The following is a 115343-nucleotide window of genomic DNA, read 5'->3' as shown; positions in this document are numbered from 1 at the left end:
CCGGGGCCGTCCCAACGCGCGGCATGATGCAGTTCATGAGCAAACATGCGGCTAAGGCTCTCTTGCGTAAGATCCTGACTTTGCGGATCCACAGTGAGATAGACCAGGCCTGGCTCCGGGGTGTACCCCAGACATCCCTTACCCTCCAGCACAAACTGTCCCGCTTTAACCACGACATCTAACGCATTAAAGTCGAGATGCGTATTGGCCAACTGCCACGTATGTTGCAACGCCGTGCTTATCTCATGCTGTTTTGCGGAAAGTGACTGACGGGCGTTGATAAAATGAAGTTCGAGGGAATGCATTTGGCCTCCTGCCAGAACAATAAAACGGGGCCATATAGTGCGCAGAAAACAGAACACATTTCAAATGCGGTGGTTTAAGCCAAGCATAATCTTCCCCTGCTATGCTTGGCAGCGAACGTTAATCAGTATTCACAGGCGGGACTATGAAAGTGGTGTTATATGCGTATCACGAAATGGGGTGCGCAGCGCTGGAGAGTTTGCAGGAAGTGGGATGCGAAGTGGCTTGCGTCTTCACCCATGCGGGGGCCAGTCAGGAGAATAGCTTCTTTGACTCGGTCGAAACGCTGGCGCAGCAGCAACAGATCCCGGTGTTTTATGCGGATGATATCAATACCCCAGAATGGGTTGCTAAGGTCGCTGCCCTGCAACCGGATGCGATTTTCACCTTGTCATATCGGCAAGCACTCTGCCCCGCGTTGATCGCCACGGCGAAAAAGGGGGCGTTCAATGTCCACGCTTCACTGCTGCCTGCCTATCGCGGTCGTGCCCATCTTAATTGGGTCATTATTCGCAATGAACGCGAAACCGGCGTGACGCTGCATCGTATTAACCCCACCCCTGATGGTGGTCCGATTCTGGCACAACACCGTGTCGCCATTACTGATGAAGATGACGCGCTGTCACTGCACCGCAAACTGGTGCGCACTACACGCGAACATATGCCGCAGTGGTTACGTGGCTTGCAGGCAGGAAGTTTGATCGAGCGCGCCCAAGATGAGCGTCTGGCGAGCGAACCTGGACAGCGTAAACCTGAGGATGGGCAGATTCACTGGCAGCAGTCTGCGGATGAGATTCATTGTTTGATTCGCGGTGTAGCCTATCCATGGCCTGGTGCTTACAGTCTCATTGGCGAGCAGCGCTTTATCGTGTGGAAAAGTCGCGTGGTTGCCCAGCCGCATCAATATGCACCGGGCAAGATCATTTCTACCGATCCGCTTTACGTCGCCTGCGGTCAGAATGTACTGGAAATTGTCGCCGCGGGTTTGTCTCACCATGACAATCTCAACGCGGCGCAACTGGTGCAGCACTTTTCCCTCAGTTCAAAAACGCAGCTTGATTAAGTTTTAATCTGGCGATTTCAGCCTGAAATCGCCAAGATTTTTACCAGCGGGTAGCCGCCATATCAATGACGAAGCGATACTTCACATCGCCCTTCAGCATACGCGCAAAGGCATTTTCCACCGTCTCTCCAGCAATTAATTCAATGTCCGCTGTGATGTTGTGTTCGCCACAGAAATCCAACATCTCCTGCGTCTCTTGAATACTGCCAATCGATGAACCGCTGATGCTTAAACGACGGAACACCATCGGCGTCACGTCGGGAGACTGATGAGGCTGCTCAGGAATCCCCACCAGCACCAGGCGGCCATTGGTTTTTAAGGTCGCGAGGTACGGATCGAGGTCGTGTGGCGCGGAAACGCAGTCGATAATGAAATCGAGAGAGGTTTGCGCCGCTGCCATCTGCGCATCATCACGCGACACGACAACACGGCTTGCGCCGAGACGGCGTGCATCAACGCCCTTCTCCGGAGAGGTGGTGAACAACGTGACTTCCGCACCCATCGCGCTCGCCAGTTTGACCGCCATATGACCCAAGCCGCCTAAGCCGACCACGCCGACTTTATCGCCCGCTTGTACTTTAAAATGACGTAACGGCGACCATACGGTGACACCTGCGCAGAGCAAAGGTGCAACACCTGCCAGTGGCAAGTTTTGCGGTACTGACACCACAAAATGCTGATCGACCACCACATTCTGCGCGTAGCCGCCCCACGTGCTGTCGCCAGTGTGCTTATCGATACCGTTGTAAGTCGGCGTAAAACCGGCTTCGCAATACTGTTCTTCTTGCTGTTGGCAGAAGTGACATTCGCGACAGGAGTCGACCATTACGCCAACACCCACAACATCACCGACCTTGAAGTTTGTGACCGCTGTGCCGGTTTCTACCACGCGTCCCACGATTTCATGGCCTGGCACCAGTGGATAGCGGCTTACCGCCCACTCGTTCCGCGCCATATGAAGATCGGAGTGGCATACACCGCAGTAGAGGATATCGATTTTAACGTCCTGCGGTTGCAGTGAACGTAGCGCGATCTGGCTGGATACCAGTGGTTTTTCCGCATCCTGTGCGACTAATGCATTGATTTTCATAGTGCCTCCGCAATGAGCTGGCGTTTAAGTATTGAAGGCGGCAGACTATAGTCAACGTGGTGCAGAAATGATAGTAGTCACCTTTTGGTGACCATAGAGGAGTGAAACTGATGCCAGCCTGGGTTGATGGTAAGCTGTTTTTTTACGCGGATTCCCCTCCGCGGCGCTTGATGGATCTGTTCTCGCTGAAGTGGAGCAGCATGGTGCTGCACGCGCTTTATCACTGGCCGGAAAAACGTGCGCGCACCGGTGAGTTGCAGCGCAGCTTGCAGGGGATTTCAAAAAAGATGTTGTTTCAGACACTGAAAGAGCTGGAGCAACGTGGTCTGATCGCCCGTCATGTGTACGATGTGGTTCCACCGAAAGTGGATTATCGCTTAACGCCGCTGGGATTGACCTTCGCAGCGCCGATTGAACAGATGTATCAGTGGGGGCTGGAAAACCAGGCGGCGCTGGATGCGATGGAAGGCAACTTGCGTCAGGCTACGGACGTGCCATCAGACGGGCCACCGTCTCTCGATCCCTCGGTAAGCGCGGATTGAATACCACCAGACTTAACCCCGGTTTTCCCTCTACCGCGAAGGTGCTGTATTCCAGCTCCAACACACCTTCATCCGGTAGCCACAGCTGTTTGATGCCTTCACCGTGCTGGCTTACCTCTTGCGATTGCCACAGCTGGCGGAAGGTTTCACTCATCTCGCTGAGTTCTTCTACCAGCGCGCGTACATGTTCACTGGCACCGGTGCGCGCCACGTCGGCGCGAAAATTCGCCACCAGGCCGCGCGTGACTTGATGCCAATCTGGCAGGCGTTTTTTTCATCTCTTCATTGCTGAACATCATCAGCAGGATGTTGCGTTGCTCCGGTGGCAGTTGTGCATAATCGACAAACACTTTAGTCGCCGCATGATTCCAGGCAACGACCTGCCATTCAGCAGTTTTCACCAGCGCCGGGGTTTGCGACATGCTGTCGAGTACGCGTTGCAGCGAGGGTGAAACATCCACACCCGACTGCCAGGTGACGCCCGGCAAACGATTCTGCGCCAGCAAAAACAGATGGTCGCGCTCGGCGGCACTCAATTCTAACGCTTTGGATAATCGCTCCAACACCTCTTCAGAAGGCGCACCGCCTCTTCCCTGCTCCAGCCAGGTGTACCACGTCGTGCTGACACAGGCGCGCACCGCCACCTCTTCACGGCGCAAACCGGGTGTACGACGGCGCAGCAACGGATAGCCGAGCTTACCCGCATCCAGCCGTTGGCGGCGTTCTCGCAGGTAGTTCCCGAGCAGATTGTCGTCTTGTAGGGTCATGGCGTTATCCTGTTAGTGCATATACCTGTATAAGCTCACGACTTTTCGCCGCGCCGCAGAGTTTTATCATAGTGCTTCAACAGCCTGAGAAGGAGTACGAATATGCGACTTTTTTGTGACCGGAGCAAGCGGGTTTATCGGTTCCGCCATTGTGAAAAAACTGCAGGCACGCGGTGTGGATGTTCTTGGACTGGCGCGCAGTGACGCGTCGGCAGAGAAACTGCAACAGCAAGGTGTTCAGGTGATGCGCGGAGATTTAGAGGACATCGCCAGCCTGCGCAGCGCCGTTGAGCAGAGTGATGGCGTTATCCACGCCGGCTACATCCACGATTTCAGCCGGATGGATCATGCGGCAGCTATCGATCAGCAGGCGATTCTGGCGATGGGCGAAGTTCTTGCCGGATCAAACCGCCCGTTGGTGGTCACCTCCGGCACGGCACTGGTGTCACCTGGACGTCTTGCCGTTGAGCAGACTCAACCGGTTTCTGGCGGCCACCCGCGTTCCGACTCTAATATCGCCGCACTCGCTCTGGCTGACAAAGGCCTACGCGTGTCGCTGGTGCGCTTACCACCGACCGTTCACGGCGCGGGCGATCATGGTTTTGTGCCGATGATCATTAATATGGCGAAAGAGAAAGGCGCAGCAGTGTATATCGGTGACGGCAGCAACCGCTGGCCAGCAGTGCATCGTGATGATGCCGCCGAGTTGTTCTGCCTCGCCGCTGAGCACGCCGAAGCCGGCACGATTCTGCATGCGATTCAGGAGGAAGGCATTGCGTTTCGTCAGATCGCCGAAACCATCGGCACCGGTTTATCCCTGCCGGTGAAAAGCCTGACGCTGGAAGAAGCCAAAGAGTGGCTTGGCTGGATGGCGTTTTTTGCCTCCATGGATAGCCCTGCTTCCAGTGAATGGACGCGCCAGACATTTAACTGGCAGCCCACCGGGCCGGGATTACTGCAGGATATGCGCGAGGCGGGTTACTTTTCCCGTTGATTTCGCACTGCCTCTTGCAGGAAATCAATAAACGCGCGGCTTCGCGCGGGAAGAAAACTCCTCTCCTGATAGAGTAGCGCGATCTCAAGGGGGGCAGGAGTCAGCTCAAGTTCAATCACTTCCAGCCGCCCGTCACGAATATAAGGTTCACAAGCCTGCGCTGAAAGGATGGCAAATCCTACACCTTTCAGTGCCGCTTGCAGTGCCATCTCACCGCTGTCGACACGGAACGGGCTGGTCACATTGATATGTCGAAACCCTTTTCCTGCTGTGAGAAATTGCCATGCCTGTCCCTGAAGAGCGCTAACGGTAGTGATACAGGGCAGAGCCAGCAATTGCTCTGTGTGCGTAGGTCTTGGGAACCTTTGGAGCAGAGTGGGCGCCGCAACAATCTGGCAGGGCAATAAGACCAGCTGTTGAGCAATCACATCACTGCTGGCACGAGCGCCGCGACTAATATCAATCACAACATCGCAGTCTTCCCACAGGGCATCAGCCCCCTGAAGGTTGGTCATACAGTGGAGTTCTATCTTGGGATACCGCAGTGCAAAGTCAGCCAGAAGATTGCCAAACACCACCGGGCCTACGCCACTCGGTAAACACACGCGTAGCAATCCTTCCGGTTCAGTTTTCTCGTGGCTTAACCTGGCTTCCGTCTCATTCACCGAGTCCAACAAGGGGCGCATGCTGTCAAAAAACATCTGCCCTGCGTCGGTAAGCTTCATGTGACGCGTACTTCGCTGTAATAGTCGCATCCCCAACCGTTCTTCCAGTTGGGAAATTTGTCGACTCACATTCGATGCCGGCATATTAAGTGCCCGCGCCCCACCGATAAAACTGCCTTTCTCTGCCACGGTGACGAATACACGTAAGACATTTAAATCGATTTTACTGCGCATCCATTATCCCATTTATGATAATTAATCATCTCACTTTATCTCTCTAATCATAATGATGCACGGGCAATAGACTAAGCCTCCTGTAACGTAATGGAGCAAACTATGCCTGTCCTTAACCCTCAAGCGGGTTCATTCTCTGTGATCCGCATCGCTGTGATCATCGCCTTTGTTCAATTCACGAATGCCCTCGAATACATGATGTTTAATCCGCTGTTTGTCTACATGGCGTCTCAATTTTCAGTGCCTGTCACTTATGCAGGTTATGTCACGGGGACTTACACCCTGGGTTCAGTGCTATCAGGGTTATGTATTTGGAAATGGATTGACCGCGTTAACGCCAAACGATTTTTGCTGTGGAATATGGCGCTTTTAGGCGTTCTGACGGTGCTAATCACCTTCACGAGCGATTATACCCTGCTGCTGGTTCTACGATTTATGGCGGGTTTAGTGGGGGGAACAACCATGGGCGTAGGCATGAGTTTATTAATCAGCCTCGCGCCAGCGGCCTTACGAGCACGGATGATTGCCACCGTAATTGCCGCTTTCTCTGTGGTCAGCATTGCAGGGATGCCGACCATGCTGTTTTTGAGCACACATTTCGGCTGGTATAGCGCACCGAGACTCATTGGCTTGCTGTGTCTGATAGGTTTGCTTCTTATTGCCGGGTTTATTCCTGATGTTCCGCGTAAAATCTCCCCTAAATCATCGATAGCGCTGACGCCAGAATGGATGTTTTTCGCCAGCGGGAACGCCATCGCGCAATTCCCCCCTATGCTCATCATTCCTGCTTTGGTGCCTTTATTGACCCAACACATGCACGCTGTGAGCGCCTCTCTGCCAGTGCTGTTCTTCATCGGTGGCATCGCAGGGTTAATGGCGACAAAACTCACCGGAAAACTATTGGCTCACTGGTCCAGCTACACCTTAGCCATTGTCTCAACGCTGATATTATTGGTCAGCATGCTGTTTCCCGTGACAGGTTTGCATGCCAGCGCACTTTTCATGGGGCTGTTTCTGGGCGGGGCTTACGGACGATTGGTGGTGGTATCTTGTGTGACCGCGAGATTTCCAAATGAGGCCAGTCGGGCTGGTTTCCTGTCCCTACAAACGGCGCTGATGTCATTGAGTACCACCCTTGCCTTTTTTGTTTCGGCCATGACTTTTGAGATAGCAGCGCCACTACCGATCATATTCTGGGGACTGGTGGTTAGCAGCGCATTACTCTTGCCAGCGCAGATAAAGCGTATGGAAAAGAGATTAGCGAGGCGTGAAGCTTAATTGCACGTGGCTTGACAACCCGTTTGCATTTTACTTAACCACCGCCAACAAAAAATTGATGCCGATGTTGAGGGGGGATACATGGCATTGCGTGACCGTCTGCTGTGTGCCCAGGCTGTGTGAAAACTGTTTTGGTAGCTAAAACTGCCATAAACAGGAGTGAAAACTGCGCTCATACGTAAAATTTGGTTCAGCCACTCAGTCGAGCAAATCCAGATTTTGCGTAGATGCGTGCAATTCAGTTTTAGGTCAGGGTTTTCACACATTCTGTACCAGGAGCGGACATTTCCAACATCTGCAAGCACTAATCGATGGAAAACTGTCTTCACTGCATAACCATTCATACGCGCCGTACTCTTCAGGGTTGTTTTCAGGGATTAAGCCGGGTAAAGGTGCTGGAAACAACCCGATTGCGCCAGGATTGCAATGAGGGCGTATCAGGCGGGGCGCGAAAGAGATGTTATGTTTAAGGTGGCAAGAACTTCCCTGTCGCTATGATTTTGACGTCCGCTTCACGCCCTGAGACATTCGACAAGCTTTTATGGCTTCAGTAAGGGCGAATGTCGCGCAGCGGTGCTACAGCAGAATTTAATAGTTACAATATACTAATGTGATTTAATAATAGGCACAGGATTAGGCCGGTGAACCGGCCTGAGGTCTTATCAGATGGCGCAGTAAACGCGCGCTTCACGTGGCGTGTAGATACCAAACGTCACCACGCTCAGTAAGCCATTAACAAACGTCTGCTGCACTTCAACCCGATTAACTTTTTCCTGGCCGCCGCACACCTGCGCCGCATCAATGCTCTTGCGCTGACCGATACCTGATACAAAGAACGGCTGGCTGGTAGTTTTTGTCGCCGCGCCAACTTGATTCTGTTTCATAACGAAAGTCTGCTGCGCACAGCCGGTTAAACTCAGAGCCAATAACGCCGCAACACAAAACTTGTTCATAAATATCCTTATCGCCTTAATAAAAAAAGAAATGCTGAGTGAAATCATCACTCAGCCAGCAATCAGGTTATCGACAACGAAAGCGGAAACATGAGAAAGATTTTTGAATGCGGACTGTTCTTCTCGTCCGCCGAACCACCATAGCTCAATTCCAGCTCACTCAGCAGCGACTTATGTTTCTTGCTCATAGCAGACCCTGGCCTGCCGTCAGTACGCTTTGTGCCAGAAGCAGTATTTCAATCAGTAATCCCTTAGTTGCGTAATGAAATAGATGACTAACAGTGTTTTGTTTACGTAAGGTAAATGCTCATTCCTCCGCCAACAAAAGGACTAAGCATGGGCAGATTTCAGGGTAAACGTATACTGATCACGGGTGGTACAAGTGGCATGGGGCTGGCAGGCGCGCAGCGCATTATCACTGAAGGTGGTGATGTAGCTATTACAGGACTGAGTGAAGAAAGACTGGAACGCGCCCGTACTCTGCTGCCTAAAACATCACTTATTTTGAAAAGTGATTCTGCAAGCGAAGTTGACATCAATGCGCTTAAGGAAGCTATTGGCGATTGGGGTTCACTTGATGGATTATGGCTCAATGCTGGCTTCGCGGAGGTCAGCTCTCCGGAATCTGTAACGGCGGATTCTTTTAATCGCATGATGAACGCAAATGTGCGCGGCCCGATGTTACAGCTTGCCGCCCTATCAAAATCACTTAATTCAGGTGCATCCGTTCTAGTTACTTCGTCCTCTTCAACTTACGAAGGTGCGGCTATGACAAGCCTGTATGCAGCGACGAAAGGCGCCGTTATCGCTATGGTCAAAAGCTGGGCATCTGCTCTGGCCGAACGTGGCATCCGCGCCAACACTTTGGTGCCGGGCCCAATTGAAACTAATTTCAGGCACTTTATGCCAGAGGAGTCGCGTCAGCAGTTTGAAGATTTCGTGGTAAGCCAGGTTCCTTTAGGTCGCGCGGGCACAGCAGAAGAAGCCGCTGCGGTTGCACTCTTCCTCCTGTCCGATGACGCATCCTATGTTACTGGCAGCCAGTATGCTGTAGACGGCGGCCTGGTACATTACTGATGTGTCTATAACGAGTTATGAAATATATCGAATAGATTCAATAAAGTCTGCTGTTCGCTCACAGCTGCCAGTCAACTTGGCCGCATTTTGTTGGCGATGGTCAAGTAAAATGCAAACGGGTAGTCAAATGAATGCAAATACCCAAATTGATAAACGTCGCGGCAGAATCGATCGCCCAGCTGAAAGTTTAGCCTTGGCTCGATAAACTCTGCCGCGAGAAATTAGCCAAACGGCTCTTCGCGGGCCAACAAGCGTGCAATCACGTTAAGCGCACCCTCGTCGTTATTGCTATCGGTTTTATAACGCGCAACGGCGGCCACAGGTGTGGATGCATTGGCCATCGAAAAGCTGTAGCACGCCTGACGCAGCATTTCGAGGTCGTTGGCGCTATCGCCAATCGCCAAGACTTCGCAATCGTCGATGCCCCATTTTTCCTGCAGTAGCGCAATGCCATGTGCCTTATGGCAACCGGGAATGATCAAATCGACGAAACCAAAGCCACTCGAGACGGGATGCATAATGTTTTCAATCGCGCCCAGTTCCGCATGCAGGCGCCCCATTAAAGCATCCACCCCTTCGTGTGCCAGATTGAGTGAAAATTTGAAGATGGTGTCATCGATATCATACAAATTGTCGCGCTTCTCAAGGCGATGGTAGTGATTGGCTAACATCGCAATCACCTCTTCCGGCATCGAGGTATGAACATAGGCACCGTTACGGCCACACACCACCGTGCTGATGTCCGGCTCTCTCGCCAGAATATCCAGAATTTGGTGCACACGTTCTGGCGCTAATTCGCCGCAGAAGATCTCTTCATTGCTGTCTGATACCCAAGCGCCATTCTCAGCAACAAACGCGATTTCATCTTTTATCTCAGGGAAATAGCGCTGCAATTGGTAATACTGATTACCGCTAGCGACCACAAAGCGAATGCCTTTCTCTTTCAGCAACGCGTACTGGCGCGCAAAGCGCTGCGCGTTGTATTGCTTGTTATCGTCGAGAAAAGTGCCATCCATATCCACCGCAATCATTTTCACTGCCATTTTGCTCTCCCGTATCTGCTCGCCGTGTTTCCATCCGGCTTGAAAAGGTTTTCATAAAGCTTACTCGCGGTGTGGATTAATGAGAATGCGAATAATGAGATTGTTTACTGCTTTCAGAGATTTCCAGGCCCATGTTTTACTGCAAATCCGCCCCTTTTTCCCTGATCCAGGCACAGAACATGTCAGCCATGTCACTTGCGTAGGCCTGAATTTCAGCGTCAGAGCGTGGTGATTCTGAAAAATGCTTACCGACATTCCCCAGCGTGCTGTTGATCAAATCTGCGGCGCGCAGACGCTCTTTTTCATCCCACTGCGGCAGTAATTCAAAAAAGAAATCACTCATCACATTTTCCCCCGCTGCACGCGCGGCCGCCACTTCTGGCGCATTGCGATACAGTGGCGCCGCGTCATTGAGCGCGGTGCGCATCGCCGCCTCTTCACATTCGGAGTGTAAAAAAGCCCGCGTGAGCTGGTGTAGACGCTGGCGAGCGGAGACGGTGCTATCACGCAGGATCGAACCCAAGAGATCGCCGGTTCGCTGCCATTCCTCGCTCTGCAAACGGAAAAGAATAGCCGCTTTATTGGGAAAGTATTGATACAGCGATCCAATACTGACGCCTGCGCGTTCCGCCACGCGTGCCGTGGTAAATCGCGTGGCGCCTTCCTGTTCCAAAACCTGAGTAGCGGCTTGCAATATCGCCGAAACCAGCTCACTGGATCGCGCTTGTTGCGGCCTTTTTCTCTCTGAAATCTTAGTGTTACGACGCTCAGCCACTGGCTACTCCTGAACACGAATAGTGAAATGCGAATGATTCATCGTATTCTGATCGCACAGATTAATCCACGGGGAAACATCATGAATACTTTAACGTCTGCGCCTTTAGCGCCACTGCTTAACTATCTCTTTGAACTGGCCGACAACATGGCTCATCCGACAAATGAGGCTTTTCATGCCATGTCTGATGAAGAACAAAATCGCCTGATGCAGAGTAAAACCGATTACCTGGAACTCTATGGCCACTTGAAAAATGTGCCGCTGGCGGTATCACGTGAGACCGGCAAGCTGCTGTATATGCTGGCGCGCAGCAGCAGAGCACAATCTATCGTTGAGTTCGGCACATCATTCGGCATTTCGACGCTACATCTGGCCGCGGCGGTGCGCGATAACGGCGGCGGTCAAATCATTACCAGTGAATTCGAACCGGGCAAGGTTGCCCTAGCACGTAATCATTTTGCTGATGCGGGCGTGAGTGATTTGATTGAAGTCCGCGTTGGCGATGCACTGCATACCTTGAGCGAAGAGATGCCGACATCGATCGATATGTTGGTGCTGGATGGTGCGAAAGCGATTTACCCAGAGATTCTGGGGTTGGTTGAGCCTTATTTGCGTCCTGGTGCGCTGATCATCGCCGACGATGCAGACTTCAGCCCGGAATATCTGGCACGTGTGCACAGCGGAAACGGCTATTTGTCCTTGCCTTTTAATGATGGCGTGGAAATCTCCATGTGGTTGGGACGTTCACAGTAATCAGTACCCAGAGCCTGCGCTCTGGGTGATTTTTATTTCCGATACTGTGCTTCGACTCGTTCCTGCTTGATCTTGGCATCAATAGAGAGTTCAGCGGTGGGGCGGAGCAGCAGGCGAGCCAGGCCAATGGGATCACCCGTTTCACGACAGTAGCCGTATTCACCTTGATGGATGCGCTGCACTGCCGCATCAATTTTTGGTAACAAGCGGCTTTCGCGATCGATCTGACGAAACAAGAAACGCAGTTCTTCTTCACGTATCGCTTTGTCCGCTTCATCCCCCTGCTGTTCATTGCGCTGCAATTGGGTTTTCAGGTAGTCGATATGTTCGAGCAGTTCCTGACGTTCGTGTCGCAATAAGCGCAGAAAGAAATCACTTTGGTGAGCATTCATATACTCTTCTGGCGGCATACTGAGAAGGTTTTGCTGCTCTCCTGCTGTGGGTTTGGTCATGTTGAAATTCCTTAACTGCCCTGTAATATGTTATATCGTTACAATTCATAATCATTCATTGAGGTTGCTGCGATGAAGACCACTGTTCCTCTCCTGCTCATCGCCATTGCATCAGCGAAAGCGGGCGCTTTTCAGGCAAAGATTGATACGTTAAAACTGGCGCAGAAGCCGGACACCGCAGTGGCCAACGTCGACCTGACGCAGCCTATGGCGACAGCAGAGTTTCACTCTCAGCTGATAAAGTCGGTTTCTGGCTGTCAGTGTCCGTTCTGTACCCAACTGCGTGCGTTAGGCAGTTAATTCAGGCAGTTACTCGCGCCACGCGCTGCGGCCAGGGATCGGCAAATTCACCGCCGCTTTGCCACCATGCAATCTCGTCTTCATTGAGAAAGCAGCGATTCAGGGCGGCGGTGAACGCTTTCACCTCACTCGGCTCGCCAATGACCGTTAAACTGCAACGTCGATCGCCAAATCGTCCCGGCATTTTCGCTACTGCCTGCTGGACTGCAGCTCGCTCTTCTGCGGTGAGTGGACTGTCACGGTGCTCAAGAATCCCAGCTTTCCAGTAACTGATAAATTCCAGACTGATGCTGCCGGTGGCTTGATTCCATAACAGCGCCAGATCATCGCGCGTCGGCAACCAGAAAAACCCTTTGCTGCGATAGATGCCCGCACCCATAAAATGGTGGCAGGTATCCCACAGACGCTGTGGATGAAAGGGCCTATCGTCATGAATCACTTCTGAGACCATTTGCCACGCGGTGGGATTAATGGCATCCACCTCCTCTGCCAGTTCGTCAATCAGCCCCGCGACACGTTGGTAATCGTAAGCGGGCATCGCCAGTAATTCGCTCAGTGACAAATTTCCCCATGGCACCGCCATCACCGCCACATAAGGATTCAAAGGATGAATCGCCTGGGCAATACGGGAAATACTGGAAACAGGCAGCCGATCATTTTTGGTCAGCAGCAAATGGCTGCAAAACATCACTTGTTCTGCCAGTAGGTTCTCGATGCGCCGTTCGCCACGGCTGAGATTGCCCTGCAGGCGTGGGATCAGCGCCTCGCCCTGCTGGTAATCGTCATTCAACATCACGCTGTCGACCAGCGATAAGAACCCGTGAAGTTGTATCTCTGGATGATCACGAAAGTAACGCACCAGCGGTAAAGGATGACTACTGCCAGAGGTTTCCAGCAGGATTATGTCTGGTCGATGGGCGCCCAATAGGGGTGTCAGCGCAGCATGCAGCTTTTCGATACCGCTGCGACTACTGATACTGTCAGCAGAGAGCGTGATGAAATTATGTTTGCTGGCGTTAACGATCTCGGTGTTGGCGATGAGCACACCATCGACATCCAACTCGCTCATATCATTGACGATCACGCAGACCGCCAGTTGCTTTTTATGCGCCTGAATCAATAGGCTCTTGAGCAGTGTGGTTTTGCCTGCGCCGAGGAAACCATTGAGGATGGTGAGAGGAATTTTTTGCATTATTTTCTCTTAGCATCGTAGCCGTATGTTGGTTGCCATAAATGGCCCCCCTACGATTGTCCTGTGTAGATTTCGTAGGGGTGCCCCTTAAGGCGATCCGCTATACAGATACGATTTATAGCCTGTGATCAGTGGAACCAGGGTTCAAACGGATCCGGGTATTCGGCCCAGTTTTCTGGCCCCTGAGCCATCTCTTCATCGGTAAGCAGTGCGTTTTCCAGCTTGTTGCGCAGACCGGCCTCATCCATTTCAATGCCGATGAAGACGATCTCCTGACGCGCATCGCCCGTGCCCTCAACCCAGTTCTGCATGATGTATTCCAGCGTTTCGGGATCTTCCGGCCAGCGCTCTTTTGGCGCGCTTGCCCACCACATCCCCGCTAAGCCCTGACGTGTCACTCCGCCCGCTTGTGACCATGAACCGGCGTAATGCGGGCGACTGGCAAGCCAGAAGAACCCTTTCGATCTCACCACGCCTTGCAGATCGCCCTCGATAACGTCGGCAAAGCGCGTGGGATGAAACGGACGGCGTGCGCGGAACACAAAGTTGCGAATACCGTACTCTTCGGTTTCTGGTGTGTGCGAACCGCGCAGTTCTTGCAACCAGCCTGGTGCCTGCGATGCTGCGTCAAAATCAAACAAACCGGTATTCAGGACCTGATCGAGTGCGACTTTGCCAAATTCAGACGTCACGATACGCGCGCGCGGATTCAGTGAATGCAGGATCGCCATCAAGCGGGCTTTTTCCGCCTCATCAATCAGGTCGGTTTTGTTCAGAATCAACACGTCGCAAAATTCAATCTGATCCACCAGCAGGTCAACCACGGTGCGCTGATCTTCTTCACCCAGCGACTCACCGCGTGACTGAATGCTTTCATTGGATTCATAGTCGCGCAGGAAATTGAAGCCATCCACCACCGTAACCATGGTATCCAGCGCGGCAACTTCGGACAGGCTTTGCCCGTCTTCGTCAGCAAAGGTGAAGGTTTCGGCTACCGGCAAGGGTTCGGAAATTCCGGTGGATTCAATCACCAGATTGTCGAATCGACCGTCTTTGGCCAAGCGATCGACCTCCAGCAGTAAATCTTCACGCAGCGTGCAGCAGATGCAGCCGTTGCTCATTTCCACCAGCTTCTCATCAGTACGCGATAACTCCGCACCACCCTCTCGCACGAGCGCAGCGTCAATGTTCACTTCAGACATATCGTTGACGATCACCGCCACGCGACGACCTTCGCGGTTATTCAAAATATGGTTAAGCAGCGTGGTTTTTCCCGCACCGAGAAAGCCAGAAAGCACGGTGACCGGCAGTTTTTTGAAATTGGGGGATAAAGATGACATTGCGACTCCTGCAAAATGACGTAAGCGAGTGCGATAGCGTACTATCCTCACTCTTATTTTAGTTATGTTATAACATAACAATTGCAGTTGTCATGATGTCAGAGAAAAGTTTGTTGTGGCGGCAAAGAAGAAGCGGGCCAGAAAAGGCCCGCCTGAGGGAATTACTTATTGTCGGGATAGCTCAGATCGATCGCGTCATCTGGCAGTTTGGTGAAGGTCTTCACGATAGTGCGGAAGTCCGCAGTCGGCGTGAGATCGGCAAACTGCTGCGGATAGAGATCTTTTGCCAGAATCTCCATACCAACGATGTTGTATGGATGGTTATAGAAATGATGGTAGACGCCATACACCCGGCCGTTTTTCACGGGTTCAATCTGCGCCAGTCCGGTGCGCTTCAACAGCGTCTGGAAGGTTGCTTTGACCTCGGTTGGCTGCACGCCATAGCCAAATGGCAGCACATTGGTGTTCGGACGTTTAGAACCGGTCATGATGTAAACGTCAGGTTTCATCGCGATGATTTTTTCTAACGCAATGAATCCAACGTTGCCCGGTAACAATTCTGAACCGATATTTTTACCACCGACCGCTTCGACCAATCCGCCCCAACCGTTGTGGCTGTGAGTAAAGCAGCAATTATCGCTGTTACCGGCAATCGGCTCGATGAAGACGGTCGGTTTGTTCTTCACCTCAGCAACGCCTTTGGTAAGGCGATCGAACTTTTGCTGATAGAAATCGGTATAGGCCTTGGCCTGAGTTTCGCGGTTCAGCACTTTACCCAGCAAGGTAACGCTCGGCGCAGTGTTCTGCGCGGGATGCAGTTCGTAATCCACGAAGACCACGGGAATATGCAGATTGTTTAAGGTATTCAGCACGCCCGATTGTTCTAGCGCCGGTTTTGCACGCAGCTGAGCAATCATCAAATCTGGTTTCTGCGCCAATACGCTTTCCAGATTGACCTGTCCTTGATCGCTGAAGCCCATATCGACAATTTTTGTCGCTTCTGGCCATTTGCCCTTCAACATATCCCAGGTTTGCGTGTCCTGTTTTTTCGGCAAGTTATTCCACGCCACAACACGTTTGAAAGGGTCATCACGATCCAGCAGCGCCAGCGTCAAAATGTCGCGGCCATCCTGCAGGATAATGTGTTGGGGTTCTTTGTTGATGGTTTGCGTGTGACCATCCATATCGGTGACGGTCAGCGGATAGGTGGTAGCCGAAGCCGCCGTGGAAGCCAGTAACCCCATTGCCAAAAGCAGGCGCGTTTTCATCCTAAAACTCCGTGGTAAAAAGAATAGTTATTATTATCAATTACCTTAACACAACCTTAAGTGACAAAAATAAACATCAGGGCAATGGGTTGTAACGGATTGAGTCAAAGAGGATGGGGTTGGTTTTTCGTAGGGTGCGCATTTATGCGCACCTGGAAATGCATCAGGTAAAATCTGACAGCTTCTGCCCGGAGGTAATCAACTCCTGCAACAGCATCTGACGACGCTCCTGTGGCGTATCACGGCTGACCATAAAGCAGATCGCCGCCACCGCCTGACCGCTGCGAGATCGAATTGGCGCTGCCATGCAGCAGGTAAAGCTTTCAGACAGGCCTTCTGTCATGCAATAGCCCAGCTTGCCTGCATGATGGATCTCATCAAGAAACGCTCTTTTATCAAGAATCTGGCCGCTGGCGAGGCGATAATCTTCTTCCGGGATCAAATCGAGAATCGCACTGTCAGACCAGTTACTCAGCAGCAAACGCCCGGTGGCGGTCCAGGTGATAGGCACACGCACACCGATATCTGAGGTGATTTTGAAAGGGTGAGCATTACTGCTCTCGGACAGTACCACGGTGTATTTGTTGCCTTCCAGCATGCAAAGTTGCACGGTTTCGCCGTGGCGCGCCACAATCTCCACCATCAACTGATGGGCACGGCGGATAAGGTCATTGTGCGCCATGTAGTCTGCACCGTAATAGTGCATCTCACGCCCAAAGAACACCGCACCCTCGGCATCTAATTCCACCAGTCCCGCTTCACTTAATAGACTCACTAACTCATAGACACTGGAACGCGGTGCGCCTGTGGCATCGATCAGATCGCGCATCGCCATTGGCTGACGAGCAGCATGCAACTGTCGGAAAATATCAATAACCCGGTCAACACCGCGTGCCCGTGAAGGTTTCTCATCCGGCATTTGCTCACTCCCCTGTTGCATTGGTGCGATTGGAATATGCTAAAAAAGAAAAGCATCATACACCCCAACACAATAATTACCCATCCCTGTAAAAATAAAAAATAGTCACGCCCGTTATATTACAGCGTTCTATTTTGGGGCCTCATTTTGGCGCATACCTGTTTCACTCACACTTAATAAATCACGACAAAGGTCACATTATTTTTAAACAATGACACGCATTGAATTTTATTTTGCGATCCCGACGACATCACAAAAAATTAAATAGCGGGTGACATATTGCAAAAGCAAATCCACTGTGCAAATCTTGCCCTATCCGGTATTGCAGACTTGAGTCTGATATACCAGACAAACTGACAGACCCACAAATGAGGCAAAATTGCATGGCGATTAAGCGTTATGGCATTGAAGGCGGAACAGGTACCGGCGGGCAAAAATTGCCGTTCGCCCGTGCGGTAGAAGCTGATGGCTGGCTGTTTATCTCGGGCCAGACGCCGATGCGCGACGGTGAGGTAGTGGAAGGCGGCATCATTGAACAGACGCAGTTAGCGTTCGATAACTGTCTGACCATCATGCGCGAGGCCGGCTATCGCGTGGAGGATGTGGTGCACGTCACCGCAGTGTTAACCGACGCGCGTTATTTCAGTTCCTTTAATAAAGTTTTCAGTGAGATATTCAGCGGCAACCCACCGGCACGTATTTGTAGCGTGCAGGATTTAGTGGTCGACTGCAAAGTGGAAGTGGATTTCAAATGCTTCCGCGCCGATCGTAAATAATTATTACGGTTAAAACAGGCTGACGAATTCTATTTCTTCGCCAACACCAGGACAGCCTGTTATTAATTGATGCTTTTCATTTTGCTGTGAAATATCGGCATTACGCCGACTCATAACCATTTTATAGAGAGCATAAAATGAACACAACATCGCTTAAATTCGGCGCCGCTGCGCTGGCATTGCTGGTTTTAGCTGGCTGCACACCCACCGAAGAAAAAAAAGAAGCGGGTGCCGCACCGCAATCGGCTCTGCAAAACGTACTGCAACGCGGCACGCTGCGTGTCGGTGATTGCCTGAGCTTTGCCCCCTTTGGTTTTTATGACAAAGACGGCAACCCGGACGGATATGACGTCGATTTAGCGAAAGCACTCGCCAAAGAGATGGGCGTGAAACTGGAGATGGTCAACACCACCAGCGCCAACCGTATTCCAAACCTGCAAACCAATAAAGTCGATGTCGTGTTCTGTAACTTCACTCGCAATCTGGAACGTGCCAAAGAGATTGGCTTCACCAACCCGTACGTGGTGGCGAGTGAAGCGATGTTGGTGCGCAAAAACAGCGGCATTCAATCAGCCCATGATATGGCAGGCAAAACCATCGCCACGGTGAAGGGTTCCACCAACGGGGATGAAGTCCGCAACCTTGGCATTGACGTGAAAATCCAGGAATACGATTCATCGCAAGCCGCGATCCTCGCCGTGAAGCAGGGTCAGGCCGATGCGATGATCGAAGATAACAACTTCCTTGCTTACCAAGCCAAGCTGGACCCTACGCTGACCGTCACCAACGAGGCGCTGGTTCCGTTGGAATATAACGCCTTCGGTGTGAAACAAGGTGATCAGGTGTGGACCAACTATCTAAATGAATTCCTTTTTGAGATTAATGCATCGGGTGAAAACGCCCAGCTGTATCAGAAATGGTTTGGCAGCAAACCGCGTTACCCGCTGAACCCGCAATTTTGATTAAACGGCGGCGCGGCAGTGAATGCCGCGCCGTACGAAGGAGCCAAATTATGAATTATCAATGGCTAACCCTGTGGCGCTACGCCGATACCTTCCTGGAGGCCGCGTGGCTGACATTACAGGTGACACTGTTGGCATTCGTGCTGGCGGTGGCGTTGGGCTTGTTGTCGGCATTAGCGAAATCATCGCCCGTGGCTCCACTGCGTTGGATCAGTCACTGTTATGTTGAATTCATTCGCAACACGCCGGTTCTGCTGCAGATTTTTATCATCTTCTTTGGACTGCCCTCGTTGGGCATCACCATGAGCGCCTTTACCGCCGGTGTGTTGGCGCTGGGCGTTAACGTCGGCGCCTACCTGTCTGAAACCTTTCGCGCCGGGATTCAATCCGTGCCAAAAGGCCAGCTAGAGGCGGCATACATTCTCGGTATTCCGCGTCGGCAGATTTTTCTCAGTGTGGTGTTGCCACAGGCAGCGCACGCAGTATGGCCGGCGATCATCAACAACCTGATTCAGTTACTGCTTGGCACCTCGTTACTTTCCGCGATCGCCCTGCCGGAACTGACCGGGACCGCCACGGTCATCAACGCCCGAACCTTGCTTTATATCCAGACCTTTAGCGTGGTCGCACTCGTCTATCTGGTACTGAGCAATCTGTTCTCCTGGCTGGGCACGGTAGCTGGACGGCGCATGTTCCATCCGCCGCTGGTGACACCAGTAAAAAAGTCCGCTTGGTGGTGGGCAAAAAAATGGCTGACTAATCCAGTGAAACGGGAGAATGCGTTATGAGCGAGTTAATTATCAGCTCCTTCCCCATCCTGCTAAAAGGATTGGGTATCACGCTGTTGCTGTCCATCGCCGCCATCATCGGTAGTACCCTGCTGGGTTTACTGGCTGCCGTGCTGAGAACCAGCCGACTGCCGGTTGCTAAGCAAATCGCGGTGATCTATACCGAACTGTTTCGCGGCACACCAGTGCTGATCACGCTGATGTTTATCTACTTCGGCGTGGCCTATTTCGGTTATGAGATCAATCTGTTTGCCGCTGGGATCCTCGGCTTAAGCATCTATCAAGGTGCCTATATCGCCGAAGTGTTCCGCGCCGGGATTGAAGCCGTACCGAAAGGTCAGTGGGAAGTGTCGTGGATCCTTGGGCTTTCCAAACGTCAAACCTTCATGAGCGTAGTGCTGCCCCAAACCCGTGGCATCGTGTTGCCGCCGCTGGCGGGTCAGTATCTTTCGCTGATTAAAGACACCTCGATCGTCAGCATGATCGGCATGTCCGAACTGATGCATCAGGGCCAGGCGATTGTCGACCGCATTGGACAACCGGTGGTGATTTACGGCTTGGTTGCCCTGCTCTACTTCGCCATTTGCTTCCCGCTTTCTCGTTGGGTTCAACATCATCAAACCAGGAGCCAAATATCATGAGCCAATCCGCGATTACGCTGAGCCGCATTTCAAAATCGTTTGGCCCGACGCAGGTGCTGAAAGAGATCAGTCTGGAAGTTTCACCTGGCGAAGTGCTGGTGTTGATTGGTGCATCCGGTTCAGGAAAAAGCACCGTACTGCGCATTATGAGCGGTTTAGAAACCGCTGATGGCGGCGAAATCTGGGTCAATAAAGTGCCTCTGCACGACCGTAAACGCAGCAGTGAAATTTGCGGTCACGTCGGCATGGTGTTCCAGCAGTTCAACCTGTTCCCCCACAAAACCGCGTTAGGCAACGTCACTCTGGCGTTGATCAAAGCGCAAAAGCTCTCTGAAGCGGAGGCCAACAAACGTGGCATGGCGGCCCTAACGCGTGTAGGGCTGGCCGAGCGTGCACATTATTATCCGGCGCAACTTTCCGGTGGTCAGCAGCAGCGCGTCGCCATTGCACGTGCATTGGCGGTGGAACCGAAAATCATGTTCTTCGATGAAGCCACCTCCGCACTCGACCCTGAGCTGGTCGGCGAGGTAATGGAAGTGATGCGCAGTCTGGCGCGTGAAGGCATGACCATGGTGGTAGTGACGCATGAAATGGGCTTTGCGCGTAAAACCGCCGATCGCGTGGTGTTTATGGATCAGGGCGTCATTGCTGAACAAGGTTCACCTGAGCAACTCTTTGTGAACCCGCAGAATCCGCGCACGCAACAATTCTTATCGCGCGTGCTTGAGCACTAACAGGAGCCACTATGTCGATTCGCTTTCCGCTGCACGCGGATGGTTTACTGGATGCACAACAAGCCGCACCACGTTTTAAATCGGTTGCGGGTGCGGGGAATTCGCCGTTAGCACAGGGTACTGCGGTGTTTAACAGTGACGAGGTCTTCTCGCCGTTAATGATAATGAAGCAGTCAGCGCTGGAGAATAACCTGCGCCAGCTGGCTGCCTTCTGTCGGGAACAGGGCATCATGTTGGCGGCGCACGGTAAAACCTCAATGTCGCCCGCAGTGTTACGCCGTGCAATCACCGAGGGCGGCGCCTGGGGACTGGGTGCCGCTACGCCAGCGCAAGTGCGTGCGCTGCGCCAGTTGGTATTCGCAATGTGTTTCTCGCCAATGAACTGGTCGATCCGGCAGGCATTCGCTGGATTGCGCAGTGGCAGCAGCAGCATCCTGATCATGGCTTCCTGTGCTATGTCGATTCACTGCAGGGAGTAAAACTGCTGGAGCAGCATCTCGGTGATGTACAAATTTCGGTGCTGCTGGAAATGTCGGTCAGTGGCGGGCGAACCGGTTGCCGCTCACAGCAAGAAGCCCTGAAGATTGCCGAAGCGATCAAAGCCAGTTCTGCACTTCAGTTGGTGGGTGTGGCGGGTTATGAAGGCGCCTTAGGGGCCGGGCGCGATGCTGAGGGCGTACGGCGGGTAAAAGAGTATTGCCAGATGATGGTGAGCACCGCTGCGCTACTGGCTGAAAAACAGTTGTTCAGCAGTGAACATATCATCCTCAGTGCTGGCGGCGGCGCATGGTTTGACGTGGTCACCGAGTGCTTTACCGCTACTACCCTGCCACTGCCGATGACGCCGTTAATCCGTTCAGGTGCTTATATGGCACACGACAGCGGTTTGTATGCGCGTATTGCGCCGTTTGCTCAACCTGGCGCCAGCCATCATTTCGACGCGGCACTGGAGATTTGGGGTCGGGTGTTATCCCGTCCTGAACCGGGCTTAGCGTTTATCGACTTTGGTCGACGTGACGTGCCTTTCGATCAGGACCTGCCGAATCCGCTGTGGATCCGCAACGCAGACGGCAGTGAACCCCGTTCAGCCGCGCATTTGCGCATCAGCGACGTAAACGATCAGCACGCCTATCTCCTACTGCCTGATGATGAAGGGCTGCAGCCGGGTGACTGGGTAGGATGCGGTATTTCTCATCCTTGTACTGCATTTGATAAATGGCGCTATCTGCCGCTGGTGGATGATGATTATTGCGTCACAGATTCACTGGAAACAGCATTTTGACCACAAAAAAGCTGCCAATATTGGCAGCCCATTCTGGCACATCCTTGTACGACCATTCGGGGTCAGACGTTGTGCCTTCAATGAATAAATAATAACACATAAAATAATTAGCAGGCTAGTTATTTTACTGCCAATGCCAATTTCACCGCGTCTTCAGCGTGGATCAACGTGGTATCAAACAGCGGCACACTGGCATCTTCGGCCTGCACCAGCAAGGTGATTTCAGTGCAACCCAAAATGATCGCTTCTGCGCCTTGCTCCACCAGCTCAGCAATAATTTTACGGTACTGCGCGCGCGATTCCTCACGAATAATACCGAGGCATAACTCCTGATAAATGATGTCGTGCACCGTTTTACGGCCGGGTGCATCGGGCACCAACACTTCAATGTCAGACTGTGCCAAACGGCCTTTATAGAATTCCTGCTCCATAGTGAATGCCGTCGCCAGTAAGCCCACGCGCTTCACGCCAGCGGATTGAATACGCTGAGCAGTCGCATCGGCGATATGGAGCAGCGGGATATCCACAGCACCGGTAATCTGGTCAGCGACTTTGTGCATGGTGTTAGTGCAGAGCACAATGAAGTCCGCCCCGCCCTTTTCCAGACTGCGCGCTGCTTCTGCCAGAATCTCGCCGGCTCGCTGCCATTCTCCCGCCACTTGCAGCTTCTCAATTTCCTGAAAGTCGACGCTGTACATCAGGCTGCGCGCCGAGTGTAATCCGCCAAGTTGCTGCTTCACCTGTTCATTGATGATGCGATAGTAGAGCGCCGTCGATTCCCAACTCATCCCACCGATCAAACCGATCATTTTCATCTGCGATTATCCTTTATCAAGCCTGTTCAGCACTGTACGGGATTTGTCAGTCTGGTGCATGCCCCCAGCTCAAATACAGGGTTTGCGGCACACTTATGCGCGATCGACCTCAAGTGGCGCGTTTTCCGGCCAGCGCGCTGAGGGAAACAACGATAAGCGGATATTGAACAGATGGAACATCGGCGCAAACAACGCCTGTTCCTGTAATGTTCGCGCCTCTAAACCCAACAGCAGGCGATTAAGTTCATGCAACAACGCCGGATGGGGCTGTGTCTGCAGGGATTTCAGCCTGTGTTTGAGGAACACACTCAGCTCATGGAACATCGCCGCACTCTCAATGCCATTCTCTGTCAGCAGCGCCTTGTGCCGCGTGTAATAGTCGTAACAGTTGGCACCAAGCCAGGCTTCGGCAATCAGATTGCCGCCGGAAACCAGGTCGGGTGAGGGATCGACGCGCTTACGTGGCAGAATAATGTTGACCTTATCCAGCGTACGCGCCACAAATTGCTGGCGCGCCGTCATCGTTACCGTGTTGAGGCGCAGCGCAGCGATAAACTGCAGTAAATCGCGGATCCCTTTACGCAGCGTGCGTTTCGCCGTCCACGATGGACGCTTGTTGCGAATTAGCAACGTCAGTACCAGGGCGATGACAATGCCCACCAGCGTCGAAATCATTGCGTTCACTATAAGCAGAAGATCGGGTTTGAAATTATGACTCATGCCAATCAGCCCCGGAATCTGCGTGGCGACGATCAGGCCAATCAAATTGGTTGCCGGGTTGGCAATCACCAATCCCAGCGCAAATAACCCGGGCGCGAGGCAGATGATCATCGCTTCAAACGTTACCGCTTGTGGTATCAACACGGTAACGTAAAGCAGGCTTATTGCCATTGAGATCAAGACACCCTTCAGAAATAGCTTCATTGGCGCGATGGGGCTATCCAGCCCGGCAAAGAAGGAGCAGAGTACCGCCGCCATCATCGGCGCAGTCGAGCCATCTTTCCAGCCGCTGCCGATCCAGAACAAGCAGGTGCCGAAGGTGGCAAGAAACGCAGTAAAGCAGGAGAGCAGCAGCAAACCTTTATCGACATGCTTATGCGCACGCACGGTTTTTCCCGGCTTGACGGTCGGTGTCCACTCACTCACGCGCTCGCTGACGCTGTGATAGGCATTAGCGATACGCACGAAGTTAAGCAGGCGCTCCAGCAATCCAATCAACAAAATACTCTCTTCACTATTGAGTCGCCCTTCCTGCCAGGCCTGTTTCAACTGCGCCTGTGCAACGGTGAGGACATCGTGCACCTGGACCTGATCATTGCCATTTAGCCATAACAAAAACTGCTGGAACGCCTCAGCCACATAGTCCGGAAAGCGGATTTCCTGCTGTGCCAACAAATTGAGACGTGATTCAATTGCCGTTAGCGTCGGGATCAAATAGGAGAGGTGTTGATACTGCACGCTGACCAACCGCACCAGACGTCGCGCGGCATCGCCTTCATATACACAGTGTGTAATCAGGGTTTCGACGTTGAGAGGATAGTTCGCCATCTGAACCAGAATATCTTCTCGTTCTACCGATTTATCAGCTGGCATCACCGTAACCAGCTCGCTGCACAGCTTACGGGCATTTTGGTACCACAGGCTGACACTCTGCTCGAGTAGATTGCGCATCGTCACTGGCATGATCAGACGATGTACCAAGCTGCTACAGATGATCGCTACTGTGATCTCCTCAATACGCGAAATCACGGTGTAAGTGATTTCTGACGGTGAGGTGACATCGGGAAAGCCCATAATGGCGGCGCTGTATCCGGCAAGCATAAACACATAACTTTTCGGCGTGCGGTCATGCAATGACAGGTATAGGCATACCGCCACCCACAGTGAAATGCACAGGCTGAACATCATCGGAGACTGAACCGTGATGGGATAAATCAGTAATGTGAATAATCCACCGAGTACGGTGCCGAACAAACGGAACACCGACTTGGAGACCGTTGAACCCGAATAGAGCTGCGACGCAACGTACACTGTAGTCAGTGACCAGGCCGGTTTATCAAGATTCAGTTCCAGAGCGATATAAAAGGCCAGAAAGGCGGCAAGACAAGTTTTGGCAGAGAACAACACTGCACTTTGTGAAAACCACTTCATAGAGCGAAAGAAACCCTTAGCAGGCAACGTAAGTGCCTATCCTGACAGAAGCATATCGATATGACATTTTGATTTGTTATACAAATTATTACCGTGCTAATTATCCGGGCATCTATGCAAATTTTGGTGACATGCTGATTACAGTGAATGATCGCGATCACAAAAATTCAGTTATAAGCGATCGAAATTAGTTATTTATTGGTTATATAAGCGCTTTGTTATGGTGAGCAAAAACCTAGAGAGACTCATCATGAAAACAAAATTGCCTGTTCTAAGCGCGCTGGCGCTGAGCTTCAGCCTGCTCTCCTCACTGACTTGGGCTGCCAACCCAGAAACTGTCACCATCGGCTATCAAAAAGCCAATATCTTCGCGTTGCTGAAGTATCGTGGCACGCTGGATGAAACCTTGAAGAAAGAAGGTATCAATGTGCGTTGGGTGGAATTCCCGGCTGGACCGCAGATGCTCGAAGGGTTGAACGTGGGCAGCATCGACTTAGCCGCCACCGGAGATGCACCACCCGCTTTCGCGCAGGCTGCCAAAGCTGATTTGATCTACCTCGGCCACTCACCCGCTAACCCAAAAACCGAAGCGATTGTCGTGCCAAAAGATTCACCGATTAAAAGCGTGGCAGATTTGAAAGGGAAGCGCGTTGGGCTGAATAAAGGTTCTGACGTGAACTACCTACTGGTGAAAGCACTGGAAGATGCCGGATTAAATTATAAGGATGTGAAGCCTATCTATCTGCCCCCGGCCGACGCCCGTGCTGCTTTCCAGAAAGGTGCGATAGATGCATGGGTCATTTGGGATCCGTATCTCGCCGAGGTTGAAGCCAACGCCGATGCGCGCGAAATCCGTAATGCTGAAGGTTTAGTGCCGCATTACACCTTCTATCTTGCCAGCCGTCCATTCGCTGAAGGCCACCCTGACACGGCAAAACAGGTGGTCGATGAATTGAGTAAATTGAGTGACTGGGCAAATGCGCATCAGGATGAAGCGGCAGGTATCCTGGCTAAATCAACCGGATTGGATAAAACCATCTGGCAAACCACCTTAAAACGACTGCCTTACGGTGCCACGCGCATGACGCCGCAGGTGTTTGATGAGCAGCAAGCGTTAGCAGACACTTTCACCCGCGTAGGACTGTTGCCGGTGAAAGTGGATGTCCGTAGCGCGACTTGGTCACTGGATAAAAAGTAAACTCTGCCAGAATTGTAGCGGGCGGCCCAAGGGCCGCGCTCTACTCTACTGTAATGAATACTCTCCCTAATCGCCCACGCGTTTCGGCGCGCAGGTGGGCTTCAACCACCTGTTCCAGCGGGAAAGTACTATCGATAGGCACGATCAGTTCGCCTTTGGCCGCCATCACCATCAGTTCATTCACCAAATCGCGGGCAATCTGTTTTTCGCCCCATTCTGGACCCAGCAAGCATCCGATCAACGTAATACGATGCAGCAACAGATACTCCGCATCAATCATCTGATTACGCCCGGCGAGAATGCCGATCAGAATCGCCGTTCCTCCCTCTTTTAGCACTTCAATACCATCAGGCAGCGCATCACCGCCGATGGTATCTATCAGCAAATCGACTTTGTTTCCGCCCAGCAACTCACGCACTTGTTCACCGGCTTGATTCTCGCCCACCACAATCGCATCGCTAAGACCAAACTCACGCAGTTTCTCCAGAGACTCTGGCCGGGTTCCCGTGCCTATCACTCTTGCACCGAGGCGAGATGCCAGCTGCACCGCCGCCATCCCCACACCGCCGGCCGCTCCCAGAATCAGGACCGTTTGTCCTGGCTGCAATTTGCCCAAATGAAATGCCCAAGCAGCCGTACCCGGCCCGACTGGAATAGCGGCAGCAATGCGTGGGTCAAGCCCCTCTGGTATCGGGAAACTGTTATAAGCCGCAACAGCACGACGTTCTGCATAGGCGCCACGCCAGTTGAAGGTCGCGACTTTTTGCCCCACGACAAATTCGGTGACTTCTGCTCCCACTTCAAGAATGGTTCCGGCCGCGGCATAGCCCAGTGTTTCTCCCGCCTGCAAGCGCTGGCTGTTGCGCGAAATGATGTCGCCACCTTCAATACTGATGGCTTCTACCGCCACCAGCAGTTCATTCGACTTGATCTCAGGTTCCGCAATATCAACCAGTTGCAAGACTTCTGGGCCGCCCGGCTGCGGGTAACTGACTGCTTTCATTTTATCTCTCCATTTTCGTAGGATTAATCACACCCAATGGGTAAAAGCGTAACGAGGTTGATGATATGTTGGTAGGCTGCTTTCACATGTATCAGACATAATCCCACCATGATATCTGACAATTTTGAACCTGCCCTGCTACGCACCTTTGTCGCCGTCTGCCATCATCGTAGCCTGACGCGCGCGGCCGAACAGGCAGGACGTGCGCAATCAGCCCTCAGCGCCCAGATTCGCCGACTGGAGGAACACACGGGTCAGCGTTTGCTACGCCGCACCGGACGAGGCGTAGTGCCCACTAAAGAGGGCGAAGTGTTGCTCAGTTTTGCTGTGCGTATTCTGGCATTAGGTGAAATGGCACTGGCACAACTCAGTGAGAGCACGCCCGCCGGAACGCTTCGCATCGGTATGTCCGAAGATGTGGCTTCGAGCTTGCTCCCCTTTGCACTTGGCAGGCTGAGAAGATTGTGTCCGGGCCTGCACATCGAGCTATCCATTGAAAGCGATCACATCCTCGCCAGACGTTGGCAGGAGAGCGCGTTTGATATGGTATTGGGTTTGACCGCCGGTTTCAGCGAAGACCCGTTAACCAGTTGGGAGATCGAACTGCATTGGGTGTGCGGAATTGACTATCCCTGGGATAGCGCGCTGACGGTCGATGCTATTGTTTGCGGTGAACCTTGTTCATGGCGACGATTGATGTTTGATGCGCTAATTGAAGCAGGCAAGGAGTTTAGGATCGCGGTCACCAGCTCAAACCTGGGCGCAATTATCCCCGCTGTTGAAGGCGGATTGGGTGTCGCCATGCTGCCAGCGGAGCTCATTCGTCATGACACTATGCGTCTGGTGAATTTCGCGCAGGCTCCGGTAAAAGTGACATATGGATTGTTTGTCACACGGCGGCCGAATTCCAATGTCACAACGGCGCTGAATGTGATTCAGGACAGTTTAAAAACGTTGTATTAGAAGTGGGCGGCTCAAGCCGCCCCGTTTGAAATGTTTACCCTTCCCCGCGCCCAATTTGCCAAATCCCCGTCGGCGGCGTGCCGTTAACCTTCCAGCCGCCGATATCACGTGCTTTATAGATCACAGGATTGTGTGACGATACGGTACGCGCATTACGCCAGTGGCGGTCAAGCGCTTTGCTGATGCGCGTATCCGACGCGCCAAGCGCGTTAAACAGCTCGGTGGCGGCACGCGGAACCAGTTCACTGGCGATGACTTGTGCCTGCCCGGCTTCGGCTTCCGCTAGTGCGTTGACCTCAACCAGTCTTGCTTCATCACTATTCACATGAGCTTCATATGCTGATTGCAGTGAATGTGCGGCGCGGATCACTGTGGCTTCGACCGCAAACGCCAGGCTGGTGATCTCACCGATCACCTGGAGTACCTGCACATCCTCGCGTGAAGTCGAACCATTGCTGTGGCTGTAAATACGATTTCGTGCGGCCACCGCTTTCGCACCGTCACTTGCCACCGCCCGTCCAATGCCCGCCAATGTCGCCAACAGCACATGCTGATAGAACGCCGTTTGGTAACGGAAGCGGGTCGCGAAATCAAACACGTGCTCTTGCTCGACGTGCGCATTCTCAAAGCGCGTGGTACCGCTCCCCGTTAAACGCTGCCCAAAGCCGTCCCAGTCGTCTTCACGCGTCACACCCGGTTGGTGAGTATTCACCAGAGCGATGACATCGCCTTGGTTATCGTTGCGTCGTGCATACACATCAATCCAGTCCGCAAACAGCGTGCCAGTGCTGTAAAACTTCTCCCCGCTCAGCGTCCAGCCATTTGAGGTTGGCGTGACGCGAGTGATTACATCCCCGATTTTCACCGCACCGATTTCTGTCCAGCCACTGCCCACCAGTTCCCCATCGATGAAACGACGAAACCAGAGGTCGCGTTCGGCACTGTCCGGCTGGTTCAGACGGTCTTCAACAAACGCGAAATGGGCACGCAGCGCCTGTGGGAGGTTGGAGTCCGCTTCTGCCAGTTCTGTCAGCAGTTGGAACAGCTGCGGCAGCGATGCGCCCCAGCCCCCCTTCTCTTTTGGAATACGCACGGTGCCAAAACCGGCTTCTTTCAGCCATGTCAGCGCGTCATGCGGTAACGTGCGGTTGCGTTCTCGTTCCACTGCCCCCTCAGCGATACGCGCAAAGAGCGGTCGAAAATGCGCTGCCAGTGCAGAGTAGTCGGTTCCTGTCGAAAGTAAGCTCATGGTTGCTCCTGATGAGAAAGGTCGTCGATGTCGTGACGGGTGGGCTCGTAGCGCACCGCCAGCAGGAAGAAAATCGGGATGATGGCGGCAAGCGATACCACCCAAAACATGTTGGTGCCCAACGCGGCCTGCAGGATCGGCAGAATAAATAGCGCCAGAGCACTGCCAACGCCGGAAAGCGCACGACTAAAACCAACGCCCGTGGCGCGGATAGAAGTCGGATAAGAGAGCGCTGGATAGACCATCAGTTGCGCGCCCGGTCCAAAACCTTCAGCGAACAACCACAAGCCCAGCATCAGCACGGCAAACACAATGCCAGCGATGGCTTCAGGATGACCAATTAACGCCAGCGCAATCAGCGCGAAGAACTGCAAAGCAAATCCGGCAATCGCCACATGGCGCGACGGATATTTCCATGCCAGACGCATACCGAGCAGACCGCCGGTGAAGGCAAACAGCGCATTCAGGCCTAGCGATGCGGAGATAGTTTCAAATACCCCCGCGCCAAGGAACTGTGCGAGGATCGAAGGCAAGAAGAACGCGATCGCGGTGTATTCGAAAGAGATACAGATGTTCATCACGCCCGCCACGATGGTGCGTTCACGCCAGGGTTTTTGGAACAGCACGCGGAAACTCACTTTCGGTGCGGCTTCCACGGGTGTCGCTTCTGGCTCAGCCTCGTGTGCATGAATACCGTATGAGTCGCGCAGAATACGCACCGCCGCTTTCAGATCGCCCTGATTGGCGGCCCACAACGGCGATTCGTTCATAAACTTGCTGCGCACCGCGATGATCAGTAAGGCAGGTACGGCACCAAACAGCAGTGACGCGCGCCATAACCAGTCAAGATGCTCTTTCGGTAACAAGAAATAGAGAGCGAAGATCAGCAGGAAGCACACCGTTGATGCGGCGTACCACATTGGACACCAAGCGGCGAGACGCGCGGCTTTATTGCCTTTGCCAGCAAACTTGGAAAATTCTGCCAGATAGGACATCGCCACCGGCAAATCAATGCCTACGCCAATGCCCATCAAGAAGCGTGCGCCAATTAGAACCCACACGTTGGGTGCTAATCCGGCTGCGATGGCGGACACCACGAAGAACAGCATATCGGCCATAAACACCGAGTAACGGCCATACTTGTCCGTCAGCCAGCCGCCAATCAGATTGCCGACGATGGTGCCTACCATGATTGATGAGGTCACTAAACCTGTGATGAACGGGGATATCTGGAATTCACGCACCACATCATCGATACCATAAGACAGCGTGGTGAGATCGTAGGCATCAAGGAAGACGCCGCCGAGCGCGAGGAACACAATCATGCGCGCATAATTGTTTTTGTCACTGCGGGTGTTGATCAGCCTTGCCACATCACTGACCGAACGAACCGGCTCTGAAGCCGGCAAGGTGTTTTCTAAAGGAACGGAACTCATAACGCCTCACGTTGTTTTTTAGTTGTGCAGGTGAGGTTGTTATAAGCGCTAAAGCATCAGTGCCAAAGCAACAAATAGTGATATTTAATTGTTATAAATCAATAATATAATTAAAAACACAAACACAAAAACCCGGACGCGCAGCGCGTGTCCGGGTAAGCCTGTTTAACGTCAGGATTAATCAGCGGAGACCGGCACCAGCACCCCTTTCACCAGTGGGTCATCCGTGGTTTTCAGCCACTGCTGACGCGCGGATCGGAAAAACGCCTGCTTGAGTTTCACAATGTTTTCCTGCTCCAGGTACGGTGTACCAATCACCAGTTGCGAAGCAAAAGTACGCGGCGCAGGGGGGAATAGAATGCCTTTGTCACGCGGTACTTTTCCGGCATCAAACTGGGAAACATAACCAATGGCGGCATCGACCGAGTTCAGTGCGCGGGGCATCGTTAGCAAATCCAGCTCTTTAAACACAAAGCCGTGCGGATTGCCCACAATATTCTTTAGCTTAGCGGTACGGGGTTCCACGTTAGGATCGAGCGTGATCAAGCCCTGACGTGCCAGCAGCCAGAGCGCCTGGCCTTGGTTCGCCCCATCATCGGGGACCACGATAGTGGCTCCTTGCGGCAGATCGGCTACCGCTTTATAACGATCTGAATAGATGCCAAATGCCCACTGAAACAGCGGCAAAGCGGAGGTGAGCTTGAAACCATTGGCATCCACTACCTGCTTGAGCCACCACTGGTGTTGATAAACCGTCGCTGCATATTGTCCTTGTGCCACCGCGCGGTCAGCTTGCACCGGATCTTGTACTCCAACCGCTTCCAGCTTCAGGCCATAATCCGGCGCGATGTGCTCGCCAACATACTCAATCAACTTTTGTTCGCCTGCCATTGCCGGTTCAAAGTGAATCTGCAACGTGGTGCCAAACACCACGGCCTGCGGCTGCTGGCTGCGCCAGAACCAGGCGGCAGCCGCGACGACAATGACCACTATAATCAGTAAAAACCATGGCCAGCGGCGAGATTTACGTAGCTCAAATTCTTGTGTTGTCATATTGATGTCCCCTGAGGATGGCGCAAAGCGGCAACTAAGCGGTCGCCGAGAAATTGGATGGTTTGGATTAAAGCAATCAGCACCACAATGGTGGCGATCATGATGTGGTTATCGAAGCGCTGGTAGCCGTACACCACGGCTAAATAGCCGATGCCACCAGCACCAATGGTGCCGGCGATGGCCGAATACTCAATCATCGAAATCAGGTTGAGGGTGACCGCCGCGACAATCGCGGGCAGGGCCTCGCTGAGCTGTGCCGAACGAATAATCTGCCAACGCGATCCGCCACACACCAAGCCCACCGCGGTGACTTCACTCGGCAATTCGCGCAGCGCGTTATCCACCAATCGCCCAAAGAATGGAATGCCTGCGGCAATCATCGGAACGACCGCCGCAGGAATACCGATGGTGGTGCCGGTGAGCCAGAAGGTGAACGGGATAATCGCGGCCATTAATACGAGAAAAGGCAGCGAGCGTCCCATGTTAACGATCCAACTCAATACACGATGGATACCGCGATGGGGAAATAGCCCGCGTGCGGAGGTGTTAAACAGCACCACACCCACAACGCCACCGCATGCCACCACAAACAGCATCACTATCCCTACCATCAATGCCGTTTCGCCCAATGCAGGGAGCATCAAGGTGGGAATCTCTGCCCACGGCGTGTCTTGGCTCATGACTGAAACGCTCATACCGCCTCCCGCAAAGGAGACACGCTGCCTGAAACGCTGGCAACCAATCCGAACTGTTCGAGTTGCGCCAGCAAACGTGCCAGTGGAACACGTTCCTGCTGGAAGTGAATGCCCACCTGAAGGCGACCCGCTTGCAGGCCGTTAACTTGTTCAACGTGCGCGCCGAGCAGATCGATGCGCAAACCGAACTGCTGGCTGAGGCGCGATATCCAATCGCTGGCAACCGTGACATCGGTGCGGTAACTGAGTTGCAGCGTTAATTCTGCTGCGCCCGGCTGTGACACCAGCGGAAACAGACGCTGTCCCAGCACCGAATCCGGTTGCGCCAGCAGCGTCTTGACCACACCGTATTGCACAATTTGCCCATCGCGGATTTCTGCGACTGCATCTGCGGCCTGACGCACTGCATCCATCTCATGGGTGATCAGCACAATCGCCAGCTTATAGTCGTCACGTAGTTTCTTCAGCAGATCGAGCACCGTGATGGTGGCTTCAGGATCAAGTCCTGAGGTCGCCTCATCCGCTAACAGCACAGAGGGCCGTAGCGCCAAAGCTCGCGCGATGCCGATCCTTTGACGCTGCCCACCCGAGAGTTGCCCAGGAAATGCCTTAGCTTTGTGGCTCAGGCCGACGCTCTCCAGCAGTTCACCGACCCTTGCTGCAATATCCCGCTCCACTACACCGAGATAGCGCAGGGGTAAGGCAATATTTTCCCAAGCGCTTTTGCGTTGCAGCAGTGCAGATGACTGGAATACGGTGCCAATCGCGCGCCGGGCACGGCGCAGTGCTTCTCCGTTCAGGCTGGAGAGATCGCTACCATTGACGCGAATGCTCCCCGCACTCGGTTGCTCCAGCAGGCTGATGCACTTTGCCAGTGTCGATTTCCCTGCCCCACTCGGCCCCACCACAGCCGTGATATTGGCTTGCGGAACCTGCAGGTTGATCGCTTTCAACACCTCGGTCACGCGCCCGTCGCTGCTGCGATACTGTTTACTGAGCTGCTCAATCTCGATCATGAGACCTCCTGCTGCACCGCACTTCTCACCCGATAGCCCGCTCCCGGATGCGGAGCAACAAGCTGAGGCCCAGCATCAAACAACTTCTCGCGCAGCGTACCCTTGGCGTAGTCCTGCTTGTAAACACCACGCTTTTGCAGCTCTGGAATCAGCAGTTCAACCACATCTTCAAAGGTTTCATGCGTTAAGGCGTAGGCCAGGTTAAAACCATCCACATCAGTATCTTCAACCCAGCTTTGCAGTTCATCTGCCACGGTTTCCGCGCTGCCGACAATCAATGGACCAAAGCCGCCAATACCCACCCAATCTGCCAACGCTTTCACGGTCCATTGACGGTCGGGGTCGGCGGTGGAAAAGGTTTCTACAGCGGATTGAATGGCGTTGGTGTGCAGATACTTCAGCACCTGGTCAGGCTGATATTGGCCGAAGTCGATACCCGTCCAGCCAGAGACCAGTGCTAATGCGCCTTCGTAGCTGACCCAGTTTTGATACTCTTTCCACTTCGCCTGCGCGGCCGCATCGGTCTCACCGACGATGACGGTTTGCAGGTTGAAGATCAGAATGCTGCGCGGATCACGTCCCGCTTCTTCTGCACGACGTCGAATATCCGCAACGGTTTTTTTCAGCAACACTTTGGACGGTGCCGCCACGAACACGCACTCTGCGTGCTCCGCCGCAAATTGCTTACCTCGGCTTGATGCTCCCGCTTGATACAATACCGGCGTGCGCTGTGGAGAAGGCTCACACAGATGAATCCCCGGGACGTTGAAGAAGGTGCCTTGATGGTTAATCGGATGGATTTTTCGAGGATCGCTGAAGATACGACGTTCACGGTCGCGCAGCACCGCATCCTGCTCCCAACTGCCTTCCAGCAGTTTGTAAACCACTTGCAGATACTCATCGGCATAGTCATAACGGCTGTCGTGATCGGTTTGCGTCTGATGCCCGATGTTACGCGCGCCACTCTCCAGATATGAGGTGACAATATTCCAGCCAATGCGCCCCTTGGTGAGATGATCGAGCGTCGATAAGCGACGCGCAAAGGGATACGGGTGTTCATACGACAACGAAGCGGTCAGACCAAAGCCAAGGTGCTCGGTCACCAACGCCATCGGCGTAATCAGCGCCAAGGGATCGTTAACCGGCACCTGCGTCGCCTGACGAATTGCCGCATCACCGTTACCGTTCAGCACATCATAGATACCCAACACATCGGCAATAAACAGGCCGTCAAACTTGCCGCGCTCCAGCAACTTCGCCAGATCAACCCAATACTCCAGATCTTTGTACTGCCAGGAACGGTCACGTGGATGTGCCCACAGCCCCGGTGACTGGTGTCCGACACAGTTCATATCAAATGCATTCAAGCGAATTTCACGTTGCGATGACATAGCAATCTCCATAGCGAAGCCGTGATCGTGCTACGACCCAGCGTTCGTCAGTGTGTTTTTAGGATGTTGAGAGATTAAGAAATGGGAGGGGGACATCGCTCGGCAGGCGCGATATCCAGTTCATTCAAGATTTGTTGTGCTACGGCGGCGGCGTGATCCGCAACTTGGGGTAAGCCCATCAGCTCACCAAAACGCGCGCGTCCTGCCGGGCCAACTACTAGCAGTCTGCTATTGGACAGACCCTGCTGCGTGAGCGCGTGTGAGTGTACATCGACATCAAGACCAAAGCCGAGTTGATCGGCACGAATCAATCCTTGATTACTGAGCGATTGCAACAGCGGTTGGCTTTCAGTCAGCGCATCGTGCCCGGGTCCCGTGGTGACGATGAGATAATCTAAGCGCTGCGTATGTGTTTCGCCTTGCCGCGTATGCAGGGTGACTTCCAGTTGATCTCCGCGTGCCGTGATAGATTGCAGCCTCGCCGCCAACACATGCAAACTGCCCTGCTGTTGACGTTCACGGATGACAGTGGCGACTTGGGGCGCAATGCGGTAGCGATGCACATCCCACCACGATCGCAGATGGCGCACGAACTTCTGCTGTTCGCGCAGCGGCAATGATTGCCAGATAGCCTGCCCCTGCACGCGCACTTCATCCAATACGCGCTGCCACGGCAATTGTTGTTCCGCTGCGCGTGCGACTTCGGCGCGAATATGATGCAGCCATAAACGTGCCTCAGCGACGTTCTGCGGCGCTAATGTCCATTCAGGCCACTCACCTGTCAGATTGGCGCGAGAAAGCTGTCCACGGCGCGAGAAAGCCGTTAACGGGCCACGATGATGGCGCGTGGCTAAAGACGCAACCACGTCGGCCATACTCAGACCCGTTCCCATAATGGCAATCGAAGCGTCTGGGACGATGGCATCCAGCACGCCGCGCTGCCATGGATTGGCAATCAATGCCGGATGCTGGGCAAAAGGCTGCAATGCGCGTGGCAATGACGGGGGTGGGTGGCTGATGGCCAACGCCAGGATATCGCCCTGTAACGTTTCACCATTGCTGAGTAGTAGCAGCTGACCTTCCCAAGCCACGGCGCTGGCCTGAATATGGCGGAGTGTGACATGCGGGTAGCGTTTTGCCGCAAGCGCAAACTGTTCCGCCAAATAGCGACCAAACATCCCGCGCTGCGGATAGACTGAACCATCGACACAATGGGCTGCTGAATCCAGTGAACATTCCGGCTGCTGGCGATACCAGCGATCAAACGCACCCTGCTCCTCACCGCTCAATTGCATGCGGGATGCAGGTACGTTAATACGGTGAGCAGGTTCTTGCGTCGAATAAGCAACACCGCCGCCCAGCCGTTCACGCGGCTCGACCACTGTAATCAGTAAGGCAGCGGCTGAGGTCCGCGCAAGATGAATCGCCAGCGCTGTGCCACTGAAGCCGCCGCCTACAATAATCACCTGGCTTCGCCATTGCCCTCTCCTGCATTAGCTGGCGCTCGTTTGTTTTGATGGGCGCTTATCGCCACCAATGGTTTCGCCAAAAGGTCCGGTATTGATGGTGCGCGTACGCTGCTGTTGACCGTTTGCCAGAGGCAGCAGTGGTAACAGCAATTCTGCCACACGATGCGCTTCTTCCAGATGCGGATAGCCCGACAGAATGAAGTTGGTCACACCTAACGCCTGATATTCACGGATGCGTTCTGCCACTTGCTCAGGGCTGCCTACTAATGCTGTACCGGCACCACCGCGCACTAATCCGACGCCCGCCCATAAGTTTGGTGCAATGTAGAGATTATCGCGCGAGCCTTTGTGCAAGGCGCTCATGCGTGCCTGCCCTGCCGAATCCATACGAGCAAAAATTTTCTGCGCTTGAGCAATGGTGTCTTCATCTAAATGCCCAATCAACTTCTCTGCAGCGGCTTTGGCTTCCTCTTCTGTCTCGCGCACAATCACATGCAGTCGAATGCCGTACTCCAGTTTGCGTCCACGCGCAGCAGCGCGTTCGCGCACCACTGCCAGTTTCTCCGCCACCTGTGCAGGAGGTTCGCCCCACGTGAGATAGGTATCAATTTGCTCTGCTGCGACATCGATGGCGTCATCTGAGGAGCCGCCGAAGTACAGCGGAGGTCCATTCTCTTGCACCGGAGGGAACAACACCTCTGCGCCTTCAACGTGAATATGTTGCCCTTTATAGTCAACTTTCTCGCCGCGCATTAAGCGGCTGTAGACATCCAGAAACTCTTTGGTCACCTCATAACGTTCACTGTGGTTGAGGAAAATGCCGTCGCCTTTGTTTTCCACGGGGTCGCCGCCGGTGACCACGTTGATCAGCAGTCGCCCCTCGGACAAACGGTCCAGTGTGGTTGCCATGCGCGCAGCCAACGTCGGTGGCTGCAAACCGGGACGAACGGCAACCAGATAGCGAAGCCTCTTTGTGATGGGCGCGAGTGCCGACGCTACAAGCCATGAATCTTCACAGCTTTTACCGGTCGGGATGAGCACGCCGTAGAAACCGAGATTGTCAGCGGCTAAAGCAACCTGCTGTAAGTAGGCTAAATCAACTGGGCGTCCACCTTCAGTGGTACCAAGGTAGCGTCCATCGCCGTGCGTAGGGAGAAACCAGAAGACGTTAATCGGATTGTTTGCGGAATCGGCCATTATGCTTTTCCTATATAACTTTATTAGAATTTGGTCATTTAAGACGGTTCATTTGGTTATATGGCTGTAAGCGAAATACGTGCCAAGTTTGTTTTTATCAATATATCCTTGAATTCAGCCATTTAGCGTCTGCAACAACATCCCCGCTGTTGCATATCCAACTTTGCGCCGACAGCTATTGCTGCATATGCAACTGCTTATGCTTTTTTCCTGCTGTTCACAGTGAATGTGAGTCGTTAGCTTGAGAGGATGCTCCTGCTGGGAAAAAAACGATGTTTACTCCTTACACCAATCACACTGATTCACCACGTTTAGTCGATCCGGCCTCACTCGCCTTTCAATCACTACTCGATAAATTCGCGCCCACTGATGCGACAGTTCTGATCGTGGGGGAAACGGGTACGGGTAAAGAAGTGGTTGCCCGCTACCTGCATCATCACAGCCAGCGCCGTAACGGCCCGTTTTTGGCCGTAAACTGCGGCGCGTTGACAGAAAGTCTTGCTGAGGCAGAATTGTTTGGGCATGAAAAAGGGGCGTTTACCGGTGCCACTCAGGCCCACCCTGGCTGGTTTGAAGCTGCTCAGGGCGGCACACTGCTGCTTGATGAGATTGGTGAACTCAGTCTTTCATTGCAGGTGAAGTTATTGCGTGTATTGCAAGAGCGCGAGATCACTCGCGTTGGCTCGCGTAAAGCGATCAAAGTGGATGTGCGTGTCATTGCGGCGACTCACGTTGATTTAGCGCAGGCAATACGCGAACGCCGATTCAGAGAGGACCTCTTCTACCGACTCAACATTGCTGTTGTCCCATTACCCCCTTTGCGTCAACGACGCGATGATATTCCACTCTTGGCCAACCATTTCTTATCGTTGTATGCACGCCGTTTAGGTCGTCCGGCACGCCGTCTCTCATCGGATGCCCTGGAAGCGCTGCAAGAGTACAGCTGGCCCGGCAATATTCGCGAATTAGAAAATACGCTGCACAATGCTGTGTTATTGAGCCGTGATGAGACGCTTACGCCTGCGCAGTTGCGACTGACTGGTTACAGTGAACAAGGCTTTATCGCTGCCACCGACTCCACGTTGGATAGCTTTTTGCGCCAGCAGCTTTCTGATCAACCCCATCAGCTGTTTGACCGTGTGGTCGCCAGCTTAATCAATAATGCATTGGCGTTTACCGAACAGAATCAAACTCAGGCGGCTACGCTGCTGGGTATCAGTCGTCATACCTTGCGTACCCATATGGCCAACCAAGGCGTGATAAAAGGTCGTCGGAAAGCCATGGGCCAAGCGCCAGTGTGCTTGACACCTTTTGCAGAGCAAGAGCGCGAACTGCGTATTGGCTATCAAAAATTCGGCAATCTGGGTGTGTTAAAAGCGCGCCAGAGCCTCGAACAGCGTTTTTCTCAACAAGGTGTCAGCGTACTATGGAGTGAGTTTCCTGCTGGCCCCCAATTGCTGTACGCACTGCAAAATAACGAGATCGACTTTGGCACCACGGGAGAAGTCCCTCCGATATTCGCCCAAGCCAGCGGTAATGCAGTCACCTATATTGCCTGGGAGCCACCCGCACCAAGCAGTGTGGGCATCGTTGTGCCGCGGAATAGTGAAATTCACTCCCTCAATGACTTACGTGGCAAACGCATTTCAGTCAATAAAGGTTCAAACGTTCACTGGCTACTGCTGCAGTTGCTTGAAGAGGCCGGTATTGCTTTAGATGAGATTAAAGTTATTTACGCGCCACCCAAATATCCATTAACAGCCAGCGATTATCTGTCGGTTGATGCGTGGATGATGTGGGATCCGCTGCTCAGTGCGGCTGAAAGCCATCCTGACTTGAGGGTATTGGTCAATGGTGAAGGTCGTGTCCGCAATCATCAATTTTACCTCGCACGCCGTGATTTCGTCTCGCAGAACGATGACATCGCGCAGCAATTAATTGAAAGCTTGCAGCAAACAGGATTGTTTATGGATAGCCATCGTCATGAAGCGGCCAGCTTGTTGGCGCAAGAGTTGGGTTTGGAGGTGTCATCCGTTGAAAGGGCACTCGGACGTCGTAGCCATAAAACCCGCGCAATGGCTTTTGAGGTTATCAAAGAGCAGCAAATCATTGCTGATCGCTTTTATGCTCTTGGTTTGATGAGTAAGCCTGTACGCATTCGTGACGCGGTATGGCAATTGCCTTCTGCGGGCGCATTATCAGCCTAACCTACAATGAAAGTTATCCACCTTTTCTGTGGATAAATCGTTGAATATCATCTGGCTAAACCGAGTTAGCGAGGATTAGTCAGAGTTGAAATGCTTGCGAAACTTGGCGATTTCACCCTGAAATTTCTTTTAATATTTGTTTATTTTCAACACATTACGTATGAAATCACCTTGGCGAGCTGCTGAAATTGCAGTCGATTAAACGCATTGTTCAATCCGTATATTTCGCTTTGCCGATTTTGCATGCACTTGGTTACTTTCGCTCCAACCCCAAACTCACCAGGCACTATATGGCCTCGCTTACATCGTCAACATGGTGAAATCTTTGGCGATTTCAGCCTGAAATTTCATCACCTGTTTGTGATTTTTCATACAGTTAGCGGTGAAATCGCTATGGCGAAGAGCTGAAAAGGGCGAAAAAAAACCGCCCGAAGGCGGCATTTCGCTTATTGATTGAGATATTTATTGAGCGTCTCGTTTATCACTCTATCCAGCTCTTCCTGCAGTTCGCGGGACTGGCGATTAAACTCGTAGCTAAACATACGGCCACGCGTTTTCTTGCGAGCGTAACGGTCTTTATCTGCGAAACTCCATAAAGGTGTGGCAACGGCTTTATCTTTTTCAGGTGACTGAATCAGCGTCTGGCTGCCATTTCGTACCAAGCGCAGAATACCGTTCTTCACTTCATCTTCTGCTAAGCCATCGCGGGCACAAACGGTATCAACATCCATCCCGATGGTATCAATGAGGGCTTCAACCGTTTGACCGGTCTCCTGCAACTTCTCAAAAGCCTGCAACAGCGTTTTGTAATCTGGATAGGTCAATTCAGAGTGGTTTGGAAACAGCGTCACCAGCTCCAGCGGGACGCTAGCAGCTTGCAAGGCACGTGTCACCTTGGCCTGAGATAATCCTTCGCTTTGTGCAATCTCCTTCTGCGACAGACCGCTCTCCTTCAACGACATCAATCGCATGCCTACTTCACGCAGGTTGTGTTCACGCGCTGTCTGGATGTCTTGCGCCAAACGACGGGCTTCTTCAGCGGAGATAGCCACCTCAGTCACCAGCACATCCAGGCCAGTTTTACAGTGTAGAGCGGCCGCACGGCGACGAGAGCCGTCAAGAATCTCAATGCGGTCACCACGCAGTACACCAATAGCCGGGAAGAACTGCTGCAACTTGATGGTACGAATGATATCGCGAAGCGACTCTGGCGTCAGACCAGATTGATCTCGGCCATTGGTTTCCATGACCACATAGGTTCTTTCTTCAATTTCCTTCGCCGTGATGTGCTCTAAGGTGAACAGGGCACGTTTCCCGGTCGATAGGATAAATGTCTGAGAATGGCCTTCTGAAGCATCCTCAGTTTGCAAAGGTGTCTGGCTGAAGGTTCGGCCAATCGTGATTCTTTTTGCGCTCATAGTAACCTCAGTTCAGGCGAATAAATTCAATACGATCAAACACGGCTTTAGCGAAATCTTCCGCTGCTGAGCGCGCGTTTTTCAGGGCTTCGGTGCTACCTACATAAGTTGATGGATTAGCTGAAATCACGGTATCAAAGGATTCTCCGCAACGCTCAAAGCCATCAAGTCGTGGTAGCGCAGCATCCAACATATCCCCGCCAAAAATCTCTTTAGCCAAGCTATGACAGAGCTTATGGTCCGCTTTATTGGAGAGTTTGGACATAAAGCCGATATTGCCTTGTAAGCGGCAGGCGGCACCTGATTCCTCAATAATGCCAATCAGTTCCGGCAAACGCGTTAGATATTTGAGTGTGGAGTGGAAATCCACTTGCGCTGGGGGAACCGGCGTCATCAACAGATCGGAAGCCGCAATGGCATTTTTCAAGAAAGCATCCAAGTGTGGGCCACTGTCGATAAAGATGAAGTCATAATCTTTCTTCAGCTTAGCCACGACGTTTTCATACAACACTGCATGCACGTTTTGTGTCGACAGATGTTGAGCACACAATTCTTCCCAACGTGAAGCTATAAAGGCGTCATCGATAGAAGCAGGCAGCACATCCACACCCGGTATGATGGAGGGCACGATAAACTCGTTCAGCAACTCTTCACGACCGACATTTTGCAGCATCGCCTGCGCAGCCGTCGCTTCAACCAACCCAACCGAACGCTCATGATTAAGGAACATCGTCGCGGAGGATTGTGGGTCAAGGTCGATAACCAGAATACGCAGGTCTTCATAGAGCAAGTGCGGATGAGCGCGCAATGCGTGAGCAAGCGATACCGTTGAAACCGTTTTAGACACGCCACCCTTAAGGTTGCCGACAAACAGGGTAAAAGCTTCCGAATGGCGATCACGGTACTTAGGTACGCCACGATGATGGTAAATGTCGATAATGTTCTGAATCGACATGGCGTACTTCGTTGAGCTACCTGCAGCACGCTTATCAAACGGATAACCGTTTTCTTCCATCTCATTTACGGCGTAATCAACGCTCGCACGCGTCAATTTAGGCAGTTTGGCTAACGCAGCTTTGGCGTAAACCTGATAAAAAGTGTTTTCCTTCAACTCTTCTTTTTGCGCCTGAATTTGTTCTGTCAGGCTCATCAGCATTCTTTCTGAACGTTGTGCGACCTTCAAAACTTGCTTCTCATCGTTAGCCATACTTGCTCCACACATGTAGGATTTATGACTTTATACCGAAATCCTGCACATGAGGCAAATCTATCTCTTCTGATGAGGAACAATAGGTATTCAGAAAACACCTTGAGTAAGAGTAGGTTAATGGAAAGATTCACTGTAATCAGTGAACGCATTTTAATCGCCCAGAAAAAATTGCTCCAAATGTGATCAGTATCCACTGGTGACACAGGCCAAACATTCACTGTAATCAGCATTGCACCCGAAATGCCTCGCAATAAGCTTCGGTATTGAGTGCACACGCAGGAGATAGGCTTCGTTTTCTATGCTATTCACTGTAATCAGTAAAAGATTCACTATAAACAGCAAACATTCACTGCAATCAGTGAAAAATTCACTGTAATCAGCAATACATCGGCTAACGTTCACTGTAATCAGTAGATGCTGGAGTAGACATTGCTAAAGAGAAGAGGGAGGTGCTTATGCGGATGTGGAAACCGAATGTTCACTGTAATCAGTAAAACACCTTGTTGCTGAAGCTCGAATCATCAACATTCACTGTAATCAGCAATCGAACCTCCTTCTGATTTTTGCGGCGTTCACTGTAATCAGTAAAAGTGATGACGATGCCATCAAGCATTCACTGTAATCAGTAACCCAAATCAGACTACCTTCTTACGTTCACTATAGTCAGTAAATCTTGCAGAGCGAGTTGCTGATGACAGGACAAAGGATTATAGGTTCCTCCCGGAAACCATTCACTGTAATCAGTAAACGTCAGCGAACGGTAGTGGTAACGTTCACTGTAATCAGTAGACTCATGTTCAGCTTTGCCATGAGTAAGGGCAGGGGAGGTAAGATTCCCGTCAAAAGCACGGCTGACTTGCTTAGCTAAACATTCACTGTAATCAGCAATCAGTCACGAAAATGGCTGTGTATTTAAGACGCTCATGCGGCAAGAGGCATCCAGACTTCATCGCAGATCGTTCACTGTAATCAGCAATCAGTCACGAAAGTGGCTTTGGATTTAAGGCACCCATGCGGCAATAGGCATCCCGACTTCATCACAGATCGTTCACTGTAATCAGCAACGCTCCGCGTCGTTAACGCCTAGCGTAGTGCAAAACACCATTCGTACCGTTCACTGTAATCAGCAAGATTAACCCGCTCTGAACTCAAAATTAACGTTCACTGTAATCAGTAATTGGATCCAAGATAAGCGGATTGATCGTCAATAGCGCAACGATGGAAGAGGGCAGGGCGAAAGGAGATTCACTGTAATCAGTGACAGCGTGACGCTAGAAAGATGGGGGTGCATCCGGCCACAGCGGCTCCTGGTGGTACGTTCACTGTAATCGGTAAATGAGGCATAGATTCACTGTAATCAGCAAAGGTGACCAACCCTGTCACTTTTACTGTTTACCTTTACAGGTGTAATGCTGATTACAGTGAACAATTACCGAGAATAAGATAAAAATAGATTTAAATCATGATGTTGAATCATTGCGTTCACTGTAATCAGTACCTTTCAGTAAGACAGGATTCACTGTAATCAGCCGAAGTCATGAGAGTAAAACCATGTTCACTGTAATCAGTAAAAGAGCCTTCAAACACGGCTGATCATTTAAATAAAGCCACCTGGTAAGTACTCACTATCAATATTTGGTGCAAAACATCGTTGCTATAGAGCTTCGTCAATAAGGTTTTTGGCTATGCGAAACGCGAGTTACTGTTTACAGTGAACGACACTGATTACAGTGAATGGTGAGTGAACCGCTGATTACAGTGAACAGATGGAGAGGGGCAAATGTCACTTTTTACGCTTAAGTGACACTGCCACAGAGAGGATTGCTGATTACAGTGAACGTGAACTTCAGTCTTCGAACTCGATTTCATCCAGCGAGTCGATACTCTCCAGATTGCTGATGCCGTCGAGTTTTGGTGTCCTGCTATGGATGATGAAAAACACAGAGCGGCCACGCTTCACTTCTGAATAATCCAGGTAACCAATCTCTTTTAACTGCTCCATTGCGCGTCTGACCACATGGTTCTGGGTGGTCGTCTTTGACCCTAGGTTTAAACGCATACGCAAGCGAGCAAGCGAAATAGGTGCAGGATTGGTCGGTAAGCTTTCAAGGTAGGTATACAGCGCTTGCGCTGACTCCTTACGCTTGAGGCGCGAGATAGCGCGTAATTGTAAAAGCACCTTATGGTCGAAGTTATACAACTCAAATAACTTAGGATCGGCCTGTATACGCACCAGATCCTTTTCACGATCGTAATACGCCGACTGCACAAGGTGGGTATGATACGCTTTGCCATTACCTTCAAAGGACAACGTGTTGGTTGCAATGCGTCGTAATGAGGCATCTAAACGCTTACGTAAGGCCGCTGACGAGTTTGCCGATGGGATCCCGCACATCTTCACGAAATCGATGAACGGCAGCGTCACGGTGTCGCCCTTTGAGGGATAACGCGAAAAGGACTGGATAATGCCAGCCCAAGTTTTGAAATCATTATCCATATCCAGCCTCGCGCCGGTAATGGTAATTTTTTCATAGCCTTCAGCTTTCACCAGCGAGAGGTTCTTCAGCTCTTTTGTAGCGTCCGTTGAAGCCATCGCACCGGATTTCCCTCGCGCGGTAGACTTCAATGTAGGAACGAACAGACCCAGGCGCATTAAGGCGACCGGTTGTACGGTGTTATTTTTATTAGGGTGGAGTTGAATAACCTCACCGCTATTTTTTGTCACCGACAGAAAAGGTTCTAGTAACGCTTTGTTTTCACTCTCTTTATCTGCCATAGCCTGAGATCTTCATTCTGTGGATGAAAAGGATCGATTTCTGATTACAGTGAACATTAACACTGTTTATAGTGAACATTCTACAGTCTATAGTGAATATTATACTGTCTATAGTGAACGTTTTTCTGATTATAGTGAACACGATCACCTTCTCAGGCCTTGTGTGGTGCGGCTTGCGACGATCGGGGATCTCTTAGGATCTCTTTAAGATCTCTTTATGATCTTTAATAGAGATCTATTCACTGTATAACTGGATAACCCTATGAAGAATCAGTATCTGACACAGGAAACTGTCAGAATATGCTGCTCATGTAAGCTGGCATCATCAACGTCGCGAAAACATTAATTCTATGCGAAGAAGATCTTTCTTTTTCATCCGATGAGAACAACTTCCTCACTATTATTCATTTTTCATCAATCATTGTCGGGCGTAAGGTGAGACACATATTCACCCCATAACCTATGACGAAGGCATCTTATGACTGACAACGTTATCTCACGTAATCCAACTACTGGCGAAGTCATCGCAACCTATCCCTTACAGACTGCTGCGCAACTTGAAGCGGCACTGCAATCCAGCGCTGAAGCATTTTCAACCTGGAAAACCACCAGCATGGAACAGCGTGTTCAGGTGCTGCGCCAATTAGCAGAGCAAATTCGCCAACGTCAGGACCAACTCGCACAAATGGCAACACTGGAGATGGGTAAACCTATCGCTCAAGCACGCGCTGAAGTCTTGAAGTGTGCCAATCTCTGTGACTGGTATGCAGAACAGGGTCCAGGCATATTGGCAGACAAACCAACGCTGGTGGAAAATCAGCAAGCATGGCAGTCATTCCGTCCATTGGGTGCAATCCTTGCCGTTATGCCGTGGAATTTCCCCTATTGGCAAGTTCTGCGCGGTGCGGTCAGCATGCTCTTGGCAGGTAACACTTACGTACTAAAACATGCGCCAAGTGTTATGGGATCAGCAAACCTAATGTCAGAACTGTTTGATGCTACCGATTTGCCAAAAGGTGGCTTCACTGTGATCAACGTCGATAACGAAGGCGTTTCTACGGCAATCAAGGATCCGCGCATTGCAGCAGTCGCTGTCACCGGGAGTGTACGAGCGGGTGGTGCGATTGCAGCCCAAGCGGGTGCTGTTCTCAAGAAAACCGTGCTTGAACTCGGCGGAGCAGATCCGTTTATCGTGCTTGCAGATGCTGATCTGGACGCAGCAGTTGCCTCAGCGGTCACAGGACGCTACCAGAACACCGGACAGGTATGTATGGCAGCCAAACGGTTCATTATCGAAGAAAGTGTCGCAGAAGCGTTTGAGGCGCGTTTTAGCGCAGCTGTGCAAGCGCTGAAGATCGGCGATCCGCTGAACGAGGAAACCTATATTGGACCTATGGCACGTTACGATCTTCGTGATGAGCTAGACAACCAGGTTCAGCAGACCATCAAGCAAGGTGCGCGTTTGGTTATCGGTGGCCATAAGATCGAGGGTGTGGGTAACTACTACGCGCCGACGATCCTCGCTGACGTCACACCAGAAATGACCGCATTCCAGCAGGAGATCTTTGGACCGGTGGCAGCGATCACGGTGGCTCGTGATGCACAACATGCTTTAGAACTGGCTAATGACAGCGAGTTTGGGTTAAGTGCCACAGTGTGGAGCGGTAATGAAGCGGTTGCCAATGAATTGGCAGAAAAACTGGAAACGGGCGCTGTGTTCATCAACGGCAACGGAGCATCAGATCCTCGTGTGGCTATCGGTGGAGTGAAGAAAAGCGGTTATGGCCGCGAGCTTTCAAGCTTTGGTGTACATGAATTTTGTAATATCCAAACCGTTTGGAAAAATCGCCGCTAATACCCAGTGGGCGCGTGTTGCGCGCCCATAAACCTCACATCTTCTCCCTACCTGCTGTTAATTCTCCGTTAAAATTGTTGTGGAGCAGCTCAAATAATCCGCTAATGGTATTATAAAGGTATTGTTAGTGGTGTTAGATTGGCCTCACCTACACCGGGGAGTCCTCTTTCAATGAAAACAACAATCCCAAAATTATCCTTCATGATGTTTCTCGAGTGGTTTATCTGGGGAGCATGGTTTGTACCGCTCTGGGCTTTTCTCAGCAAAAACGGCTTCTCGCCGGTTGAGATTGCTTGGTGCTACGCCTGTACCTCGATTGCCGCCATCTTGTCTCCGATCCTCGTAGGATCGCTTGCAGACCGCTTCTTCCAGGCGCAGAAGGTTCTGTCGATTCTCATGATCGTCGGATCGGTTCTGATGTACTTCGCCGCGCAGCAAACACACTTTAGTGGCTTTTTCCCATTGCTGTTGCTGTATGCACTGACTTACATGCCAACCATCGCCCTGACTAACAGTATCGCCTTTTCACATGTTGGAGACGTCGAGCGCGACTATCCACGCGTGCGCGTGATGGGCACCTTAGGCTGGATTGCATCCGGTATTGCCTGCGGATTCTTGCCGCCGCTGATGGGGTTCGGTGATATTTCAGCAAGTAATATTCCGCTGTTGATTACCGCAGCCAGTTCACTGGTGCTCGGCATCTTTGCCTTGAAGTTGCCTGCAACTGAACCCAAAAGTACCGGTAAATTCAGCCTGCGAGTGGCTCTTGGGCTGGATGCATTGCACCTGCTCAAGGATCGCAGCTTCCTGGTATTCTTCGTCTGTTCATTCCTGTTCAGTATGCCGCTGGCGTTTTATTACATCTTCGCCGAAGGCTATTTGACAGAAGTGGGTCTGCCCCATGCCACCGGTTGGATGACGCTGGGCCAGGTTTCAGAAATCTTCTTCCTGTTAGCGTTGCCGTTCTTCATCAAACGCTTTGGTATCGGCAAAGTGCTGCTACTTGGCCTAACCACCGCGGCACTGCGTTACATCTTCTTCGTGTTCGGTGGTGATCAGAATATGTTGACCCTCGGCATGCTGTTTATGGGCATCCTGTTACATGGTGTTAGCTACGACTTCTACTTCATCACAGCCTACATTTACGTGGATAAGAAAGCGCCTGTGGCAATGCGCAATGCCGCGCAGGGTTTGATTACGCTGGCATGTCAGGGCATTGGTAGTCTGCTGGGTTACCGTTTAGGCGGTTATCTGATGCAGGAGATGTTCGCTTATGACCAACCGCGTAACGGGCAGACGTTTAACTGGGCGGGCATGTGGATGTTTGGCAGCGTGATGATCATCATTATCACCATCGCCTTCATTGTGCTGTTCCGCGACGGTAAAAAACGCAGTGATGAATTAACCGCCTTCGAGCAATCAGCAACCGCTGACAGCCATAAATAAGAGAAGTAATCATGACGATGACAAACCAGGAAAAACGGATTTTGGGCGCGTTTTACGGCCAGGCGCTGGGCGATGCGATGGGGATGCCATCGGAATTATGGCCGCGCAGCCGTGTGAAGCAACATTTTGGTTGGATTGACCGCTTTTTACCGGGGCCGGCAGAAAACAATGCCGCCTGCTATTTCGGGCAAGCAGCATTCACTGATGACACCTCCATGGCGCTGGCCTTGGCCGATGCCATTCTGACGCATGAGGGTGACATTAATGCGGAAACCATTGGTGCCAACATCCTGAGCTGGGCTGAAGACTTTGATGCCTTCAATAAAAACGTGCTCGGCCCAACCTCAAAAATCGCGCTGAATGCCCTTAAGAACGGCACGCCAGTGTCGCAGTTGGAAAATAATGGCATGACCAACGGCGCGGCGATGCGCGTCTCTCCGTTGGGCTGCTTGCTGCCGGCGCGGGACCTTAGCAGCTTTATTGATGCGGTGGCGTTGGCATCTAGCCCTACGCACAAGTCGGATGTTGCCATTGCTGGCGCAACAGTGATCGCTTGGGCGGTATCGCGTGCCATTGATGGCGCAAGTTGGGCTACCATCCGCGATGAATTACCCACTATTGCACGGGCAGCACAGGAGAAACGCGTCACCACTTTTAGCGCTTCTATGGCGGCTCGTCTTGAACTGGCAATCAGTGTCGTGGGGCAGGGCAGAGGGATGGAGTCCACTATGCAGCAAATTTATGACCTGGTGGGTACCGGCACTAGCACCATTGAATCTGTACCTGCCGCTATTGCCATGGTTGAGCTGGCTAATACCGATCCAAATCGCTGCGCGATCCTTTGCGCGAACTTGGGCGGTGACACCGATACCATCGGTGCAATGGCGGTGGCTATTTGCGGCGCGCTGCACGGCATCGACGGCATTGATACCCAGCTGAAAGCGGAGCTGGACGCCGCAAATGCGCTGGACTTCACGCGCTACAGCCGTGCTTTCACGCGTTTCCGCCAGCTGCGTGAGGCCGCTTATGCTGACGCCTGATGACCTGAACCGGTTGGAGGGACGTTTGCCGGTGTGTGTAATTGGCGCAGCAGTGGTGGACGTGATTGCCGACGCGTACTCACTGCCTCACCGTGGTAGTGACATTGAACTCCACCAGCAGGGCGTCAACGTTGGTGGCTGCGCGTTGAATGTGGCCATTGCGCTGCATCGGCTGGGCATTCCCTCCCATAACGCGTTGCCGCTTGGTAATGGCACCTGGGCCAGTATCGTACGTCAGAAGCTAACTGAATATGGCATTCATAGTGTGCTGGAAACCAGCAAAGGCGATAACGGCTGGTGTCTGGCGCTGGTGGAACCGGACGGCGAACGTACGTTTCTGTCTGTCAGTGGGGTAGAAAATCTGTGGGATGCTGAGCTGCTGCGCGCCATACCCCAACCCCCGCAGCGCTGGATCTACCTGTCTGGCTACCAGCTCACCAGTAAAAGCGGCGATGTTTTGATCGACTGGCTTGAACAGCAGACGCAAAGCTATCAGTTGCTGGTGGATTTCGGCCCGCGTTTGGCTGATATCGGTGATGCGCAGTTTGCTCGGATTATGGCGTTAAAACCACTGATTACAGTGAACAGACAGGAGGCAGAACTGCTGTGGCACGAGCGTCTTACCCAGCGCGAAACCTTTGATGCAAAGCGTCTTATGGTGCAATGGCATCAACGCTTTGATAGCGCAATGGTCGTGCGCTTGGACAGTGAAGGGGCGGGATTTGTTGATGCGCACTCTCAGGGCTGGGTCCCGGCATTGCCGACACAGGTAGTAGACACGATTGGCGCAGGAGACAGCCACGCGGGGGGACTGCTGGCTGGTTTGGCTTCGGGTTGGTCGCTGGCGGACTGCGTTGCTTTAGGAAACGCTGTAGCCTCATACGTTGTCTCGCAGCGCGGTGGAGACTGTGCACCAGACCGCGCCACGCTGCACCGCTATTGGCAGCAAAGGATCACTCAGCAATAAACACGTACATATCGCTGCGACAGTAGCTAATGCTGTATTCAAGCGGATTGCCTTGCGCGTCGAGTGCCAGCTGTTTAATCACCAGGACAGGCACGTTATCGGGGAGGGCAATCTGCTGCTGGAGGGCTTCATCAGGCATGCGAGCACTCACTCTGCTCTGAGATTTTACCGGCAGGATCTGCTGCTTTTGAAAGTAGTCATACAGCGAAATACCAATCTCATCGGCATCGGCAATAAAATACGCAGGCACCCAAGATTCTTCGACTGAAACGGCCTGCTGATCGACATAGCGAATGCGCTTCAGCAGGTAGACATCGCTACCTTTATCCAGCCCCAGTTTCTCGCCAATCTCAGCGCTGCACTGAATCTTGCTCTTATTTATCCATACGGTATCCGGCTTTTTACCACGCAATACCGCTTGCTGAGACAGGCCTTTGGGTTCTTTCAGCGAATATTCAAACTGGCTGCAAATCTGCGTGCCGTAGCCGCGTGAACGTACTACTACGCCATCCTTTTCCAACTCGTCCATGGCTTTTCGCACGGTGATGCGCGAAATGCTCAACGATTGGCTGAATTCGCGCTCTCCAGGCAGAATCTCTTCGTGCACTAGAATCCCGTCACGTACTGCCTCTTTAATCGCAGTAGCAAAACGCTTATACAGCGGCGTGCGGCTCTCATCAGCCAGTGTCGTGCTCAGCCGCAAAAACAGCGGATTATGTTCGGTCATAGCAGGCAGCGATGCTCAAAAAAGTCGGCGAAGGGGGAATGATAATACTGAATTTTGTCACTACCCAAGTAGTCTATTCTGCGGGTGGAGGCGACCTTTAGGCCGCCCTGAATTCACTTAACGCTCATCGAACGGCACGCCGCCTTTTGCTTTGTGGTGTTTAGGCGTTTCAATGATCGATACTGTCACTGAGTTTGCATCGATCTCAAAGGATTCCGCCACTGCGACGGTCACTGCTTTCAGCAACTTCTTCTTTTGCTCAACCGTGCGGCCTTCCGCAGCATAAACAATGATTTCTGGCATATCCATGTCTCCTTGGGGGTTAAGATTCGGGTCTCAGCATAACCCAGCAACGTCCACGCATGCAGTGCGAATTTGTCATAAGCCCAGCCGAGCAGACGATATCTCGCAGACCGCTTAACGTTCTGGTGGTTGGGTATTGCCAACACCCAGCGAACGCTGCATCACGACAGTGTCGAGCCAGCGACCATGTTTAAACCCCACTGACTTCATGACACCAGTGTGCTCAAAGCCTAGTGCCTGGTGTAATCCCAGCGAGCCTTGATTCGCGCTATCGCCCACAATGGCAATGATCTGACGAAATCCTGCCGCTTCGGCCAGTGCAATGGCTTTCTGCAACAGCGCCCGCCCAACGCCGCGTCCCGTTTGTGCGTGATCGAGATAGATGGAGTCTTCAAGCGTAAAACGATAGGCATAACGCGGACGATAGGGTGCCAGATAACAGTAACCCAGCACCTGCTCATTCTCTTGCGCCACCAGCCAGAAACCACCGCGTTGTTGTACATCCTTGATGCGGTTAAGCATTTCACTCTCGCTTGGCGGTTCGGTTTCGAAGGTCGCGGTGCCGTGAAGTACATGCCAGGCATAGATTTTCTGAATGGCAGCAGCGTGGAGGGGACGAGCGGGAATAATGTCCATATGTTCCTGAAAATCGGCTTACAAAAACACAGCATGCCACTGTGAAGTCCGCCGATCATCGGATTTTAATATAGGAAATTGTTATGTTTAATTCTGCTCTGAAAGTTGTACCGCCATGGTATCGGCTTCCAGCGCTTCAAAGATGTGGGGTTCATCGGCTGGATAGCAAATATAGTCGCCAGGATGCAGTTCCACCGGTGAATCGGTGGGGCCGACCAAGGCACGACCGCGCGCGATAATAATGTGTTCGACCGAACCCAGCGGGTGAGGATGCGAAGCACGCGGTGCGCCGGGCTGGCTCGTGATCAGATAAAGATCGCGGCGACCACCTGGAGGGCAGCTTGCCAGCAGCGCGGCTTGGTAATCCGCCAGTTCTGCCGACACCATCATGCCCTCACCACGGCGAATCACCTGCAGGCGCTTCACTTCCGGTTCCATCAGCCGGGCAAAAGGAATATTCAGCGCGACACACAGTGACCATAACGTCTCAATGCTGGGATTGCCGTTACCTGCTTCAAGCTGTGAAAGCGTAGATTTTGCGATGCCCGCACGGCGCGCGACTTCAGTTAATGAAAGTCCAGCACGCTGACGTTCGCGGACCAATCCGGCGGAGATGAGATCAATCGGTGGCGTCACAATTACTCCTGTTCTTTATATCGAACAATTTGTTCATCTTGTAAAACGATTAGGGTGCGTTCATTATAACGGCTTTCCTGTTCGATATGAGATCAAATTGTGATGCGTCTGGGTGCAGTACCGCTTGATCGCGGCGTGTTAAAAGCGATTTTCTTAGTTTGTCTGGCCGATGGAATTGTCGGACTCTCCTACGGTTCATTGGCCGCTGCGGATGGCTTCCCGTTGTGGGTGCCTATTGCGCTTTCCACTTTAGTGTTGGCAGGTGCATCGGAGTTTCTGTTTATTGGGATTGTCGCTGGTGGCGGTAGCCCCCTGACTGCCGCGGCGGCGGGCTTATTGGTCAATGCACGTCACTTGCCTTTTGGTATCGCGGTGAAAGATCTGGTCGGGCAGGGCGGTCGAAGTTTGATGGGCTGCCACATCATGAATGATGAAAGTGTGGTGTTTGGGATCTCCCAGAAGAAAATGGCGCAGCGTCGTGCCGCATACTGGATTTGCGGTTTGGGTATTTTTGCTATCTGGCCACTCAGTGTGGTGTGTGGTGCGGTGATCGGTCGTTTTATTCCGGATGTCTCGGCTATCGGTCTTGATGCCGTTTTCCCAGCAATTTTGATTGCGCTGATTTTTCCGGCGCTGCATCAGCGTCGTACCCGTATTCCTGCCACCTTGGGCACCGCGCTCTCGGTATTAGTCACGCCATTTGTCCCTGCGGGTATGCCGGTTCTTTTCTCCTTACTGGGTTTATTAAGCTGGAAGGAGCGTAAAAATGCACAGTAACCTGGTGATCGCCGGCATCGCGTTGTTGGCGATAGGGACTTATGCGATGCGTTTTGCCGGATTTCGTTTGGGCAGCCGTATGCAGATGTCGGATCGCGTGCGCAATATGCTTTCCGATGCCGCAACAGTGTTGCTGTTAGCGGTCGCCGTCACCACGGCACTGTTTGAAGGTAGCCACTTTGCTGGCGTGGCACGTGTGGCAGGTGTGCTGTTTGCCGTGTTTCTGGCATGGCGCAGAACACCGCTCATTCTGGTGATTATCGGTGCGGCCGTAATGACAGCCTTATTGCGCTATTTTGGTGTGCCCTGACCAAAATTCGCAAACGCGGCGAAGAGGTTTTGCTAAGGTGGGGTATCTTGGATCTCCCACTTGGATAATGACCTATGAAACCGCGCTTAGCCCGTCCGGATGAAGCCGCTGCCTTGTGGCGAATTCGCAATCTTGCGATTCGCGAAGGTTGCCAGTCCGTTTATCCCGCAGAGGTGATCACCGCCTGGACGCCCGACGCTTTACCGCCGGGATATTTTGAAGCGATCAGAGGCAACCCCTTCTTTGTGATTGATGACCCGGAGTACGGTGCTGCCGCCACCGGGTTTCTTGATCTGAAAACCGGCAGCGTCGAGGCGATTTTTACTCTACCTTCCTGCAACGGCAAAGGTTATGCCAGCGCTATTATGACGGCGATTATCGATGAAGCGCGCCAACGGGGTTACAGGCAAATTACGCTGGCCGCGACACCGAATGCCAGCGGCTTTTATTTGCGCCACGGTTTCAGCACTGTACGCGAAGCTTTATACCCTTCGGCTTTAGCTAAAGCCGATCTTCCCTGCATCGAAATGACACTGGCACTATGATTAAGTAGAGTGAAAACAACATGGACAGCGCCAAAATGGTGATTAACTGTGTGGCCTATCGCCACGGCAAACGTGAAGAGCATGTCGATGTCGCTGACATCAGCGAAGTGCTGAAAGAAGATAATTCATTTATTTGGCTTGGTTTAAATCAGCCCGAACCCGCCTTTATGCAGACCCTGCAGGAAGAGTTTGGCCTGCACGAACTGGCGATTGAGGATGCGCTGGTGGCCCACCAGCGTCCGAAGATTGAGCAATACGGTGAATCCGTATTTATCGTGGTGAAAACCGCGCACCTGGACGATAAGCAGCGTATCAGTTTTGGTGAAACCCACTTTTTCCTTGGCAAAAACTTCTTGATAACGGTTCGCCATGGTTCGTCAGAGGGCTATGCGGCAATCCGTGCCAAGGCGGAGAAAAATCACACAATGCTGTGCCAGGGACCGGGTTACGCGTTCTATTGCATCCTCGATTTTATCGTTGATAACTACAGTAAAATCACCGAGTCGCTCAGTTCTCGCATTGGTGATCTGGAAGACGGAATGTTCACCACCCGTTTTGACAGTCAAACTCTGGAAAATGTTTACCATCTGCGACGCGAGCTGCTGTCGTTGCGTAATGCGGCCATGCCGGTTACAGAAATCTGCGCTCAGTTAGCGCGCTTCCACGAGGATATTGTGCCTAAAAACCTACGAGCCTATTTGCGCGACGTGCAGGACCATGCGCATCACGTCATGATCGATGCCGAAGACATGCGCGAAATGCTGACCAGCGCGATGCAGGTTAATCTCGCGCTGGTGTCCGTTCAGCAGAGCGAGGTGAATAAAAAGCTCGCAGGTTGGGGCGCCGTGCTGATTGTGCCCACCATTGTATTCAGCATGTATGGCATGAACTTCTCGGATATGCCCGAGTTGAAAACCCACTTTGGCTACCCGGCTGTGTTGATTGTCACGATGACGATCTGTGGCCTAATGTGGTCACGGTTTAAAAAAGCGGGCTGGCTATAATTTTTTTATCAGACGACTTTATTATCACTGCGCTGGCTATAGCGGCGCAGTGAGCAGAGATCTCCCATTCTCACATTTCCTCGCGTTATTTTAAGGCAAGTAAGTCACCATGCGCCTTGGCGCGCAAAAGCTTCATCGAATTGCCACCGTCTTGTCATTTTGTTGCTTTTTTCATCATCATATTTTCCTATAACAGTGACACAGTAAATACAACATATCCCACATTAACCACATAACCCGGTCTTGCTTCACTCGCAAACTATTGCCACTATCGCTGCATGGTGATGCCAGAAATGCAGGGTGTAACGATGGCGGTGGATCAAGAATTCTCCAATTATATGCCTGATGTCATCAGCGCGGCGCAGCAGATTCGTCGCGGTGAGGTCAGCAGTGAAATGTTGGTCGAAAATAGCCTTAAGCAAATCAAATCCCACAATCCCACATTAAATGCTTTTGGTGATGTATATGATCAGCAGGCGTTAGAAGACGCTAAAAACTGCGATCGAGAACGTCAATCGGGCAAGATTCGTGGTCCTCTACACGGCGTACCCTTCGGCGTGAAAGATCTGTTCTCAACGGCTGGGTTGCGCACGACCAAAGGTTCACTCACTTCACTGGATAACGTGCCAGAAAGAGACGCGCCGATTATTGAACGATTGAGGGCGGCGGGAGCGATCATTGTTGGCAAAACCGCAACCACCGAGTTTGGCTGGACCGGATCAAGCTATTCACGGGTGTTTGGGCATGGGCGCAATCCATGGAACCCGGCGTTGACCAGCGGCGGCTCAAGTTCAGGATCGGCAATCAGTGTTGCGGCGCGCATGGTACCCGCGGCGTTGGGCTCTGACGGTGGCGGCTCGGTGCGTATTCCTGGCGCCTTTTGCGGCATTTTTGCCCTTAAGGCCTCGCTGGGTCGCATTCCTACCTGGCCGTGGTCAGCGACTGAAATGCTCAGCCATGCTGGACCGATGACGCGCACAGTTCGTGATAGCGCGCTGTTGTTTGACCTGCTTTCGGGACCGGATGCGCGCGATCATCAGGCGCTACCCGCCAAAAATGAATCCTGGCTGGAACGCTGCGACCAGCCACTGCCTCAGCTGCGTGTGCACTACAGTCCAACGTTGTTTAACACCCCCGTTGACGACCAGATTGCGCGTTGCGTTGAACAGGCGGTAGAGCAGATTGCTCATTCTTTGCCAGTGACGCTAACGGCACGCCCGCTGGACTGGTCATCACCGTTCGAAACGTTTGACACATTATGGAGCGGCGGGCGCGGTGTGGCTTACGGCGCCGCACTGCAGCAGCAGCTCGACCAGCTCGATCCGGGCTTTGCCGCGCTGATTGAACGCGCGCAGCGTCTGAATCTGGCCGACTACCTGGCAGCGCAAAAACAGCGTGCGTCGTTTGCCGGACAGGTGCACGCCTTGTTTGACAACGTGGATTTGCTGATCACGCCCACATTGCCGATTCTGCCGTTCGCTGCCGACTGCCATGTGCCGGAAAACCAAGCGTCGGGCGACAGCGGGGTTGAATGGGCGCGCTGGACGCCTTTCACTTGGCCGTTCAACTTGAGTGGTAATCCGGCCGCGACAATTCCTTGTGGTTTTACCCCGCAAGGTTTGCCGGTGGGCTTACAGGTGATCGGCCGACGTTATGCGGAAGGCGACGTGTTGCAGTTCTGCGCGGCGCTCGAAGCGCTGATGCCGTGGGATCAGCACCTCCCTTCTCTATAGGGCACGGCCATGATACCGACCTAAAGGTATACTGCGGTTTTGGTCTCTAAAAACTGAAGGTAAGCATGATTAATCAGCCACGACTGGATGAAATAAAACGGATTTTACACCACGAAAAACGGGTGCGCGTAACGGAGCTGGCGCAGAAGTTCGTGGTGTCAGAGGAGACGATACGCCGCGATCTCAAATATCTGGAAGAGCAAAGCGTGTTACGGCGCGTGCACGGCGGTGCCATTTTACCCGTTCCAAGCGAAGAGCAGCCGTTACAGATCCGCAGCCGTATCAAGCCGCGTGCTAAAGCGCGTATCGGCCAACTGGCAAGTGAATTAGTGGAAGAGGGCATGGCGCTGTTTCTGGATACCGGCACCTCAACGCTGGCACTGGCGCAGCAGCTGACCCGCTTCTCACGTTTGAAGGTGGTGACGAACTCAATGGATATCGCCGCGCTGCTAACGCAGCAAAGCGACAACGCTGTCACGCTAACACCAGGGCGCGTTCGGCGAAATGATAACGCACTGATTGGCCCCCATACGCTGGAGTTCGCGCGTCAATTCCACTACGACATTGCCTTTATGGGCATTGGTGCGGTGGATCGGGACAACGGCTTTATGGATTACGAAGAGCCTGAGGCGTTATTGAGGCGCGTGCTGAGCACGCACTGTCGCCAGAGTGTGATTCTGGCAGATGAAGGCAAATTTGGACTGCGAACCTTTGTGAACACGCTGCCGTTTAGCGCGGTCGACACTTTAGTGACCAATGTGCTACCCGCGGCAGCTTTTGTAGCGAGTCTGGAGAGTGCCCATGTCAACATCCTCCATCCCGGCAATGCCGCGGATGACAACGCAAGATTATCAGGCGTTTGATGCGCTATTCGCCCTCAGCAGCAGCATCGGTGCGACGCCAGCAGGCGGATTACATCGCCTCACAGCATCTGCTGCGGATAAGCAAATGCGCGATGCCTTTTGTACCTGGCTGACGCAACAAGGTTTTCACGTTCACGTGGATGAAATTGGCAACATCTTTGGTCTGATCACGCTTTGCGAAGGCGCGCCATGGGTGCTGTGCGGTTCGCATCTGGATAGCCAACCGCTGGGAGGGCGTTTCGATGGAGCCTACGGCGTAACGGGTGCTGCGGTGACTATTGCGACGCTGGCTCACCAGCTGCGTGATCACTCGCAAACCGCACAACGTAATCTGGCGGTGGTGAACTGGACCAATGAAGAGGGCGCACGCTTTCAGCCCAGTCTGACCGGCAGTTCGGTGTTCACTGGCGCACTCTCGCTGGATGAGGCATTGGCGTGTTGTGATGGCGAAGGTATCTCGCTGCAAACGGCATTGCAAAGCATTGGATATTGCGGAACGGCGTTGCCGGATCTATCGGTGGCGGCCTACTGCGAGTTGCATGTTGAGCAAGGTCCACATCTTGAATTGCAGCAGAAGCAGATCGGCGTGGTGACGGAAACCTGGGCGGCGCTGAAGTGGCAGGTTACATTTCGAGGTGAGCAAAATCACACCGGACCGGCATTGATGGATCGTCGACGGGATGCGCTGCTGGCGGCCGCGCACACGATTGTCGCGGTGCGCGCAGAGGCCGAACGATATGGCGAAACGCTACATACCTCGGTAGGCCGCCTGGAAACCGCGCCAAATTCGCCGAATGTGGTGACTTCAGAAGCCACATTATTTATTGAGTTTCGTTCCACTGATGAAGCGCTGTTGTGCCAGTTGCGCGACAGCTTCAGCCAGCAGATGCAATCGATTGCTCAGCTAACAGCAACCGATGTCAGTCTTGACCGCGCACAGTATCGACCACCACATCAGTTACATTCAGCATTAGGTGAACTGGCCTTAGCACAAGCGGAAAAACTTGGGCTAAAGGCGATGCCGATGCGTTCGGTGGCGGGTCACGATGCGATTAGCATGAGCTATCACTGTCCAAGTGCATTGCTGTTTGTGCCCAGTGAGGACGGTCTTTCGCACAATGAACGTGAATTCACCGCCGTCGCCGACCTGCATCGCGGACTCGACCTGCTGATGGCGCTACTCAGTGAGCTCTGCCTGAACGGAGAGGGTATCTTATGATGATGCGTTTACAGCAAGCGCTGGCGAGTTGGCAGCCTACGCAATCCTTTGACATTCAACCCGGCACCGCAGGCGTGGCGTCGCCGCATCGGCTGGCGACGGAATGGGCGGGATTTCGGCTGCAGTCGGCGGGGCAAGGCTATTACGCCAAGGTGCTGTTCGATGATCAAAAAGTCTTGATTGATTTCCAGCGCAGCGCCGAAATTAGCCGCCAGGCAGGCGAGTTGGGCATTGCCCCGGCGCTGTGCCACGCCGATCCACACACTGGCGTAATGATATTTGCGGCGCTGGATGATGGCTTTCGCTGGGCGCGACTGGATGCCTTGCGCGATCCGCATCACTTTGCCAGCCTGACGCGCACGCTGGAGAAATTACACCATTCAGGTTTGCCGCTGCCGTCACACAGCCGTCAGCAGGATATGTTGCAACTACGTCTTCAGGTTGAAACGCATAACGTACAACTGCCAGAAGAGCTGCAGTGGATGGGGGAATGTGTCGATCTGGCGTGGGAGGCACTGAACACCGCGTCCTTTACACCCGTGTTGATCCACGGCGATAACATCGCCAGCAACTGGATGGTCAACGCGCAGGGTGAATGGCGCTTACTGGACTTTGACTACGCCGCGCGAGGCGATGCCTGGCACGATATTGCCACGCTCATCCATGAACAAATGCCTACCGACGACCGCTGGCGTGATGCTATTCGGGCTTGGCGCGGTGACTGCAGCGAGGCTGATGTGGCGCGTTGCCACTTGTATGCATTGGTTGATGACTATCACTGGACGTTATGGGGCATGCTGAACGGTGCCACCAGCCCGCGCGCCCTGGAGTTTGCCAAACTCGGTCAGTGGATGTTGTTACGTTGCCGTCAGAGCGTGAATGATCCCCGTTTTGAACGTTGGCTAAACCTGACTGCGGAGCAGGCAAAATGAGCAAATCTTTGGGTGAAGCGCACAGCTGGCAGGAACAGCGGGTCGAACAAGCCATCACGGCGATGCCGGAATGGCAGGGCAGGGCGGTGCAGTATCGTCCAGTGAGCGGCGGTATTTCTAACGCCAACTGGCACGTCGCAGTAGCAGGCGCGCCTTGTGCTTATTTCGTCAAAATTCCTGGCGAAGGCACCGAACGCTTTATCAATCGGGACACCGCACATGAAGCGAGCCTGAAAGCCGCGCAAACCGGCTACGGCGTGCCGGTGGTGGCGTATCTGCGCGATCTGGGTGTTGAAGTGTTTGAGTTCATTGATGGCTGGCGCACGTCGTCTAACCTCGATTTTCAGCAATCCGCGATTCGCCATCGTGCGTTACAGGGCTTGAAAAGCTTCAACAATCAGCCATTGCTCAAGCAAAACAAAACCGTATTCGACATGCTAAACGAACACATTGAGCAGGTCAGTGCACTCAATGTCGCGTTCTCTGCGGATGCCGCTTGGTTGCACAAACAGGCACAACGCGCGCAGTTGGCGTTAGAAGCCGCGGGATTAGATTTGGTGCCCTGCATGAATGACACATTGGCCGGTAATTTTATGCTTAACGCGCAGAATGATATTCGCCTGGTTGATTTTGAATATGCATCAAATAACGACCGCTGTTATGAATTAGCGCTATGGTTTGGCGAGATGTTTTTCACTCCAAAAATTGAACAGGAACTACTGGAGGACTATTTCGGCAAAGTCGATGCGGCATTATTTGCTCGTGTACAAATTCATAAATATCTGGCCGATATGAAGTGGTCAACCTGGGCCATTATTCAGCATCATGTGGCAGATATCGATTTTGATTTTTCGAAATATGGTGCATGGAAGCATTTACGTGCGCGCAGCGTCTTGAATCATCCCGACTGGGAAAACTGGCTGCGCGCATTGTAAGCGCAAGCCAGAAGCCTTGTAAGCACGTTTCAAATATTCACTATCCGTTGTATTTCGGGCAGCGCTCTCTGTTGTCCATTATTGAGGTTACACCAAAGGGGAAATGCTGATATTCAGCAGGTAAAGGAGTGCGCACACCGTCAAGTAATATTGAGGAGATTATTATGAGTTCGATGGTCATGGCGCAGCAACTACGCGCCCGCATAAGTATTAAAAATAAAATATTTGCCCTGTACCTGTTGGCATTATTACTGTTGGCACTTTGTCCGCCGCTTTATTTAAGCGTCAGCGGGAGCAGTGCATTATTTCTGGGGATACCACTACCGATCGTTTATTGGCTCGCGATTGCGATATTCCTCGGTGTGGGATTATGGGTCATGTATTTGGCGGAATGCGCGTTTGGCGAAATTCCGGACGATGAGGAAGTCGCATGAAAATCAACGCAGCAGAACCCCATTACTTAATTACCTTTGGCATGATTGGCCTGTTTCTGGCGATCATGATTGCCGTGCTGTATGCCACCAACCGTAAAAGCACCTCATTTTCGGATTACGCCGTCGGCGGACGATCTTATGGGCCGTGGTTTATCGCCATGAGTTATACCAACTCATGGTGGCCAGGCGCGACCTTCACCGCTTTCTTCTCACTGTCGGTGAGCGGGGTCATCGGATTCTACGGCGCGGTGTACTCGACGCTCGGTGTGACGGCGATGTACTTAATGGCGCGCCGTGCGTGGAAGTGGGGACAGCACTTTAACCTGACGACGCAACCCGATCTGCTCGGTATGCGTTTCAACAGCCCGGCGGTGAAGCGTGTAGCGTCGATTATTGGCATCATCTGCGTATTCCCGTGGGTGGTGATGGGCATACAGGCGTTGGCGTTGTTGGTTGAGTTTGCCAGCTTTGGCCGCTGGGGTGTCACCACCTGCCTGATCGCTGGCGTGTTGTTGATTCTGGTGCGTCAATACTGGACTGTCAGCATGGGCATGCGCGGGTTGATCATGACGGATATGTATCAGGGCATCATCGCCTATGGTTTGGGCGCGCTGGTGTGCGTGGTGTTGCTGTTTGGTGGCGATCATGGCTTCGGCCAATTGGCGACATTGCCGCCCGCTATGCTGCAGATTCCGGGTGCAGAAGGTTCGCACTATGGTCCATGGTATATGTTCAGCCTGATCTTTACCGGCGTGATTGGATCAATGTGTTGGCCGATGAGCTTCCAGCGCATTTATACCGCCAGCGGCATCCGCGCCGTGAAGAAAGGCACCCTGCTGACGATTCTATTGGTGGGCGGTTTCTATGCCATTCTGATGCTGTTTGCTACAGCGGTAAGTCAGGATCCTAATGTCCAGGCCAATCCGCAAAATGGGTTCTTTACGGCGTTGTTTGATCAAGGTGGTCCGTGGTTGCTGGCACTGGCGCTGGTGATTGTTCTTGCCGCCAGTATCGGTCACGTTGATGGATGTGTGCAGGTGTGCGGAACGCAGTTCGCCAACGACCTCGCGACATGGAATAAACCGCGTAGCATCGTCAACTGACGATGCTGGCGAAGTCGGGCATGGTGGTGTTTATCGTGGCTGCGGCGCTACTGGCGTACTTCACCTTCAACTATTCCCGTTTACAGCTTCTGGCGCAGATCTCCTATCAGGGGATCATTCAACTGGCAGTGCCGTTGTTCTTTGGCATCTTTAGCCGATTTGGTAACAAACAAGGTGCGCTGATGGGCATGATGACCGGGATTATTATCGCTATCGTGCTCACCGTGTTCTTCCCGGATGACATCCCGGCGCTTGGCTCGCTCACCAGCGGCATTGTCGGCCTGGTGGGTAACGTGGTGATGTTTGTGGTGTGTGGTTTACTGATCCCAGTGGACGACAAAGAGAAAGCCCGTGTCGAAGCCCTGTTCGCGCTGGCTGATGGCGTGAAGGCGCCAGTGGCAAAACCGCTGATGAATTAACCCGTTGCATTTAATTTCGTATCAAGGCCATGATAACGTTCTGACCCCTAATCGGAGCCTATCATGGCCGCCTCCCCGCCGTTCAATATTGGTCTGCTGCTGTTCCCTAATCTCACACAACTCGATCTCACCGGTCCCTGGGAAGTCTTTGCCCGCATGCCTGGCGTGAATAATTATCTGGTGTGGAAAGATCGTCAGCCGGTGATGTCAGATCGCGGACTGGCGATATTGCCCACTGCCACCTTTGACGATTGCCCAGCGCTGGATTTGATCTGCATCCCCGGTGGTCCGGGGCAAATCGCCTTGATGGATGATGAGGAAACGCTTGATTTCGTGCGCCGTACGGCAAACAACGCGCAGTGGGTAACATCCGTGTGCACCGGTTCGCTGGTGTTGGGTGCTGCGGGCTTATTACAGGGATATCGCGCGACGACCCACTGGGGATCGCTGGATCAACTCAGCCTGCTCGGTGCTACACCGGTAGCGGAACGTGTCGTACGTGATGGCAACCGTATCACCGGCGCAGGGGTGACATCGGGAATTGATTTTGCACTCACCGTCGCAGAAGAGCTGTTTGGACGTGCGGTGGCAGAAAACATTCAATTGCAGATGGAGTACGATCCCGAACCGCCATTCCATTCCGGATCGCCACGCAGCGCTTCACCAGAACGCCTGGCGCAGGCGCAAACCCAGATGCAGGATTTTATCGCCCGGCGCCGTGTGGCAACGGAAGCGGCTGCAGCCAAACTCAAACGCTGACTAACTGACCCAGCTCCAGTTTTAAACAGCGGTCTGCGAGATGGAAATAGCGGTCATCGTGGGTGATGACTAAAACGGCTTTACCGCGTGCCTTTAGCGCGGGAAGCAGTTGATGATAAAACACCTCGCGGAAAGCAGGGTCCTGATCGGCGGCCCACTCATCAAACAGATAAAATGGGCGATCTTCCAGCCACGCCACCAGCAGCGCGAGGCGTTTGCGCTGTCCGGTGGAGAGCGCGAGTGTGGAAAACTTTCCCTCCTTCAAGGTGACTTTGTGCGTTAACTGCAGCGCATCCAGCAACTTTTGTGCCTCATCGTTCCAACACGCGCTATCAATACCCTGCAAGTCCTCGAACAAGTGAAAATCATTAAATACCGCTGAAAACAACTGGCGATAACGGGTGCGAGTGGCCTCATTGATCGTCTCGCCGTCCAGTATTAATTGACCGCTGTCGGCTGGGTAAAGACCGGTGAGCAGTCGTGCCAGCGTGGTTTTCCCGCTGCCGTTGCCACCGGTGAGATAGACCAATTCGCCGGGATGAAAATGAAGGGAAAGGGGGCCGAGCTGAAACGCATCGTGATGATAGGTGATATCGCGCAGCTCAAGTTGGCGAAAGCTGAGGGGCGGCGCGTCGAAAGCGGTTTGCTCTGCGGGGAGTTGCTGCTGCATGGTTTGGATACGCTTGAGCGCCACCTGTGTCATAGTCAGTCCGGGTAGGGCAGAGAGAGCACTCTCTATCGGCACAATCATGTAAAGAAAAACCATGGCGAAACCCGACATTACGGCACCGCGTAAATCCAGCACGCTGGAGAGCAAAAACATCACCACACCGATAAACGCAAAGAAGAATACGCTGGCCCAGATATTGGCTAACGCATACAGCACATAGCCGCGGGTGCGTTCGATTCGCACCTGTTCAATAGTGTGAAACAGCTTGTTATGAAGGAATGCGTGCTTGCGTGGCGCATGAAGACGGAGCTCTTTCGCCCCACTAAACAGCGCACTGACTTCACCGGTTAGCGTTTCTTCACGCTGGCGTGAACGACGCATCAATTGCAAGGCGCGGCGATGTACCCAGCTATAACCAAGCGAACCCACCAGCACGGTGATCAGAGCAATCACCATCACGGTCAGCGAGAGATAGCCGAGATAGCCCATGCAACCGACAATCACTGCCAACGACATCACAAAGTTGGGTAACGCAATAAAGAACACCACAACCTGATCGAGGTCCTGCGTCAGGATGCTGAGTGCGCGTGGCATGCCGTGCAGCTCCAGTTTAGCGTAACCGGCATCTGCGACCTGCTGAACCAGCATACGGCGCAGTTCGGCTTTGCTGCGCTGCCCCATCGACATAAACAGTGACTGACTTAGCGTGCGCGTACTTAACATCAGCAAAGCCAGCAGGGCGAATTGCCATGCCAGTTGCCAGCGTTGGGCATCACTGGCGCTCAATCCCTGATTGATTAACGCCAACAGCGCCGCATTGCTTAATCCGCCTATGACACTGCAGGCCAGCGCCACAAAAAACAGCGCACCGGTGGTGCGCAATAACATCAGATAAATCGACACCTCATCTCCTATGAGTTTGTGCTATTGAGGGGGCGCCACAGCAACAGCGCCAACCACGGGCCGCCAATCAGTGTGGCCATCAGGCCCGCGGGGATTTGTCGTGGATAGAGCAAATTGCTGCCAGCCCAGTCCGCGAGCATCATCAGAATTGCTGCGATCAGCGTGGCGAGTGCCAGTTGTCCCATGGGTTTGCGAGCGCCAAGCTGGCGAGCCAGCTGCGGTCCCAGCAAGCCGATAAACGACAACGGACCAACAATTAAGGTGGCGACGCCGGTCATTGCTGCTGCGAGCAGCATGAGTAATAAACGGGATTTTGTGACATTAAGGCCCAACGAAGGTGGAACCTGATTCAGCGGCAGCAGTAACAGTGCGCGGCGCAGCAATGGCGTTAGCGCCAGCAGAATGACGGCAAGCGAAAAAGCGATCAGGGCAATGGGTGTACTGACGTAGTAAGTCGAACCTGTCATCAGCTGACGCAGCATCGCAGCAGCCATGCCGTTATTGCTGATCACGATTGCGGCGACAGACTGGAATAAGGCGGTGATCGCCAGCCCACTAAGCAACATGCGTTGAGGGTTAAGCGCATAGTGACGCGCCTGCCACAGCGTGAGCCCTAAGGTCAACAGCGCACCCGTTGCGCTACTGGCAATCATCACCGGCATGCCTGCCATCGGCCAGAGCAACAGCTGTACGGTAATACCGAGCGATGCACCCGCACCGATGCCCAGCAGTTCAGGGCTTGCCATCGGGTTACGACTGACGCGCTGCAAAATAACCCCAGCCGCCGCCAGCAACACACCTGCAGCAATAGCGGCCAGTAAACGCGGCAAACGAAACGGCAACATGACCTTAATCTCCGCCAGCGAATTCCAGTGCCAGCCGGTAACGCCATGAGCGAAAGCCAGGGCAACGACAAGCATCGAGAGAAACAGCGCGATCACTGGCCATCGTACAAAATCCCGAGCAGGAAAGGGGGGAGGTTGGGGTTCGTTCACATCGGGCTGGAAGATATGGCGCAGGCGTGGCAAAAACCACAGCAGTAGCGGGCCGCCCGCCAGTGCCGTCATCATGCCGGTGGGGAGTAACAAGCCATCAATGCCGTTAAGACGGCTAACCAGTTGGTCGGTAAGCCACAGCAGTCCAGCCGCAAGTAGAGGAGACCAGATAAGCTTCTGACGCAAATCTTTTGCACCTGCCAACGTGGCCAGATGGGGCGCCGCGAGCGCGATAAAGCCAATGACACCCACCACACTGATCACCAGGCTGCTGATCAGTAGTGCCGAAAGTATGGCGATACCCCGTATCCATCCGGCGGGTAAGCCAATTGAGCGCGTCACCCTTTCATCCAGCGCCAGCAGACGTAAAGGCCTGATAATCAGCAACACGGGAAGGGCAGCAATCAGTAAACGGGGTAACAGCCACCACAGCGCGTGCGCATTCTCCTGGGTCAGCGATCCGCCACCCCAGATAAAAACGGCAGACAATGAACGGTCATAAATGATCGACAACAGCAAATTAGCTGCACCGCAATAGAGATTCACCAGCATTCCGGCTAGCGTTAATGCCAGTGGGGTAAACCCCTGGCGTAGACTGAGCAGAAACACCAACGCAAAAGCCAATATTGCACCACTTAGCGCTATCCACTCCCGACCAATTATGAGCAAGGTTGGCGCCATTAACGTAGTGAGAGAGAGTGTTAACGTGGCACCGCTGGCGATACCCAATGTCATGGGTTCCGCCAGCGGATTACGTAACGCCTGCTGCATCACCACACCGGTAAAACCGAGTGCCAAACCGCACAATATTGCCATCCCCTGACGCGGCAGCCACATCAGCGTAAAGACTTGTTGGGCCAGCGAGGGGAGGCCGGACCCCGTCAAAGCCTGCCAGATGTCGTGCCACGGTAGTTGATGGGTTAATTGTTCCAGACACAGCACCAACGCAATACAAAACAACAACAGGGTTAATACGGCAGGATGGCGACTCACGGATTTGCCTCCTGGAGTGCTTTAACCAAGGCTTCAGCAAAACGTACTGCCGTCAAAACACCACCCTCAGTGGAGAGGCCGTCCGGCAATGGCAACAGGCGATGTCCATCTGGACGTGTCAGCGTGTGCCATAACGGAGACTGTAAGACCGGGGTAAGATCAATCTCGGGCCATGAGGGAAGCAGTGCCAGCCAGCCAGGCGGAAGCTGTGTTAACTGCTCCAGTTCCAGCGTTGCGTAGCCTTGCGCGCCGACAGCAAAGGGCGTGGTATGAGGTAAATCAAGTAGCGCCAGTACGTCAAAAAATAAACTGCCTGGGCCCAGCGCTAAGACATGCAATGTGTCCAACGGATGCAGTAAATAAATCGGTTTATCTTTAAAACGTACCGCCTGCTGTCTTGCCACCGCCAGACGTTGTTGCAAACTTGCCATCACCTCTTCGGCGCGTGGGCCGTTATCTGCAAGTTTCGCCAACTGACGCAAGTTCTGTTGCGCCTGCTGCCACGGCTGTGGACTATTGGTCACAAAGTAGGATAACGGGGCAATGCGAGAGAGCTGCGCTTCAGCCATGCGATGCGCGGGCGTGACCAGTAACTGTGTCGGTCGCAGTTCAAATAAGGTTTCGTAATTGGGTTGGAACAGCAAGCCAACGTCGGCAACGCCAGACGGCAGAGCAGGCTGACTGAACAGCCGGAGATACCAGTCAGGTGCGGCAACGCCGACCGGCGTGATGCCGAGTAACAATGCCATTTCTGTTAATCCCCAATCGAGGATCACCCAGCGCGGCGCAGACTTCGCCCATGCTGGAAACGAAAAAAGGGCAGCGCTTGCCAGCGCGCCCTTCATCAATGCTCGACGATTCATTACCACTGATAACTTACCGTGGCGATCAATTGGCGGCGTAAGCCAAAGTGACAGCCGAGGTCATTACAGTTGCTGATGTACTGCTTGTCGGTGAGATTCTGCAGGTTAAGACCGAGCTGCCAATCCTGCCAGCGGTAGCGCATGGTGGCATCATAAATCATCGCTGCCGGGACCTTCAGGCTGTTATCGCTGGTGGCATAGCTTGTGCCGACATAACGTCCACCGCCGCCGATGGTTAAGCCATCCAGTACGCCAGGTAATGCATATTCGGTCCAGAGTGCGGCGGTCTGACGGGCGATTGAGACCGGTTGTTTACCTTGCGTATCATCATTTGCCGACAGCACCTTCGGGTTGGTCAGTGCATAGGACGCGTTGACCAACCAGCGGGAAGTGATATTCGCTTTGGCTTCCAACTCAAAGCCCTGTGAGCGAATCTCGCCGGTTTGCACCGAGTAGTTTGCGTGATTCGGATCGGCCGTCAGGACGTTGGTTTGACGCAGATCGTACAGCGCAGCGCTAAACAGGGCGTTGAAGCCGTTAGGTTGATACTTCACACCCACTTCCGCCTGTTTACCTTTGGTCGGCTTAAACGGATCGCCGCCAAAAGACGTCCCCGCTTGTGGCTGGAATGACGTGCCATAGCTGATGTAAGGGGCAATGCCGTTATCAAAGTGATACAGCAAGCCAGCACGGCCGGTGGAGGCGTAGTCATTCAACTCGGTGCGAGAACCGCTCACCCAGTTCTGACTGCGGGTTTGCGCTTTGTCGTAGCGGCCGCCGAGATTCAGTACCCAGTTGTTCCACTTCATGCTGTCCTGCAGGTAAACACCTAACTGAGTCATGAAGGAGCGGCTGTGGTAATCAATCGACGGTGATTCAACTGGCGTACTGTAGTCCGGGTTAAGGTAGCTGATGTCTGAAGCCGTGCCGTAACCGCTGTTCTGACGCAGGTCGTCATGCACAAAGTCCACACCCAGTGTTAATGCGTGATTAACGTCACCGGTATCAAGATTGCCTTGCAGGTTGGTATCGACATCAAAGGCGTTAAACGACTCAATCACGCGCATGCTGTCGCGGCTCACCGTGGCGGAACCATCGGTAATCGTTGCCGTTGGATACACCATCTGATAATCGCTGCTGGTGTGCAGATAGCGCAGATTTTGATGTACGCTCCAGACGTCATCAAATTTGTGCATAAAATCGTAGCCGATACTGGCTTGCTCGCGGCGATAGTAATCGAAGCCCGGCTGTCCGCCGTAGAATTTATCGGAGTAGTTACCCTGCGCCAGCTTAATCAGGCTACCTTCCAGCGGCAATTGGTTATAAAAGCCGGTGTAAGGATCTTTGCGGAACTGCCCGAGCAGGGTCAGACGGGTATCGTCATTCGGCTGCCAGGTCAGGGCAGGGGCAATATCGTAGTGCTTATATTTTGTGTAATCGACCTGGGTATCGTTGCGTGACCAGGTGCCGGTAATACGTCCAAGCCAGTGTTCGTCTTCATCCAATGCACCTGAGAGATCGAGCCCCGTTTCGAACAGATTGTTACTGCCGGTGCTGACGAAGATCTGGTGGATAGGTTCTGCCGTCGGGCGTTTGCTGACCATGTTAATCACGCCACCGGGGCTACCCTGACCAAAAGTGACTGAACTGGGGCCTTTTACCACTTCAACGCGGTCCAGCATGAAAGTGTCGAAATTCGGACGCGACCAGTAGGTCACGGTGGGCAAGCGCAGGCCATCAAGGTATTCATCGGCGGCAAAACCACGGATATAGATATCGTCAAAACGGTAGTCGGCGCCGCCGCCCTCAGCTCCAATGCCCGCGTTGTAGCGCAGCGCCTGCGGCACATTCAACGCCGCCTGTGAGGCCATTTGCGCCTGGGTGATGACCGAAATACTTTGTGGCGTTTCGATAATCGGTCGCGTACTTTTCGTGACAGAATCTGCTTTCTTAGCCACCTGATTCCAGCTGTCAGCATCGTCGCCGTCGCTACTGGCACTATTGGCCGTCACCGTCATTGTGGTATTCGTATTATTATTATCAGCGGCCCATGCTGATGCGCTGCTGAACAGAATCAGTAGCAGTGCGCTCAGTGGCTTGCGCTTAAAAGTGCGATGACCCGACATTAATTTTTCCCCGATATGTTCTAATGGCCTCAATTAGTGATACAAATGATAATCATTACTATTTTAATTGATAGCGTCCTGCTGGCGGGTTCGCGCGGTCTTAATTGCAAATCGCGCAGAGCGGACATGAATCGGCAAATTAACGGGATAGGGTGGAAGGGTGTTGCAGAAACCACGTGAGGCGGAAATGACGCCAGCATTGCCTTTGCTCGCCACGCGCGAGATGCATTATCTCGCGGGCCGTGAGGAGCGCTGGCACGCACATGAAGTCGCTCAGCTCGTACTTTGCTTGCAGGGCGTGATGCGTGTTCAAACGCAAACCGCTTCATGGACCTTAACGCCGGGGCGTGCGCTCTGGCTGCCGGGGACGTTACCTCACGCGTTAACAGCGTTGAGCGATATCCGCAGTTCGAGTTTATACCTCGACCCTAAACTGGCTCGTACGTTTTGGCCGCAGGCACACAGTATGTTGATTTCACCTCTGCTGCAGGCACTGATGCAAACGCTGGTGGAGATTGAACTGCAACCGCAACCTGAAATAGCACGGGTTGAGTTGATTACGCCCCTTTTGCTGGATGAAATTCGTCGTGCGCCGGATGGCCCAGTGTGCAATTTGCCATTGCCGAGCGATCGACGTCTGTTGAACATTTGCCAGCAGTTACTGGCGGCGCCGGCGAGCAGCGATACGCTGGAAGAGTGGGGCCATCGCGTGGGGGCCAGTTCGCGGACGCTTGCGCGTTTGTTCCGCGAACAAACTGGCATCACTTTTACCCAGTGGCGACAGCAGCTGCGTCTCTCAGAAGCGCTGGTTCAACTGGCGCAAGGACAAACCGTGTTGCGTACCGCTAATCAACTCGGCTACCAAAGTCCCAGCGCCTTTATCTCTATGTTCCGGCGTTTGATGGGCGAAACTCCGCAGCGTTTTTTACGAATTTCAGCCTGAAATCGCCAAGGATATTTTCCCTTAATGCCGGCTGGCAGTAGGGCGCACGGTGATTTCGTTGACGTCTACTTCGCCAGGCTGCTCAATGGCCCAACTCACGGCTTTCGCAATGGATTCAGGCTTAAGCGCAATCTGTCGATAGCTTTTCATGGCTTCATGCGCCACGTTGTCACTGATGCTGTCAGCCAGTTCAGACTCCACTACGCCAGGGTTGATTACCGTGACACGCAGTTCGCGGGATTCCTGGCGTAAACCATCAGAAATAGCGCGTACCGCAAATTTGGTCGCGCAGTAGACGGCAGCGGTGGGTGATACGTTTAATGCGCCAACAGAAGCGATGTTGATGATATGCCCAGCGTGTTGGGCCTGCATGGTTGGCAGCACAGCAGCAATACCGTAAAGCACGCCACGGACGTTTACGTCCAGCATCAAATCCCACTCATCAACTTTCATCGAACTCATCGGCGAGAGTGGCATCACACCCGCATTGTTGATCATCACATCAATGCGGCCGTATTTCTCCAACGTAAAGTCAGCAAGTTTTTGCGTGTCATCGCGCTGGGTCACATCAGTGGCAAGGTAGTCTACCGTGGCACCTTCAGCACGTAACGTATTACATAACGCTGCCAGACGATCGGTACGTCGAGCGCCGAGCACCAGTTTATGGCCTTGTTGTGCCAAATGACGGGCAATGCCTTCGCCAATACCGCTGCTGGCTCCGGTCAAAATAATCACTTTTTCATTCTGATTCATGGTCTGCACCTCGTGTTGTTGACGAGGTCATTGTTGAAAAAAAACATCCAGGGAGACAGGCCGAATAATGGCGCATCATTGCCTGATTCTCTCGTTGCCATTGTATTAACGCGATCTCCACCGCTATGCTTTGCCTGAAACTCTCTCAGGAATTCATGCCATGTCGAACCCTGTGCAACTGCAAACCTGCCATCTGTTACGCCAGTTGGCGCGCCAGGAAGGCTATACCGAATCGTTACTGGATAACGTGCGCTTTATGCGCGCTGATCAACAGTGGGCACGCACGCCAGTGTTGTATGAACCGAGCATCATCATTATTTGTCAGGGGTCGAAGCGTGCCTTTCTTGCAGACAAAATGTATCGTTACGATGCTCACCATTATTTGGTGCTATCCGTCCCTTTGCCTTTCTCCGCCGAAACCGAAGCCACCTCGGAAGAGCCGTTATTGGGTATCGCTATCCGCCTGGATGCGACAATGGTGGCGCGCCTGGTGGCACAACTTGCCGATGTTGAAACCGCCATCACTGAATCCCCAGCGGGCATTATCTCTACGCCAGTAAATGATGCGCTGGCGGAGAGCACGTTACGGTTGCTTGAAGCCCTCAGCGATCCGCTGGAGGCAAAAGTCCTGGGACCCGCACGGGTCGAAGAGATCTGCTTTCGTGTACTAATGGGGGAACAAGGTGGGGCGGTGCGCGCTGCACTGACCTATCAAGGGCATTTTGGTCGTATTGCACGCGCACTCCAACGGATTCACGCCGACTGGCGACAGCCCTTGGATGTTCCCCATTTGGCGAATGAAGCGGGAATGAGTGTGCCGCGTTTCCATCTGCACTTTAAAAGCGTGACCCAGACTTCGCCAATGCAATATCTCAAATCGTTGCGATTGCATCAGGCGCGATTGATGATGATCCGCGATAACCTCACCGCTGCGGGGGCCGCAGCGCGTGTGGGTTACGAAAGCGACTCCCAATTCAATCGTGAGTTTAAGCGCATGTTTGGACGCAGCCCGGCAGAAGAGGCAAGAGTGATGAAAAGAGCTTTTGAATTGCTGCCGCCCGAACAATTGACCGCGCGGCTGCAGGCGCATTAAACGCTATGTGTCACACCGCCATCCACGCGAATATTTTGAGCGGTGATGTAGGCCGCGCCAGGGGAAGCCAGGAAGGCAATGGTAGCTGCCACTTCCTCAGAGGTACCGTAGCGTTTAAGAGGCACGCTGTCTCGACGCTCATCACTTTTTGGCAGGCTATCGATCCATCCCGGCAACACGTTGTTGATACGAATGTTGTCTGCGGCGTAGGTGTCAGCAAAAATTTTAGTGAACGACGCTAAACCTGCGCGAAACACGGCTGATGTTGGGAATAGATCGGTTGGCTCAAATGTCCATGCTGAAGAGATATTGATGATGCTGCCACCGCCCTGTTTTTGCATGACAGGTGTCACCAAACGCGCGGCGCGCACCACGTTGAGGAAGTAAGTTTCCATGCCGCGCTGCCAGTCCTCGTCACTCAGTTCCAGAATCGGTGCGCGAGGGCCATGTCCGGCGCTATTCACCAGCACATCTATCCGGCCCCAACGTGCCATCGTCGCCTCAACCAGACGTAGTAAGTCATCCACGGATTGATTCGATCCCGTGACACCTAAACCCCCTAAGCGATTTGCCAGCGCCTCACCTTTACCGGAGGAGGAGAGGATCGCCACTTTGAAACCGTCATTAGCCAGTTTTTCAGCTGCTGCTGCACCCATTCCACTGCCACCTGCAACAATCACTGCGACTTTTTCTACTGCCATAATATTGTTCCCTTATGATTATAAAATCGATATCTCGCAGTATAGTGGCTAAATTCAGTACCAGAGAGTCAGTCTGATTCGCAATTGACGATAGGAAAACTACAGGATGAGTCAAGGTTTCCCCTCATTGCCGCCGCTCAATGGATTAAAAGTCTTTGAGGCGGTCACGCGTCATCTTAATTTTCGCCTGGCGGCCGAAGAGCTAGGTGTCACGCAAGGTGCAGTAGCACAGCAAATTCGTGGGCTTGAGAGTAGCCTGGGTTTGAAATTATTTGAGCGCTTGCCCCGAACCCTGGCCTTAACCACTGCAGGCGCAGGTTATGCGACGAGTGTACGACAGGCTTTTGAGCTGATTGATGAGGCAACGCGCGCGCTACGATCTGAACCAAATCACTTAACCTTAAGTGTGACCCCGACGTTTGCCAGCCGCTGGATGCTACCGCGTTTACCTGCGTTCACTCAGGCATGGCCAGATATTGATCTTCGGGTGCTGGCGTCTGAAAGACTGGTGCAGTTTCATCACGAGGGCGTTGATTTGGCGGTGCGTTATGGCCGACCGCCGTTTGGCGCAGGGCTGGATGCCACGCTTTTGTTTTCACAGAGCGTGTTGGCTGTGGTTAGCCCGGTACTTTTGGCAAAACTAGAAAATCCACAAAATGCCGAGAATTGTCTGCGGTATGCGTTATTGCATGATGGACATCATCTTTGGCCGGCCTTTCTCTCTTTTATGTTCCCAAACGTCTCTATGCATCATCAACATCATTTGCGCTTTAACCAGACGGCGTTAGCGTTGGAGGCAGCGATTAATGGACAAGGCATAGCCCTTACCAGCCCGCATTTTGTCCAGAACGATCTCACCAGCGGTCGTTTAGTGCCCGCCTTTGCACTGCAAATGGCAGTGGACGCGGGATGGTATCTTGTTTCACCTCAGCGGCTCAAAGAACAGGCCACGGTTTTGGCCGTGCGTGAGTGGTTAATCGCGCAGATAAAATGAGCATGCGTAGCTGGATTTTTGTTCAATCACAAAATCAGTAAAACTGATGATCCCCGCTGGATCATGAATGTTATGACTGACTGATGATGCAACAGCTGGTTTTTATCCTGTTTGCGCAGTGAATTAGGAAATATCACGAAAATTCAGCAAGTAACCCTAAGCATTGCGCGTTGCAATCTGCTGGGTGCTGTGAATAAATACGAGGTCAATCTTAATAAAAATGCCATAAAGGCCAGGTTTCACCGCCTGAAAAGATCATTGCAAACATGACCGACCTTAAAGATGTTTTAGCCAGGGATATCAGCGCCAGAAGCGAAAGCATGGAAGCGCACCTTATTGCCATCCGCCGAGATATTCATGCGCACCCCGAACTCGGTTTCGATACCGTTCGTACCGCTAAGTTAGTCGAGCAGGAACTGCTGCGTCTTGGACTCCAACCGAATACGGGTGTGGGCCGAACCGGCGTCATGGTCGATATTGTCGGCGATCGCCCCGGAAAAACGATCTTGTTGCGTGCCGATATGGACGCATTGCCGATTCACGAACAAACCGGTTTGCCGTTCAGCAGCACCTTTCCGGGCAAAATGCACGCCTGTGGGCACGACATTCATACGGCAACGCTACTCGGCGTGGCAGCGATTTTGCCGCACTATCGTGCGCAGCTAAAAGGCACAGTGCGCCTGATCTTCCAACCCGCAGAAGAGACACCAGATAGCGGCGCGGAAGCGATGATTGCAGATGGTGCCGCTGAAGGGGTTGATCTTGCGATCACACTGCATAACAAGCCAGAACTGGAAGCGGGAGAGATTGCACTCACGCGTGGTGCGAGCACGGCTTCCAGCGATGAGTTTGATGTTGTGGTGCACGGCAAATCGACGCATGCTGCTCGCCCGCATATGGGTACCGATCCGATTATCGCGGCGGTCAACCTCATCAGCCAGCTGCAAACCATCATTTCGCGTGAACTCGATCCGGCCAATTCTGCAGTTCTGACCATCGGCCACATTCATGGCGGTTCTACGCACAACATCATTTCAGATAGCTGTCTGATTCAGGGCACTGTACGTGCCAAATCACCCGAAGCTCGTGCGCACATAGAAACCGCGTTTAAACGTATTTGTGCGGGTGTAGCGCTATCACTCAACACGCGTATCGAGGTGAATTATCAGCGTGGTGTACCACCGTTGATGAATGATGACGCGTTGATTGATGCACTGGAACCGATTTTGTCGCACCAGTTTGGAAAACCGATCATTGCTAAACCCAGCGCCAGCTTTGGTGCAGAAGATTTTTCACTGTTTACCGAACGCGCGCCGGGTTGCCAGATTCACATCGGCTCGGGTGCACCAGGACGCGATGACCATCTGCATAACTCGGACTACCAACCCGACGAGCGCAGTATTCACGCAGGCACTCAGGCATTAGCCCGATTGGCCATCGATTTACTCTCCCAATAATAAATTCTGAGGTTTCATGATGATGCGTAAAGGGCTTTTTACCACTTCCGCTGGGATGTTGCTGCTGGCTGCTTCTGCACTGGTTCAGGCAAAAGATTTTGGCACCCTGAAGTTTGCGACGGAGGCAGCCTATCCTCCGTTTAACCAATCCACACCAAGCGGCAAAATTGTCGGTTATGAGCCAGACATGGTGGCAGAGTTGGCGAAACGTGCAGGTTTCAAGTATGAAATCGTGGCGCAGAAATGGTCCGGCATGATCCCCGGCTTGGTTGACGGTAAATATGATGCGGTGATTGATGCCGTTACCGTGACGCCGAAGCGTGAAGAAGTGGTAGATTTCACCCACCAATACACGGTGAGTGTTTCCGGCTTTGTCACGCTGAAGGGGAGTGCGGTTGACACCCTGCCGGGCAACGGCGAAGTGGTACAAGCGGGTGATGATGCGGGCATGACGAAAGCTATCGACGCACTGAAAGCCAAGTTCAAGGGTAAAACGATCGCTGTTCAGGTCGCCACCATTCAGGCTGACTTCCTGAACAAATATCTGGCCGATGTGGCGACCATTCGCACTTATCAAGCGGGACCTGAAACCTTCGCTGATTTGTTAAATGGCCGCGTGGATGCGGTGATGGCATCACGCACTAACTTGAATGCCTATGTGAAAAAACACGTCGACACAGTGAACAGCACAGGTTACGGCTTCTCGGGTGGTGTGTTAGGGCAGGGTTCTGCTATTGCTATTCAGAAGAATAATCCAGAGCTGAAAGCTGCGCTGGATACCGCATTAGTCTCGATGATCAAAGATGGCACTCTGAAGCAGTTGTCAGAAAAATGGTTCGGCGAGAACGTCGCGCCTGCGGAGTAATGCTAAGCGCTTATGACTATTGATTGGCAACTGTTAGGTTTTGGTGACGAAGGCTGGGGCGGCGTTTTACTTAACGCCGCCACGGTGACCGTAACCGTTTCATTATGTGCATGGCTGCTGGGCGCGATGCTTGGCAGCATTCTCTGTTGGATGCAGATTGGTGGCGCTCGCTGGCAGCAGCGCCTCGCCAATGGCTATATCACACTGTTCCGTGGCGTCCCTGAGCTGCTGGTGATCTACCTGTTCTATTTTGGTGGCCGTCAGGTAGTTTCCTTTATCGGTGAAGGGTTAGGGATGCAGGGGCCATTCGATGTGAATGGCTTTGTCGCGGGGGCTATCGCCATCGGTTTGATCTCTGGCGCCTATCAAAGCGGCGTGTTCCGTGGTGCGTTTTACGCTATCCCGAAAGGCACGCTGGAAGCCGCTACGGTGACCGGCATGGGCAGGCTGATGCTGTTCCGTCGCATGATCGTGCCGCAAGCGTTGCGCACCGCCTTGCCGGGAATGGGCAATCAGTGGCAATCGGTGATCAAGGAGTCGGCGTTGGTTTCGGTCACCGGCTTAGTGGAAACCATGAACCAGATTTCCACCGCATCCAACTCCACACAAATGCCGTTCTTCTTCTACAGCGTCGGTGCGGTGATCTACCTGATCATCACCACCTGTTCCGATTTTGTTTTCCGCTATGTGGAAAAAGTGGCCATGCGCGGGCAACAACGCGCGCGGTTGTAAGGAGCCACGATGGATTTCACGTTTTTACAGCATACGCTCAGCGCTTTGCTGCGCGGTCTGCCGCTGACGCTTAACCTGGCCGTGTTATCGCTGCTGGGCGGCGGCGTGTTGGCTTTATTACTCAATCTATTACGCCAAAATCGTTTTGGCAGCGTTTTTGCGCGTTTCTATGTTTGGCTGTTTCGCGGCACGCCACTGCTGATCCAGATCTTTATGATTTATTACGGATTGGGCAGTTTGCCTGCGGTGCGCGAAAGTATATTTTGGCCACTGCTGCGCGACCCTTACTGGTGCGGCTTGATTGCACTGGTGCTCAACGATGCGGCTTACACCTCGGAGATATTGCGCGGTGGGCTGAATGCCGTCAGCGTTCAATCACTTGAAGCTGCCAAGGTCTGTGGTATGTCGCGCTTCACCACACTGCGCCGCATTACCTTGCCACTCGCGGTGCGCCAGGCGCTGCCTGCTTACAGCAACGAAATTATCTCGATGATCAAGTCGACATCGCTGGTCAGCACCATCAGCCTGATGGAAATGACCGGTATCGCTGATTCAATTGTCTCGGAGACCTTCCGTGCGCTAGAAGTCTTCATCAGCGCGGCCATTATTTATCTGCTGCTGACCGTAATGGTGAGTAAAGCAGTGGCGCTGCTGGAGCACCGTTTGTCCCCTTATCATGTTGGAGCACGTCAATGAGTAAACCCACTATCGCCCTGAGCCATCTCAGAAAAAGTTATAGCGGGCATGAGGTGCTGCACGATATCAGCCTGACGGCGCAAGATGGCGATGTGATTTCGCTGATCGGCGCCAGTGGCTCAGGGAAAAGTACGCTACTGCGCTGTATCCCGTTTCTTGAAGTGCCGCAGGGTGGCGAAATTGCGGTAGGGGAGGAGGTGGTGACCATCGACAACCCCGACGAGAGACTCAGCCGTGAGCAACAGCGCCGTATTAAATTAATGCGCATGCAACTTGGGTTTGTGTTCCAGAGTTTCAATCTATGGCCGCATAAAACCGTGTTGCAGAACATTATAGAAGCGCCGGTGCACGTACAGAAACGCAGCAATAAGGAGGCGATTGAAGAAGCCGAGGCGTTGCTACACAAAGTTGGGCTGTATGAAAAACGCAATGCCTGGCCGTCGCAACTTTCAGGTGGGCAACAGCAGCGCGTGGCCATCGCACGCGCACTGGCGCAACAACCCAAAGCGATTTTGTTTGATGAGCCGACCTCGGCGCTTGACCCCGAACTGGTAGGCGAAGTGTTGCGGGTCATTCGGAGCCTGGCTGAAGAGGGGCGTACGATGATTATCGTGACCCACGAAATGGGTTTTGCGCGCGATGTATCTAATAAAGCCGTGTTTCTGCATCAAGGGAAGATTGAAGAGTCTGGCACACCTCAGCAGGTGTTCACTGACCCGATTTCTGACCGCTGTAGAGCCTTTGTCAGTAGTCATTTGCAGCGCAACAGCTAATCCTTTCAAACCCGCTCAGGCGGGTTTTTTATCACCCGTTCAACATCGGCGCTCGACCCCGCCGACAGAGCAAAAGCCAATCCAAATCAAAGCCGTATCAGGAAGACTTCTGAAATCAGCGCTAAGCTAGCAAAACAGATTGAATACGATGAGGGAGCAGGTTAAAACGTTGCAAAACCATGACTGGACGCATGTGCGTTATCGACAACCCACCTGAACTTACTGCCTGATTAACGGAAAACTATGCCCCAAACTCACCGCCCATGGTTTAAAAGGTATTGGCTGATCTGGTTTCTTCTCACAACGGTGACCTTGAGTGGGGTGTTTACCCACCAAATTTTACAACAGCAGCGTGAACGCGAAACTCAGTTCCATCAACAGTTTAATCGTATTGCGGCCTATTTAACGCAGAACGAAACGCTGTTGCCCTTGTTGACTGGTGACGAAAATCTAGTCGAGTTACGCAAGAAATTTCCCCAAATCGTGCAGCTTGAACATACGCAAAACCGTTCGCTGACGGGGCCACGATTTGAAGAGAGTGACCAAGGGCGTTACTGGCTGTATAACCCCTATCGCCAATTTCGCATGCTGGTGGATCTTCATTTTGCGGTTAAATCATCTGAGGTTGCGTTAGCCTTGTCCTTTCATCTCCAGGCCCAACCTGCGATTTTGACCCCAACCTACTCCGAAAAGTCGCGCTGGTTGTGGCAGCGTCCATTTATCAACCTTTATCAGCCGTTTTTAATGAAAGGCAGTGCCAACCCAGATTGGCGTGCGCTACATGTAGCGCCGTTCCTGCTGGCTTTCCTGTTATGGCTGATTATCGGTTTGCTCGGCTGGGGATTCGTGCGGCACTGGCAACAAAACCGTGAGATGCGTTTACGTGCGGATTATTTTCAGCGTACGCGGCGCGAGGCCTTGGGTGAGTTCACGGCGGGAATTATCCATGAAATTAACCAGCCGCTGACGGCGATTAACACCTGGCTTCACAGCAGCCAGCTGCTGATCAGCCAAGGTAAACACCAGAATCTGCCACAGGCACTCAGTGCCATCAGCCTGCAAACCGAAAGACTGGCCGGTTTACTGCAGCGTTTTCGCGACATTGTCAGCGAACGTCCGGTGGCATTGACCGCGGTGAGCCCTGAAGCCGTCTGGCGCAGGGTCACTGTCTTGTTGCAACAAGAACTGGATACCGGTGACGTGCAGGTACGACAGCAATTTAGGCACGAACAGGCTCGCGTGATCGGTGATGAACAGTGGCTTGAGCAGGTGTTTCACAATCTGCTGCAAAACGCGATTCACATGCAGCAGAGGCAGCCAGATGCATGGGTCAACGTGACCTCTGAGCTATTTGCACACGAAATCAAAATCATCCTCAGTGATAACGGCCCCGGCTTTTCTGCCGAAGGATTAGCGCAGGCCTGCATGCCTTTTTACAGCTCACGACCCCAAAGCATGGGACTAGGCATGACGCTGGTAGAGAGCTTGATGCTTCGCATGAATGGTCAGCTGCGGCTGGCAAACCGCGCCGAGGGTGGCGCGGAAATTACCCTTATATTGCCCTTGGCGGAGTAACGGAATGAGCGCAAAAGTTTGGTTAGTGGATGATGATTTATCGGTGCGTGAATCACTGGGCTTTCTCTTGAAAACGCTGGAGTATGACGTCGCTGATTTTGCCGATTTGGCGTCGTTTGCAGCGGCAACGCACACGGAGGAACCACTCCATGGCTGCCTGTTGCTGGATGTTCGCATGCCGGGCATCAGTGGCCTAAGCTGGTTGGCAGAGCAGGGCGGACGGCATCCCCTGCTGCCGGTGATTATCATGACCGGACACGGCACCATTGAAGCTTGTCGCCGCGCCTTTCGCCAGGGGGCGTTTGAGTTCTATACCAAACCACTGGAGATTGAACCGCTACTCGAAACCGTGCATCAGGCAATGCAAGAGAGCGAGCAGCGGGCACTCCGCTGGCAGGCGCAACAGGCTCTGCAAGCGCGTTTCGCGTTGTTATCGGCGCGCGAGAGCGAAGTCATGCAGCTGATGATTGCGGGGCAGACCAGTAAAGAGATCGCCCGTGACTTATCATTATCGCCACGCACGGTGGAGGCCCATCGCGCTGCTGTGCTGGCTAAACTGGAAATGGACAACCTGGCACAACTGATTCACGCATGGCAGCAGCTCAACCAGGTATAACTACCTGGTAAGACGCGTAATCGTGCGAATGTTTTTCAATCTGATCGCGCCTTAAAGTGTTACCCAACATAACTCAGGAGTGACACATGAATATTCGCCTTTCTTTACTCGCTACTGCGGTGGCATTGATTTCTTTTGGCAGCCAAGCCGCGGTGACCGAATCCAACTTGTCACTGGCTGAGGCACAAAAGCTGGCCAGCGCCGCGATTCAGTCTTGCGCCGCGAAAAACTACAATGTCACGGTCACCGTGGTGGATCGCGCGGGCTTAGTGACTGCAGTGCAGCGCATGGACAATGCGGGTCCACACACTGTTGAAGCGAGTCGTATGAAGGCTTACACCGCACTCAGTACCAAAAATCTGAGCGGTAAAGTGATGGAAACGGCGCAGAACAATGCTGGTGCTCAGAACATGCGTGATGTCCCAGGCTTTCTGCTGTTAGCCGGTGGAGTGCCGGTTAAAAGTGGCAATCAGGTGATCGGTGCGATTGGTGTGGGTGGCGCACCTGGCGGTAATTTTGATGAGGCTTGCGCACTGGATGCATTGAAAGCGATTCAGTAAGTCGCCATTGCGCAATATATGGCGCCGCCACAGCGTGATGTCTTCACCTGTCGCGGCGCGATGTTGGCGCAATCACTCCATTGACGTATTGCCAGAATGTACCCGTCTGGATACCACAAAACATAACAGTGGCACGGGCAACGTAAACAGCAGCAACAGCCATAACAGCACGTACACGGCATCCACGCCGTCATTCTGTAGATTGTTATACAGCTGAACCGGCATCCCTTGAGGGAAATAGGCAAAAATCATCACAATGCCGAATTCACCCATCGCACGTACCCACGCCAACGCAGTGGCAGAGGCTAAGCCAGGTGCCGCTAGTGGAACAGACAGACGCCAGAATCCCTGCCATGACGATGCACCCAGCGTGCGACCCGCATCCAAAATATCCTGCGGCACACCGGCAAAGGCTGAACGTGCGGTAGTGATGAAATAGGGCAGGGCGCCGTACCATTGCGCGAGGATGAAAGCGGCAGGATTATTGACCAGCGTCCAGCCAAATTTCCCTAACAACTCGCCAGGCACACTGTAGGGACCGTAAGCACTTACCAGTAATATACCCATCGCCAGTGGGGGGGTGAGGAGCGGAATCATCACCAGCAGTTCAACGATGGCGCGCGCGCGACCTTGGGCTTGAGAGAGCCACCACGCAACCGGCAATCCGCTAATAAAAATCAACAGCAGCGCAATCGCGCCAAGACCCAGTGAGGTGGCGATGGCATTGCCATCACCCCAGGCCAGATGCATATGCTGCCACTGCGTGATGCCAATCAGAGTGACAAAAGGCACTGCCAACAACAGAAGTGCTGGCAGTGATAACCACAGCGCCGTGGCGTGACCTGTTTTCATTATTGGTAAACGGCACCGCCTTTAGGCGCAGCATAACCATTCTGTTTAAACAGGGCCTGGCCTGGCTGGCTCAGCATGAAGTCCACAAACGCTTTGCCTGCAGCAGTACCATGAGGCGCATTTTTCAACACGGCTGCGTAATACACCAGCGGCTGGGTGTGCAGCTCTTTATCTTTGCCAGCACTGTCTTTCACACTGAAGCTCACGGTGTCATACCACTGTTTAGCCATATCTGGGTTGCTCAGGTTAATCTCATCCGGCAGGGCCACATATGGCAGATGTGCGGAGATGACTTCACTTTCGTAACCTGCAGCGGCATCAACCTGACCACTCTCCAAACGGGCCAGCAGGCCACCTTCCAGATGCGTTTGCGCAGGGTTCTGATAACCACCCAGAATTTTGTCGGCGATTCCTGGCTCCTTGTAGTACTTCTCAGCCAGCAGCAGGGTAAAGATAATGTTCTGACCTTTCGGATCGTTGATCGGATCGGTGCGACCAAATTTAATGCCCGGCGTTGCCAGCACTTTCAGCCAGCTGGCATCTGTGCCTTTGGCTTGTGCGAATTGCTGGGCAAATTTCCCCTTGGGACTGTAAGCCACCACCATGCTGGTACTTGCAACAGGCACAGCATCATCAATCAATCCTGCATCTTTCAGTATTTGCATTGGTCCTGGCGTGATGGAAACGAACACGTCAGCCGTGATTTTTTTGCTGGCGAGCAGACGCGCCATACCGTACGCACCCTGGCCTTGGCCTTCATACTTGCCGTCATTCTGTTTAGCAAAGGCCGGACCTAAAGATTGGTCCATGACTTTGCCCATTGAACCCGCGTAAGTGACGCGAATATCGGTATTGGCTTGCGCCTGTAGGCTAAAGCCTGCTGCGGCAGTTAACAGCAGTGCTGTGAGGGTCTTAATTTGCATTCCCTTTCTCGCTATATAATTAGGTAGATAACGATTATCAGAAATTTTGCAATCAGTGCAAGTCGAAATCTATTGCGAAATATGGGGATAGCCCGCCGCAGCGGGCGGAGTGCTTAAGCGAGAATGCGTTGCGCCCAGGATTCAATATCATCCCCGCTGCCGATATCTAACTGCACCAGTCCATTGGTGATAAAGGTGGGTGAGACGTGGATACCGTTCTGGCGTGAATACTTACAATGCCATTTGATCTCGATCTGCAACTCTGCACGCAGGAAGGGTGCGTGCGCGTCAACACCACTATAGCGCTGTAAACGCTCAAGGATCTGCTGAGGAGTGGCGTCCATATTTGGCCCATGGCTGTGATCGGTAAACTCAAACTCTTCCCGGTGATCGGCAACAGCCTGCAGTACCTTTTTCGCTGCGGCTTTACCTTCTGGCAGGGTTGAGGCCGCGAGAATATAGCGCACGATCAGCCCAGAATACATATGCCATGGTTGTGATTGCAGTCGAATCTTCAGCGTCATTTTTTCTTCACCAACCAATGCCAGCAGCGCATCCAGTTTGTTAAATGCACGTACCGAGAATGGACAGGTGGGTTCCAAAAACACTTCGAAAACCTTAGGGCCGTGGCCCCAAACCAGTGGGTCGGCATGTAAAGCAGTGGATTGACTCATTTTCATTCCCTGTTTTGAGGATAAAGGTGGCTTTAATTTGGCAAAACAAAACAGCAACAGCCAGCACCGACTTATGCTTTTTTGTTACAAGGGCATTCCTGTTGCAAATTTGCCTGAAATAAAAAATCATTTTATAGATCCGCTAGCTACAAGAAAGTCAGGCGTTGTGCCGCCTGGACAGAAAATAAGCGGCTATAGTTATGCCAGTTCAAATTTTCTTTTTGTGCTGCTAACGCCGCACTTTTTATTCATTTGCCTGGAGCCGATGACATAGCAACGAGGTTGAATGTGTTTGCCAATATTCCCTGGAAAAGCATCCATCAGGTTATCAATCAAACCATTGCGGAGATGGTGGATGAGCAGCAAACATTGGATGTGTTAACCCTACGTAGACGGTTGCAAGAAATGGCCGAAAGCGAAACAGATGAAGTGATGGTGTTGTGCTACTGGCAGGCCAGCAAGGTGCTAACTCGATTGCCCCCTACCGTGACAGCGAGCCAGTTGATTGAAGCTGCACGGCACGCCTTTCGTACGCCACTCAACCACGATCCGCTTTAACGCTTAATGCTTTTCGCCAACAAATAGGCCGCTTGTAGTCTAATTGACTGATTAATCGTCATAACCCTGAATTACGCTCTGCTAAACTGCTTGGTCAAAACCGCTGAAACAGAGGACAGTAATGAAAATCAAAAGTTATGCCGCGATGAACGCAGGCGAAGCACTGGTGCCTTTTGAGTACGAGGCCGGTCCGCTGGCAGCTGAAGAGGTACAGGTTGAGGTCGATTACTGCGGCGTATGCCATTCTGACCTGTCGATGATCGATAACGAATGGGGAATCTCTTCGTTCCCCGTGATTGCAGGTCATGAAGTTATTGGCCGCATCAGTGCGCTGGGCGATGCTGCTCAGAATAAAGGATTGAAAGTTGGCCAGCGTGTGGGGATTGGTTGGACGGCAAAAAGCTGCCAGCACTGCAACGCCTGTATCAACGGTGAGCAAGTTAACTGTGAAAATGGCTCAGTGCCTACCATCATGAACAAAGGCGGATTTGCCAGCCATCTGCGTGCGGACTGGCAGTGGGTGATTCCACTACCAGAGTCCATGGATATCACCACCGCCGGCCCATTATTGTGTGGCGGCATCACGGTATTTAAGCCGCTGCTGATGCACAACATCAACGCGACCAGCCGTGTCGGCGTGATCGGTATTGGTGGTCTGGGCCATATGGCGATCAAACTGCTGCGTGCCATGGGTGCGGAAGTCACTGCCTTCAGTTCCAACGCCAGCAAAACCGAGTCTATCCTGGCAATGGGTGCCGATCGTGTCGTCAACAGCCGTGACCCTCAGGCATTGAACGCGCTGGCGGGCCAGTTTGATTTGATCATTAGCACCGTTGCGGTGGACCTTGACTGGCAACCCTATTTCCAGGCACTGGCCCCACACGGTAAGTTCCACACCGTGGGTGCCGTCATGAAGCCGTTTGAAGTCCCGGCGTTTAGCCTGATCATGGGCGACCGTGCGGTTACCGGTTCATCAACCGGTTCGCCAGGCCAGCTGCGCTCGTTAATGAAGTTGGCTGCGCGCACTGACGTTGCACCAACGGTTGAAGCCTTCCCAATGTCGAAAATCAATGACGCACTTGACCATGTTCGCGCCGGTAAAGCCAATTACCGCGTTGTGCTGAAAGCGGATTTCTAATTTCGCCACAAGGTCGGCAGCCATGTCGACCTTAAGCTTTGCGGTGCGCACCATGCGCACCGGTTAAATACAATTCCTGACGCATCCTGCTTCCAAACAGCATTCCCTCTACTAATAACCTGATTATTCAGCATTATATTGCCCATCACTTTGTTAATCTGGTGCTCAATCGAGTAAAACCCCGAGGACAGCGATGAAGATTTCCAGCTATGCCGCCCTGCAAGCGGGCGAGGCGTTAGTGCCTTATGAATATGATGCCGGCCCGTTAGCCGCGGAAGATGTGCAAGTTGCAGTTGATTACTGCGGCGTATGCCATTCCGACCTCTCGATGATTGATAACGAATGGGGCGGTTCACGCTATCCACTGATCGCGGGTCATGAAGTGATTGGCCGGGTTGTGGCACTGGGTGATGCAGCCCAGAACAAAGGGCTTAACATGGGTCAGCGGGTTGGCATCGGTTGGACGGCGAAAAGTTGCCAGCACTGTGATGCCTGTATCTCAGGTGACCAGGTAAACTGCCAAACCGGCAAAGTCTCGACGATTAACAATCATGGCGGTTTCGCCAGCCATTTACGCGCTAACTGGCAATGGGTGATACCGCTTCCGGAGGCGTTGGATATCGTGTCAGCGGGGCCTTTGCTGTGTGGTGGCATCACCGTGTTTAAGCCACTTTTGATGCATAACATCAATGCCACCAGCCGTGTGGGCGTGATTGGCATCGGTGGATTAGGCCATATGGCTATCAAGTTACTGCGCGCAATGGGCGCAGACGTCACGGCGTTCAGTTCGAACGCCAGCAAAACTGACTCTATTCTGGCGATGGGTGCGAACCGTGTGGTCAACAGCCGCGATGCGCAGGCATTGGGTGAGCTAACGGGCCAGTTTGATTTGATCATTAGTACCGTGGCAGTGGACCTTGACTGGAAGCCTTATTATCAGGCTCTTGCACGTCAGGGTAAGTTCCACACTGTAGGGGCAGTAATGAAACCCTTTGAAGTTCCGGCGTTTAGTTTGATTGTCGGCGATCGAGCAGTAACGGGATCTTCTACCGGGTCTCCTGCCCAGTTAAGAACGCTGTTAAAGTTGGCCGCCCGCGTAGATATCGCTCCACAAGTGGAAGAATTTCCGATGTCGCAGGTCAACGCGGCGTTGGAACATGTGCGAGCCGGGAAAGCCAATTATCGCGTGGTGCTCAAAGCGGACTTTTAATTTTTGCAGAACAGTTAAGGTGCGCATCCGTGCGCACCTTACTTTATTTATTTACCTTGTGGGTCACTTTCGCCCAGGAAGAAATACCATAACGGAATCGACATCAGTGCGGTGAACACTGAGCTGTACAAGGCAATCATCAACCCTTGCGTGATGTACATGGTGAGTGACCAGTGACTGAACGGAATGCCGTATTGATCGATCACACCGCCAATGATGGCGTTACTCATCACCGTGCCGACAATCAGCGCCAAAATGCATACCCCACGCAGGAAATAGCGCATCTCTTTACGTTTGACCCTAAACCGCGCGCGAATAATGCCAAGCGGTGATTGCTGCGACGCCAGAATTTCTGCTTCCGTCATCGGAACGCGCTGCTGTTTACGCCAACGCAGAATGTCCACCAACATAAAGGCCAATAAACTTATGCCCATCACCGGCAATGCATAGCCGAGCGCCAGTGCGAGAATCAAACATGTTCCTTTACTGTAATGCGGTATGGCCAGCCAGGTTTCAGTCAGGGTCTGCGCAGGGCTTGCCTCAATCTGTTTTGGACGGCGAATCCACCACATGCGATAACCCAGCACGATCATACTGCACAGCCCCAGCCCAAAGAATGCCAGTAGCAGCTGATTAGGCAGACCAAAGAGTACGCCCATGTGTGCATCTACGCCCCAGCGCGTCAGTTTTGCCACCATAGGGAACTGGGCGAAATAGACATGATCGACAATCGTGAAGTCTTGCGGATTGACTGAGACCGCATCGACGCGGGTCGGCCAGCTACGATCGATTTCTGTCACCGCCCACGCTTTATCAGCGCTCTTCGGCTGACGCAGTTCCAGCTTGCTGGCGCTGAGTCCATCCTGACGGGCGGCGTTGAGAACACGATCCCAATCGCCATCCGGCTGATTGTTGGGCATCGGTTTCGCGGATTGCGCAACCGGTTTTGCCATCGATGACATCGACATTTTGGACATGTCCATATCCGACATATCCATATCAGGCATGCCCGGCATGCTGTGATGATCAGCATGAGGATCGGCCGGTGTGGCTGCAGCATCGCCACTGAGTGAGGTGTTGACCTGCGGTGTCAGCCAGTTCAACTCCGTGCGCCAGCGGTCAATGTTATTACCTGCCCATTGTGACCAGGTTAAGCCAGTGACCGAGAAGAACACCAATCCCAGCACCAGAGTCAGACCCAGCGTGATATGCCAGTGGCGGCTAAAGGCGAACCCCGTGCGTGCGGCTTTCAGCTTGCGTTTAGGACGCGTGCCTAACCACAGCACTACGCCACCGAGCGCGGCCACCCATAACCAGGATGCTGCCAGCTCGCTGTAGTTGCGGCCAAAATCACCTAACAACAAGCTACTGTGCAGCAAATCGAGCGTGGTACGCAGCGGCAGCACACCGCTGGTGCCGTACACCGTCATATCGCCTGTGACTTTCAGGCTATACGGATCGATAAACACCGCGCGGGATTGCGAAGCCCCGAGTGAGGCATCACTGAATTGCACGCGCGTGGTATCCGTGGCTCCCGGTGCGGGTCTGACAGCATAAATGTGCTGTTTTTCACCAGCGTAAGCGCGTGCTGCGCTGATCTGCGCGGAAAGCGGCTGAGCGTTGCCTTGGGGATGCGCCGTTAACGCATCGGAATAAATCAGATTTTCCAGTTGAGGCGTCAGCACATAAAGTGTGCCGCTGAGTGCCGCGACAAAGATAAAAGGCGCAACAAACAGACCAATATAAAAATGTAAGCGACGAAGTAGATTAAGCACCGCACCGCGCGGTGCTGCAGAGTGAGCAGCAGACAAAGCCGTCTTCCTTCCGGTTAGAGAATGCCGTGGCGCAACCCAAGGTTGGGCCGTTTTAAGTTTTAATCAGCAGGGAAGAAAAGCCGGTGGCGCGCGCGGTCGATGAATCGTGCTGTAGCGGCGGAGCAGCGGTGCCACCCGACGCGGCAGCGGCGGGGCGCGTGATATCACCATCGTCAGCCAGAGGAGCGGGATAAACACCCACATCATCAGCGGTACGTGCACCAGCAGATCACAATAGCCGCAGGCGAATTCGCCGTCGTCCATCGTGTGATGGTCCATGCCTGGCATCACCATATCCATCATCATTTCGTGATGATGCATCGACATCTCAGACATCATGCCGTGTGACGGCATATCCATCATGCGGCTTTGCCGTTCCATCAACGTTTTCGACACTATCGGCGCGACAAACAGCAGTAGTACCGCCACAATGGCGACACAGGCAGTCAGGCGCTGACGAAGTTGATTTGAATACGTCATGGTTGGTACGAAATGATTCAGCAAAAGAGGCCGAAGTGTAACGCTATTGCCGCAGAAGGGTTAAAGAAACTCAGGTTAATAAGGAAAAAATTCGCACCTTTTGAAAAAAGTCACTGAATGCCCTGAGTTTGTTAACCTTAATGCAACCTGATAAGAACAAGACGGAAACAATAAAACGGAGACGAGATGAAAATAGTGATGCTGGATGGTGACACGTTGCCACAATCCCCTACACGTCCTGAATGGTGTACCGAATGGGACTTTAGGGGGGTCACCTCGCACAGTGAGATTGTCTCCGCCCTGCGCGGTGCGCATATTGCGATGACCAATAAAATCCCGCTACGTGCGGATACGCTACGTCAGCTGCCGGATCTACGTTACATCTGTGTGGCCGCCACAGGTTATGACTGTATCGACCTGGATGCCTGTCGTGAGCAGGGTATAGTGGTCAGCAATGTGCCGGGTTACTCCACGCGCAGTGTGGCTGAAAGCGTCATCGGCTCACTGTTTGCATTACGTCGCCATCTGGTGGATTACGCCAATAGTACGCGCAGCATCTGGCCGACATCATCGCACTTCTGCGTTCATCGCCAGCCCATTCAGGATATTTTCGGTGCCACGTTAGGCGTGATCGGTAAAGGCGATATCGGCAGCGCGGTGGGGACGATGGCACAAGCGCTCGGCATGACGGTGCTATACGCCGACCGTCAGGGCAGTTCACAGCCGCGCGCAGGTTATGTGCCCTTTGACGAGGTGCTGGCGCGCAGTGATGTTTTGACGATGCACTGTCCATTAACGCCGCAAACTCAGCAGTTGATCAACCTGCAAGCCCTGGCACAGATGAAGCCGTCAGCATGGCTGATAAATACTGCGCGAGGTGGGCTGGTCAATGAAGTGGAACTGGCTCAGGCGCTGAAGCAGGGCGTCATTGCTGGGGCGGCACTGGATGTCTTAACACAAGAACCGCCTGCCGCAGACCATCCGTTGCTACAGTCTGATGTACCCAACCTGCTACTGACCCCGCACATTGCCTGGGCAAGCCAGCAGGGCGTCACCAACTTGCTTCAGGGCATCGAAGGCAATCTTGCCGCTTTTGCGGCAGGCAAAGCACAAAATGTGGTGAGTTAAAGGTTAAAAAATCGATCTTCCCAACCGCTCTGTGAGTTTTTCCAGCAGAGCGGTGCCTGCCAGTGAGTTACCCGAGTGGTCCAGCGCCGGTGACCACACTGCAATGCTCATTTCCCCAGGGATGACCGCGACAATGCCGCCGCCAACGCCCGATTTTGCCGGCATCCCTACACGCCAGGCAAATTCGCCTGCGCCGTCATACATACCACTGGTCATCATTAAGGCATTCACCTGACGCGACTGGCGAGGAGAGATCACCGCCCACTCATTATGCTGACCGCGCCCTTGATTAGCGAGATACAGGAAGGTTTGTGCCAGCTCTTCGCAACTCATCGACAGCGAGCAGTAGTGGAAATAGGTTTCCATCACTTTACTGACATCGTTATGAAAGTTGCCAAAAGACTTCATCAGCCAGGCGATCGCGGCGTTCCTTGCAGAATGCTCGTACTCAGAGCGCGCAACGACACGGTCGTAGTTGATGTCATTTTGCTGAGCCAGACGGCGCACAATCTCCAGCATACGTTGGCGAGGGGCGGTTAAACGGCTTTCAAGCAAGTCACACATCACCAGCGCCCCAGCGTTGATAAACGGATTGCGCGGTTTGCCTTGCTCCAGTTCTAACTGCACCAGCGAGTTGAAGGCTTGGCCAGAAGGTTCTTTGCCGACGCGTTGCCAGATTTCATCATCTTCATACAGCGTCAGCGCGACGGTCAGCGACAGGACTTTGGAGATTGACTGGATCGAGAAGCGGGTTGACGCATCGCCGGCCTGAAAACGCTGGCCATCAGGGGTGACAATCGCAATGCCAAGCTGATCAGCGGCGACACCTGCCAGCGCCGGAATGTAATCCGCCACCTTGCCCTGACCCGTTAACGGGCGCACCTCCGCAATGATCTCTTCCAGTAATCCATTTGTAAGTTCTGACACCAGATGGCTCCAATATTATTGATTTTTGTCGTTTCAAATACGTTTAAGGCGCGATTTAACGCGCCATAAAGCGCATCGCAACCGACGTGAGAGGGCCGGGACAGCTTGATCCTTCAGGCCAGGATCATGGTGATTTGCCCGTTACGCGTCAACGGGCGATGCAAAATTGTGTGAGCCTTCCGGGTGAAGCCTACGTTACAGTGCGGTCATCCCTTAATCCTCATCGAGCCAAACCATGATCACTAACCTTTTGGGCGATCTCCCCACCGCGGCACAAAACGGTACGGCTGAGACATTTGAAGCGCTGTTGTCGCAACCCAATTTGCATATCGAACGCATCGTTTCCACCGGGCAAGCCAGCCCACCGGATTTTTGGTATTGCCAGACGCAGGGCGAATGGGTGCTGGTGCTTCAGGGATCGGCAGGTTTGCAGTTAGAAGGCGATAGTGAAGAACGCCGCTTACAACCCGGTGATTTTGTCGAAATCCCGCCGGGTTGTCGCCATCGGGTAAACTGGACGGATGGCAGCCAACCGACGGTGTGGCTGGCGGTACATTACGGCCATCTGCCAGAACAAGCGTAAAATTCTGTTGCCAATGATTGCGTTACGTCGCCAGCCGCTTTGGCTATGCTAACGGCTTTTCACCGCTTAGAGCGCGGTGCTGATGTTATTGAGGATCTGCATGTCTGTTTCGCGAAATGCCACTCAGCCTGAGAATACGATGCGTGCAGGGCGTTTTTATGCTGCTGCAAAAGCTGTTGCGTCGCGATAAGACGCCGATAGCCCTGCTGTTATTAGCCGCGCTGGTCGGGGTGCTCACGGGGCTGGCGGGTGTGGCATTTGACCGTGCGGTGAATTTCATTCTGCATTGGCGACTGGATTGGCTGAAAGACACAACAACTCATCCGCTTTTAGCCATGGGCGGTGCCTTTGTCACCGCCGCGTTGTTGGGGGCGGTGGGATACTACCTGGTGCGGCGTTTTGCGCCAGAAGCGGGAGGTTCAGGGATCCCAGAGATTGAAGGTGCCCTGGAGGAGCTGCGACCAGTACGATGGTGGCGTGTGCTGCCTGTTAAGTTTATCGGCGGAATGGGGGCGCTCGGTTCTGGCATGGTTCTGGGGCGCGAAGGGCCAACCGTTCAAATCGGCGGCAACATTGGCGGTATGTGCCTGGATCTTTTTCGCGTCAAATCTTCTGAGTCACGCCATACGCTGCTGGCAACCGGTGCCGCTGCGGGGTTATCTGCGGCGTTCAATGCACCCTTGGCGGGCATTCTCTTTATCATCGAAGAGATGCGCCCGCAGTTTCGCTACAGCCTAATATCAATCAAAGCGGTATTTGTCGGCGTCATCGTTTCGAGCATTGTCTTTCGTGTCTGCAACGGCAATGAAGCTATCATCAACATTGGACAATTACGCGATGCGCCCACCAATACGCTATGGCTGTATTTGCTGCTTGGGGTGCTTTTCGGTGGCTGTGGTGTGGCATTCAATCGATTGATTTTCTTAGCTCAAGATCAGTTTCAACGACTTCATAAAGGCCGAATCGCTTCTTGGGTGATGTGGGGGAGTGTGCTGGCGGGGCTGTGCGGCGTATTAGGATACCTCTTACCACAGGCGGTGAGTGGTGGAATCACATTAATTCCAGATTTCTCATTAGGCCATTACAGTGCATTGGCGCTGTTTGGTTTATTTGCTTTACGCACTTTGGTGACGATCTGCTGCTTTTCTTCAGGCGCGCCGGGCGGTATTTTTGCCCCGATGCTGACGCTGGGCACGCTGCTCGGTACCTGTTTTGGTCAATTGTGCATTCACTGGTTCCCTGGCTATCACTTAGAAGCCGCGACCTTTGCGGTGGCAGGGATGGGCGCGTTGTTCGCCGCATCCGTGCGTGCGCCGCTGACGGGAATTGTCTTGGTGCTGGAGATGACCAACAACTATCAACTGATCTTGCCGATGATCATCACCTGCTTAGGCGCCACGCTGGCGGCACAATTCTTTGGTGGCAAGCCGCTCTATTCTTCTATTCTGGCGCGCACGCTGGCCAAAGCACAGGCCAGTGAACACGCCAAGGCAAAGCTTATTTAGGGACGCTTGCCTACACTGTGCGTCAGTGTGGTCCAGCGTCGCGCCTGTTCACTCAGGCTAAAGCCCAAGCCGTGACGATCGGAGATCAGCATACGACCATCGCGCAATTCCAGTTGCTCATTGAACAGTGGGTTGAGCCACTCAAAATGCTCCAGCCAGGGTTCAATCGGATAGGCTGCGGCTAAATGAATGTGAATCTCCATGGCGAAGTGCGGGGCCAGTTTACGGCCGTGACGTGCGGCCAAATCCATAATCTGCAGGAACGGCGTAATACCCCCCACGCGCGGTGCATCGGGCTGCACAAAGTCGCTGGCGTTGCCGAGGATTAATTGCTCATGCTCACGGAAACTGGTGAGCATTTCCCCGGTGGCAATCGGCGTATCGAGCGCGGCCGTTAACGCGGCGTGGCCTTCTACGTCATAAGCATCCAGCGGCTCTTCGATCCACACTAGATTGAACTGCTCCATCTTACGTCCCATGCGAATCGCCGTTTCGCGATCCCACTGCTGGTTGGCATCGACCATCAATGGGAAATCATCGCCCAGCGTCTGGCGCACAGCGGTAAGACGACGCAAATCTTCGGCAGTGTTAGGCTGGCCGACTTTGAGTTTGATACCGCCAATGCCGTTTTCACGTGAGATAGCCACGTTCTTGATCACCTGATCAAGCGGTGTATGCAGGAATCCGCCCGAGGTGTTGTAGCACTGCACAGAATCACGGTGCGCGCCCAGCAATTTCGCCAACGGTAATTTGGCGCGACGCGCTTTCAAATCCCATAGCGCAATATCAAAAGGTGAGATGGCCTGCACCGCCATCCCGCTGCGGCCCACTGACGCGCCTGCCCACAGCAGTTTGGTGTAAATCTTGTCGATGTCATTCGGGTCTTCGCCGATCAGCGTGTCGGCGATTTCACAGGCATGAGCGTAAATGCCCTGACCACCGGCGCGTTTTGAGTAGCTGAAACCGATGCCCTGAAAACCGTCACGCGTTTCGATCTCTGCCACGATAATCGCCACTTCGGTTAACGGTTTCTGCCGCCCGGTCAGCACTTTGGCATCACTCACCGGCGTTGCCAGCGGCAAGAATGCCAGTGATAAATTCACCCAAACGATACGGTCACCGCTCTCGGTGGCGTTACCCACTCCCTGTGTTTTGGCATAGCTTACGGCACTGGAATTCACACTCGACATGATGTTCTCCTGTAAATGATTGCGCTAACATTTTTATTTCGAAGCAGACTATGCGCCATAAAATGCCATCATTAATGCATTGTCGATCACAAAACCGGCAATAAATAAATTAAAATGATAGCCCTAACATTCATGATGATACGCGCTGAATTTGGCGCCCTGGCCTGATATGCTATCGCTACCTGTGTGTACGCCGAGCCGCTATGAAACAACGTAATCCTGAACGTAAAGCCGCGCCAACGCTGGAAGATGTTGCTCGCGTGGCGGGTATTTCACCGATGACGGTAAGCCGCGCCCTCAATTCACCGCAGCAGGTCCGTCCAGCGACCGTGGCCAAAGTGAAAGCGGCGATCAGCGCTACGGGGTACATTCCCAACGCGCAAGCGGGCAGTCTGGCGAGTAATCGCAGCCGGTTGATCGCCGTGGTGGTGCCCCAAATCAATAACAATATGTTCGTTGATACCATTCAGAGTCTGAATGACAGCCTGAGTGCGCAGGGGTATCACATGTTGCTGTGTGTCACCGGCTATGAAGCAGAAACCGAAGCTGAAACGGTGGCCACGCTGTTATCCCGTCGCCCAGACGGCATTGTGCTGACCGGTATTCATCACAGCGCGCAGCTGAAAAAAGTCTTGTTGCAAGCCAACGTGCCGGTGGTGGAAATCTGGGATATGACCCCCACGCCGATCGACATGCTGGTGGGTTTTTCCCATGAGAAGATTGGTGAACGCGTGGCGGCCTACCTGGCTGAGCGCGGTTATCAAAAACCGGGCTTAATCTGGACAGATGACCGCCGCGCACTTCAGCGTAAGCAGGGCTTAGTGGATACGTTGGCCGCACGAGGCATCATTCCACGGGCGGATGTGCCTGTGCAGTTACCGGCATTGATGGCAAGAGGTCGAGAGGCGAGTGTGCAACTTCTGGATCAGCATCCGGAAGTTGATGTATTGGTTTGCAGTTCCGACACTTTGGCGCAGGGCGCATTAATGGCGGCTCAGGCACGCGGTATGAAAATTCCACAAGAGTTGGCGGTGATTGGTTTCGGCGACCTCGATTTCGCCGCCGCAAATTTTCCAGCTATCTCAACCGTGCGCATCGACCGACATCGCATGGGCGAGCTTGCCGCCGAGCAATTACTGAAGCGATTGCAAAATCAATGCATTAATAATCCGATCATCGACATGGGTTTTACTATGGTGCCTCGGGATTCAGGCTAACCCCCTCTGAATTGCGATCCTCATCACGTGCGAAAAATATCTTCCATGTTATAAAAAGTGGAAAATAAATTTCATTTTGAGAGGATTCTATCAATGTCAGCACTGCCTTCTCTAGAAACCCTGCTGCAGCAAGAAGCAGAACACCGTTTACCGCAATTTGATTTCGATTTGGCTTGGCAAATCGGTCAGAGTATCCGCGAGCGTGGTCGTGAATTGAATGCTCCGATTGCCATCGAAGTCTATGCCTTTGGGCAGGTACTGTTCCTGGCGGCGTTGCCGGGGTCTGCCCCCGAAAACCTGGAGTGGATGCGTCGCAAACGCAATACCGTACTGCTGACGGGCCATTCTTCCATGTATGTGGGGTTCTTTAATGAGCAGAAAGGTGAACGTATGGCGCAACAGGGCAACATTCGCCAGGAAGATTACACCGATCACGGTGGCTCCTTCCCGCTGCTCAGTCCTCAGGGCGCAATCATTGGTGCAGTCAGCATTAGCGGTTTGCCATCCGAAGATGACCATGCGTTAGCGCTGTGGGGCATAGGCCATCTGTTGCGTTGATCCTCTAAGCGAGCAAGTGTGATGATTCTGTAGGGGCGACCCTTGGGCTGTGCCTACAGAATTTACTTCCGTAGGCACTTTCCGTTTATCGCTCGTATCCGTTGCTTTGCGCAACCTGGCCACGCCGGATGCATGACGAAACTGACCTATTCGCATCAAACAAAAACAACTTCATCTCTTGTTACCTCACGGCTTCAGGTGAGAGCGTCGTATCCGCAATTCTCCCTGAGACCAAACACCACCCGGAGTGGCACGTTCGTCAATCAGCCGGTTGAGGGCTTCAGTGACAATTAAATCCAATTGCTGGCTAAACGTGGTCAACTGCCAGCTGGACAAACTGGCTTCATCGATATCATCGAAACCCACCACGGCCATAAATGAGTTGCCTGCGTGATCGCGAAGCGCGGCGAGTGCGCCAAGTGCCAATATGTCGTTCTCGCAAAACAGCGCCTCAACGCGCTGTTGGGGAGGCTGAGCGTTGAGGTAGTCACTCAATACCTCATAACTGCGCTCGCGGGAATAAACACCGGTAGTTAGCAGTAACTCCAGCGTGAGTCCGGCTGCCTTAAGGGCTAACTGCAAGCCCTCAAGGCGCTGCGTGTGGTGGCTGCTGGTTTCCGGACCCATCATGTAACCCATGCGGGTGTAACCTTGCGCCAGCAGCAGTTCACCCAGCTGTTTACCGGCGCGGAGTCCGTCGATGTTCACCACATCAATGTCCGGCTCGTCATTGTTACGGCACACTTGCACTAGCGGAATTTGGTGCATTTCTCGCGCCACGCCGATCAGATCATCGGTCAAGACGGTGCCGAGAAACAGCAAGCCATCCACCTGTAACTGGTCTGCCAGCGTCATCACTGCGCTGTAATTTTCGCCGCTGCCGATGTTCAGTAACAACGCCATGTAGCCGCGCTGTTGTAGCTGGCGGGTGACCGTATCGAGCATCAGCATGGAATGCGGATTTTTTAGCTCATCGATTACTACGCCAATGATCTGCGTCTTCTTCTGCGACAGGCTGCGTGCCAGCAGGTTAGGGCGATAACCCAATTCACTCGCAATTTTTAGCACTTGTTCGCGTGCTTTTTCAGAGATCGATGCGCCGGGCGTAAAGGCACGAGAGACGGTCCATTTTGAGACGCCAGCAAGACGCGCCACATCGCTCGCGGTGGCTTTGTGAGATTTTGCGGTTGGTTTATTCATAGCACCTGCGTAGGGGAGAACACGAAGATCCCTGCATTGAACGTGAAAGCCAACTGAAAATAAACACCTAAGCACAAACGATTGATGCAAATGACATCGAATAACCCTGTTTTTATGATGTTACGATTATGTTTGATCTTTGCACCCGATTGCAACGCTTTTTGCAACCGGGTGCAAAATTGAGGTGTCTCATTTCGTTTAGCACGCCGTGTGGCTGCACTGTACATCTTGGGTTGGCTGTCTGATACTTCGTGTTTATACGAAAAGAAGGGGCAGTTATGCTGGAAAATCACCCGCAGCGCGCGGAAATTCGTCTGGAAAATGTGTTAGCGGCGCTCGGAAATCCTATGCGTATGAGTGTGGTCAGCATTCTGGCAGATGGCAGTGAACACACCTGCGGATCGCTGCTGAAAGGGGTTTCCAAATCCACCCTTACGCACCATTGGCGTGTACTGCGCGACAGTGGCGTCATTTGGCAGAAACCTTCAGGACGCGAGAATCTCTTATCACTGCGTCGCGACGATCTTAACGCGCGTTTTCCGGGGCTGTTGGAGGCATTTCTTACGGCCACCACGCAAGATGGGCTGACGCGCGGCACCGTGAAAGATTTCCACAGTGCAGCCTCCTGATGCCCTACGCGCGCAGTAAATATCCTGTCGGTGAATCATTTTCAATATGTCCAAAAGCAGCCGATTCGCCGAAATGCATGCCTGCCACTAGGGTTTGATCCCTGACAACTTGCTCGACAATGGCTTTGCGTGTTGCTTCAGCTAAAACCGGGTCGTGATCGAAAGAAATAGACACTTCTGGCCGCGCTAACTGAATGTGCGGGTAATGCACAATATCGCCCCAGACCAGCAGGCGCTCGTTGCCGGAATGAATCAGGTATCCGGTGTGACCTGGCGTGTGACCCGGCAAACTGATGGCCCGAATATTCGCGTTAATATCGGCCTGCTCAATCAAGTGTAACGAAGGGCGGTAAGCATCCAGGGTGCGGCGTACCAGTAAGGCGTTGCGTTGGGTGCGCTCGCTGGTGGTTTTCAGTTGCTGTTCATCTAACCAGAAGGCGGCTTCAGCCGGGTGCAAATAAAGTTGGGCATTAACATAGGCAGGCTGCCCCGCCGCATCCAACAGACCACCGATATGGTCGGGATGGCCGTGCGTCAGTAAAACAGTATCAATCGACTCGCGAGTCACTCCCAATGCCAACAGATTACCCTGCAATTCCCCACCAATATGATTGATTGCGCCCATGCCGCTATCAATCAATATCGTGCGCCCTTCACCACGAATCAGATAGCTGTAAATATGAATATCACCCGCTGCCGCGATGCCAGACTTCGCTTGAATCGTCTCTGCGGTAGTCAGCTCAATGCCTGATAACAGCGCCAGACTGGCATTCATCGTGCCGTCGCTAATCGCCGTAATTAAATAATTGCCCACGCGTTGATTTGAAAAGGGTTGAGCCACAATTACCGCCTTTATTCATTATTGGAAAAGGATAAATTGCCGATCATTCATTGACCTGCAAGAACATGGAAATATTGCAGTGAGCGGAGAGGTGTGACTATCATCATTTTCGACTGAGTTGAGACCGAAAGAGCTGTGGACATTAAATTACTGCGATCTTTTGCCACTGTGGCGCTGTTAGAACATGTCGGTCAGGCGGCTGAAAGACTGCATATTTCGCAATCTCCGCTGAGCAGGCAGATTCAACAATTGGAGAGTGAGCTAGGGGTAACCCTGTTTCATCGCGAGAAAAAACGCCTACGATTAACGGAAGCGGGACGAAAATTTCTCGATGAGGTCACCCCATTTTTACACCATCACGAACGACTGAAAGATTATGGACGCAGCCTGATGCATGCAGACGTTGGGCGCCTGGATATTGGTTATGTCGAAGCAGCCATTCATTCGCGTCTGCTACCAGAAGCCCTGGCTCGTCTCAACGCCCCAAGTGGCATTGATATTCATCTGCACGCGATGCGCTCAAAACAGCAACAAGAACTGCTGCAAGAAAGGGCGTTGGATGTCGCACTGCTGCATACGCCGCCAGAAATGAGTGAGCTGTTTTTGCAGAAAAAGTGCTAACAGAACCGATCCTGTTAGCCATGCCCACAGCACAGGCCATTGCCGCACCTACGCCGGAGGATTTGCAGGGCCAGCGCTGGATTGCCGACCATCAGCATCTCAATCCTGCTGCTCGCTCACGACTGCTTCACGCCTGTGAACTCGCCGGTTTCCAGCCCAATATCGTTTTAGACGTCAGTGGCCCGCAGGCCGCGCTAGCCTGTGTTGAAGCCGGGCTGGGCTTTACCTTTATTCAACAGAGCTTGGCGGCAAGGGTGCCCGAAACGGTTTCGCTGGTGATGCTGCCATGGTTGCCACTTGATATCACGTTGTACGCCGTATGGCGTAAAGAGGATACCAGGCCGCTAATTGGTGAGTTTCTGAATGCATTAGACATGAGTCATTGAGTTAATTGCACTGAGTGCGAATAAGCAGATCAAACCTGTTACACCTTGTGTGGCCCTGACTAGGTGTCATTCCACATCTCTCTCATTTTAACTGTTGTGAATGCAGCAGCCTGGCAACAGCGGCTGCTGTATTTGCAACTGAATCGCCGTAAGGATTTTAAATTATCCGCAAAAAATCAATAGGTTAAATTTACTCAAAGCTGGCATGACGGCTGCATGACGATATATATAAAAGATTTGAATTTTAGATTTTTAATGTCATTTAATTATATATCTCGAAAGGAGAAGCCGATGCCTGAACAGAAACCGCTGCAGTTTGCCTACTGGGTGCCTAATGTATCTGGAGGGTTAGTGATCAGCCAGATCGAACAGCGCACACATTGGGGTGCAGACTATAACCGAGAACTCGCGAAAATCGCTGAAAAAGCGGGTTTTGACTATGCACTGACACAGATTCGCTTTACTGCTGGATATGGTGCAGATAATCAGCATGAATCGGTGACTTTCTCACAGGACCTGCTGAGTCATACCTCCAAACTTAAGGTAATCGCCGCCTTGTTACCAGGGCCGTGGAATCCTGTATTGGCCGCCAAACAAATTGCCACTATTAGCCATCTCTACGGTCCGCGCATTGCCGTTAATATTGTCAGCGGCTGGTTTAGGGGGGAGTTTAAAGCCATTGGCGAGCCGTGGCTCGATCATGAAGAGCGCTATTTACGTTCAGAGGAGTTTATACGCTGCCTGCGTGGCATCTGGCATGAGGACAACTTTACCTTTGCCGGTGATTTCTATCGCTTTCGTGATTACGCTTTAAAACCAAAACCGCTTTCACCTTTACCGGAAATCTTTCAGGGCGGCAGTTCTCGTGCGGCACGCGATATGGCGGCACGCGTGTCGGACTGGTACTTCACTAATGGAAATACCCCCGAAGGGTGCGGCAGCAGGTGGAGGATATCCGAACGAAAGCGTCTGCCAACGGTCATCATGTCAAAATCGGTTTAAACGGGTTTGTGATTGCCCGGGACACAGAAAAAGAAGCGCAGAGTGTGCTGCAGGAGATCATCGCGAAAGCTAATCCGGATGCTGTGAAAGGCTTCCAGCATGAGGTGAAGAACGCAGGAAATGCCTCACCTGAAGGGGAGGGTAATTGGGCAAAATCGTCTTTTGAAGATTTGGTGCAGTATAACGACGGTTTTAAAACCAATTTGATTGGCACACCGCAACAGATTGCTGAGCGCATCATTGCGTTAAAACACGCGGGTGTTGACCTACTGTTGCTGGCGTTCCTGCACTTCCACGAAGACGTCGAATTCTTCGGGCGTGAGGTCATTCCACGTGTACGTGAGTTGGAACGCCAGGAAAGCCGAGTAATAGCCTGATGTCAGATATGGCGCGCACGCCCCGCCAGCAGCGCCATCACCATCTGCACCACGGTGACCGCCAATAGCATGACCAGCGGCAGCGACCAGTTGCCGCTGGCATCGTGTAACATCCCAAAGCACAGCGGGCCCAGTGCGGCCAGTCCGTAGCCTACGCACTGGGCCATGCCAGAGAGTTTCGATGCTTGACGATGATCCTGGGTGCGCAAATTAAACAGCGACAGGCTGATGACCAGCGATGCGCCCGCTCCCAATCCTGCCAGAATCAGCCACAGCAGTGACCATGCCGGCAATACCAGCAAACCGAGGACCGCGACAAAGATCAGCAGTGAAGCGATAAAGCCAATGGCGCGTTGGTCGCGTAGTTTCTTTAAGGCACTCATACAAACCAGATTCGAAACAATAGCGACTATCTGATACACAAACAGCATGCCGCCCGCTTCAATTTGGCTGATGCCGTTGTCTTGCGCGAAAGGGGTGAACCAGCCAATGAGCGTATAAAACAACAGTGATTGGCTGGCCATAAACAGTGAAACCTGCCAGCCCAATGCGGCACGCCAAGGAGAGCGGGTTATCCCATTGGCGACAGCAGCATGAGCCTGTGTTGCAGGCTTTTTGAGGTAAGGTAGCCAGGCGAATAGCGCAATAAATGCAGGCACTAACCACACGGCGAGCGACAAGCGCCAACCCACTGAGCTCATCTCAGCCAGCGGTACCGCAATGCCCGACGCAATGCTCGCTGAAATGCCCATCACCATGGCATACAGGCCAATATAGCGCGCCGTATGCTCGGTGAAATCGCGTTTAATAAGGGGGGAAGTAAAACGTTAGCTGCAGCGATGCCGGAACTCAGGACCAAGGTTCCTGCCCACATGGCGCTTTCACTGCCGGTGATGCGCAGCACCGAACCGAACGTAATCAGCAACAGTGAGCCCCATAAACTGCGTTCCAGACCGAAGCGATTGCCAAACCAGGCTGCGGGAGGAGCCAGTGTGGCGAACATCAGCAGTGGTAAGAAGTTAATGACGCCTGCCGCACTGGCGCTCAAGCCAAAACTTTGGCGAATATTCTCCAGCACCGGTCCGGTTGCGGTAATCGGTGTGCGGAGATTGGCGGCAGTCAGCAGCAGGAGAAACAGGAAGAAACCCGTACGACGTAGGGCTACATTTTGAGTGATAGCAGTATGGGACATTTTTTCGCACCATAGAAATGAGGCAGATCGATTCTGCATATGGTGCGTTGATTGACGTTAACGCGTACGCAGCTGTTCATTTCCGCTGAGAGGGGGCAATACTAGCGAGGGGAAGTGGGGATGTAAAGTTTCAAAACCCATCAAAAATAAAATCAATTGAATCTTTAATGGCCTGACGATAAGGGCGAGCATCCATAACTTGTTGCCCTAAAAGTGATAGAGGCACGCTCGCCATTTCATGTGTCATGGCTAAGTAGTTCTCCCCCTCAATTTCTATGACAGGATTCAGCCGTTTTACCTGTTTACTTTTAAACTTGCTTAAGGGGAATAATGGAATGACAAGTCGCGTACTGAGTTCATCAATAATATCGCTCTGTACATCAACCAAATAAGGGTAAGCACTGTTTCTGCTGGTATTACGGTAAATCATATATTGCATTGCTAGAACGTCCTGTATTCATCAGACAGTAATCCGTGTTCCTCGGTAATACGATTCAACTCCTTTAAACCCACGCTATTCTCTCGTTTCCAATTATCGGCTGCAGCGGCTCGTATCTCTTGCCGCAACGCTTCAGTCAAAATGGCGGATAAGTTCAAACCGGCCTCACGAGCTTGTTGCAGAAGTCGCGGCTCAACGGTCACGCTGACGGTTTTCTTTGTTTTAACACTGGTTTTTGGCATAAATCCCCCGTGTGATTAACACGTGTCACAATGCAAGTGATTATGGATGAAAAAACAACAGCCGGCAATTTTGCCTTGCGATTAATGTTCACTTGCAACAATAGCCATCTGCGTCCACCTTTAAAGCCTCTGCTTACACCAATGGACGCACGATGCTCTGGTTATGGAATGCGCTGATCCTGCTTGCGGCAGTGGTGGTGATGGAAGTGGTGGCGGCGCTGTCGCACAAATACATCATGCACGGTTGGGGCTGGGGGTGGCACCTCTCACACCATGAACCGCACGACGGCAAGTTTGAACTTAACGATCTCTACGCCGTGGTGTTTATGCTCATGGCTATCGCGCTGATCTATATCGGCGTGAACGGTGTTTGGCCGTTGCAATGGATTGGGGCAGGGGTCACGCTGTATGGCGCACTCTATTTTATGGTGCATGATGGCTTAGTGCATCAACGCTGGCCATTCCGTTATATTCCGCGCAAGGGCTACCTTAAACGCCTGTATATGGCGCACCGCATGCATCATGCGGTGCGGGGTCGTGAAGGTTGTGTCTCATTCGGTTTTCTGTATGCCCCGCCGTTACATAAATTGCAGGCGGCTCTGCGTCAGCGCCACAAGCCTGTTAACGCGGACGCTGCCATAAACCCTCAGGGCGTGACTCAGGACGAGACAAACGCGAAGTAATCGCAAGCCCGGCTCCTTTTACCAATAGTGCCAACTTTTCGCTGCTGCTGGTGCGCTGTCGTGCATCCCACGCGCGAGCACCAGCGTGTTGCACCTTCACACCAATTTCACGATACACGCCGCGTGCGGTGGCAATTGCCCACGCGGAACGTAATGGCAAACCCGGTAAGCCCGATCGTGCTGAAAGATAATAGGGTTCTGCCTCGCGCACCAGGCGTGCTGCCAGTGGTGCCAGCGCAGTACGGTGTTGTGGGTCTGCCAGATTCTGGCCGCTTAAACCGGCCTCATCCAACCAGCTTTGTGGCAGGTAGCAACGCCCATTCTGTGCGTCTTCGACGATATCTCGTGCGATATTGGTGAGCTGAAAGGCAAGCCCTAGGTCACAGGCGCGATCCAACACCGCTTCATCGCGCACACCCATGACGCGCGCCATCATTAACCCCACGACACCAGCCACGTGATAACAATAACGCAGCGTATCGTCGAAGGTAGCGTAATGCTCTGCGCGTGCGTCCATCGCAAATCCTTCCAGATGATCGAACGCTAATTGTGGCGGGAGACGATGAATCAAGGCCACTTCCTGAAACGCTTTGAACGCGGGTTCGTCCATGTGCGCACCGCTATAGGCGCGTCGCGTTTCAATTTGCAGATGCAGCATACGCGCCTGTGCATCTTCCACAATATGCTGCGTGCCGCCTTCGCCGAGCGTTTGTCCATCAATCACATCATCGCAGTGGCGGCACCAGGCGTATAACATCAAGGTACTGCGGCGTGTCGGCGCATCAAAAAGTTTGGCTGCGGTGGCGAAACTCTTCGACCCCACCGCCATGGTTTGCGTCACTTGCTCAAGGAGGGGCTGACGGTTCATCCGGCGAGATCCTCCAGCATTAACTGGGCCGTGGCTTTGGCGGAACCTATCACGCCGGGCACGCCTGCACCTGGATGCGTACCGGCTCCGACCAGATAGAGATTGGTGATATCAGCATCACGGTTGTGCGGACGGAACCAGGCACTTTGCGTCAAAATGGGTTCAAGCGAAAACGCCGAGCCATGGTGAGCATGAAGCGTGTCGCGGAAATCCAAGGGTGTAAACATTCGGTGCGTCACCAATTGCTGACGTAATCCCGGCATATAGTGCTCCTCCAGATAAGCAAAAATGCGATCGCGTAAACGCGGTCCTTCCTGTTGCCAGTTGATTGCAGCAGTGCCGAGATGCGGCACGGGTGCCAATACGTAAAAGCTGCCACAGCCTGCTGGGGCGAGTGAAGGATCGCTGGAGCAGGGAGCATGCAGGTACAGCGAAAAATCGTCCGAGAGCTGGCCGCTATTGAAAATTTCATCAATCAGTTCGCGATAGCGCGGACCGAAGCAGACCGTATGGTGCGCCAGCTGTGAATGCGGATGGTTCAGACCAAAATAGAGCACGAACAGTGAGTTACTCATGCGTTTGCGTTTTAACGCGGCAGCCCGCTTGCGCGCCGCGGGATGACCACGCAATAAGCGATCATAGGTGTGCACCACATCAGCATTGGACGCGACGGCAACGGCTGGAAAACGGCGCCCATCTTTGAGTTGTACGCCACTAATGCGGTTGCCCGTGGTATCCAGTTGGCTCACTTCGGCGTTCAACAACAGTTCACCACCGAGGTCAGTAAACAGACGTGCCATGCCTTGCACTAACGCACCTGTCCCACCGCGCGGAAACCACACGCCCCATTCGCGCTCCAGTGCATGAATTAAGGTATAAATCGAAGACGTTGCAAAAGGATTACCGCCCACCAGCAAAGAATGAAAAGAGAATGCCTGGCGCAGGTGATCGTCCTGAATGAATTTCGCCACCATGCTGTAGACGCTGCGCCACGCCTGCAAACGCCCCAGTTGAGGCCCGGCGCGCAGCATGTCACGAAAATGCAAAAAAGGGACAGTACCCAGCTTTAAATACCCCTCCCTGAACACAGACTGGGAATAAGCCAGAAACTGGCGATACCCAGCGACATCCTGCGGATTGAACGCCGCAATCTGCTGTTCCAGTTGCGGCTGATTGTTGTCGTAATCGAGTTGCTTACCATCTTCCCAGCACAGACGATAGAACGGCGTCACTGGCATTAAGTCGACGTAATCGCTTAACGATTTCCCTGCCAGAGTGAACAGCGCCTCAATGGCCGTAGGATCGGTGATCACGGTTGGCCCAGCATCGAAGGTAAAGCCCTGTTCTTGCCAGGCATAGGCGCGTCCACCGGGTTTGTCGCGCTGTTCCAGCAGGGTGGTGGGGATCCCGGCAGCCTGAAGGCGAATAGCCAGTGCGAGGCCGCCAAAGCCAGCGCCAATCACATAGGTGCGTGTCATTATTCTTTCGTCCCTGGTTTAAAAGAGTTCATCAACAGTGCGCGTACCGCTTCGCCGATAGGGACCGGCGGTTTGCCACATAAGATTCGAGCTTTGTCGCCGAAGCGGAGCCGCCCGGCATAAAAACGACTGATTAATCCGGCATCAAGCCGGTAGAAACGCTGCATGACACGCCAGCGCTGGTCGGGATGCCCGGCTAAAAACAGCATGCGATTTAATAACCGGAAAAAACGCTGTGTCTGCCACTGATCCCGGGCAACGCTATCAATGTGTTGGCTGAGGCGAGCGGCATCGCAGGGGAATATTGTCGCGATGCTGTCCGCCAAGGTGACTGCGGAAGGCAAGGAGTAACCCGTGGTAGCGTGGAACAGTCCAGCACGCAGCCCGCTGCATGGCTGGTCGTGCTGTTGCTGCCAGAAGCCGTCAATATCGCCGTTAAGTGTAATCGGCAGTGCACCTCGTTCTTCGCGCAACAGTCGGCCTAACGACCAACTACGCTCTTGAGCATAGTCAGCGATGTTCTGCCGCGCGATGCTGTCATCCAGTGTTGGTTGATTGATGTAATGCGTATCTTCAATTAACAGGCGATCAACACTGAGCGGAAGTGTGTAAACAAAGCGATAGCCCTGCTGCTGATCCACAGTGGCATCCATCAAAATGGGCTGCGAGAGGCCGTGGGGTTTCGTCAGATGCCACTCCTGACCCACAAATGACTGATAACCGAGTTGCAGGTGCGGTGTAGGTTGCAGTCCACGGCCGTCAATCACTGCGGTGGCGTGCAGCACGCGTCCGTCAGCCAGCGTGACCTGAGTCGGCCTGACATCACTGACCGGGGCTTCTGTCCAGAGTGTGTCGCCCATGGTGCTATAAAGCTGGCGTGCAAAGTCGGCGGAGGCAATCGAGCAGTAATCGCCACTAACATTACGACGAAAAGAGGGGAAACGGACCTGATAGCCGGACCAGCGATGGGAGATTAAGGGGTGTATCCACTGCATCTGGTGAGCGGTGAGGTCATCCTGATGGAACGACCAAGTGTGATTGCCAGCCGGTTGCGATTGGCTTTCTAGCATCAGCAGACGTAAGTGTGGTTGTAACTGGCGCAGACGTATGGCGATCAGGCCGTTTGCCAGGCCCGCTCCCACTAAAATCAGGTCGTAATCTTCACGCATCAGTTTGCCTCCGCAACAACAACCCGTTGTTGTACCAACGCTTGTTCCACGATTTCGGCCGCTCGCTTACTCCCACCTGCCTTTTGTAATTGCGACTGAATAGCCGATATACGCTGCGTATAACGATCGTCATCCAACAATTTTTGCAGATGATTTTCCAATTGATGTACACGGCTGAAACGAGACGCCCGGCGGCCCACTCCATGCCACTCAATACGCGCCGCCACGCCGGGTTGATCAAAGGCGAGCGGAAGAGCCAGCATGGGGGTACCGCATTCCAACGCTTCCAGGGCACTGTTAAGCCCCGCGTGCGTAATAAATAGTTTGGCGTGTTGTAATGCGGCGCGCTGATCGAGGAAGTCGGTCACCCATGAGGCACCCGCTTCTTGCAATTGCTGCGTTTGTTCTGAGGTCAAGCCGCCACAATGAGCAATCACCAGAGACAGTCCTCTATTGCGGCATGCCTGTGCCAGATGATGAAACAGGCGAAACCGTTGGCCTTGCAGTGTCCCTAACGAAGCGTAAACCACAGGCTGAGATAATGTCGGCCATGGGGCACAAGGCGGTTCAGGCAAAAGCGGTGCTTGCAACAACCCAATAGCATGAAAATTAGCGGGCAGATGGCGGCGTGGAAAATCTAAGGCGGGCACGAGCTGGCTAATTTGTGCCAGCGGTGACAGGCATTGATGCAATGCCCGGCGCGCCGGTAAACCAAAGCGGTTCGCATGCTGGGCAACCACTTCGCCATGGCGCTGCATAATGCGGTCGTAGATGTCTTGACTGGCTTGAAAGCGTTGCAGTGCTTTCTCATCCTGACCAAAGCGAAACGGCATGACGGCCAGCGGAATACCCGGTTCACGATTGACCGGCAAAGCGCAAGCCACCGAAACAAAGGGCAAATGCATCGCTTCCGCCACCAATCCACCCGCGGCCTCCATCTGGTCAGCAATCACGCCATCAATTTGTAAGGCTCTAAGTTTTGCAGGCAATTCACGGCACAACATATCGGTGCTGGCGGCAATATCCGCAATCACGCGGAACAAGGATAACGGTGACGCGAGATGATGTAACACTGCAGCCAGTGAACCGAGAGGGTGTGAGCGTTCACCCACAGGAACAAAATTGATGCGCGGATCGCTTAACAAGCTGTGTGCATCAGCTTGTTGGAGGAAAGTAATGCGATGGCCGCGTGCCATTAATGCCTGCGATAAAGCCTGCAGTGCATGAAAATGGCTATACAGTGGCGGCGCAATAACGGCAAAGTGCCCCATAGGCTTCGCCGCGATCAGTGAAACATCGCCAGCTGCTGGTTAAACAGGGCATGTAGGTATTGACGAGTCGCAATGCCACGGTGACAGGCACAAGCCAGATGCGCATCGGCGCTACGCAGATGATCACGTAGGCGGCGTTCAGCACCGTCAGCGCCCAACATCTGGACCAGCGTCGATTTGCCTAAGTCCTGGTGGGTGTCCTTGCCGGTGTGCTTGTAGCCATCGGCGAGATCGTCCAGCAACTGAAATGCTTGTCCCAAGTCTTGTGCAAAATAGCTGAGTTTTTGACGCATTTGTGGCGTCGCGTCGGCAGCAATCGCGGCCATTTGCAGCGTTGCTCGAAATAGCACGCTGGTTTTGAGTTCATTGGTGATGGCAATCGCTTCAGGGCTGCGACTTTGAGCACCTTGGTGTAAATCCTGAAATTGTCCCTGCACCAGTCCTTGCAAACCTACCGCAGAGGAGAGTTCGGCAATCGCTTCTGATTTTTGCCATGCCGGTAAATCGGGTGCAATGGCAATCACCTCAAATGCACGACTCAGCAAAGCAATTGCCGCCAGAATCGCGACATTTTCACCAAATTGACGGTGTATGGTGGGGCGCCCACGCCGCATCTGGGCATTGTCCATTGAGGGAATATCATCAAGGATCAGTGAGGCCGCATGTACCATCTCCACCGCACAGGCGAGATTTAGCACGCCATGCTGTAAGGCATCACAACCCATATCACGCGCCGCGAGCAACAAGAGCAAAGGACGGATCCGTTTGCCTGGCGTCAGTGCACCAGCCCGCATGGCTGCCCGCACATGATCCGTTTGCTGACCTGCCGGGAGCAGTTGCTCCAAATGCGCCTGTAGGTGTTGATGCAGCTGATTAAGTTCGCTTTCTGGGTTTGCTGTGATGTCTACATGGGCGGTCATAGTGGCTTTCCATGGTGAGTGAAATTGTTATGGTTTTTTTAATTAACCGTAGACTGCGTAAGGTGAGTTCGCCAGCGAGCGAAGCGAGTTGCGTATTTCCTTCATCAAACCAGGACCGAGAAGTCCGTGATATTTCCGTCACGTGATGAAAGTATTTTCTGCGTGATCTTATTAGCGAAAAAAGTAACAGCGATGCCGTAACATAAAATCATCCGGTAGGCTGCTCAGAAATGAATGTCTATCAGGAAAATTAAATGAGTAATTCGCAACCGACTATTTTGATTATTCAACCGCTGATGCCACAGTTGGATGAGAAGCTCTCACAGCATTTTCATTGCCATCGTTTATATGAGTATCAAGAACCCGCACAATTTCTTCAGCAACATGGTGAAGAGATCAAAGGTATTGTGACGCGTGGTGACGTTGGTGTGGAAACCGCACTGCTGGAACAACTGCCGGCCAGTAAAGCGATTGCCGTTTTTGGCGTGGGAACCGATCGCATTGATCTGGGTTACACCAAAGCACAGGGCATTCAGGTGAGTATCACGAGCGACATCCTGACCGACGATGTCGCCGATTTGGCGATGACCTTAACGTTAGGGTTCACGCGTAATCTGGTGGCCAACCATCAATTTGCGCGGTCGGGTGCTTGGGAAAATAACGGTGTCACACTCTCTAGTAAAGCCAGCGGTAAACGCATGGGAATCGCGGGGTTAGGTGCCATTGGAAAGGCAATTGCCCGCCGTGCCGAGGCATTCGGCATGGAGGTTGCTTATACCGCGCGCAGTGCCAAGGATGTCCCTTATAAACGCTGCGAGAACATCGAACAACTGGCAGCTTTTAGTGATTTTCTGGTGCTAGCCTTGCCGGGTAGTCCCGAGAATCTGCAACTGGTGGATGCGAAAGTGTTGGCCGCATTGGGTAAAGAGGGCGTGCTGATCAATATTGCGCGCGGCACCGTCGTTAATGAAAACGATCTGATTTCCGCACTGCAACAGAGAACCATTAAGGGTGCGGCGCTGGATGTGTTCCCGCATGAGCCGATGATTCACCCTGCGCTGCGTGAATTGGATAATGTGCTTTTAACGCCACATATTGCCAGCGCGACCCATGAAACGCGTGAAGCGATGTCAAATAATGTATTTGAGAATCTGTTGGCCTTTTTCTCAAGCGGAAAAATGCTGACAGCAATATAGGGGAATAATCTGGCAACAGACGATTTCCTTATATCCAACGCATTATTCGTTCTCTAGCCATTGCAATTTCTGTAGGTGGACGCTGTTATGATATTGGCCATTCATTCAGGAGCCATTCATGTCCACTCAAAAAATTGCCATTATTGGCGGCGGCGTCATCGGATTAGCGGTGGCGCGCGCTTTGGCTTTACAGGGCGTGCACGTCACGATTTTTGAGCAACAGCACATCGGGGCGGGTACCAGCAGCACCACATTTGCATGGGTTAACTCCAACGGTAAGCAACCGCTTAGCTATCACCAGCTCAATGCGCTTTCGATGGAGGAACACGCTAAATTACAGCAGTCGCAACCTAACGGCTTACGCTGGCTGGAAACCTGCGGTACCTGGGAGTGGGCTGCCGAAGGAGAAGCCCAGCATCGCCTGCAGCAACGCGCCAGCTCGCTTCAATCCTTGGGGTATCCGGCACGTGAAGTGACACTGGACGAACTCCAGCGTGAAATTCCTGAGCTTCGATCGCAAGCTGTTAGCGGCGCTTTATGGCATTTCCCGACGGAGTCAGTGTTGCATCCGGCGCTGTATCTGGCGCGGTTATGGTCAGAAGCGCGCGCTCAAGGTGCAATTCTGCATCAACATCACACTGTCATTCGACTCTCTGAGCAGGCGAATGGCGTCACACTGCACCTTGAAAACGGAGAGCAGTGGCAGGGCGATCGTGTGGTGATCGCCACTGGGCGCTGGGCTAACCAGTTGCTTGACTCGCTCAATCTCAATCTGGCCCTGCTCGATACCAGCAAACCGAATGCGATTGCCTGCAGCTTCCTGGTACGCACGGCACCACAGCCGCTTTCACTGAGCGCAAATTTAATCTCGCCGCAGCTGAATGTGCGTCCTGACGGTGGTGGTCGTCTGCTGTTACAAGCACTGGCGCTTGATGATTTAGCCGATCCAAGCGCGCCGCCTCCCATAACAGGTGAAATCGCCCAGCAGTTCCGCGAACGCTATCACTCTTTGTTTGCTGATGCGGGAGAGCTACAAATTGAACAGATTGTTGTTGGGCAGCGTGCCCGGCCAGCCGACGGGTTACCGGCAGTTGGTTTTGTTACGCCACAGCAACGCGTCTACCTGGCGGTGACACACAGCGGTATTACACTGTCCCCGTTGATCGGCAAACTGGTGGCACAAGAGCTGGTGGAAGATACGTCCAGTGCATTGCTCGGCGATTTCCGTCCTCAACGCTTGCTGGGAAGAAGTGTCAGCGAATTTGCCCCCATCAAGCGGAATTTCCCGGCGGCACAGTAGAGCCATTTTATCTGAAAATGATATTTTTATGCCGTTTTGCGGGTGCATATAGAGTTTGCTTGTTGCCATTATGTTATTAATGACGGGCATTATGACTCTTCTCAATCACATGGAGGCAGCATGAAAATCGGTATTGTGGGCTATGGCACGGGTGGAAAGCACTTTCACGCGCCATTTATCAACGCAGCACAAGGCGTTGAGTTAGCAGGCATTGTCGCACGGGCACCGGAAACTATTGCACGAGTGAAAGCGGATTTTCCTGACATCCCGATTTATGCCAGCCTGACAGAGATGCTGGCGGCGGGCGTTGATGCAGTGACCATCACCACACCGCCACAAACCCGTCGCGAGTTGGTGTTGGAAGCAATCGAAGCTGGCGTTGCCGTGATTGCCGATAAACCCTTTGCACCGGATGCTAAAACCGGGCGCGAACTGGCTGCGGCAGCGAAAGCCAAGGGTGTGGTGCTCAGCGTTTATCACAATCGACGGTTTGACCATGATGTTCGCACGCTCAAGAAACTGATTGAACAAAACCGCGTGGGAAAAGTGTGGCGTTTACACAACCGGATGGATTTAGATGATGCCAACACCCTCGAAGGCGGGGAAACGGGAGGCCTTCTGCGTGATTTAGGCAGCCATGTTGTTGATCAGGCACTGTTTTTGCTGGGTCCGGTAAAATCAGTCTACGCGCAGTTAGATATTATCGATCTGCCGGTCGGGCCAACCGATGCTAGCTTTGTGCTGACCTTAACGCATCACAATGGCACCAAGTCTTATCTGTCCGCCACTAAACTGAATCGTTTTGTTTGTCGTGAGTTTCGACTTTATGGGGATGCCGGGAGCTTTGTTTCACAAGGAACCGATGTCCAGGCGCAGGCTATTTTTGCTGGTCAGCGCCCAACGGACGATTTGGCCAACTGGGGATTTGAGCAACCAGAACGCTGGGGCACACTGAATACCCCACAAGGTTCTGAGCGTGTGCCTTCTGAACAAGGCGCCTATCATGCTTATTACGAAGCCTTTGCCAAGGCTGTGAAGGAAGGAAGCGAACCGCCGGTTACCCCAGAACAGGCGATTGAAGTTCTGGCTGTGCTGGATGCCGCTTTTATCAGTGCACGAGAGAATAGTGTGGTTGAACTGGCATGATTGTGGAGCGCTGCTTTTTAGCAGCGCGATTTTTCCTGACGCCACTTTACCCTGCTAGAATACCCGTCTCAGAAATGAATCTCAGGTCTTAGTTGTGTCGAATTTAATGTTTAGAAATGCCACTCTAGCGGACGTCGACCGCTGTTATTCCATTGAAATTGAAGCTTACGAGGGTGATGAAGCGGCCACGCGTGAGAAGATTGCGACGCGTATAGCTCAATACCCTCAAGGCTTTATATGCCTGGAAGTCAACGGCAAGGTTATTGGCTTTATCAACGCGGGTTGCGCTTGGGATGTTGTGATGTCGGACGAAGCGTTCAAAGAACTCGTCGGGCATGATCCTGCGGCACCGAATGTGGTGATTATGTCAGTGGTGCTGGATCCGGCTTATCAAGGGAAAGGGTACGCTACCCAGATGATGCGCCAATTCATTGATACCATGAAACAGATGGATAAGCAGACAATCCATCTGATGTGTAAAACTCATCATGTTGATTTATATAAGAAGTTTGGCTACCAGTACATCAAACCCTCGGACTCCGATCATGGCGGCATGGCGTGGCACGAGATGCTGATGCAGCTGTGATTATTTTTTAACCTAAAATAATTGGCTAGCTGATCGCGATCAAAATGTTCCGCTAAAGCCTGCTCAACCATGGATGTCAAATCACATGCAATGAGGAGGCTATGATGCGCACTTCCCCGATGACTCTGCCGGAAATGGCTCGCTACCTTGGCATACCCCCCGCCACGCTGGCGTGTGCTATTTGCAATCGCGGTACGTTAGAAAAAGTACCTTTACCCGCGGCTGTCGATGATGATGCACCTTTGTCGCGCCGATGCTGGGCGCCACAAGAGGTACGGCAGTTCGGGCAAGCCATGATTAGGGCTCGGCGGGGGAGGTAAAATGATAAATGACGGTCACAAACTGTAATGGTTGTCAGTTAAGCACCTGTTCAGGTGAGTCTGCCATTTTCTAGAGTGCCGACTTTTGTTATGTGCGCTCTGTGCGGGCCAAAGCGCCTCTGCTTCTGCCGGGCCGTCCTCGCGCCGCTCCGCGGTACCTTCGGCTGCAACGTCGCGCCGGACGGACCGTTCGGGTAAGGCCATCCAGGCCAACCCGAACTGCCAGTCGCATCCATGCGACCGGCTCCTGGCACAACGTCTCCGCCTCAGCGCTGCGGATAGCCCGTGGCAGCATCAGAGGCGCTGTGGCCTCAGACACGGTGCCCTTTGT

111 protein-coding genes and 4 pseudogenes (1 of these 115 running past the window's edge) are annotated in these 115343 nt (G+C 52.9%); 62 read left to right on the top strand and 53 right to left on the bottom strand.

Translation table 11 applies throughout. The features are described 5' to 3' along the window. A protein-coding gene (locus HA51_RS08100) for a DUF2268 domain-containing putative Zn-dependent protease (RefSeq protein ID WP_084934030.1) crosses the window boundary here: on the bottom strand, nt 1–305 show its 5' end (the start). It extends 331 nt beyond the left edge of the window; only the first 305 of its 636 coding nucleotides appear in the window; it begins with the start codon at nt 303–305; the stop codon falls past the left edge of the window. Between the two features lie 143 nt (nt 306–448). Here HA51_RS08100 and HA51_RS08095 point away from each other — a divergent pair, with 143 nt between their 5' ends. Beyond that, on the top strand, nt 449–1366 hold the full coding sequence (locus HA51_RS08095; protein WP_084934029.1) for a formyltransferase family protein: 918 nt from the start codon (nt 449–451) through the stop codon (nt 1364–1366). Between the two features lie 40 nt (nt 1367–1406). Here HA51_RS08095 and HA51_RS08090 read toward each other — a convergent pair whose 3' ends face one another. Then, a complete protein-coding gene (locus tag HA51_RS08090; protein WP_084934028.1) occupies nt 1407–2456 on the bottom strand; it encodes an NAD(P)-dependent alcohol dehydrogenase in 1050 nt (349 codons plus the stop codon). 110 nt (nt 2457–2566) lie between these two features. Here HA51_RS08090 and HA51_RS08085 point away from each other — a divergent pair, with 110 nt between their 5' ends. Then, nucleotides 2567–2998, top strand: a complete 432-nt coding sequence (locus HA51_RS08085; RefSeq protein ID WP_084934027.1) for a winged helix-turn-helix transcriptional regulator — start codon at nt 2567–2569, stop codon at nt 2996–2998. Here HA51_RS08085 and HA51_RS08080 read toward each other — a convergent pair. After that, nucleotides 2940–3765 (bottom strand): annotated as a pseudogene (locus HA51_RS08080) (helix-turn-helix transcriptional regulator). The gene HA51_RS08085 and the pseudogene HA51_RS08080 overlap by 59 nt on opposite strands. 115 nt (nt 3766–3880) lie before the next feature. Here HA51_RS08080 and HA51_RS08075 point away from each other — a divergent pair. Continuing rightward, on the top strand, nt 3881–4759 hold the full coding sequence (locus HA51_RS08075) for an SDR family oxidoreductase (RefSeq protein ID WP_245840194.1): 879 nt from the start codon (nt 3881–3883) through the stop codon (nt 4757–4759). Here the strand turns inward: HA51_RS08075 and HA51_RS08070 are convergent. Next, on the bottom strand, nt 4744–5658 hold the full coding sequence (locus HA51_RS08070) for a LysR family transcriptional regulator (protein ID WP_084934025.1): 915 nt from the start codon (nt 5656–5658) through the stop codon (nt 4744–4746). The two genes, HA51_RS08075 and HA51_RS08070, sit on opposite strands and share 16 nt — an antisense overlap. A 102-nt stretch (nt 5659–5760) precedes the next feature. Here HA51_RS08070 and HA51_RS08065 point away from each other — a divergent pair, with 102 nt between their 5' ends. Further along, nucleotides 5761–6936 (top strand): MFS transporter, encoded by a 1176-nt coding sequence (locus tag HA51_RS08065; RefSeq protein WP_084934024.1) that lies wholly within the window; start codon nt 5761–5763, stop codon nt 6934–6936. Between the two features lie 662 nt (nt 6937–7598). Here HA51_RS08065 and HA51_RS08060 read toward each other — a convergent pair. Further along, entirely contained in the window at nt 7599–7889 is a 291-nt protein-coding gene (locus HA51_RS08060; RefSeq protein WP_084934023.1) for a Bor family protein, read from the bottom strand. 336 nt (nt 7890–8225) lie between these two features. Here HA51_RS08060 and HA51_RS08055 point away from each other — a divergent pair, with 336 nt between their 5' ends. Next, nucleotides 8226–8966, top strand: coding sequence for an SDR family oxidoreductase (locus tag HA51_RS08055; RefSeq protein WP_084934022.1), 741 nt, complete (start codon nt 8226–8228; stop codon nt 8964–8966). 221 nt (nt 8967–9187) lie between these two features. On the opposite strand, the gene HA51_RS08050 is transcribed toward HA51_RS08055, so the two are convergent. Continuing rightward, nucleotides 9188–10009 carry a Cof-type HAD-IIB family hydrolase gene (locus HA51_RS08050; protein WP_084934021.1) on the bottom strand — a complete coding sequence of 274 codons (822 nt, stop codon included), beginning with the start codon at nt 10007–10009 and terminating at the stop codon, nt 9188–9190. Between the two features lie 136 nt (nt 10010–10145). Continuing rightward, nucleotides 10146–10784, bottom strand: a complete 639-nt coding sequence (locus HA51_RS08045; protein WP_084934020.1) for a TetR/AcrR family transcriptional regulator — start codon at nt 10782–10784, stop codon at nt 10146–10148. An 81-nt stretch (nt 10785–10865) separates the two neighbouring features. Here HA51_RS08045 and HA51_RS08040 point away from each other — a divergent pair, with 81 nt between their 5' ends. Continuing rightward, nucleotides 10866–11537, top strand: a complete 672-nt coding sequence (locus HA51_RS08040) for an O-methyltransferase (RefSeq protein WP_084934098.1) — start codon at nt 10866–10868, stop codon at nt 11535–11537. Nucleotides 11538–11569: 32 nt separating this feature from the next. On the opposite strand, the gene dksA is transcribed toward HA51_RS08040, so the two are convergent. After that, a complete protein-coding gene (gene dksA, locus HA51_RS08035) occupies nt 11570–11989 on the bottom strand; it encodes an RNA polymerase-binding protein DksA (protein WP_084934019.1) in 420 nt (139 codons plus the stop codon). Between the two features lie 72 nt (nt 11990–12061). Between dksA and HA51_RS08030 the strand changes: the two genes are divergently transcribed. Beyond that, a complete protein-coding gene (locus HA51_RS08030) occupies nt 12062–12289 on the top strand; it encodes a hypothetical protein (protein WP_084934018.1) in 228 nt (75 codons plus the stop codon). A 1-nt stretch (nt 12290) separates the two neighbouring features. Here HA51_RS08030 and HA51_RS08025 read toward each other — a convergent pair whose 3' ends face one another. The 4 genes from HA51_RS08025 to HA51_RS08010 all read right to left on the bottom strand — a co-directional run bounded on the left by HA51_RS08025 (nt 12291) and on the right by HA51_RS08010 (nt 17008). After that, entirely contained in the window at nt 12291–13481 is a 1191-nt protein-coding gene (locus tag HA51_RS08025) for a CobW family GTP-binding protein (protein WP_084934017.1), read from the bottom strand. A 128-nt stretch (nt 13482–13609) separates the two neighbouring features. Further along, a complete protein-coding gene (gene zigA / locus HA51_RS08020; protein WP_084934016.1) occupies nt 13610–14821 on the bottom strand; it encodes a zinc metallochaperone GTPase ZigA in 1212 nt (403 codons plus the stop codon). A 161-nt stretch (nt 14822–14982) separates the two neighbouring features. Beyond that, a complete protein-coding gene (locus HA51_RS08015; RefSeq protein ID WP_084934015.1) occupies nt 14983–16089 on the bottom strand; it encodes an ABC transporter substrate-binding protein in 1107 nt (368 codons plus the stop codon). 163 nt (nt 16090–16252) lie between these two features. Continuing rightward, on the bottom strand, nt 16253–17008 hold the full coding sequence (locus HA51_RS08010) for an IclR family transcriptional regulator (RefSeq protein ID WP_084934014.1): 756 nt from the start codon (nt 17006–17008) through the stop codon (nt 16253–16255). A gap of 383 nt (nt 17009–17391) precedes the next feature. On the opposite strand from HA51_RS08010, the gene HA51_RS08005 reads away from it, so the two are divergent. From HA51_RS08005 to HA51_RS07980, 6 genes and pseudogenes are all read left to right on the top strand, one after another. Then, nucleotides 17392–17784: a RidA family protein gene (locus tag HA51_RS08005; protein WP_084934013.1), complete on the top strand. Its 393-nt coding sequence runs from the start codon at nt 17392–17394 to the stop codon at nt 17782–17784. A 137-nt stretch (nt 17785–17921) separates the two neighbouring features. Next, nucleotides 17922–18746, top strand: coding sequence for an ABC transporter substrate-binding protein (locus HA51_RS08000; protein ID WP_039330201.1), 825 nt, complete (start codon nt 17922–17924; stop codon nt 18744–18746). A 50-nt stretch (nt 18747–18796) separates the two neighbouring features. Next, nucleotides 18797–19534, top strand: a complete 738-nt coding sequence (locus tag HA51_RS07995; RefSeq protein WP_084934012.1) for an amino acid ABC transporter permease — start codon at nt 18797–18799, stop codon at nt 19532–19534. Continuing rightward, the gene (locus HA51_RS07990) at nt 19531–20175 is read left to right on the top strand and encodes an amino acid ABC transporter permease (RefSeq protein WP_084934011.1); all 645 of its coding nucleotides are present in this window, start codon (nt 19531–19533) and stop codon (nt 20173–20175) included. Before HA51_RS07995 ends, HA51_RS07990 begins: the two co-directional genes overlap by 4 nt. Continuing rightward, complete coding sequence (locus HA51_RS07985) at nt 20172–20909, top strand: amino acid ABC transporter ATP-binding protein (protein WP_084934010.1); 738 nt, start codon at nt 20172–20174, stop codon at nt 20907–20909. Before HA51_RS07990 ends, HA51_RS07985 begins: the two co-directional genes overlap by 4 nt. A gap of 11 nt (nt 20910–20920) precedes the next feature. After that, nucleotides 20921–22191 (top strand): annotated as a pseudogene (locus tag HA51_RS07980) (alanine racemase). Nucleotides 22192–22310: 119 nt separating this feature from the next. On the opposite strand, the gene HA51_RS07975 reads toward HA51_RS07980, so the two are convergent. Beyond that, nucleotides 22311–23006, bottom strand: a complete 696-nt coding sequence (locus HA51_RS07975; protein WP_084934009.1) for an aspartate/glutamate racemase family protein — start codon at nt 23004–23006, stop codon at nt 22311–22313. Between the two features lie 93 nt (nt 23007–23099). After that, entirely contained in the window at nt 23100–25157 is a 2058-nt protein-coding gene (locus HA51_RS07970) for an FUSC family protein (RefSeq protein ID WP_084934008.1), read from the bottom strand. A 250-nt stretch (nt 25158–25407) separates the two neighbouring features. Between HA51_RS07970 and HA51_RS07965 the strand changes: the two genes are divergently transcribed. Continuing rightward, complete coding sequence (locus tag HA51_RS07965) at nt 25408–26355, top strand: sulfonate ABC transporter substrate-binding protein (protein ID WP_084934007.1); 948 nt, start codon at nt 25408–25410, stop codon at nt 26353–26355. A gap of 40 nt (nt 26356–26395) precedes the next feature. On the opposite strand, the gene HA51_RS07960 is transcribed toward HA51_RS07965, so the two are convergent. Further along, nucleotides 26396–27358: a quinone oxidoreductase family protein gene (locus HA51_RS07960; protein WP_084934006.1), complete on the bottom strand. Its 963-nt coding sequence runs from the start codon at nt 27356–27358 to the stop codon at nt 26396–26398. Nucleotides 27359–27466: 108 nt separating this feature from the next. Here HA51_RS07960 and HA51_RS07955 point away from each other — a divergent pair, with 108 nt between their 5' ends. Beyond that, a complete protein-coding gene (locus HA51_RS07955) occupies nt 27467–28321 on the top strand; it encodes a LysR family transcriptional regulator (RefSeq protein ID WP_084934005.1) in 855 nt (284 codons plus the stop codon). A 34-nt stretch (nt 28322–28355) separates the two neighbouring features. On the opposite strand, the gene HA51_RS07950 is transcribed toward HA51_RS07955, so the two are convergent. From HA51_RS07950 to ssuD, 8 genes are all read right to left on the bottom strand, one after another. Next, entirely contained in the window at nt 28356–29570 is a 1215-nt protein-coding gene (locus tag HA51_RS07950) for an acyl-CoA dehydrogenase family protein (protein WP_084934004.1), read from the bottom strand. Further along, a complete protein-coding gene (locus tag HA51_RS07945; RefSeq protein ID WP_084934003.1) occupies nt 29567–31006 on the bottom strand; it encodes an MFS transporter in 1440 nt (479 codons plus the stop codon). The genes HA51_RS07950 and HA51_RS07945 overlap by 4 nt, the downstream gene beginning before the upstream one ends. Before the next feature lie 177 nt (nt 31007–31183). Next, nucleotides 31184–32059, bottom strand: a complete 876-nt coding sequence (locus HA51_RS07940; RefSeq protein WP_084934002.1) for a MetQ/NlpA family ABC transporter substrate-binding protein — start codon at nt 32057–32059, stop codon at nt 31184–31186. Continuing rightward, on the bottom strand, nt 32056–32754 hold the full coding sequence (locus HA51_RS07935; protein ID WP_084934001.1) for a methionine ABC transporter permease: 699 nt from the start codon (nt 32752–32754) through the stop codon (nt 32056–32058). The genes HA51_RS07940 and HA51_RS07935 overlap by 4 nt, the downstream gene beginning before the upstream one ends. Further along, complete coding sequence (locus HA51_RS07930; protein ID WP_084934000.1) at nt 32751–33770, bottom strand: methionine ABC transporter ATP-binding protein; 1020 nt, start codon at nt 33768–33770, stop codon at nt 32751–32753. Before HA51_RS07930 ends, HA51_RS07935 begins: the two co-directional genes overlap by 4 nt. Then, nucleotides 33767–35161 (bottom strand): LLM class flavin-dependent oxidoreductase, encoded by a 1395-nt coding sequence (locus HA51_RS07925; protein WP_084933999.1) that lies wholly within the window; start codon nt 35159–35161, stop codon nt 33767–33769. Before HA51_RS07925 ends, HA51_RS07930 begins: the two co-directional genes overlap by 4 nt. A gap of 74 nt (nt 35162–35235) precedes the next feature. Next, nucleotides 35236–36627: an FAD/NAD(P)-binding protein gene (locus tag HA51_RS07920; protein ID WP_084933998.1), complete on the bottom strand. Its 1392-nt coding sequence runs from the start codon at nt 36625–36627 to the stop codon at nt 35236–35238. A 27-nt stretch (nt 36628–36654) separates the two neighbouring features. Continuing rightward, a complete protein-coding gene (gene ssuD, locus HA51_RS07915; protein WP_084933997.1) occupies nt 36655–37827 on the bottom strand; it encodes an FMNH2-dependent alkanesulfonate monooxygenase in 1173 nt (390 codons plus the stop codon). A 272-nt stretch (nt 37828–38099) separates the two neighbouring features. On the opposite strand from ssuD, the gene HA51_RS07910 reads away from it, so the two are divergent. Next, a complete protein-coding gene (locus HA51_RS07910) occupies nt 38100–40034 on the top strand; it encodes a sigma-54-dependent Fis family transcriptional regulator (protein WP_084933996.1) in 1935 nt (644 codons plus the stop codon). Between the two features lie 446 nt (nt 40035–40480). Here HA51_RS07910 and HA51_RS07905 read toward each other — a convergent pair whose 3' ends face one another. The 3 genes from HA51_RS07905 to HA51_RS07895 form a co-directional block, all read right to left on the bottom strand. After that, entirely contained in the window at nt 40481–41452 is a 972-nt protein-coding gene (locus HA51_RS07905; RefSeq protein WP_084933995.1) for a ParB family protein, read from the bottom strand. A 7-nt stretch (nt 41453–41459) separates the two neighbouring features. Further along, nucleotides 41460–42659, bottom strand: coding sequence for an AAA family ATPase (locus HA51_RS07900; protein WP_084933994.1), 1200 nt, complete (start codon nt 42657–42659; stop codon nt 41460–41462). Between the two features lie 1849 nt (nt 42660–44508). Further along, entirely contained in the window at nt 44509–45438 is a 930-nt protein-coding gene (locus tag HA51_RS07895) for a RepB family plasmid replication initiator protein (RefSeq protein ID WP_084933993.1), read from the bottom strand. 478 nt (nt 45439–45916) lie between these two features. On the opposite strand from HA51_RS07895, the gene HA51_RS07890 reads away from it, so the two are divergent. From HA51_RS07890 to HA51_RS07875, 4 genes are all read left to right on the top strand, one after another. Continuing rightward, entirely contained in the window at nt 45917–47293 is a 1377-nt protein-coding gene (locus tag HA51_RS07890) for an aldehyde dehydrogenase family protein (protein ID WP_084933992.1), read from the top strand. A gap of 171 nt (nt 47294–47464) precedes the next feature. Continuing rightward, a complete protein-coding gene (locus tag HA51_RS07885) occupies nt 47465–48739 on the top strand; it encodes a nucleoside permease (RefSeq protein WP_084933991.1) in 1275 nt (424 codons plus the stop codon). A gap of 17 nt (nt 48740–48756) precedes the next feature. After that, the gene (locus HA51_RS07880; RefSeq protein WP_211282921.1) at nt 48757–49779 is read left to right on the top strand and encodes an ADP-ribosylglycohydrolase family protein; all 1023 of its coding nucleotides are present in this window, start codon (nt 48757–48759) and stop codon (nt 49777–49779) included. Further along, nucleotides 49766–50746, top strand: coding sequence for a PfkB family carbohydrate kinase (locus tag HA51_RS07875; RefSeq protein ID WP_084933989.1), 981 nt, complete (start codon nt 49766–49768; stop codon nt 50744–50746). The genes HA51_RS07880 and HA51_RS07875 overlap by 14 nt, the downstream gene beginning before the upstream one ends. Here HA51_RS07875 and HA51_RS07870 read toward each other — a convergent pair. The 4 genes from HA51_RS07870 to HA51_RS07855 form a co-directional block, all read right to left on the bottom strand. Beyond that, entirely contained in the window at nt 50733–51473 is a 741-nt protein-coding gene (locus tag HA51_RS07870) for a GntR family transcriptional regulator (protein WP_084933988.1), read from the bottom strand. The two genes, HA51_RS07875 and HA51_RS07870, sit on opposite strands and share 14 nt — an antisense overlap. Before the next feature lie 117 nt (nt 51474–51590). Beyond that, nucleotides 51591–51776, bottom strand: coding sequence for a tautomerase family protein (locus HA51_RS07865; RefSeq protein WP_084933987.1), 186 nt, complete (start codon nt 51774–51776; stop codon nt 51591–51593). Between the two features lie 114 nt (nt 51777–51890). Next, complete coding sequence (locus tag HA51_RS07860) at nt 51891–52412, bottom strand: GNAT family N-acetyltransferase (protein ID WP_084933986.1); 522 nt, start codon at nt 52410–52412, stop codon at nt 51891–51893. A gap of 87 nt (nt 52413–52499) precedes the next feature. Next, nucleotides 52500–53048, bottom strand: coding sequence for a helix-turn-helix domain-containing protein (locus HA51_RS07855; protein ID WP_084933985.1), 549 nt, complete (start codon nt 53046–53048; stop codon nt 52500–52502). Nucleotides 53049–53150: 102 nt separating this feature from the next. Between HA51_RS07855 and HA51_RS07850 the strand changes: the two genes are divergently transcribed. The 13 genes from HA51_RS07850 (at nt 53151) to HA51_RS07795 (ending at nt 64081) form a co-directional block, all read left to right on the top strand. Continuing rightward, nucleotides 53151–53825, top strand: a complete 675-nt coding sequence (locus HA51_RS07850) for an AzlC family ABC transporter permease (RefSeq protein ID WP_084933984.1) — start codon at nt 53151–53153, stop codon at nt 53823–53825. Continuing rightward, nucleotides 53815–54135, top strand: a complete 321-nt coding sequence (locus HA51_RS07845) for an AzlD domain-containing protein (protein WP_084933983.1) — start codon at nt 53815–53817, stop codon at nt 54133–54135. Before HA51_RS07850 ends, HA51_RS07845 begins: the two co-directional genes overlap by 11 nt. Nucleotides 54136–54209: 74 nt before the next feature. After that, nucleotides 54210–54680 carry a GNAT family N-acetyltransferase gene (locus tag HA51_RS07840; RefSeq protein WP_084933982.1) on the top strand — a complete coding sequence of 157 codons (471 nt, stop codon included), beginning with the start codon at nt 54210–54212 and terminating at the stop codon, nt 54678–54680. 35 nt (nt 54681–54715) lie between these two features. Continuing rightward, nucleotides 54716–55684: a magnesium/cobalt transporter CorA gene (gene corA, locus HA51_RS07835; RefSeq protein ID WP_084934097.1), complete on the top strand. Its 969-nt coding sequence runs from the start codon at nt 54716–54718 to the stop codon at nt 55682–55684. Nucleotides 55685–55992: 308 nt separating this feature from the next. Further along, nucleotides 55993–57417: an amidase gene (locus HA51_RS07830; RefSeq protein WP_245840190.1), complete on the top strand. Its 1425-nt coding sequence runs from the start codon at nt 55993–55995 to the stop codon at nt 57415–57417. Between the two features lie 65 nt (nt 57418–57482). After that, nucleotides 57483–58280, top strand: coding sequence for a DeoR/GlpR family DNA-binding transcription regulator (locus HA51_RS07825; protein ID WP_084933981.1), 798 nt, complete (start codon nt 57483–57485; stop codon nt 58278–58280). Beyond that, entirely contained in the window at nt 58219–59499 is a 1281-nt protein-coding gene (locus HA51_RS07820) for a Zn-dependent hydrolase (RefSeq protein WP_084933980.1), read from the top strand. The genes HA51_RS07825 and HA51_RS07820 overlap by 62 nt, the downstream gene beginning before the upstream one ends. Continuing rightward, nucleotides 59496–60431: a phosphotransferase gene (locus tag HA51_RS07815; RefSeq protein ID WP_084933979.1), complete on the top strand. Its 936-nt coding sequence runs from the start codon at nt 59496–59498 to the stop codon at nt 60429–60431. The genes HA51_RS07820 and HA51_RS07815 overlap by 4 nt, the downstream gene beginning before the upstream one ends. After that, the gene (locus tag HA51_RS07810) at nt 60428–61366 is read left to right on the top strand and encodes a choline kinase family protein (protein ID WP_084933978.1); all 939 of its coding nucleotides are present in this window, start codon (nt 60428–60430) and stop codon (nt 61364–61366) included. The genes HA51_RS07815 and HA51_RS07810 overlap by 4 nt, the downstream gene beginning before the upstream one ends. Nucleotides 61367–61530: 164 nt before the next feature. Next, nucleotides 61531–61800, top strand: a complete 270-nt coding sequence (locus tag HA51_RS07805) for a hypothetical protein (RefSeq protein ID WP_084933977.1) — start codon at nt 61531–61533, stop codon at nt 61798–61800. Then, nucleotides 61797–62903, top strand: coding sequence for a sodium:solute symporter family protein (locus HA51_RS07800; protein WP_211282919.1), 1107 nt, complete (start codon nt 61797–61799; stop codon nt 62901–62903). The genes HA51_RS07805 and HA51_RS07800 overlap by 4 nt, the downstream gene beginning before the upstream one ends. A 2-nt stretch (nt 62904–62905) precedes the next feature. Continuing rightward, complete coding sequence (locus HA51_RS27320) at nt 62906–63322, top strand: SLC5/6 family protein (protein ID WP_211282918.1); 417 nt, start codon at nt 62906–62908, stop codon at nt 63320–63322. 63 nt (nt 63323–63385) lie between these two features. Then, the gene (locus tag HA51_RS07795; protein WP_084933976.1) at nt 63386–64081 is read left to right on the top strand and encodes a DJ-1/PfpI family protein; all 696 of its coding nucleotides are present in this window, start codon (nt 63386–63388) and stop codon (nt 64079–64081) included. Here the strand turns inward: HA51_RS07795 and HA51_RS07790 are convergent. Genes HA51_RS07790 through HA51_RS07775 form a run of 4 tightly spaced genes read right to left on the bottom strand, consistent with a single transcriptional unit; the run spans nt 64071 to nt 70631 of the window. Then, on the bottom strand, nt 64071–65654 hold the full coding sequence (locus HA51_RS07790) for a cyclic peptide export ABC transporter (protein ID WP_084933975.1): 1584 nt from the start codon (nt 65652–65654) through the stop codon (nt 64071–64073). The two genes, HA51_RS07795 and HA51_RS07790, sit on opposite strands and share 11 nt — an antisense overlap. Nucleotides 65655–65662: 8 nt before the next feature. Further along, nucleotides 65663–67642: a Fe(3+)-hydroxamate ABC transporter permease FhuB gene (fhuB, locus tag HA51_RS07785; protein WP_084933974.1), complete on the bottom strand. Its 1980-nt coding sequence runs from the start codon at nt 67640–67642 to the stop codon at nt 65663–65665. Continuing rightward, on the bottom strand, nt 67639–68505 hold the full coding sequence (locus HA51_RS07780) for an ABC transporter substrate-binding protein (protein ID WP_245840189.1): 867 nt from the start codon (nt 68503–68505) through the stop codon (nt 67639–67641). The genes fhuB and HA51_RS07780 overlap by 4 nt, the downstream gene beginning before the upstream one ends. Next, nucleotides 68505–70631: a TonB-dependent siderophore receptor gene (locus HA51_RS07775; protein ID WP_084933972.1), complete on the bottom strand. Its 2127-nt coding sequence runs from the start codon at nt 70629–70631 to the stop codon at nt 68505–68507. Before HA51_RS07775 ends, HA51_RS07780 begins: the two co-directional genes overlap by 1 nt. 160 nt (nt 70632–70791) lie before the next feature. On the opposite strand from HA51_RS07775, the gene HA51_RS07770 reads away from it, so the two are divergent. Continuing rightward, nucleotides 70792–71574, top strand: a complete 783-nt coding sequence (locus tag HA51_RS07770) for an AraC family transcriptional regulator (RefSeq protein ID WP_245840188.1) — start codon at nt 70792–70794, stop codon at nt 71572–71574. A gap of 21 nt (nt 71575–71595) precedes the next feature. Here HA51_RS07770 and HA51_RS07765 read toward each other — a convergent pair whose 3' ends face one another. After that, entirely contained in the window at nt 71596–72327 is a 732-nt protein-coding gene (locus tag HA51_RS07765; protein WP_084933971.1) for an SDR family oxidoreductase, read from the bottom strand. 160 nt (nt 72328–72487) lie between these two features. On the opposite strand from HA51_RS07765, the gene HA51_RS07760 reads away from it, so the two are divergent. Beyond that, nucleotides 72488–73420, top strand: a complete 933-nt coding sequence (locus HA51_RS07760) for an AraC family transcriptional regulator (protein ID WP_084933970.1) — start codon at nt 72488–72490, stop codon at nt 73418–73420. On the opposite strand, the gene HA51_RS07755 is transcribed toward HA51_RS07760, so the two are convergent. Then, on the bottom strand, nt 73417–74121 hold the full coding sequence (locus HA51_RS07755; protein WP_084933969.1) for an SDR family oxidoreductase: 705 nt from the start codon (nt 74119–74121) through the stop codon (nt 73417–73419). The genes HA51_RS07760 and HA51_RS07755 overlap by 4 nt on opposite strands. 106 nt (nt 74122–74227) lie before the next feature. Between HA51_RS07755 and HA51_RS07750 the strand changes: the two genes are divergently transcribed. From HA51_RS07750 to HA51_RS07710, 9 genes are all read left to right on the top strand, one after another. Further along, complete coding sequence (locus HA51_RS07750; protein WP_084933968.1) at nt 74228–75115, top strand: LysR substrate-binding domain-containing protein; 888 nt, start codon at nt 74228–74230, stop codon at nt 75113–75115. 266 nt (nt 75116–75381) lie between these two features. Continuing rightward, nucleotides 75382–76572 carry an amidohydrolase gene (locus tag HA51_RS07745; RefSeq protein ID WP_084933967.1) on the top strand — a complete coding sequence of 397 codons (1191 nt, stop codon included), beginning with the start codon at nt 75382–75384 and terminating at the stop codon, nt 76570–76572. A 16-nt stretch (nt 76573–76588) separates the two neighbouring features. After that, nucleotides 76589–77437 carry a transporter substrate-binding domain-containing protein gene (locus HA51_RS07740; protein ID WP_245840186.1) on the top strand — a complete coding sequence of 283 codons (849 nt, stop codon included), beginning with the start codon at nt 76589–76591 and terminating at the stop codon, nt 77435–77437. A 12-nt stretch (nt 77438–77449) separates the two neighbouring features. Further along, nucleotides 77450–78169: an ABC transporter permease gene (locus HA51_RS07735; protein WP_084933965.1), complete on the top strand. Its 720-nt coding sequence runs from the start codon at nt 77450–77452 to the stop codon at nt 78167–78169. A gap of 9 nt (nt 78170–78178) precedes the next feature. Further along, complete coding sequence (locus HA51_RS07730; RefSeq protein ID WP_084933964.1) at nt 78179–78865, top strand: ABC transporter permease; 687 nt, start codon at nt 78179–78181, stop codon at nt 78863–78865. Beyond that, entirely contained in the window at nt 78862–79638 is a 777-nt protein-coding gene (locus HA51_RS07725) for an ABC transporter ATP-binding protein (protein WP_084933963.1), read from the top strand. The genes HA51_RS07730 and HA51_RS07725 overlap by 4 nt, the downstream gene beginning before the upstream one ends. A 243-nt stretch (nt 79639–79881) precedes the next feature. Beyond that, on the top strand, nt 79882–81213 hold the full coding sequence (locus tag HA51_RS07720; protein ID WP_084933962.1) for a sensor histidine kinase: 1332 nt from the start codon (nt 79882–79884) through the stop codon (nt 81211–81213). Nucleotides 81214–81217: 4 nt separating this feature from the next. After that, the gene (locus tag HA51_RS07715) at nt 81218–81829 is read left to right on the top strand and encodes a response regulator transcription factor (protein ID WP_084933961.1); all 612 of its coding nucleotides are present in this window, start codon (nt 81218–81220) and stop codon (nt 81827–81829) included. 86 nt (nt 81830–81915) lie between these two features. After that, on the top strand, nt 81916–82389 hold the full coding sequence (locus tag HA51_RS07710; RefSeq protein WP_084933960.1) for a GlcG/HbpS family heme-binding protein: 474 nt from the start codon (nt 81916–81918) through the stop codon (nt 82387–82389). 72 nt (nt 82390–82461) lie between these two features. On the opposite strand, the gene HA51_RS07705 is transcribed toward HA51_RS07710, so the two are convergent. The 3 genes from HA51_RS07705 to HA51_RS07695 all read right to left on the bottom strand — a co-directional run bounded on the left by HA51_RS07705 (nt 82462) and on the right by HA51_RS07695 (nt 84838). Continuing rightward, nucleotides 82462–83241: a molybdate ABC transporter permease subunit gene (locus HA51_RS07705; RefSeq protein ID WP_084933959.1), complete on the bottom strand. Its 780-nt coding sequence runs from the start codon at nt 83239–83241 to the stop codon at nt 82462–82464. Continuing rightward, on the bottom strand, nt 83241–84164 hold the full coding sequence (locus tag HA51_RS07700; protein WP_084933958.1) for an extracellular solute-binding protein: 924 nt from the start codon (nt 84162–84164) through the stop codon (nt 83241–83243). The genes HA51_RS07705 and HA51_RS07700 overlap by 1 nt, the downstream gene beginning before the upstream one ends. A gap of 113 nt (nt 84165–84277) precedes the next feature. Then, nucleotides 84278–84838 carry a thioredoxin gene (locus tag HA51_RS07695; protein WP_084933957.1) on the bottom strand — a complete coding sequence of 187 codons (561 nt, stop codon included), beginning with the start codon at nt 84836–84838 and terminating at the stop codon, nt 84278–84280. 37 nt (nt 84839–84875) lie between these two features. On the opposite strand from HA51_RS07695, the gene HA51_RS26895 reads away from it, so the two are divergent. The 4 genes from HA51_RS26895 (at nt 84876) to ahr (HA51_RS07680) (ending at nt 87744) form a co-directional block, all read left to right on the top strand. Then, the gene (locus HA51_RS26895) at nt 84876–85112 is read left to right on the top strand and encodes a hypothetical protein (RefSeq protein WP_139810654.1); all 237 of its coding nucleotides are present in this window, start codon (nt 84876–84878) and stop codon (nt 85110–85112) included. A 14-nt stretch (nt 85113–85126) separates the two neighbouring features. After that, nucleotides 85127–85396 carry a hypothetical protein gene (locus HA51_RS07690; protein WP_084934094.1) on the top strand — a complete coding sequence of 90 codons (270 nt, stop codon included), beginning with the start codon at nt 85127–85129 and terminating at the stop codon, nt 85394–85396. Between the two features lie 121 nt (nt 85397–85517). Next, nucleotides 85518–86534 (top strand): NADPH-dependent aldehyde reductase Ahr, encoded by a 1017-nt coding sequence (gene ahr, locus HA51_RS07685; protein WP_084933956.1) that lies wholly within the window; start codon nt 85518–85520, stop codon nt 86532–86534. A 193-nt stretch (nt 86535–86727) separates the two neighbouring features. Beyond that, entirely contained in the window at nt 86728–87744 is a 1017-nt protein-coding gene (gene ahr, locus HA51_RS07680; protein WP_084933955.1) for an NADPH-dependent aldehyde reductase Ahr, read from the top strand. Nucleotides 87745–87791: 47 nt separating this feature from the next. On the opposite strand, the gene HA51_RS07675 is transcribed toward ahr (HA51_RS07680), so the two are convergent. Together HA51_RS07675 and HA51_RS07670 are read right to left on the bottom strand one after the other, a co-directional pair. Further along, nucleotides 87792–89555, bottom strand: a complete 1764-nt coding sequence (locus tag HA51_RS07675; protein WP_084933954.1) for a DUF2534 family protein — start codon at nt 89553–89555, stop codon at nt 87792–87794. 66 nt (nt 89556–89621) lie between these two features. After that, the gene (locus tag HA51_RS07670; RefSeq protein ID WP_084933953.1) at nt 89622–90038 is read right to left on the bottom strand and encodes a DUF2946 domain-containing protein; all 417 of its coding nucleotides are present in this window, start codon (nt 90036–90038) and stop codon (nt 89622–89624) included. Nucleotides 90039–90224: 186 nt separating this feature from the next. Between HA51_RS07670 and HA51_RS07665 the strand changes: the two genes are divergently transcribed. Then, nucleotides 90225–91166 carry a D-2-hydroxyacid dehydrogenase gene (locus HA51_RS07665; protein WP_084933952.1) on the top strand — a complete coding sequence of 314 codons (942 nt, stop codon included), beginning with the start codon at nt 90225–90227 and terminating at the stop codon, nt 91164–91166. 3 nt (nt 91167–91169) lie between these two features. Here the strand turns inward: HA51_RS07665 and glsB are convergent, their stop codons facing one another. Continuing rightward, nucleotides 91170–92096, bottom strand: coding sequence for a glutaminase B (gene glsB / locus HA51_RS07660; RefSeq protein WP_084933951.1), 927 nt, complete (start codon nt 92094–92096; stop codon nt 91170–91172). A gap of 232 nt (nt 92097–92328) precedes the next feature. Here glsB and HA51_RS07655 point away from each other — a divergent pair, with 232 nt between their 5' ends. Further along, nucleotides 92329–92676, top strand: a complete 348-nt coding sequence (locus tag HA51_RS07655; RefSeq protein ID WP_084933950.1) for a cupin domain-containing protein — start codon at nt 92329–92331, stop codon at nt 92674–92676. A gap of 116 nt (nt 92677–92792) precedes the next feature. Next, a complete protein-coding gene (gene clcA, locus HA51_RS07650; RefSeq protein ID WP_084933949.1) occupies nt 92793–94181 on the top strand; it encodes a H(+)/Cl(-) exchange transporter ClcA in 1389 nt (462 codons plus the stop codon). Here clcA and HA51_RS07645 read toward each other — a convergent pair. Next, nucleotides 94178–95374 (bottom strand): L-talarate/galactarate dehydratase, encoded by a 1197-nt coding sequence (locus HA51_RS07645; RefSeq protein ID WP_139810653.1) that lies wholly within the window; start codon nt 95372–95374, stop codon nt 94178–94180. The genes clcA and HA51_RS07645 overlap by 4 nt on opposite strands. A gap of 200 nt (nt 95375–95574) precedes the next feature. Between HA51_RS07645 and HA51_RS07640 the strand changes: the two genes are divergently transcribed. Both HA51_RS07640 and HA51_RS07635 read left to right on the top strand, forming a co-directional pair. Continuing rightward, nucleotides 95575–96588: a LacI family DNA-binding transcriptional regulator gene (locus HA51_RS07640; protein ID WP_084933947.1), complete on the top strand. Its 1014-nt coding sequence runs from the start codon at nt 95575–95577 to the stop codon at nt 96586–96588. Between the two features lie 93 nt (nt 96589–96681). Further along, nucleotides 96682–97146 carry a heme-degrading domain-containing protein gene (locus tag HA51_RS07635; protein WP_084933946.1) on the top strand — a complete coding sequence of 155 codons (465 nt, stop codon included), beginning with the start codon at nt 96682–96684 and terminating at the stop codon, nt 97144–97146. Between the two features lie 186 nt (nt 97147–97332). On the opposite strand, the gene HA51_RS07630 is transcribed toward HA51_RS07635, so the two are convergent. After that, a complete protein-coding gene (locus HA51_RS07630) occupies nt 97333–98346 on the bottom strand; it encodes a LacI family DNA-binding transcriptional regulator (protein WP_084933945.1) in 1014 nt (337 codons plus the stop codon). Nucleotides 98347–98624: 278 nt separating this feature from the next. Between HA51_RS07630 and HA51_RS07625 the strand changes: the two genes are divergently transcribed. Next, entirely contained in the window at nt 98625–98975 is a 351-nt protein-coding gene (locus tag HA51_RS07625; protein WP_084933944.1) for an ArsR/SmtB family transcription factor, read from the top strand. A gap of 4 nt (nt 98976–98979) precedes the next feature. Here HA51_RS07625 and HA51_RS07620 read toward each other — a convergent pair whose 3' ends face one another. After that, nucleotides 98980–99816 carry an MBL fold metallo-hydrolase gene (locus tag HA51_RS07620; RefSeq protein ID WP_245840185.1) on the bottom strand — a complete coding sequence of 279 codons (837 nt, stop codon included), beginning with the start codon at nt 99814–99816 and terminating at the stop codon, nt 98980–98982. A gap of 135 nt (nt 99817–99951) precedes the next feature. On the opposite strand from HA51_RS07620, the gene HA51_RS27670 reads away from it, so the two are divergent. The 3 genes and pseudogenes from HA51_RS27670 to sfnG all read left to right on the top strand — a co-directional run bounded on the left by HA51_RS27670 (nt 99952) and on the right by sfnG (nt 102202). Beyond that, nucleotides 99952–100437, top strand: coding sequence for a LysR family transcriptional regulator (locus tag HA51_RS27670; RefSeq protein WP_211282916.1), 486 nt, complete (start codon nt 99952–99954; stop codon nt 100435–100437). Continuing rightward, complete coding sequence (locus HA51_RS27665) at nt 100431–100823, top strand: LysR substrate-binding domain-containing protein (RefSeq protein WP_211282915.1); 393 nt, start codon at nt 100431–100433, stop codon at nt 100821–100823. The genes HA51_RS27670 and HA51_RS27665 overlap by 7 nt, the downstream gene beginning before the upstream one ends. A gap of 291 nt (nt 100824–101114) precedes the next feature. Beyond that, a pseudogene (sfnG, locus tag HA51_RS07610) lies at nt 101115–102202 on the top strand (dimethylsulfone monooxygenase SfnG). Nucleotides 102203–102204: 2 nt separating this feature from the next. Here sfnG and HA51_RS07605 read toward each other — a convergent pair. The 3 genes and pseudogenes from HA51_RS07605 to HA51_RS07595 all read right to left on the bottom strand — a co-directional run bounded on the left by HA51_RS07605 (nt 102205) and on the right by HA51_RS07595 (nt 104075). After that, nucleotides 102205–103394, bottom strand: a pseudogene (locus HA51_RS07605) (CynX/NimT family MFS transporter). Between the two features lie 130 nt (nt 103395–103524). Then, complete coding sequence (locus tag HA51_RS07600; protein WP_084933943.1) at nt 103525–103833, bottom strand: CcdB family protein; 309 nt, start codon at nt 103831–103833, stop codon at nt 103525–103527. Nucleotides 103834–103835: 2 nt separating this feature from the next. Further along, a complete protein-coding gene (locus HA51_RS07595; protein ID WP_084933942.1) occupies nt 103836–104075 on the bottom strand; it encodes a type II toxin-antitoxin system CcdA family antitoxin in 240 nt (79 codons plus the stop codon). Nucleotides 104076–104227: 152 nt separating this feature from the next. Between HA51_RS07595 and HA51_RS07590 the strand changes: the two genes are divergently transcribed. Next, on the top strand, nt 104228–104758 hold the full coding sequence (locus tag HA51_RS07590; protein WP_084933941.1) for a sterol desaturase family protein: 531 nt from the start codon (nt 104228–104230) through the stop codon (nt 104756–104758). On the opposite strand, the gene crtB is transcribed toward HA51_RS07590, so the two are convergent. The 5 genes from crtB to HA51_RS07565 are packed head-to-tail and all read right to left on the bottom strand — an operon-like array spanning nt 104697 to nt 110464. Beyond that, nucleotides 104697–105626 (bottom strand): 15-cis-phytoene synthase CrtB, encoded by a 930-nt coding sequence (crtB, locus tag HA51_RS07585; RefSeq protein ID WP_084933940.1) that lies wholly within the window; start codon nt 105624–105626, stop codon nt 104697–104699. The genes HA51_RS07590 and crtB overlap by 62 nt on opposite strands. Continuing rightward, nucleotides 105623–107104, bottom strand: a complete 1482-nt coding sequence (locus HA51_RS07580) for a phytoene desaturase (protein ID WP_084933939.1) — start codon at nt 107102–107104, stop codon at nt 105623–105625. Before HA51_RS07580 ends, crtB begins: the two co-directional genes overlap by 4 nt. Further along, the gene (crtY, locus tag HA51_RS07575) at nt 107104–108273 is read right to left on the bottom strand and encodes a lycopene beta-cyclase CrtY (protein ID WP_084933938.1); all 1170 of its coding nucleotides are present in this window, start codon (nt 108271–108273) and stop codon (nt 107104–107106) included. Before crtY ends, HA51_RS07580 begins: the two co-directional genes overlap by 1 nt. Further along, nucleotides 108273–109544 (bottom strand): glycosyltransferase, encoded by a 1272-nt coding sequence (locus HA51_RS07570; protein WP_084933937.1) that lies wholly within the window; start codon nt 109542–109544, stop codon nt 108273–108275. The genes crtY and HA51_RS07570 overlap by 1 nt, the downstream gene beginning before the upstream one ends. Nucleotides 109545–109558: 14 nt before the next feature. Continuing rightward, nucleotides 109559–110464, bottom strand: a complete 906-nt coding sequence (locus HA51_RS07565; RefSeq protein ID WP_084933936.1) for a polyprenyl synthetase family protein — start codon at nt 110462–110464, stop codon at nt 109559–109561. A gap of 254 nt (nt 110465–110718) precedes the next feature. Between HA51_RS07565 and HA51_RS07560 the strand changes: the two genes are divergently transcribed. The 4 genes from HA51_RS07560 to HA51_RS07545 all read left to right on the top strand — a co-directional run bounded on the left by HA51_RS07560 (nt 110719) and on the right by HA51_RS07545 (nt 114692). Then, complete coding sequence (locus tag HA51_RS07560; RefSeq protein ID WP_084933935.1) at nt 110719–111660, top strand: 2-hydroxyacid dehydrogenase; 942 nt, start codon at nt 110719–110721, stop codon at nt 111658–111660. A 118-nt stretch (nt 111661–111778) separates the two neighbouring features. Further along, nucleotides 111779–112960: an NAD(P)/FAD-dependent oxidoreductase gene (locus HA51_RS07555; protein WP_084933934.1), complete on the top strand. Its 1182-nt coding sequence runs from the start codon at nt 111779–111781 to the stop codon at nt 112958–112960. Nucleotides 112961–113080: 120 nt separating this feature from the next. Further along, nucleotides 113081–114106 carry a Gfo/Idh/MocA family protein gene (locus tag HA51_RS07550; RefSeq protein WP_084933933.1) on the top strand — a complete coding sequence of 342 codons (1026 nt, stop codon included), beginning with the start codon at nt 113081–113083 and terminating at the stop codon, nt 114104–114106. A 94-nt stretch (nt 114107–114200) separates the two neighbouring features. Then, nucleotides 114201–114692, top strand: a complete 492-nt coding sequence (locus tag HA51_RS07545; protein ID WP_084933932.1) for a GNAT family N-acetyltransferase — start codon at nt 114201–114203, stop codon at nt 114690–114692. Nucleotides 114693–115343 lie beyond the last annotated feature (651 nt).

It is taken from the genome of Pantoea rwandensis, assembly GCF_002095475.1.
Lineage (GTDB): Bacteria > Pseudomonadota > Gammaproteobacteria > Enterobacterales > Enterobacteriaceae > Pantoea > Pantoea rwandensis.
This window is presented reverse-complemented; position numbering and strand designations above follow the sequence as displayed.

Excerpts from the sequence above, each read along its gene's own strand:
- HA51_RS08095 (WP_084934029.1), top strand. The coding sequence starts at position 449 with ATGAAAGTGGTGTTATATGCGTATCACGAAATGGGGTGCGCAGCGCTG.
- HA51_RS08090 (WP_084934028.1), bottom strand. The coding sequence starts at position 2,456 with ATGAAAATCAATGCATTAGTCGCACAGGATGCGGAAAAACCACTGGTA.
- HA51_RS08085 (WP_084934027.1), top strand. The coding sequence starts at position 2,567 with ATGCCAGCCTGGGTTGATGGTAAGCTGTTTTTTTACGCGGATTCCCCT.
- HA51_RS08070 (WP_084934025.1), bottom strand. The coding sequence starts at position 5,658 with ATGCGCAGTAAAATCGATTTAAATGTCTTACGTGTATTCGTCACCGTG.
- HA51_RS08065 (WP_084934024.1), top strand. The coding sequence starts at position 5,761 with ATGCCTGTCCTTAACCCTCAAGCGGGTTCATTCTCTGTGATCCGCATC.
- HA51_RS08060 (WP_084934023.1), bottom strand. The coding sequence starts at position 7,889 with ATGAACAAGTTTTGTGTTGCGGCGTTATTGGCTCTGAGTTTAACCGGC.
- HA51_RS08055 (WP_084934022.1), top strand. The coding sequence starts at position 8,226 with ATGGGCAGATTTCAGGGTAAACGTATACTGATCACGGGTGGTACAAGT.
- HA51_RS08050 (WP_084934021.1), bottom strand. The coding sequence starts at position 10,009 with ATGGCAGTGAAAATGATTGCGGTGGATATGGATGGCACTTTTCTCGAC.
- HA51_RS08040 (WP_084934098.1), top strand. The coding sequence starts at position 10,866 with ATGAATACTTTAACGTCTGCGCCTTTAGCGCCACTGCTTAACTATCTC.
- dksA (WP_084934019.1), bottom strand. The coding sequence starts at position 11,989 with ATGACCAAACCCACAGCAGGAGAGCAGCAAAACCTTCTCAGTATGCCG.
- HA51_RS08030 (WP_084934018.1), top strand. The coding sequence starts at position 12,062 with ATGAAGACCACTGTTCCTCTCCTGCTCATCGCCATTGCATCAGCGAAA.
- HA51_RS08025 (WP_084934017.1), bottom strand. The coding sequence starts at position 13,481 with ATGCAAAAAATTCCTCTCACCATCCTCAATGGTTTCCTCGGCGCAGGC.
- zigA (WP_084934016.1), bottom strand. The coding sequence starts at position 14,821 with ATGTCATCTTTATCCCCCAATTTCAAAAAACTGCCGGTCACCGTGCTT.
- HA51_RS08015 (WP_084934015.1), bottom strand. The coding sequence starts at position 16,089 with ATGAAAACGCGCCTGCTTTTGGCAATGGGGTTACTGGCTTCCACGGCG.
- HA51_RS08010 (WP_084934014.1), bottom strand. The coding sequence starts at position 17,008 with ATGCCGGATGAGAAACCTTCACGGGCACGCGGTGTTGACCGGGTTATT.
- HA51_RS08005 (WP_084934013.1), top strand. The coding sequence starts at position 17,392 with ATGGCGATTAAGCGTTATGGCATTGAAGGCGGAACAGGTACCGGCGGG.
- HA51_RS08000 (WP_039330201.1), top strand. The coding sequence starts at position 17,922 with ATGAACACAACATCGCTTAAATTCGGCGCCGCTGCGCTGGCATTGCTG.
- HA51_RS07995 (WP_084934012.1), top strand. The coding sequence starts at position 18,797 with ATGAATTATCAATGGCTAACCCTGTGGCGCTACGCCGATACCTTCCTG.
- HA51_RS07990 (WP_084934011.1), top strand. The coding sequence starts at position 19,531 with ATGAGCGAGTTAATTATCAGCTCCTTCCCCATCCTGCTAAAAGGATTG.
- HA51_RS07985 (WP_084934010.1), top strand. The coding sequence starts at position 20,172 with ATGAGCCAATCCGCGATTACGCTGAGCCGCATTTCAAAATCGTTTGGC.
- HA51_RS07975 (WP_084934009.1), bottom strand. The coding sequence starts at position 23,006 with ATGAAAATGATCGGTTTGATCGGTGGGATGAGTTGGGAATCGACGGCG.
- HA51_RS07970 (WP_084934008.1), bottom strand. The coding sequence starts at position 25,157 with ATGAAGTGGTTTTCACAAAGTGCAGTGTTGTTCTCTGCCAAAACTTGT.
- HA51_RS07965 (WP_084934007.1), top strand. The coding sequence starts at position 25,408 with ATGAAAACAAAATTGCCTGTTCTAAGCGCGCTGGCGCTGAGCTTCAGC.
- HA51_RS07960 (WP_084934006.1), bottom strand. The coding sequence starts at position 27,358 with ATGAAAGCAGTCAGTTACCCGCAGCCGGGCGGCCCAGAAGTCTTGCAA.
- HA51_RS07955 (WP_084934005.1), top strand. The coding sequence starts at position 27,467 with ATGATATCTGACAATTTTGAACCTGCCCTGCTACGCACCTTTGTCGCC.
- HA51_RS07950 (WP_084934004.1), bottom strand. The coding sequence starts at position 29,570 with ATGAGCTTACTTTCGACAGGAACCGACTACTCTGCACTGGCAGCGCAT.
- HA51_RS07945 (WP_084934003.1), bottom strand. The coding sequence starts at position 31,006 with ATGAGTTCCGTTCCTTTAGAAAACACCTTGCCGGCTTCAGAGCCGGTT.
- HA51_RS07940 (WP_084934002.1), bottom strand. The coding sequence starts at position 32,059 with ATGACAACACAAGAATTTGAGCTACGTAAATCTCGCCGCTGGCCATGG.
- HA51_RS07935 (WP_084934001.1), bottom strand. The coding sequence starts at position 32,754 with ATGAGCGTTTCAGTCATGAGCCAAGACACGCCGTGGGCAGAGATTCCC.
- HA51_RS07930 (WP_084934000.1), bottom strand. The coding sequence starts at position 33,770 with ATGATCGAGATTGAGCAGCTCAGTAAACAGTATCGCAGCAGCGACGGG.
- HA51_RS07925 (WP_084933999.1), bottom strand. The coding sequence starts at position 35,161 with ATGTCATCGCAACGTGAAATTCGCTTGAATGCATTTGATATGAACTGT.
- ssuD (WP_084933997.1), bottom strand. The coding sequence starts at position 37,827 with ATGGCCGATTCCGCAAACAATCCGATTAACGTCTTCTGGTTTCTCCCT.
- HA51_RS07910 (WP_084933996.1), top strand. The coding sequence starts at position 38,100 with ATGTTTACTCCTTACACCAATCACACTGATTCACCACGTTTAGTCGAT.
- HA51_RS07905 (WP_084933995.1), bottom strand. The coding sequence starts at position 41,452 with ATGAGCGCAAAAAGAATCACGATTGGCCGAACCTTCAGCCAGACACCT.
- HA51_RS07900 (WP_084933994.1), bottom strand. The coding sequence starts at position 42,659 with ATGGCTAACGATGAGAAGCAAGTTTTGAAGGTCGCACAACGTTCAGAA.
- HA51_RS07895 (WP_084933993.1), bottom strand. The coding sequence starts at position 45,438 with ATGGCAGATAAAGAGAGTGAAAACAAAGCGTTACTAGAACCTTTTCTG.
- HA51_RS07890 (WP_084933992.1), top strand. The coding sequence starts at position 45,917 with ATGACTGACAACGTTATCTCACGTAATCCAACTACTGGCGAAGTCATC.
- HA51_RS07885 (WP_084933991.1), top strand. The coding sequence starts at position 47,465 with ATGAAAACAACAATCCCAAAATTATCCTTCATGATGTTTCTCGAGTGG.
- HA51_RS07880 (WP_211282921.1), top strand. The coding sequence starts at position 48,757 with ATGACAAACCAGGAAAAACGGATTTTGGGCGCGTTTTACGGCCAGGCG.
- HA51_RS07875 (WP_084933989.1), top strand. The coding sequence starts at position 49,766 with ATGCTGACGCCTGATGACCTGAACCGGTTGGAGGGACGTTTGCCGGTG.
- HA51_RS07870 (WP_084933988.1), bottom strand. The coding sequence starts at position 51,473 with ATGACCGAACATAATCCGCTGTTTTTGCGGCTGAGCACGACACTGGCT.
- HA51_RS07865 (WP_084933987.1), bottom strand. The coding sequence starts at position 51,776 with ATGCCAGAAATCATTGTTTATGCTGCGGAAGGCCGCACGGTTGAGCAA.
- HA51_RS07860 (WP_084933986.1), bottom strand. The coding sequence starts at position 52,412 with ATGGACATTATTCCCGCTCGTCCCCTCCACGCTGCTGCCATTCAGAAA.
- HA51_RS07850 (WP_084933984.1), top strand. The coding sequence starts at position 53,151 with ATGCGTCTGGGTGCAGTACCGCTTGATCGCGGCGTGTTAAAAGCGATT.
- HA51_RS07845 (WP_084933983.1), top strand. The coding sequence starts at position 53,815 with ATGCACAGTAACCTGGTGATCGCCGGCATCGCGTTGTTGGCGATAGGG.
- HA51_RS07840 (WP_084933982.1), top strand. The coding sequence starts at position 54,210 with ATGAAACCGCGCTTAGCCCGTCCGGATGAAGCCGCTGCCTTGTGGCGA.
- corA (WP_084934097.1), top strand. The coding sequence starts at position 54,716 with ATGGTGATTAACTGTGTGGCCTATCGCCACGGCAAACGTGAAGAGCAT.
- HA51_RS07830 (WP_245840190.1), top strand. The coding sequence starts at position 55,993 with ATGGCGGTGGATCAAGAATTCTCCAATTATATGCCTGATGTCATCAGC.
- HA51_RS07825 (WP_084933981.1), top strand. The coding sequence starts at position 57,483 with ATGATTAATCAGCCACGACTGGATGAAATAAAACGGATTTTACACCAC.
- HA51_RS07820 (WP_084933980.1), top strand. The coding sequence starts at position 58,219 with ATGTCAACATCCTCCATCCCGGCAATGCCGCGGATGACAACGCAAGAT.
- HA51_RS07815 (WP_084933979.1), top strand. The coding sequence starts at position 59,496 with ATGATGATGCGTTTACAGCAAGCGCTGGCGAGTTGGCAGCCTACGCAA.
- HA51_RS07810 (WP_084933978.1), top strand. The coding sequence starts at position 60,428 with ATGAGCAAATCTTTGGGTGAAGCGCACAGCTGGCAGGAACAGCGGGTC.
- HA51_RS07805 (WP_084933977.1), top strand. The coding sequence starts at position 61,531 with ATGAGTTCGATGGTCATGGCGCAGCAACTACGCGCCCGCATAAGTATT.
- HA51_RS07800 (WP_211282919.1), top strand. The coding sequence starts at position 61,797 with ATGAAAATCAACGCAGCAGAACCCCATTACTTAATTACCTTTGGCATG.
- HA51_RS27320 (WP_211282918.1), top strand. The coding sequence starts at position 62,906 with ATGCTGGCGAAGTCGGGCATGGTGGTGTTTATCGTGGCTGCGGCGCTA.
- HA51_RS07795 (WP_084933976.1), top strand. The coding sequence starts at position 63,386 with ATGGCCGCCTCCCCGCCGTTCAATATTGGTCTGCTGCTGTTCCCTAAT.
- HA51_RS07780 (WP_245840189.1), bottom strand. The coding sequence starts at position 68,505 with ATGAATCGTCGAGCATTGATGAAGGGCGCGCTGGCAAGCGCTGCCCTT.
- HA51_RS07775 (WP_084933972.1), bottom strand. The coding sequence starts at position 70,631 with ATGTCGGGTCATCGCACTTTTAAGCGCAAGCCACTGAGCGCACTGCTA.
- HA51_RS07765 (WP_084933971.1), bottom strand. The coding sequence starts at position 72,327 with ATGAATCAGAATGAAAAAGTGATTATTTTGACCGGAGCCAGCAGCGGT.
- HA51_RS07760 (WP_084933970.1), top strand. The coding sequence starts at position 72,488 with ATGTCGAACCCTGTGCAACTGCAAACCTGCCATCTGTTACGCCAGTTG.
- HA51_RS07755 (WP_084933969.1), bottom strand. The coding sequence starts at position 74,121 with ATGGCAGTAGAAAAAGTCGCAGTGATTGTTGCAGGTGGCAGTGGAATG.
- HA51_RS07750 (WP_084933968.1), top strand. The coding sequence starts at position 74,228 with ATGAGTCAAGGTTTCCCCTCATTGCCGCCGCTCAATGGATTAAAAGTC.
- HA51_RS07745 (WP_084933967.1), top strand. The coding sequence starts at position 75,382 with ATGACCGACCTTAAAGATGTTTTAGCCAGGGATATCAGCGCCAGAAGC.
- HA51_RS07740 (WP_245840186.1), top strand. The coding sequence starts at position 76,589 with ATGATGATGCGTAAAGGGCTTTTTACCACTTCCGCTGGGATGTTGCTG.
- HA51_RS07735 (WP_084933965.1), top strand. The coding sequence starts at position 77,450 with ATGACTATTGATTGGCAACTGTTAGGTTTTGGTGACGAAGGCTGGGGC.
- HA51_RS07730 (WP_084933964.1), top strand. The coding sequence starts at position 78,179 with ATGGATTTCACGTTTTTACAGCATACGCTCAGCGCTTTGCTGCGCGGT.
- HA51_RS07725 (WP_084933963.1), top strand. The coding sequence starts at position 78,862 with ATGAGTAAACCCACTATCGCCCTGAGCCATCTCAGAAAAAGTTATAGC.
- HA51_RS07720 (WP_084933962.1), top strand. The coding sequence starts at position 79,882 with ATGCCCCAAACTCACCGCCCATGGTTTAAAAGGTATTGGCTGATCTGG.
- HA51_RS07715 (WP_084933961.1), top strand. The coding sequence starts at position 81,218 with ATGAGCGCAAAAGTTTGGTTAGTGGATGATGATTTATCGGTGCGTGAA.
- HA51_RS07710 (WP_084933960.1), top strand. The coding sequence starts at position 81,916 with ATGAATATTCGCCTTTCTTTACTCGCTACTGCGGTGGCATTGATTTCT.
- HA51_RS07705 (WP_084933959.1), bottom strand. The coding sequence starts at position 83,241 with ATGAAAACAGGTCACGCCACGGCGCTGTGGTTATCACTGCCAGCACTT.
- HA51_RS07700 (WP_084933958.1), bottom strand. The coding sequence starts at position 84,164 with ATGCAAATTAAGACCCTCACAGCACTGCTGTTAACTGCCGCAGCAGGC.
- HA51_RS07695 (WP_084933957.1), bottom strand. The coding sequence starts at position 84,838 with ATGAGTCAATCCACTGCTTTACATGCCGACCCACTGGTTTGGGGCCAC.
- ahr (WP_084933956.1), top strand. The coding sequence starts at position 85,518 with ATGAAAATCAAAAGTTATGCCGCGATGAACGCAGGCGAAGCACTGGTG.
- ahr (WP_084933955.1), top strand. The coding sequence starts at position 86,728 with ATGAAGATTTCCAGCTATGCCGCCCTGCAAGCGGGCGAGGCGTTAGTG.
- HA51_RS07670 (WP_084933953.1), bottom strand. The coding sequence starts at position 90,038 with ATGACGTATTCAAATCAACTTCGTCAGCGCCTGACTGCCTGTGTCGCC.
- HA51_RS07665 (WP_084933952.1), top strand. The coding sequence starts at position 90,225 with ATGAAAATAGTGATGCTGGATGGTGACACGTTGCCACAATCCCCTACA.
- HA51_RS07655 (WP_084933950.1), top strand. The coding sequence starts at position 92,329 with ATGATCACTAACCTTTTGGGCGATCTCCCCACCGCGGCACAAAACGGT.
- clcA (WP_084933949.1), top strand. The coding sequence starts at position 92,793 with ATGCCACTCAGCCTGAGAATACGATGCGTGCAGGGCGTTTTTATGCTG.
- HA51_RS07640 (WP_084933947.1), top strand. The coding sequence starts at position 95,575 with ATGAAACAACGTAATCCTGAACGTAAAGCCGCGCCAACGCTGGAAGAT.
- HA51_RS07635 (WP_084933946.1), top strand. The coding sequence starts at position 96,682 with ATGTCAGCACTGCCTTCTCTAGAAACCCTGCTGCAGCAAGAAGCAGAA.
- HA51_RS07630 (WP_084933945.1), bottom strand. The coding sequence starts at position 98,346 with ATGAATAAACCAACCGCAAAATCTCACAAAGCCACCGCGAGCGATGTG.
- HA51_RS07625 (WP_084933944.1), top strand. The coding sequence starts at position 98,625 with ATGCTGGAAAATCACCCGCAGCGCGCGGAAATTCGTCTGGAAAATGTG.
- HA51_RS07600 (WP_084933943.1), bottom strand. The coding sequence starts at position 103,833 with ATGCAATATATGATTTACCGTAATACCAGCAGAAACAGTGCTTACCCT.
- HA51_RS07595 (WP_084933942.1), bottom strand. The coding sequence starts at position 104,075 with ATGCCAAAAACCAGTGTTAAAACAAAGAAAACCGTCAGCGTGACCGTT.
- HA51_RS07590 (WP_084933941.1), top strand. The coding sequence starts at position 104,228 with ATGCTCTGGTTATGGAATGCGCTGATCCTGCTTGCGGCAGTGGTGGTG.
- crtB (WP_084933940.1), bottom strand. The coding sequence starts at position 105,626 with ATGAACCGTCAGCCCCTCCTTGAGCAAGTGACGCAAACCATGGCGGTG.
- HA51_RS07580 (WP_084933939.1), bottom strand. The coding sequence starts at position 107,104 with ATGACACGCACCTATGTGATTGGCGCTGGCTTTGGCGGCCTCGCACTG.
- crtY (WP_084933938.1), bottom strand. The coding sequence starts at position 108,273 with ATGCGTGAAGATTACGACCTGATTTTAGTGGGAGCGGGCCTGGCAAAC.
- HA51_RS07570 (WP_084933937.1), bottom strand. The coding sequence starts at position 109,544 with ATGGGGCACTTTGCCGTTATTGCGCCGCCACTGTATAGCCATTTTCAT.
- HA51_RS07565 (WP_084933936.1), bottom strand. The coding sequence starts at position 110,464 with ATGACCGCCCATGTAGACATCACAGCAAACCCAGAAAGCGAACTTAAT.
- HA51_RS07560 (WP_084933935.1), top strand. The coding sequence starts at position 110,719 with ATGAGTAATTCGCAACCGACTATTTTGATTATTCAACCGCTGATGCCA.
- HA51_RS07555 (WP_084933934.1), top strand. The coding sequence starts at position 111,779 with ATGTCCACTCAAAAAATTGCCATTATTGGCGGCGGCGTCATCGGATTA.
- HA51_RS07550 (WP_084933933.1), top strand. The coding sequence starts at position 113,081 with ATGAAAATCGGTATTGTGGGCTATGGCACGGGTGGAAAGCACTTTCAC.